The following is a 115343-nucleotide window of genomic DNA, read 5'->3' as shown; positions in this document are numbered from 1 at the left end:
TTCATTTGTTACTGCTTCTACATTATTAAAATGAATAGGATATGTTTTATTTAGAAATTGCAATATTCTTTCTTGCATATTGTCACCTCAAAATCGCTTGATATAATCAGTTATATTTGTATTGATGCACCTCCATTTGCTAGCTAAAAAACTGTGCCGATAACTCAATTCTATATAATGCCAATCCAAATGAATATGTTGAAAATAATTAATAACCATTTTCTACACCAAAAGGCTCGTCTGGCAAATGCAGGCGAGCCTTTTGGTTATTTTTTTGAGTATACAATTTTCTTTATACTATCGCACGATAACGAATATTGGATTGAAAGCTGCTCAATTGTTGTTCCCTGATGATATTTCTTATATATTTCATCATTACGACAGATAAGATAGTTTCTGTATCCGGAGTTTTCTCCCCATTTTTTTCGAACGCCTTTTTGTTTGGGGATATACAATAGTTCTCCTTGTACATACTTTTGTACTTCTTTAAGTAAATCTTCTGGAAGAGTTTCATTTGCTTTAATATATTTCATCGAGCTCCGCTCCTTAAAATAATATTTAAGGCAGCAAAACCTATATAAATAACATTAATGATCACTCATAACTATATAGGCTTTGCAAGTGGAGCTCTTAATATTTAACACAACAAATACATGTTACATCCCTCTTTTCATATTCAAGTTTACTTGTTTAGTAATTACATCAATATTGTAATACATTTATCCCTAATAAAAACAATCCTATACCAATTCCAAAAAAAATACTCCTAGCCAACCACCAAGGGAGAATACTAAAGAAGAATCCCATAAATAGTGCAAATATAGTTTTAACAATAGCTCCAAAAAACCAACCTAATACTGAGTCAGATGAGATATTAAACAGATTAGGTCTTACCGAATAATCTTCAGTCTGATGTACTTCTTTCGTGAGATAAAATCCGTAACCGATTGCCAACAAGAAAATAGCCAAAATACTATTGCAAAGAACCAACTCAAGAAACTCTGCTCCCCTCTAAGTTGCTTTCCAAGTATAGCATGGCAAATCTTCTCTGAACAATTATAGCCTAATTTATTGGCATAAAAATTGAAAAGCTGCTGCCTTGTCCGATCATAGAGGATACTTTGATGTATCCTCCTTGTTGAGCCACAATTTTACGTACGAGATAGAGTCCGATACCTACTCCTTCTGTCTGTTTGGCATTCTCGCTGCGATAGAATCTTTGGAAAATAGAGTTAATCTCCTGCTCCGTTATTCCCGCCCCATTATCCTTCACATCGATACGTGCGAACATTTCATATTTTTGAATTGTGATGTCGATCGTTCCATGTGCCTGTGTATATTTCACCGCATTATCAAGTAAATTTACAATCGCTTCCCCCGTCCACCTGACATCATGCTCCGTAATAATCGCTTGGTCAGAGTGGAACCTAAGTTCAATCTGTTTATCATTCGCTTTCGGAAATATTTGCTTAATGGCAGTAAGCACGGTTTTGTCTATTGGCTGATTCTCGATATTCAGCTTAATAATTCCTGATTCGAGCCGTGACATTTTAATCAAGCTTTCCATAAGCCAATTCAGATGGATTAGTTCATTTTGTACAATCTGAGTAAATTCACTCCGCTTGTCAGCAGATAAATTGGAATCAATAAGCATGTTGTAATACATATTTAAATTCGTAAGTGGTGTTTTGAGCTGATGGGAAATATCCGATATCAATGATTTAACAGATTCGCTATCCTCTAGATGCCTCTGATTCTGAGCCTGAAGCATGCGCGATAATTTAATAATCTGTGTCTGGATCTTAGAAAGCATCGTATCCTCCAACATGGAGAAAACCTGATGATCTTGCATATTCATAAAGGACTGGATCGTTTCAGACAATTTATTCAATACCATTGTCATCTGTTTGCGAATAGCCAAAGTATAACCAAGGAATAATGCTGCAATCAGTACGATAAACAAAATACTAATCAATAGGATCAGAGAATTGGCATTGGTTACGACAAGAAAGCTGATAAAGCTTCCACTTATCAGTACAAATATGACAAGTGCAGCGATCATGATTTTTGAAAAAGTCATTTTCATTATTCAATCGCCCCACGTGTAGCCAATTCCAAAAACTGTTTTTATGATGGCGGGATTTTTGGGATCATCCTCAAGCTTATTTCTGAGTCTTTTAATATTTACACGAAGGGTATTCTCATCAACAAAATTTCCATCCACATCCCACAGCTTCTCAAGAATCATTTGTCTGGTTAACACTTGTCCATTATTCTGCGCAAGTATAGCCATCAGTTTATATTCATTAGCCGTCAGTTTCACTTCTTGATCCTTTTTATAAACTTGCATTTTATCAAAATTAATCGCTAAATTAGCATAAGTATAAAGATTGTCGCTTTCATGGGTATGGCTTCTTCTTAAAATGGCTTCGATCCGCTTAGAAAGAACCAGCATACTAAACGGCTTCGCTATGTAATCATCTGCACCTAGACAGAATCCTTTTACCATATCCTGCTCCGTATCATTAGCGGTTAAGAACAGGATCGGTACTTGTGAGGACTTGCGAATTTCTTCACATAGCACTGTGCCGCTTTGATCTGGCAAATTAATGTCCAGGATGATGAGATCAATCTTGTGATTCGTGAAGGCTGACCAGCCCTCTTGATAGGAACAGGCTGATATCGTGTTATAGTTTTCCTGCTGAAGCATGAAGCTTAGGCCTTCGTTAATGAGTTGATCATCTTCCACGATTAGAATAGTGTTCATGCTCCCCCCCCTTATCCGCACTACTATCTTAACACATAGAAGAGGCATATCTGCATATGCCTCCTCCTGATTAATCGGATTCTCTTAAACGTTCAACGACGCTCAGTTTATTGGTCAAATTGTAAGCGATCAGTGGAACCGTCATACATACTGCGAATATAACAATGACTGCTATGATTAAAGGCAAAAATGGGAATGTATAGATCGCATACGTTGCCTCCATACTGAACAATTCGTAAGCGCCATAGCTGATTAAACTTCCTAAAGTGGCAATTAACACTGTTGAGATGACAGCATAGCCTGTGCCTTCAAGCAGCAGCATTTTTCTTAATTGTTTGCGAGTCATCCCGATGCTCTCCATTACTGCAAACTCAAGCTTTCTGACTCGAACGCTGGTATACATCGTATTGACGAAGTTAAGGATTCCGATAAAAGCTAGGATGAATGCAATTCCGCCACCTAAGATATAAAACGTTATTTTAGCAGATTCCATACTTTCTGCTGTCTCTAATCTGGACTCCATATAAAATTCATGATCGCCTTCAATCATTGTTTTAAGCTGTTCCAGAATCTCTGGCTGTTTGTCCTTTTCAGCCCGAATATTCAGCTTGTAAATGACGGGTTTCTCTATAATTTGTTTAAATGCTTCATGACTAATATAGATATTCGGTGCCATCATTGCACCTGGAGCTTGAAATGTCTGCTCGACGAATCCGCCAATTTCGAAGCTTCTATTCGGGTGTTCCGTTAGCCCGAAACGATCACCAAGCTTAAAGTTTTCTGCATCCGCGCCAAGCAAAGCAATTTCACCTTTATTGAAGCGATCCAGATCAATCGGGGTTTCTAGATCTTGGTTCAGCTCTTCCACATACTTTGTGTCAATTCCGCTCATCCTTGCACCAAACATGTCCTTCTCTTGAAGTAAAAACTCATCGCTAGGGCGTTCCGTTTTTGCCCTTTCGGCAAAATCATCAATATGCTTACCAAATATTTTGGGATCATATTTAATTTTCACATGGTCAGAGTACGTTTTTCTAACATCCGTAATACCATCCATTTGCTCGATCTTTTCAACCAAATCTTCTGTAATTTTGTCTCGGAATTCACCATTATACCCCAAAGACAACGTGTTGTTATACAGATCAAAATCATTGTCCAAATAGCTGCCTACAAAATTATCCGTGTCCATACTAAGTACAAGCGTGTTGACGGTCATAAAAGTCGTCATCCCTAGAAATAAGGAGAGGAACACGACAAAGGCACGTTTCTTTTCTCTGAAAATATTCCGGATCGCCATGCGGTTTAACTTAGATCCATAGCTCGTACGAGCGGTCTTGGCTTTCACGGTAGTCCCCGTATACCGAACCGCTTCAATTGGAGAGACTTTACCTGCCACACGTGCTGGCTTAATGCAACTGATCAGTGTGGTAATGAGTGCAAATATAGCAGCTCCAATAAAGATAAGCGGACTAAATGAAATTACTACATCGCCTGCCAAATCCGAAATGCCAAGTGCCATGGGAACCACGACAAATGATAAGAGCACACCCATTACGATTCCAATAGGTATACCAATTAAAGCTAATCTTAACCCTTGACCAATCACCATTCTTCTAATTTGTTTGGCCGTAGTACCGATTGTTTTAAGAAGTCCATAAAATCTCGTATCACGAGATACGGAAATATAGAATACATTATAAATTAATAAATATCCACTAAGCACAAGAAACAGAATGACGCCTATGTAGCCTGTAATTGTAGCCGTATCCGCCATTTTATTTTCTTCATAGAGTGGTACGATTTTAACTTTCTGCTCTGCACCTGGCTTGATGTCCTGTTCAAGACGCTCTACTAAAGCCGGTACGTCTTGGTCACTATTAAAAATGACATCTGCAACTCCGGAATCAACGGGATACCCTCCCATGGATTGAGCAAATGGAGTGGAAACAAATAGGCTCCCTATATTGCCCGAACGAATGTTCATATACTCAGTATACCAGCCGCTAAGAATGAAAGTTTCGGTTATTTCATCAGACTTTATACCAGCTTTATCAAGTGTATAGTAGGTCACAGGAATATCCATTCCAATCTTCGGATCGTCAATTCCCATTGCTTTCAAAATCCAGGTTGGAGCCAAAATCTCGTTCTTTGCCTCGGGGTATTTTCCCGTAATTTCATCTAAAATGGGTGAACGAAACTTTTTCCATTCATTCTGATCAAACCAGTGCAAACTTAACGAAATATCTCCCATCTGCGGTGTATTTACTACAAGAGCGACATTGGCACCAAGCCCAACCTCTTTGACATATTCCAACTGCTCAAGCTGCTCGATCTGCTCATCTGTCGGGAAAGTCAACGTTGCATGAGCCGTTGTCCCCATTATTTTCAATTGTTGATTTTCTATGGACTTTAAAAAACTCATTCCAATACTGAAAACAGACGTAATAAGCAGCGTTGTAAGTATGATAGCCAGAATGACAAACCGATTTCTGGTTTTATTATGATGCAAGCTTCGGCTCGTCAGTTTGGCAATAGCTTTCTTATTGTTGTTGGGGAACATCATGAGGCATGACCTCCGACTATTTTGCCGTCTTCGATCCGAATCATGCGATCTGCAAGCTGCGCAATTTCTTCATTATGTGTGATCATCACGGTTGTCTGATTAAACCTGCGGCTCGTCACCTGGAGCAGCCCAATAACCTCCTGGCTTGTTTTGCTATCCAAATTACCTGTCGGTTCATCAGCTAGAATAATAGAAGGTTTAGTAGCAAGCGCTCTAGCTATTGCAACTCGCTGCTGCTGCCCTCCAGATAAATTATTAGGAAGACTGTTAAGCTTGTCTAGAAGCCCTAATGTCTGAATGATATGTTCGATAAACTGTTTATCCACTTGATTACCATCCAGCTCAATCGGCAGAACAATATTTTCGTACACATTTAAAATTGGAACAAGATTATAGTTTTGAAACACAAAGCCAATATTTCTTCTTCTAAAAATCGTCAGCGCTTCATCATTCATCTGAAAGATATCATGATTTCCGACGAATACCTGTCCGCTTGTCGCTCTGTCGAGTCCGCCTAACATATGCAATAGGGTAGATTTTCCGCTGCCCGAAGTTCCAACGATCGCAACAAATTCGCCTTCATTGATCTCCAAATCAATCCCGTCAAGTGCTTTGACTTGATTCGCGTCTTTATTGTAGTATTTTTTGAGACTTACTGTTTTAAGTATGTTCATATCAGCATCTCCATCACTATATGTATTTGAATTTGATACATATCATTATAAAATCCGCTTCTTACAATCTTGTGACAGCAGCGAAGAAAAGGCGATTTTCTCGTCCAAACAACTAAAAAACCGCGTATCTACGCGGTCTCAATGTATATACGTTGTTGTCCTCCTATTGAATGTCTGTACCCTCTCGCTTTGTTGATAATAACGATTGTGATTTGTTCAGATTGAAATAAAATATTATCGTAAAAATGACTCCAAACAACAAATGGAATGCACCTGTAATTTGATTCACGGCTTGAATCCCAAGGAATTCGATGATGAAACCTGTAATGAGTGCGCCACCTTGAATAGCTACCGCGGTTAACGTTCCCCATAAACCAAATACCTTACCTCTCAAATAATCTGGCACTACATTTTGCATCGTAAATCGTTCAAATGGCGCTATGAGTGCGGAAAACAAACCAAAGAGAATTAGAAACCATATTCCTTGAATGATATTGGTTGAGAAACTAAACAAAATCCATGCTAATCCCGTAGCTCCATACAACAATCCGTATTTCCATTTCTTCTCAAAGATCAAATTTTTCTTGGCTACAATATAACCAACCAATACTGAAGTAATACCTTCCGATATGTATAACAAACTTAGATAGTATTCTCGTTCAGAGTAAATGACTGTACTGTATCTTTCTAACATCAGATTATAGCTGCCAATAATGATCCCTATAGTGATGGAGGATATTAATATCATTTTTACATATAGATTATTCTTAGCAAAAGCAAACCCCGAGGAAAGTTCTGCCCAAAAGTTTGAACGATGATTTCTCTCAATGCTGCCTTCATTCCAATGATGCCTTGCTATAAGAAAAGAAGAAAATAAACAAGATAAAGCAGTTAACAAATACGCAGTATGGATTCCGAAGAAAGAAACAATGACTCCTCCTACTGCGGCTCCACTCAGACGAACTGTACTTGTAATCATATAGCTATACGAATTAGCAACAACAAGATCTTCTTTTTGTACAATCTGGGGGATAACCACTTGTTTGGCAGTCGAGTTAAACGAGCTCAATAAACCTGTAAAAAACCTTGCAATAAAGAAAATAAAAATGGACAGATATTCTTCAGTAAAAGGGATGAATAAGAACAGTGAAAAAGATATAAACCTGAAGAAATCGGAAACAATAATACTTCTTTTCTTATTCCATCGATCTAAATAGACTCCTAGAAATGCATTGAAAATCAACGGAGATAAGCCACTAAGAGCCCATAGAACCCCTAATTCAATCCCTGAGCTTGTGATTTCACCTAACAAAAAAAGCATTGCTATGAAAGAGCTCCAGTTGAAAAAACTGGTCAAAATCGTTGTAATTTGTATGTCTCTGTATACAGGATATTTCCTCCATATTCCTGCAATAGATTGCTTGGATTTTTTCACCCTTTATTTTCCCCTATAAGTGTATTATAAAAATACCAGTTCCATTAATATAAACTCAGTCTCATTATCCTTATTGATGAAAGTATCTTTAGATATGAATCCTACCTTTTTATATAAAGAAATGGCCCTCTTATTAAATGCAGCTACACTTAGTCTGAATTTTCGAGGCTTATATTTTTTTCGTGCGAAGTCCAAACCTGCAATCAAAAAATCTCTTCCTTTTCCTTGCCCTGTAAGATCTGGCCTCAATCCCAATCCGATATCTAAAGCTGTTTGATCCAAATACATCCCTTGTCTGATACCAGCGGGTATTTTCGCATTTTTTCCAAAGCAGAAGAACCCAATCAGCTCATTCTCGAGGTTTTTGACTGAATAGTAGGAACCATCCATGAGTTCCTGAATATCCTCTAAATCATCTGACATATTATATATAGAATAAGGAGGGGCATAGTGCCACTTTACTATATTTTCAGCGTCTTCTAACCGCATCAAATGAAATATGTAAGAAATAGATTGTTTGTTATTCATCTAAAAGATTCCTTTCCCGTCATTATCTAAAAAAACTGTTATTTAATAATTAGATGTTAAATGTTAAATCACCTTCTACAGAAAATTTTTTTAAATATCTTTAAGCTACAAGAAAAAAAGCCGCATATTTGAATGAACTGCACCCCAATTGTTAGACACACTCTAACAGTTGGAGGTGCAGTTTTTTTATGACTAAATTTACGAAAGATAGTAAATTGGCGATAATTCAAGGGTATGACCCTGATCTTATATCGCAGACGGAATACGCAAATCAAATGGGCGTTACTAAGTCCCAATTCCAATATTGGTTGAAGCTCTATGAGATGCATGGTCAGTCAGCCTTTATTAACGGCTATACAAATTATCCGGCAAGCTTTAAACTGGACGTACTCAATCATATGGCTCAATCAGACGCTTCTCTCATGGATACCGCTGCTCTGTTCAACCTTCCGGACTTCTCCATGTTGTATTCCTGGCAGAAAAAGATGGAGACAGGCGGTCTAGAAGCCCTTGAGCCAAAAAAGAAGGGGCGTCCATCCATGAAGAAAGATTCCAATTCGTCTATCAAACGATCCGTAGTTGAAGGGTCTGACGAAGCACTTAAAGAACGTATCAAGCAGCTTGAAATGGAAAATGAGTATCTAAAAAAGTTGAATGCCTTAGTTCGAAACAAGGAAAAATCACCAAACAAGACAAAGCACAAGTCGTCTGGGAACTGAGGCATAAATATCCGGTGATGGCACTCGTACAGCTGGCTGGTATCCCGCGCAGCACCTATTACAACCTTATAGCACGTATAAATCAACCAGATTTGAATACCGATTTGGAAGCTGAAATTCAGTCAATTTACGCGGAACATGAGGGGCGTTACGGATATCGCCGTATTCGTGATGAACTGGTAACCCGTGGATGGAAAGTAAACCATAAGAAGGTTCAGCGGCTCATGAAAAAGCTAGGCATTAAATGCCTAGTCCGCATGAAAAAGTATAAGTCGTATAAAGGGACAGTGGGCAAGATTGCACCGAATCATCTGGACCGCCAGTTCACGGCGGAGGCGCCAAATGAGAAATGGGTGACGGACATCACGGAGTTTAAGTTGTTTGGAGAAAAGCTGTATCTATCGCCCATTTTGGACTTATTCAACGGGGAGATTATCACCTATACCATTGGTTCACGACCAACATATTCTCTGGTATCTGAAATGCTGGATGCAGGACTGAAGCGTCTACCGGAAGAGCACCATCTTCTTCTTCATTCAGATCAAGGATGGCATTACCAAATGAAGCCGTATCGCCATGCGCTTAAGTCGAGAGGCATTCTCCAGAGCATGTCACGAAAAGGGAATTGTTACGATAATGCCGTCATAGAGAATTTCTTCGGTATTCTCAAGTCGGAGTTTCTGTACTGTAAAGAGTTTGAAAATGTGGAACATTTCAAGAAAGAACTGAAAAAATATATTGAATACTACAATACTAAACGGTTGAAGGCAAAATTCAAAATGAGTCCGGTACAGTACCGAACTCATTTTGAGAAAGCTGCCTGATGAAATAACCGTGTCTAACTTTTGGGGGTCACTTCAATTATGCGACTTTTTAGTATTAGTTACTTCTTCGATGGTGCTTCCGTTTTATATTCAATAACTTGTAATACTTTTGGTTCTATAGCTTGTAATAGTTGTTCATACGAAAGATTGCTTTTAGGAACATCGCCATTTTCTTCACCTTGAATTTGTAAATCAACCTGTGTTTTTGCAATGACATCAATTACTTGCTGTTTAGAGACATTTTTAGATGCTGCAATTTCCACAACCGATTTACCTTTGGCTAATTCTTGTTTTAATTCGGTTGGGCTAAGTTTTAGTAAAGAAAATAGTTTGGCATCATTTAAATAAGCATCAGCAAAATAATCAGGCTTACCATTTGTAGTGAAGAAACCTTCTACTTTATTGTTGGAAGGCGCAGTTTCGCCTCCGATCAGAGAAACACTGATTGTATTGCCCTGAACAAATACCTGGTAGTACGGTGTTTCTGATCCCTTTTTGGTGTAATTCAACATCAATGTTTTTTGATCCGGGTTTTCCATTTGCTCCATATCAACCTCGTACTCTTCGATATGGCCATACATTTTATCAATGAGATCATCTACCTTCAACTTGATTTCCTGATCGGTTAAAGTAGTCAGTGGCTTTTCCTTCGGCTCCCAATTCTCTTGGATTATATGTTCAATCTCACCCGTAACACTATTAGCATGAAGGATGATCTTTTTGCCGATTCCTCCTTTTTCCTGCAGTATGATACTTGTTTGGACACCTTGAACGCTGCTTGCATCGATAATTTCAAAAGATTTCGTCTCGGGAAATGCACTGTACAGCTTTTCAAGTGTTGCTTTACCAACCTCATTCGCCTTGACTTGTCCAGTAGTCATCGGTGTTCTAGTAAGCATTTCAATCAGGGGAGGGGCCGCAAATGCCGCGGTTGGAATCATAATTGCAGCAGTAACGATCCCAATAATTAATCGTTTTTTCATGGTTATTCCACTCCTTTTTCGTTTCAAAAATTGAGAATAGGATTGCTCTATTCTTTCGGAAATAGCCGGAGGACACTCCGTCGTTTCTGCTTCTTTGTGCAGATGTTCACGGATTTTGCGTTCAATAGGCATTGATCCTTTCCATCCTTTCTGGGGGGAGATCCCGTAATTTTTTTCTAAGCACCTGAAGGCCAGCATGATATCTAGACTTGACTGTACCTAGCGGAATATCGAGCAATGTCGCAATCTCCTCAAGCGTATAGTCATGAAAAAAGCGGAGGATAATGACCGTTCGCTGCTTGTCGGTCAGTTTTTGGATTGCCTGTGATATCATTTGGCTCGTCTCATCCATCAACACAGCAGGTTGATCCCAATGAGACTCTTCCCGAGAGAAGGCACGGATGCGCTCAAAAATTCGAAACCTCCGCCAGCTTTTGACCCGAAATCTTTGCACTTGACGGATTACCAAGCCGTGTAACCAGAAGTGGAACGGTCGATTTGAATCATAATTAGCAATCGAGGTCCACATTTGCATGTAGATCTCATTCATGATATCTTCCCGATCCTGCTGGTGATCCACCAGAAAGGAGACTGTCCGGTAAACGTCCTGATAGGTGGCTTCATACAACGTATGAAACGCCTGTTGATTACCATCTTTCATTTTTGTGAGCAGTTGGTACATAGATTCACTTTCCATTCAGAGGGCCCTCCTGTGTAAGCAGCTTACACCCTATATTGTCTCTTTATCCAAAAAAGGTTCGGTTTTAAATCAAAAAGAATTCCATTATTTTTTGCAGAATCTCAAGGCCATGAATGTAAAAAGGTCGTTGGCATAATCGCCAAGGACCTTTTTCTCTTAGTTCCAACTAAATTATACATCTTCGGCCTCCATAAGGTCGTTGAATCCTACGATGTCTTCATCGAGACAATTCACCAACACGCCATAAGGCTTGAACATGTCCAGATTCCCCTCACTGAACAAAATGGCGAAGTCCATCCTTTTCTCGTCATTACTTATACCTTTCGTAGTCGATTATCTATGATACTATATTTGTTTTAAAAAATAGTTGGTACCATTCCCCCATCCATGCGGATTGGAGCTCCTTTAAATGCGGATGCATAAGGACTACATACAAACGCAACTAGTCTGCCTATTTCCATGGGCCTGATAAATCGCTGTATCTCAGATTGCGGGAGGTTTGTGGTCATAAATGCCTTCTCCTTTTCGGAAAAAGTCATATTCTCATTAGGGTACATCCCCTCAATGATCTGACGCACATTTTCAGATAGCGTTGGTCCTGGCAAGATCGTATTGACGGTGACTTCTGTTCCTATGGTTAATTTAGACAAGCTTTTTGACAAGGACAGCAGCATTGATTTGGTCATTGCATATGCAGGCATGAGTCCTGAAGGCATCATGGCTTCTTCACTCGCAATAAAAATTAAGCGGCCGTAATTCGTTTTCAGCATTTGAGGCAAATAAAATTTAGATAGGCTATTTGCAGCAAGAACGTTAGTACGAAAATATGTTTCCCACATTTCATCATCGATGTCCTCATATTGCATGATTTCATAAACACCCATGTTATTAATCAAAATATCAATAGCGGGGTATTGTTGGAACAAAGCTTCTCTCTGCTTCTTATCCACGATATCGGCTGCAGCATTTTGAAGAGAAAATTCCGGGAAGTTGGCCTTCATTTCATCTATGGTTCGTTCTACCTCTTCATTATTTCGTCCATTAATGAGGACATGAACACCTTCTTTGGCAAGTTCAATGGCGATTGCTTTACCGATTCCTTTTGTTGACCCAGTGACTAAAGCTGTTTTGTGATTTAATCCCATATCCATAATACAATACACTTCTCCTTTGTTTCTTTCTGCTTCGGATCGTGTTTATATTACCTGGTTTGAATGGTTCGGTAACTAGCAGGCAGCGCCAAGATACTTACTTCACACGCCAATTGGAAGGAGTTTCACCCTCCCAAAGGCGAAAGGCGCGATAGAACGAGCTCTCGTCCTTATATCCAATCAAAAAAGCCACTTCTTTAATATCTAGCGAGGGATCTGCCAAGTATTCCCGGGCTTGTTCATGTCTGGCTTGTGATAACAGATGCTTGAAGCTCGTGTTTTCTTCAGTAAGCCGACGCTGCAAGGTTCGATCGCTCATGCCCAGTTGCTTTGCGACTGCTTCGATGTTGGGGCCTCCCCCAGTGAGGCTGCATTTCATGATCCATTTGACCATCTCGGCTAATGAGCGGCTGCGCTGCTGCTCGTCAAGTGATCGGTCTAGAACGGGGGTCAGGATCTCCAGCAATTCTTCATTATATGAATCGAAGGGACGATCCAAATCTCTTCGGTGCAGCGTTAGCCTGTTACAGCTTGCCCCCATCCGGATACGGCAGCCAAAATAAGCTTCCAGAGCCTGTACATCGCCCATGGGTTGCGAAAACTCAACGCACCGCGCTCTCAAAGGTTGACCTGTACCTCGGCGCCCAAGCTCTAATAGACTTGCCAGCGTAATACCAACCAGCATTGGCGGACCAGGTTTCTCCGTATGCAGCCATTCCAGCTCGATCAAACAGTCCTCCCCTTTTTCAGTGATACGTAAGCCTTCGGGGGGACATAGTTGTTTGTACTGAACCATTCGATTTAGAGCATCTCGGTAGTTGCGAGCGTGATAAGTTGCTAACATGGTCGGTGGGTACTTTGCTGTTTCAAAGACGGTCGCAAGCTTGATCATGCCAGTGGCAATGTCACCCATCATATCGGAGTATGCCTGCCATATCGAAAAATATTGAGTGGTGCTGACGACAGATTCCGAAATAACGCTAAGCGGTAATTGTGCTTTTTGAGCTATTTCATAGGCGTCTATCCCTAATTGATGTAATCCTTCCCAAAATCCTAGCGGGATCTTAATGCGGTCTGCGGGATGCGACTTCATGCTAAAGGGCCTCCCTTACCTTTGTTATATATTTTTATATAACGGGAATTTTCACTGATCTATTGTATTCTATGTGACAAAACTGATATCGTAAATAATAACTTTGTCGAACGTCTGAAGAAAGAGCGCAAAAAGTTCATAAAAGAGCTAGAAGTAAATAAAAATGCTTTTTCTCCATCTATCACTCAGTTGCTACTAGATACTAAGGATAAGTGGTCACTTGAGATAGACATGTTAGAAAGAGAAACCTCAGATCAGCAAAAAACAAACTAAGCTAGCGGGCATCCAGCCTTAATTCTGTTCTTTGGTGCTCCATTACTTGCTTTAAGCTCCAGAAAAAATCCCCCTTCTATATGAACAAAAGAGCTTGAACTCACGGTCATAAGTTCAAGCTCTTTCTCTAATACAATCACAACCGCATCGTCCAAAGGGACTCAGCGATCCTTATAGCGATAAACCTGGTATGCTTCCAAACCAACGGCACGGCCCTGGCAACTCTTCAGTTATAATAATAAATAAATGGATATCCACTTAATACATATATTATATCTTCTTATAGACTTCACGCCATCATTCTGAACCAGCTTAATGATACGGCTCCTCTTAAGATTAGGTACACATCACGTCGGCCAGATGCGGCCGTCAGTCCAAATGAAAAACTCCTCCAGTTTTGCTTACCACCGGCCGGAATCACACATCTGCCAGCGAGCGGACCATCTGGTTCGTCCAACCGAACTTCGATGATTGCCTCCTCTGTGTTGGCGGCCCTAAGTTCAATCCCGAAGATGCCCTCGCCAAGCTCCGCATCTCGGAACGCAAGCCATCCTGCCTCACCGCTTACGATCGCCGCACTCCCTCCCTTGGTGCATTCACCTAGAAAGATGCCTTCGTAAGCGTCGTAGTTGGCGGCCCGTGTCACCCGTTTCAAGTTACGCGGAGGTATAGTCTCGCCGACGACCATGAGGCGACCTTCCAGGCGTAAATCATTGGAAGACGAGCCGATCAGGACGGTGTACTCGCCGCTTTCAATGCAGAATCGCTCGCGCGTCACATCCCAGATGCTGAGCGATTCGAGCGGCAGGCGGAACGTTACGTCTGCCGTTTCGCCGGGCATCAGCGCAATCCGCTGGAAATCTGCCAGCTGCAGACGCGGGCGCTTCACGCGGGAGTCCCCCAACCTAACGTAGAGTTGCACGACTTCTTCGCCAGCCCGTTCGCTTATGTTAGTGACACGGCAAGACAGTTCGACAGCCGTATCTCTTCCAGCTTCCACCTGGCTTGCGGACAGCCGCAGGTCCTCGTACCGAAAGTCGCTGTATGAAAGTCCGTGTCCGAACGGATATAAAGGCTCGCCCTCAAAATATTGGTACGTTCGGCCCCCTTGAATGATGTCGTAATCCATAAAGGCCGGCAGCTGATCACTGGACTTGTACCAGGTCATGTTCACACGACCTGCCGGATTAATTTCACCGAACAGTATATCCGCAACGGCACGACCAAGCTCCTGCCCAGCATGGGATGTATACAGAATAGCCGGTACGTGTTCCTCTAAAGCGTTCAAGGCGAACGGGTAACTGCCAACGACAACCACGACGGTATTGGGATTGGCTTTGAGTACCTCCAGGACTAATTTTTCCTGTGCAGCGGCCAATGTAATATCAGGCCGATCTATCGTCTCTTTGCCGTTGATCAGCGGATGGTTGCCGACAAACACGATCGCCGCATCTGCATCGCTTGCCGCTTGGACGGCCGCATCCACACCGTTTGTCACGCAGTCGAGTGCAAACGATTCGGCTGGAGTTTCAAGCGAGATACGGCCCACTTCCGCTGCCCCGCCTACATTAATCGTATTGGCGGTTTCAGCAGCGCATCCGTCGCCAACAAACAGCGCTCCCGTTTCATCATCAATGGTCACCGGTGTATCGTTCCAAGTCGAGATGGATGAGAGCGATGGATTGGAATCGACTTGTCGAATCTTAAACACTTCCTTCGTAAACCATTCCCAGATCCGATCGGCCGATGCCTGCACGGTCTTATCGTCCGTCGTTAGATAACCGCCATTGCGCTCCGCGATCAGCGTGTGGCTTCCCCAGCCCCAATCTGTTACCTCAAACACGTCACCGTCTTCTGCCGTATCAGCGGTAGCGGTCAGCGTCGCCCTGTCATCATCACCGATTCGAACATAGCGCCCGTTGCGGACTGATTTCAGACGAATACGGTCGTTACCCCCGGAGTATATCGTCTGTGCACCGACTCCGGCAGCCGCAAGCCGATCCCGGATCCCCTGCAGCGGAGTGATGGAATAAGGCATGGTACCGCTGTACCAATCGCTGTAAACGATATCAGCGAGCGGTCCAATTACAGCGACCTTGCTCAGCTTGTCCGCCTGAAGCGGCAGTACGCCGTCATCATTTTTGAGCAATACAACGGCCTTTTGGGCAGCCTCTCGCGCCAGCTCTGCGTGTGCCGGCTTGAGGATCGCGGTTTCGTCCAGTACGGCATATGGATTCCGATCGACAGGGTCGAACTCCCCGAGCCGAAACCGGACGCGGAAAGTGTTGCGCAGTGCGATATCGAGGTCGTTTTCTGTCAAAAGCCCGTCAGCGAGTGCCAAGCGAATCGCCTCTGTCACCACGTCAGCTTCATCCGTAATGCTATCGATGCCGCCCTCACGGATCGACCGTGCCACAGCCTCCTGCAATGTCTCCACATAATGATGATCCCGCACGGTTCCCGTGACGTCGAATGCGTCGCTGACTACAAAGCCGTTCATTCCCCACTCGTGCTTGACGATGTCAATCACATCACGGCTAAGGTTCGCCGGCACACCGTTTATCGCGTTATACGCTGTCATCATCGACATGGCGCCGCCTTCCTTAAACGGAATTTCAAACGCCTTTAGGTAATATTCGCGCAGATTTCGCGGATCAAGGCTGACGGAAGCTTCTCCCCTGTCCACTTCGTTGTTGTTGCCGATAAAATGCTTCAGCGTCGCAACCGCTTTCATGTAGAACGGATGATCGCCTTGAATGCCTTGCGTCAATGCCGCTGTCAGTTTGCCAGCAAGCACAGGATCTTCCCCATAGGCTTCTTCTGTCCGACCCCAGCGCGGGTCTCGCTCCATATCGACTGTTGGGGCCCACAGTGTCAGACCATTCTGTGTCGGGTTTCGCTTATAAAACCCTCGCGCTTCGTCACCGATTGCACTGCCGATCCGTTTCAAAAGTTCTTTATCCCACGTGCAGGCCAAGCCAATTGGCTGCGGGTAGCTTGTAGCCTCTCCAAGCCATGATATGCCATGAGCAGCTTCCGTACCATGCTTATATGCTGAAATGCCAAGCCGCTCGACGGCGATTTGATACTGTGGCATCAAACCGATTTTTTCATCCAGCGTCAGGCGCGATATCAAATCATTAATGCGGTCCTCGAGCGGTAGATCGGGGTTACGGTACGGGTATGTCATGATGTCAGCCGCCATTGTATCACTCTCCTCCATCTTTTTTTAGCTTACAAGCTTTCCTCATAACGCCCTACTCTACATCGGAAGCTTGATAATCGAACCAGTCAAAATGAGCAGGCGATATTGAACGCATACCGTTACCTGTCGCATACATGGCGATAAACACTCCCGTAAATCCACCTGCCACTTCCGTGGCCAACAGTCCGCATTCCCCTTTACCAAACCAAAACGGCTCTTTGCCGCTTTCAGAAAATCCGAAGACATAGTCGGTTTTGTCTGCCTGAATCGTCAGAATGACAGAGTCGGACGACCATGGAATCTCGTTCTCGATCTTCCATAGGGTACCTAATCTTCTGCGGAAGATGAGCTTACGCTCGCCAGCGATCCGAGTTACCGCCATTTCATAATGAAAACGTTCGTTCATAAACACGGTAATGCCCGCTTCTTCACCGTCCTGCTGCGGTGCAAACGTTAAGTGGGTTGCGACTCGGCAATCAAAATGCTGCTGCCTTCTTCCGACGAAGGCCGGAGAGCTCGCTTCATTCAGCGTAACAGGAGAGCCATAAAGCGTCAGACTACCGCTTTTATCCGAAAGCGACCAATTCTCAGGAATCGGTGAACGCAAAAATGTCCAATATGAAGCAAGCGTTGTGCCATTGAAATCGTCCCTTACTTGGGGGGCGGGTTTTGCTTGCAGCGGCAGATTACCCGCTGGCATTGTTTCGCTAACGGTCCCGTTATCACCGATGATCGGCCAACCGTCATCCGTCCAGCTGACCGGCGCCAGAAACGTTTCCCGGCCAAGATGATGATGTGGAGGATAGCCGATAGGTCGAATCCCAAGGAATACGGCCCACCAGTTGCCATCCAGCGTCTGGACCAAGTCGGCGTGCCCCGTTGCTTGAATGGAATTCAGCAGACTTCGATGCGACAAGATCGGGTTATACGGACAGCTCTCGAACGGACCATCCGGCTTTTTGCTCCGTGCAACGGTAACCATATGAGCGTATTCTGTGCCGCCTTCAGATATCATGAGGTAATACCAATCTCCGATCCGATAGAGGTGCGGAGCCTCTGGGTATTTCCCTCCGGTCCCTTTCCACACCAAGGTAACGTCCGAAAGACGCTTTCCTGTCTTCACATCAATTCGGCTCTGGTAAGCTCCTTGTCCAGAAGCGTCATAAGAAGTCGTGTAATAGACGGTTCCGTCCTCGTCAAAGAACAGATCCGGATCGATGCCCGGCTGATCCACATAAATAGGGTCGGACCACGTCCCGAGCGGATCGTCCGTATGTACATAAAAATTGCCGCCGCTCGATACGTTGGTGGTGGTCATGTAGAACACTCCGTTATGATAACGGATCGTTGGAGCATAAATACCGCCTGAACTTCCCGCGTTTTTAAGGTCCAGTTGTTCCGTCTTCGTTAGGACGTGACCGACCTGCTTCCAGTTGACCAGATCTTTACTGTGAAATAAAGGCACGCCCGGGAAGTATTCAAACGAACTGGTCACGAGATAGTAGTCTTCTCCGACACGGCAAACGCTGGGGTCAGGATGAAAACCGCTGATAACAGGATTGGAATAATACATATTCGAGTTCTCCTTATCGATTATAATAGTTTTTGAAATTGTACTTATCAGCTACTATTATATTGAGTGTTTTGTCCCTACACCTTGATTTTAAGGTCTAAAAATAGCATAATAAGGACAATTTGCATGACAAACCATGTTTTGAAGGAGAATCTGAATGGAAAGCTTTCAACTGGATTGGTTTACAGGCGATGATGAGTTTAAGTTTTATATTCAGTATGGCGGGCATGAAGAAGACATGCACGTACATCATCATGTGGATTTTTCAGAACTCGTCATTGTTTTGCATGGTAATGCTACGCATATCGTGAATGCAGAAAAATCGTTTATCAAGAAGGGGGACGTATTTGTCATTAACGGGACAACCTCTCATGGATACAAAGATCCTGATGAGTTTCGGATTTGCAACATCATGTATAAGCCCGACATGCTGGAATCGGCAGGTCCAGAGTTGAGAAGATCGAACGGATATCAGGCACTTTTCGTATTGGAACCGCATTACCGAAATATTAATCATTCCTTAGGCAAAATGAGCTTACCGATTTCAAGTTTGGATTATGTATCGTCCGTCGTTGATTTCATGATTGAGGAATTCACGAACAAGCTTCAGGGTTATGAGACGATTCTGCGTTCACGTTTTATGGAGCTCGTCGTCCAATTATCGAGGCAGTATGAGAAGCAGGAGCGACAAGGTGCAGAAGGCAATCTGATGCATTTGGCAAAAGCTATTTCTTTTATGGAGGATAACTATCTGCATCCACTATCTCGTGAAGACATTGCAGCCAAATCGAATATTTCCATCAGGCACTTGAATCGGATTTTTCAATCCTATTACCAAACGACACCTTTTGCCTATCTCCAGCAACTTCGCTTGGAACACGCATGCAGATTACTGAAAACTACAAGCCTTCCGATTTCAGAGGTTTCCTTTGAAAGCGGATTCAATGACAGCAACTATTTTACGCGGCAGTTCACCAAAGCTTTTGGCATGTCCCCTAAAATGTACCGGAAGAATCGGTAATCCAAAAATGAAGCGAAAGGCTGCCAATGCAATTGGCAGCCTTTTTTGAGTATACGTAAGTTCTAGCTTGCAAAAGTTTTTCTTGTCATACTAAGAAATTACGCCAACATTACATCAATAAGTTTTCACGTACTAGGAAACTAATTCAAGTATTTTCCTGTAATCGACTGCTCGGCATGAATGATCTGTGAAGGAGTTCCCTCGAACACTACCTGGCCGCCCTTGCTGCCTCCGTCCGGTCCCATATCGATGATCCAATCCGCTTGGCTGATCACATCGAGGTTGTGCTCGATGACAATTACTGTATTGCCGGCGTCTACGAGGCGGTTCATGATTTTCAAAAGGTGTCCAATATCTGACATATGAAGGCCGGTTGTCGGCTCGTCCATCACATAGATGCTACCCTTCTTATGCAGCTCGCTTGCTAGCTTGATGCGCTGGCATTCCCCACCCGAAAGTGTACTAAGCGGCTGGCCAAGTGTAATATAGTTCAGTCCAACATCACTCATCGCTTGGAGCTTGCGGACAACCTCTTTTTGCTGAAAAAAATCCAATGCCTGCTCCACCGTCATCTCCAACACCTCTGCAATCGACTTGTCGTTTAGCTTATATGTGAGCACTTCTTCCTTGAACCGTTTACCTTCGCATACTTCGCATGGCAGCTTCACGCTTTCAAGGAATGCAAGGTCTGTATACACAACTCCTAGGCCTTGGCAGTTCTCACACGCCCCCTTGGAGTTGAAGCTGAACAAACTTGGGCTTACCTTATTCGCGGAAGCAAACGCTTTGCGCACGTTATCCATAATGCCCGTGTAGGTCGCAGGATTCGAGCGTGTTGACACTCCTACCGCCGATTGGTCGATGACGATTGCATCCGGATGCTGGCTGAGAAATACTTCGTTAATGAGCGTGCTTTTGCCTGAGCCGGCGACACCAGTAACCACGCTCAGCACTCCGGTTGGTATATCTACACTCACGTTTCGCAGGTTGTGCAGTGTGGCATCCTTGACAGGCAGTTTTCCGGTTGGCCGCCTGCAATCTTGCTTCAATTGAAGCTGTCGTTTCATATGGGTTCCTGTTAAAGTATCTGCCTTCAGCAGTCCTTGGTAACTTCCTTCATACACGATGGTACCGCCGCGGCTACCCGCGTAAGGCCCGATGTCAACAATATGATCTGCCACTTTGATCACATCGGGATCATGCTCAACGACGATTACGGTATTACCTTTGTCGCGCAGCTTCTGAAGCAATTCGTTTAATCGATGTACATCACGGGGATGCAAGCCAACGCTAGGCTCATCAAAGATATAAGTGACATCCACTAGACTTCCGCTCAGGTGCTTCACCATCTTGACCCGCTGCGACTCGCCGCCGGACAATGTATCCGTCTCACGATCCAGCGTCAAATAGTCAAGTCCAATGTCAACAAGATGCTGCAGACGCTCTGTCAGTGATTTAACGATCGGCGCAGCGACAGAATCGTCAATCTCCTGAATGACGCGAATGAGCTGGCCAACCTCCATGGAGGACATTTCCGCAATGTTGAGTCCATTGATTTTGCAGCTAAGCGTAGTTTGATTGAGTCTCGCACCGTGGCAACTAGAGCAGGGACCCTCGGAAATGTAGGGTGCAACCGCTTTTTGTGTGCGCTCGGACTTCGTCTTTATATCCTGCCTGATATATTTGTTAGTGAACTTTTCGATGACGCCTTCCACTGTAATGTTTGTTTCCTTCCCGGCGAAGTCCATCTTTACTTTCCTCGCTTTTCCATACAGCAGTTGTTCGAGGTCTTCATCTGAATAATCGCACAGCTTCTTATTGGGATCAAAGGACCCTGACTGGACGATCAAATTCCAATCCCATCCGCCCACCGTATAGTCCGGCAACATAATGGCTCCTTCCTGGAGCGACTTTGACATGTCTAGCGCCTTGCTCACGTTAACACCTAATTTGCGACCGAGCCCGTTACATTCGGGACACATGCCCTGCGGATCGTTAAACGAAAACATATGCGCTTCGCCAACATGAGGCTGGCCTATGCGGGAAAAGAGCAGACGGAGAATGGGCGAAATATCGGTAATCGTGCCCATTGTGGAGTGGGAGCCGCCGCCTAGTCGCTTCTGGTCCACAATAACAGCCATGCTCAGGTTCTCGATCGCGTCCGCATCCGGTTGCGGATAGCTAGGCAGGAAAGTACGTACGAACATGCTGAAGTTTTCATTTAGCAAACGCGTGGATTCTGCGGCAATCGTATCGAAGACAATAGATGACTTGCCGGACCCGGACACTCCGGTGAAAATCGTAATCTTCCGCTTAGGAATGCGCAAGGATACGTTTTTGAGATTGTTTTCCCTCGCAGCGGAGATGACGATATATTCTTGATTAGATTCACTCATGAAATACATCCTTCCGATCATTTTTTTTACTCAGTTTCACATTGTACCGTTCTTCTTAAAGAGTCGGGCAGTTCAAACTTGCATCTGTCATTGCTTTAACCAGGGAATTCATAGAATAGGTTTTTCGAAGGCTTAGGGTGTATTCGTAGATTACGACAAAAAATCGTCAAATGTTCGAAGTCAACATAAACCGGCTGCATGTAGTTGCAGCCGGTTTATGTTGACTCGGGAAAAACAGGGTTCAACTATTGTACCAACTAATTTAGTCTTCTTCAATTATTTCATTTTGCCAATCATCCGAGCTTTTTGGAAAGTCCGACAGTCGGTAACCGAGTTAGTCCGTGTGCGCGACGGCGCTGATTTCGATAAGTTGCTCAGGGAACGCCAAATATGTCACGCCGATGAGACTGCCAGCTGGCCGGTGTTGTCCTACGTATTCCTTAAACAGCTTGATGCATGGTTCGAAATGCTCTTGCGCATTTGTCAAATAGATTTCCACATAAGCGAGATTCGACTTTGTGACACCAAATCCCGCTAGTACGCGATCGAGATTATCCAGCGTCTGCCGGGTTTGAGTCTCGATATCGCCCTCTCCAATGAACGCGCCCTGCATATCGTGAGAAAATTGCCCTGAAATGTAGATGTTTCCGTTGACACGTATGCCTGAGAGACGCCGTTACCTTCTTCCCATGCAACTCCATGATTATAGGTTTTAATACTCGCCATATTTCCATCCCCTTCATTTTAAGGTAAAATCAGCATACAATGAAAGCAAACCAAAAAATAGTACGCACTTTTTTGAAAGGTACTATCAGAAAGGATAGTTAAATATGAGTATGGCTGAATATAAAGGAAAAGTTAGGAACATTGAAGATACACCTTTTGGCTATACAATGTCGGTAATTGGGGGTAAATGGAAAATGGTCATTATATACCTTTTAGCAGAAAACCAACCGATTCGCTTTAATGAACTAAAAAGACAAATAGGAGCTATTACTTTTAAAACATTGAGTTCACAATTAAAAGAACTGGAAGCAGATGGTTTGGTGAAACGGAAAGAATATCCTCAAGTCCCCCCTAAAGTCGAGTACAGTCTTACAGATAAAGCAGAAACCCTATTACCCGTTTTGGAAGAGTTATGTGAGTGGGGAGTAAAAAACAAATTAAAAAAAGGTCCGTCAGATCCGCTAGCGCATTTAAACGAGCAGTAAATAAAATTTAGATAGACCATTTGCAGTAAGAACGAAAGTATGTGCCCCATTTTTCATCATCGATGTCCTCATATTTAATGATTTCATAAATACTCACATTGCCAACTACCTACAACAGGAGACGGCTGTTTTTTAGAATAGAGGTGAGAAATTTTATAATGCTCTCCGTTATGAATAATGGTTTATGCTCACTTGGTGGATTGTTTCCCGCTGGATTAATCCATACGGCAGACATTCCTGCATTGATTGCTCCGACTACATCATTGTTCCACGAATCACCTATGTACAGTGTTTGTTCTGATTTGAGTCCGTAATATGATAGCGGTACATGAAAGGCTTCTCGTTGGGGCTTTTCAAACCCAAGCTCTTCTGAGATAAATATTTCCCCCTCAGTAAACACATCATATAAATTTAACTTAACTAATTTCGACCGTTGTTCACTAGCTTTTCCATTTGTTATAATACCAACCCGGTATGTTTTCTTTAATTCTCGCAAATACTCGTTTATCTCTTCATTTGGCTCCAACAGGTGAATAAGATTGTTAAAAAAGTCACGGAAGTAGATATCCGCCTCTTCTATACCAATTTTCTGATCGAAGTGTTTTAGTGCATGAATAAGTCGTTGCTGCCTAACCTCATCCAAAGAAATATGCCCTTGATAGTGTAATTCCCAAAAATGGTGGTCATAGTATCTGTAATGGGAGAAAAACTCATCAAACGGTAGTTGCTTCGTTAAGTTAGACCTATAAAAAGTATTCATGGTTGCTTGTGTCCAATACGATTCAAACGAAAACAAGGTATTATCCAAGTCAAACAGTATCAATTTTATATTTTTTAACATGTACTTCCTCCTCTCCTATAGCTTTACAAGCTAACTTTTTTGTTGAAGAGACGATTGTGCGACTGATCGAGATTGTTCAAATGTGAGCCATAAAACAGCAATTACCATGACTGCTAATCCTGAAACCCGAACAAAATCTGGAAAAGGCCCCCAGATAAACCATGTTAATAGCATGGCGACCGGTAACTCGGTCGTAGTCAATGTGGCCATTGTAACGGAGCTAACATTTTTAGCGGCATACGCTAGAAGTTCAAATGATGCAATCTGCCCCCAAATTGCTGTAATAAACCCAAATTTCAATGCATCAATCGTAAAGAGATTCAGTTCTCTATACTGTCCCAAACAGAAGACTAAAGCAATAATTGTGGCGATAAAGAAGATAAACACCTTAATAAACGGATGATCCGTTATCTTTTGTAAACTAAACAAATTTGTTGCAAAAGATATACCTGCTCCAAATCCAAAAAGTAATCCTGGTAATGTTATATGAGCTAATGTCCCGCCAATTAACAAAAGGGTTCCCATCCAAAGCAGAATAACCGCTGAAATGTGTTTACCCGTCACTCGTTCTTTATTAATCAAAACCCCCATCAAAAATAGTATCCAAGGGTATTGAAACAAGCCTAATGATGCGATACTAGGATCTGTTATTTGGATAGAAGAATAATAAAGTAATCCCGTTAATACCGTTGTAACCCCTGCTATCCAATTGTAAGGATTCTTGACTAACGACGTATATGGGAGCTTAGTATGTATCCCTTTATTAACAATTAAGAACCTACCGGTAAAATAAACAATCGCAAATCCAAACTGGTAGATAAGTAAGTCCATTGTTGTCAATCCCGTGTTATTTGCTGCTTTAACCACATTGGAGTTTACCCCAAACACAGCGCCTGCAATAAGTGCGGCCCATGCTCCCATGGTTGGGTTTAATCTGGACATATTTGCTTCTCCTTACGTAGAGCAGGCAATGTAAACTTTGTAATACCTGTGCCTAAATATGGCGACTCTTGTGTCTCAATAGGAATCCATTTATATGTCCCGATTTCGTTATCTGGTTTCGGTTCACCTTTTACTTGTGTGATATATACTGTTAAAAACATTGATTCTGTGTCTAACATAGATGTTGTTTCATAGTTTCCAAGCAAAGTAGCTGATACAAGATCTAATTGAAGTTCTTCTTGAAGTTCCCTAGCTAGTGCCTCTAGATATGTTTCCCCGACTTCTAACTTACCCCCAGGTAACATGTAATAGTCAGGAGATTTTTTTTTGCTAACTACTAATAACTGTCCGTCCTTAACAATTGCCGCACCAATTTTTCGAATCATGATTCCCACCATTCCTATGCTAAAATATGTTGTTTATATTTAAATGTTTCGACAATATTCGCTGTGTTTGTCATAAGAGATACATGCTTGTGGCAAATCGAAAGCTTATCTTTCATATATTCTTCTACCATTTGGTCAGTAGGCTCGCTGAATGCATCTCCAAACACAGACACACCCTCTAATGATTTGGAAGACAAACCGAATGTCATCAATGCATATTTGACATCATCTTGACTACCAAAATTATAAATAGGGCACTCATATGTGATTCCATACTCTGCTTCAAATTCTCTTAATATCTCAATAGATACACTTTTTTGCTCTGCCAAATCCTTCTGATAACCTACGCATCCATCTACAATGCGAGTAATTTCATTTTGTAAACAATACACGGTAGCAGCTGCATGAATGGCTAATTTATCTCCTAATAATACTAAGTTAACTCCCCAACGCTTAAAATCTTCTTCTAGTTTTGAAATTGCAATGCTTCTAAATAATCCGTATGTAGGTAATATTGTACGTCCGACAATTTCTTCTGGAAAACGGTTCTTTAATTCCTCTAGTCGAATTTCAGATAACTCACTTTTAATTCCAATACCACTATTACATGTTAATAAATGAACTTCTTTCCCTTGTACTGCCTCCAGACATGCTACTAATGATGAATCACGACCACCAGTAAATAATACAGCTACTTTTTCTTTGCTCATTGAACTCGCTCCTTTAAACTTAATTTTTTATGGTAATGAAGTAGTACCTCTTATTATGTTCAAAGGTTTGCTTCCTTCAGAGGGAAAATAATAGATAGTCCCATCATGTTTATTAAAAGAAGCATTTCCAGCAAACGTTTGATTGACGATATCCAGCAAGGAATCTTTTATATATAGCACACCAATCCCTTCTGGTCCATTAAGCTAAAAAGACAAATTTTATAACAAAAAACTCAAAGTAATGTTCGGGATTTGAACGATAACCTCCATAAAAAGGAAGATCAACATCTACCATATCATATATTTTACTAAAATCGAATTAATTTCTATACAATTTCAATAATCGAATTTTAAAAGCTATCATGAAATGAAAGCAAAGCAAAAAAAATAGTACGTACTTTTTTTGAAAGGTACTATTCAGAAAGGATAGCTAAATATGAGTATGGCTGAACATAAAGGAAAGGTTAGGAATATTCTAGATACACCAACCATTTGGCATACAATGTCGATAATTGCGGTTTGAAAAAGCCGCTTTACAGCGGCATGTTAAATGCTCTCTTCTATTCTCGGATGACTGGGATTGCACTCCGGGTCCGGTACCAGGCCTAATTGAGCCAGCTTCATTAAGTAATAGCACTCTTCCCTCATCATATGATCTGGCATAAGAGGTGAAATGCGATCTAGCACTTCGGCCGAAAGCTCTAAGTCCTCCAGCTCTTTCAAAAAAGCCCTGAACAAATTCATCTCCATGTCGATGTCCATATGAAATCTGCGGAATGCCGGAAAATCTCGAAGCTGGGTTCTCATGTATCCCATCATTTCGATGCTTTTCAAATAAAATTGCTGAAAGTGCTCTTCAAAGGCCATGCTTTTCTTAATCAATCGCTTTTCTACAAAATCCAAGTCGCTGGATATAGCTGCAGCATGACCTGCTGCGTCCGGGAGCCACAAAAAATCATGATGCAGCGCATCGAATTGTGGAACCGGTTTTCCTTCAAGCAAGCAGCTTAAAATACGTACATACTCCTCTAGCTCATTGACCATGTGATTTATAAAAGTTGGTGTTAACGCGATCGTAACTTTCCCCAAGAGAAGTCGCTCAAGAATACTCAGCTTAAATTGTCTCAGATTGATCGTTAGTGCATAGGCTTGCTGATTCAGCGGCCCAAGCTGCGAATCCGATTGCAAAGCTCGCGCTTGATGTAGAAGCTGGTCAAAAGCTTGAATGTATTGCTGTGCCTTTTGTATATCCTCCGTTTCCTTCGGTGAAAGCGTGTTGTAAATGAATCTTGCGTGATCCCCTAAAATTTGCAGCCAGAAACGATGCTCAAAAAGTGCTGGTTGATCCAAAAGAAAACCTCCTTATTCGTTCTAAGAAAGGTTTATGAGGGAAAATGAAATATAATAACAACTCTACAAAGATAAGCAACTGATACTTCTCTAAAAGCCATTGAGATATGTGGAAGAAATCACAATTTTCCGTATCAAATTGATGATATAGTTGATGCGACAGTGCATTGTCAACACATTAAAGGGGGCTTTCAAATATGACAAAACGACAGTTGAATGATGGTCCTAAAATTCGAAAAGAAAAAGAAATTGTTTCAAAAATGATTCGTATCTATTGTAAGAAAAAGCATCATCAAAAAGTGATCTGCGAGGAATGTCAGGACTTAAATGATTATGCTATTAAAAGACTATCTCTCTGTAAATTCGGTGAAAAGAAAACCGCTTGTGCCAATTGCCCTATCCATTGTTATAAACAGGATTATCGACAGAAAATTAAGGATGTTATGCGTTTCTCAGGTCCATGGATACTGCTATATCACCCAATTGAGTCCATTAAGCACATCCCCATACCCGTTAAGTCAAGGAAATAAATAGAAAATTGAGGGTTATTTTCATAAATGGGTACATGAAAAAAAGAGCTTCACCCCACTCCAGTGTAAAGTTGAAGCTCTTTCGAATGTCTTCTATATGCTGAAAGCTTTCATCAAACCATCTGCATCACTTGCATAAACCTTCCCATCCGCTCCAGCGCCTTCTCCAAATCGATGAGCGAGGTTGCATATGAACAGCGAATAAAGCCCTCACCGCCTGATCCAAAAACATGACCGGGTACAACTGCCACCTTCGCCTCCTCCATCAGCCGAAGAGCAAACTGCTCAGATGACATGCCAGTAGAAGCAATTGAAGGGAAGGCATAGAAGGCCCCCTCAGGCTCGTGGCAGGCCAGACCGATCGCATTTAAACCAGCTACAAACAGCTTACGGCGTTTATTGTAGCTCGTCATCATCTCATCTTTAGCAGCCAAACCATGACGCAATGATTCGAGCGCGGCGATCTGTGCAATGGTAGGGGCGCACATGGCTGTGTACTGGTGAATTTTCAGCATGCCGGCAATCAGTTCACGCGGACCGCACGCATAGCCTACCCGCCAGCCTGTCATCGCAAAAGCTTTGGAAAAGCCGCTGATGACAATCGTGCGCTCCTTCATGCCCGGTAAGGAGGCGATACTGACATGCTTTCTCCCATAAGTCAGCTCAGCATAAACTTCATCCGAAATGACAACCAAATTATGCTTGATAATAAGCTCTACAATCGGCAGCCAATCCTGCTTTGTCATCACTGTTCCGGTCGGATTACACGGATAATTGATCATCAAAACTTTTGAATGAGGCGTAATAACCGCTTGCAGCGCTTGCGGGGTCAGTTTGAACTGATTCTCTGCAGTAGCCGCTACTTCCACAACTTTACCACCATGCAGTTGAGTAATTGGTTCATAGGCAATATAACTTGGCGCAGGTATTAGCACCTCATCATCCGGGTTGATCACTGCCCGCAGCGCCAGATCGACGGCTTCACTGCTCCCCACCGTCACGATGATTTCCTGCTCGGGGTCGTAGGAAAGCGCGAAGCTGCTAGCAAAATAAGTTGAAATCTCCTCCCGCAGCTCCATCAAGCCGGCATTGGAGGTATACTTCGTCTGCCCTTCGCGCAAAGCCTGGATACAAGCTTCACGTACTTTTTCCGGTGTAACGAAATCGGGTTCTCCAACTCCAAGGGCGATTGTATCTCCGCCTGCTGCATTCAGATCAAAAAAAGCGCGAATTCCCGAAGGCCGAATATCCCGTACACGCGAGGATAAAAACCGCTCTGTCCCCCCTTCACTAACCATATTGCACCATCCCCCATTCCTGTTTCCGTTCATGGAGCGAGCTAGCGATAATACGGTCCAGCAGCTGGGTAAAAGTCATACCTGCTGCAGCTGCGCTCTTTGGAAGCAGGCTGCCCGCGGTCATTCCCGGCAAGGAGTTCACTTCCAAAACGTAAGGTACATCCTGGCACAAAATCATATCGACCCTTGCATAGACTTTACATTGCAATAGCCGGTAGCTGGCAAGCGCCGCTTCGCGCACACGCTGCTCAATAACGGGCGGAAGCTGGATGACCTTCTCCTCAGCGCCGCCGGCTTCATATTTCGCTTTGTAGTCGAACCACTCCGAATGCGCGGAGCGAATACCGATAATCGGTAAAACTTCACCATCCACAATCGAACAAGTAAGCTCCGTTCCTTTAATATAGGGCTCAATCAAGATCGCCTGATCCCAGCTACAAGCCTCTTGAACAGCCGACACCAGTTCCTTCTCATGATGCACAAGCTGGATGCCAATGCTCGATCCTCCCATATTTGGCTTCACAATTACCGGGTAACCCAACTGCTCTACCGCCTGAGGATCATAATCGCCCATCCCTTGCCAGCAAAGACCTATAGGTGTATGCAAACCCGCTGCTTTCAGCAGCATCTTGGATAGCTGCTTATTCATGCACAAGCTGCTTGCCAGAACACCGCTGCCTGTATATGGAATGCCTAGCGTCTCCAGCGCTCCCTGCACCGTGCCATCCTCCCCATATTGGCCATGCAGCGCCAATAGCGCGAGATCGATCCCTGCCTGCTGGACCTGCGCGATTAAATCTGCTCGCTGCTTGATCACCATTGGAACCACCTCATACCGACTGCGATCCAAATGATGGATCATTTCTTGACCTGTCTGTAGAGAAATCTCACGCTCAGAAGAAGTACCTCCCATAATAACGCCGATCTTCATCATGACACCTCATTTTACTTAAAATGACTTAAGAAAGCGACGTACCTGCTTGCCGATGATTTGAATACCCCGCTCGATATTTTCATCCGTTACTCGTGAAAAACCAAGCCGCATTGTATTCGTCCCTTCGCCTTCTTGAAGAAAGAATCGATCTCCCGGTGTAAAAATAACACCCTGTTCTGTGCAAGCTTCTAGCAGCTGATGTGTGTTTACGTCTGACGGGAAGGTAAGAAATAAATGCAGTCCCCCATCGCCAGATAACTGCGCCTCAGGGAGGTACGCTTCACAGCATGCCTTTGTCAGCTCATACTTGCGCTTATATTCCATGCGTGCTTTTTTTAAGTATTTATCGAAGTTTCCATTAAGCAAATATTGATACAAAATCGATTGATCGATTGTTGATGTATGAATGGAGCGTGCACGCTTAATGCTTTCCAGATTGTCGATCAGTGCCCGATCTCCAAGCACCCAACCGACTCGTAAGCCAGGGAACAGCACCTTGGAGAGGCTGCCAATATAGATGACACCGTTCCCTTGCCCTGCTGTCGCTATCAATGGTGCAACATGCGCTCCCGAGTAGCGCAGCTCCTCGTTGAACCCATCCTCGATCACCGGAATCTGATAGCGCATCATTAATTTCATTACGGCACTGCGCTTCGCCGGCGACATCACGATCCCTGTCGGATTATGATAGGATGGTGTCAAATAGGCCAGATCGAAGCGGTTTATGTACTTCTGCAATACCGCCTCTAGCTGCTTCACGTCTATACCGTCGGGCTCCATCGGGATGCCGGTAATCTCAAAACCTTGCAGCTTCAAATTTTTGATCGCAGTATGATGGGTCGGATTTTCACAAATTGCTACTCCGCTACGTCCAGAAGGTCGTAATGCTGAGAGCACAATGTCGAAGCCTTCTGTAAACCCGCTTGTGATCAGCATATCCTTGCCGCTTATATCGACGCCCTTATTCTCCATAAAACGCAACAAGTAATCGATCAGCGGCTTGTAGCCCTTGGCATAGCCGTAGTTGAGCAGCACTTGCCCTTCGATGGCCATCCGATCCATAAAGGCTCGCTTTACATCGCCCAGATTAAACAGATGCTCATCCGGAGCAATGCTAGTGAACGAGATGGTTCCTTTTTGGGCACGGATGCCCTGCTTCATAATATCCAGCTCCACAGCCGATACGGCATACTCGTTCATTCTTGCCTTCCAGTCGATCTGCCAGGCGGCAGAGCCGTCAGCTCCTCCGTTATCTGCAGCCAAATGTCCCACCATATCGGCCACATAGTTGCCCTTGCCGGGAATCGCATACGTAAATCCGTCATCCTCCAAGCCTTCATAGGCTGCAATGATTGTATTGCGACTCACCTTAAGCAAACCACTCATTTCTCGTGTGGAAGGCAGCTTCTGATCCGCTTGAAGCGCCCCTTTTATAATTAAACGTTTGACGTATTCTTTCACTTGTATCGCGACCGGACGGTCATCGACGAGCTTGAAATCCTGAAACATCCTTCATCGCCCCCCATCAATAATGATGGCATAGGAAACGAGATAAAAAAAGAACCACCGTATTGGATTTTTCATCCTTCGGTGGTTCCTCTGTGTTTTATCCATGTGATGGAAAATTTCTGGAGCGATCAATACAGACGTCTCCGCCAGACCTCATGGTCCGCTATTCAAAATTTGATTTATTGTAAATTATTTTTTCTCTACTTCATCCAATAATTCTCTTTGATAGTTTTGAAAATCTGAAATATCCGTTATTTCACTACGCATTTGAAACATATTGTGGAGAAAGGAATTAATATTATGATTAATGTATATGTGGATGATTTAGGAGAAGATCTACAAGATAATCTATTGCCAACAGGTTATGACTTAGTAAAATATATTTGTGAAAAAGGGTTACGGGCAAACAAAATATATCTTCATACGGACAACCCTGTTGGTAGAGAGAAAATGTATCAAACACCACATGAGCGAAACGAAGAGGTTTCATTGACTCAGATATTAAAATCTACCACTATTCTATTACCGAAAATAAATATACCGAATGAAGTAATACTAAACAATTCGAACAAATTGTTTAGTAAGAAAAAGAAAAAGAATGGGCAGTCCACTACTTATTACGAATGCCCATATCTTTTAGGAGAGATGTGCAATGAGGATGCAAGAAGTTTTCATTGAGGATAACAACAGGAGATACATATTACTTAATCAAGAAGGGTTCCCTGTAATGCTAGTTATGAAATATATAAAGTATTTAGATAAGACAAGAAAAAGTCCTAATACTCAAAAAACATATTGCTATTCCTTAAAACATTTTTATACCCACTTAGAAGAAAAAGGGAAAGACTACAAGTTTATTAGATTAGAGGAATTAGTTGATTTTGTGGGATGGTTAAGAAGCCCTTATCAAAGTTCAAAGTTCCTCCAATGCCTTATTAAACTAACCTGCCTGTTTGTTCAAAAAGAAAAAGGCTATCTCAATGACAGCCGTGATAATTACTAAATACCGGGAGAAGTTAATAAATATGTAACCAACATGATTAACAATTATTAGAGGTCATCGTTCAAAATGGTATGCGTTTTGACACATCCACTATATATCCGTGTCGTTCTGTCCACTCCTGAATCCCATTCCAGAAATTCTCTAGCGATTCCAAAAGTTTTTCGGAGTCGGAAAGTTGACCAGACATTACGAACTGGCATAGATGGTCATAACCTGAAGGAAGATCTGATTGCATAACTGCTTCAGTTAAGACCGAAGCGCTCGTCGTATAACAGATGCGATGATGCAGACCAATCAACATGGCACCTGCCATTGCTACCTGTACAGTCAAGGATGGTAGAAATGTTGTCGGTCCTTGCACACGAATATTACGCCACTTTCCTGCATATTCAAACAGTTCTTCTACGATAAGGGCACAAATCGCATCGTGGAACGTTTGGGCTTCTACCGATTTAGCAGTTTGATACACCTTCTCTAAGTATCCACCTGAATCATAAATCGGCAAAATAGAGAAAAATTGACCATGTGTAAGCGGCCAATCAGATTCCACCTGAGATGCATAATCTAGTAGAATCTCTTCGCTATCAAAATTTACTTCCACCTTCCACTCACCAGTTGTCCATTCATGGCTGAACTCTGCTTCCTCTGTGGACAGGACACACATCATCTCAATATCCGAATAGGGACCATCAGTCTGACGACCAAGAGAGCCATAAACACCAATAGCCTTAACGTCATACCCATATTTATCCAAGATTCGTTCCTTAATTTCATGAACAATCTTCATTCTATCTTCTCTAGTCATTTTTATTGGTCCATTCACTATTCTCATTCCTTCTTCAGATGTGATTTTCTAAATAAGACTATTTGGAGAGCACTGTTCTTATTCAGCTATTAATAACTCGTCTTCCCAAGCATCCTTCAATCCTTTTAATAATAATTATAGCATCTAATCTTCAATTATTCTGCTTCGTTAGTACATTTCTTCACAATCTTTACCATTACATTAACATAAATATCCAATAAAAATCATCTAACCTCTAAGAATTATACAGAGGAGAGATGATTTTAATCAATCTTTATTACAAAGCTACAAAAGGGTTTTACAATCTTTTTCTAAATTAGGTCTTGATAAATATTATAGAAAATAAACTCCTCTTTATTAAAAGCAATATCGGAATTTGTTATTTCAGCAACTATTGTTTCTGGCGTTATTGCTAACGGTTGAGTATTATTGATTTGTTCAAGGTTTATTTTCAATTCATCAAATGACTTGCTTATTTGAGATTTTGTGGTAACCAAATTGGCGGATACGATTGAGACAGTCATAATCATGTTAAGTAATGTAATACTAGTTATTAATGTAACTTTTCGTTTCATTTTTCTTCCCTCCTAATATTTTAGTGAGATACTGTGAAGGTGTCAGTAACCGTTCCCCACCAAAATACGGAAAAATCTAAGGGGATATTCGCGACGGCGATGCATCAATCATAACGTAATCTCTTCCCAGATTTGCCGCCTGCTGTACGACTCCTTAAAATCTTGCTATGGATCATCTGGTTTCTGTACCAGGCTTTAGCGTGGAGAATGTATAATACAAGAACCAAACTGTCCCCGCGGTGATTGCGATTATAAATATAATGTGGAAATAATCAGCAATGCCGATATTTGTTAAGTAAACGAACCAATACGTAAACAGAAAGATGAAATTGGCGTATAGACCTGCATAAGCAATAACTGACTTGGCCGCTGTGATCAACTGTCTTTGCCGGTCCTCATCTTTAAACCAGTAAGAACGATTAATCCAGATAAGCCCCTTTGGATACTTCGAAACAAGCATAGGCAAAAGCAGATAAATAAATAGATTCGTGATGACAAACAATGCCATATAAAAGAGAAGGAAATTCTCTCGACCCCATTGAAGCTGAACATTTTTCTCGATCAGTTGCATCAAACTCGTATGTGTATAGAGCGGATCTGGTAATGCATTATAACTTAGAGAGACTCCCAAGATTACCACCGCAATCAACACGTAAGATATTCGATTCACCATTTTACATACCTCCGACTATAGTAATTCTGAAGTTTCTTGCAAGTAACTGATCGTATCGATTCATCCCGCCTCCTATTGCCTCGCTCGCTTATTGAAGCCGAGAAGCCCAAGAATACTAAATAACAGAATAAACACGATCACTCCTATGGCCACGTAATAGAGCGGCATATGCGGAAAATCCGGCATAAAGGCGGCTCGAAAACCTTCGCTGATGTACAGAAGAGGATTGAGCAGTGCTAATATTTTGATGACAGGAAAATCATTCAATAGTTCCCAAGGATAAAAAGGCCCTCCAAGAAACATAATCGGTGCTAGGATCATGCCAAAAATTGTGCCTACGTTGTTCGCATTGACCAAGGTGCCGACCGTTAATCCAATGGAAGCGGAAGAAAAGCCAGCCGCGAGTGTCATAATTACAAGCAGCCACCAGTTCCAATCTGAATCTTGATACCATGAACCCGTCACCCAAAAGCTGAGGAGCGTGACTACTACAGTTGCAACAATCGTCTGAAGGCTGCCAAGGATTATTTTCTCCAGGCCAATACAAGCGTTTGGTATAGGTGCAAGAAGCCGATCTTCCACCTCTTTTGTCCATGTAAACTCAGCACCTACTTGAAAAGCGATCGTCTGCATTCCTGCCAAAAATGCCGTCATCGCAATGATTCCCGGAACAAGGAACAAAGAATACTGATCGTTCGCAAGCCCGATAGACGGTAGAATATTACCGAAAACATATAAGAATAACAGCGGTTGAATTAATGTCATTAATAAAAACGAAACAATCTGTCGAGTGGCCACCACAATATCTCTTCTGAGCATGGACAGGAAGATGGATGCAGTTAATCCAAATCCGGAGCGCTCTTTCGCTACAACACTGCTGATCTGTAATTCCTGTTTGGTCATGAACGTATCTCCCTTCCCGTAAGCTGAATAAATACACCTTCAAGAGAGGCATTTGAACGTTTGATCGTGATGACTTCTATGGATTTGGCATTCAACCAGTTCGTTATAGTTACAATCGGATTGCTCATACCATCTAGAATGAATAGCAGTCTTATATGGGACCCTGCTTCATCACTTGGTTCTGATACGATTTCAAGCTTAGACAAGCCCTCCAATTCATCTGCACATTCAATCAGTTGTTCGATGCGGGCCTCTGTCTGCTCATCACGCGCTACATCTACAAGAATATTGTCGGACATGCTTTGGATCAAGCCTTTAGGGGAGTCTTCAATAAGCAGTGAGCCGTGGTCAATAATCGCCACTCGGTCACATAACCTTTCGGCTTCATCCATGTTATGGGTAGTGATAATGATCGATTTCCCAAGGTCCTTCAATTCCTGCAGTCGCTCCCAAACAAAAAGTTTGGATTGTGGGTCAAGTCCGGTAGTCGGCTCATCCAGAAATAAAATATCCGGATCATGCATCAGCGCTCTGGCAATCATTAATCGTTGTATCATCCCGCCCGAGAGCTTTCCAGGCGTGACTTTAGATTTGTCCTCCAGCCCGAATTGTTCGAGCAATTCCATTGCTTTGGCCTTTCTGTATTTGCGCGGAAATCCGAAGTAAGATGCATGATAGGTTAAATTCTCCACAACGTTTAAGCTTTGATCTAAATTTGCTTCCTGAGGCACAACACCGATAATTTTTCGAATGTCATACGGGTTATCTCGTAGGCTCTTTCCTTTCACAGTGATGCTCCCGGATTCCAGCGGTATCCGAGTCGTCAATGTTTTGATCGTTGTAGTTTTACCCGCTCCGTTAGGACCGAGCAATCCGTAAATTTCACCGGCGCGAACGGAAAAGCTAAGTGCATTGACCGATGGTTTTGAAGCACCTGAATACGTTTTGCTTAATTCTTTCACATCTAACACTACGTTCATTTTCTGCTCTCACTCCTATTAGGTTCTTATCGTACTGAACCAAGACTTACAAGCGGATGACTGAACAAGTGGAAGTAGAATGTTGTAAAAGTGCGGAAGATATTTTTGTATCTGGATTATGAAGTATACTATTTAGGTGAGGGAATTTATACATAAATGAGGACTTGATTTCATCGAGAAGAGCAATTAAATCAATGCAAAAAATGGAGAGCCCAAAAGACTCCCCATTTTTATTCAAATCGTAATTTTTAAACTATTATTACTTGGACTAAATTGCAGTCCAGCTCCTAATCCTCTGGCAAAAACCTGTGCAGGGACATATGTAACTCCCTGTATGATTATTGGTGCAGCATTGGCGGTTTCAGATGTTCCATTGTAATACACAGTTTTACTGCCTACCGTAAGAGTCATTTTTCGGCTTCCCTTTTTCACACCGATCGTTCTACTGTTTTTGTCGTATGTAACGGTTGCTCCTAAACCTTCTGCAATTTCACGCAAAGGAACCAGATTCGTGTTTTGGTAAATGACAGGTTCACTACTGAAACTGATTTTTTGTCCATTTACATAAACCTTAAGACCAGACTCTTTATAGGCTGGTTTTGTTTTTTTATAGGCTGGTTTCGTTGTTTTAGGTTTAGATTTCTTTTGATACGAACGGGAGCTCGATGATGACTTGTTTGATGAAGATCCACCGCCGTTATGATAATGATACTGTCCATACTCTAATCCCCATTTCGAACAATTTGTCCAACAAGTATGTCCACCTCTAGAATCTGTTCTCCCAGGATGAGCATAGATAGATGAAGTAGAGAACAATAAAATCAATGCAATCAAACTAAATACTAATCTTTTTTTCATTGTCTTATTAGCTCCTTTTCAGTCTTATATTCCCAGCTATGGTAACACAAATAGATTGTTATAGGAACTATTCATCATATATTGGGTTCAACTTTCAAACTATATTTAACTTTAAGTTTACAATATCTCGCTGCAAGGTCGTATTTTGTAATGATTTTCATTTCATTTTGCTTGAACCTCCGTCACTGAATACAACCCCTGGAAAAAGGGTACTATATCGTTGATAAGTAGTCCGAAATGATCTAAAGCTAATTGGAGGTATAAGCCATGCATGAATCAGCTCAAACCAAGCCTGCTACTTCTTTTACAAAAAAGGCACATGAAGACGTTTACAACTACCTCGATTTTGATAACAAACAAGATTTTGAAGATGCTCAAAAAGGGTTCATCGCGCCACCAGAAACAAAAATTTACAATGATAAAGGCGGAATCGCTTGGGACATGGAAAAGATTAAATTTCTTGACCAAAATCCAGCACCCGATACCGTGAACCCTAGCTTATGGAGGAATGGACAATTACATGCCATAGCAGGTTTATTCAAGGTTGTAGATGGCGTATACCAGGTTCGAGGACAAGGAATAGCTACCACCGTTTTAATAGAAGGAAAAACAGGCGTCATTGTGTGTGATACCCAATCCTCCATCGAAACTGCAAAAGCGGTTATGGAGCTGTATTATAAACACAGACCGAAAAAGCCGGTCAGTGCAGTAATTATTAGTCAAAGCCATATGGACCATTTTGGCGGAATTCAAGGTGTTTTACAGTATGCAGAAAACCAGGATATCCCAATCATTGCTCCAAAACATTACACAAAAGAAGCAATCAGTGAACAAGTACTGCTAGGTACGATTATGAGCCGCCGCGCAGAGTATCAGTTTGGAGGCATGCTGCCAGTTGATCCGAGCGGACAGGTCAATGTTGGTCTTGGTCATGATTTAGGCAATGGCAGTGTCGGTTTTGTACAGCCGAGTATTGAAATTAATGATGATCACCATACAATGGATATTGATGGTTTAAGCTTTGAATTTTTATTAACCTTAAACACAGAAGCCCCTTCTGAAATGCATTTTTATGTTCGAGACTACAAAGCTGTATATGCTTCAGAAAATGCCAATAAAACGATGCATCAATTATATACGCTGCGCGGGGCGAAAACTCGAGATACCTTAGCCTGGGTGCATGCGCTTGACATCACCATTGACTTATGCCAAAAAGTTGAGGTTGACGCTTTGCTTATGGCTCACGCTTGGCCGGTCATGGGAAAAGAAAAAGCTCTGGAACATTTGAAATTGCAGCGTGATTTATACAAATATATGCATGATCAAACCGTTCGTTTAGCCAATCATGGATATACGATGGATGAAATCGCGGAAACGATCAAGCTTCCTGACGCGCTGGCGAAATACTGGGGAAATCGAGGATATTACGGGTCACTGAAACATAACGTCAAAGCCGTCTATAACTTTTATCTAGGTTACTTTAGCGGCAATCCATCTGATTTAGATCCACTGCCGCAGGTGGAATCAGCACACAAATATGTACAGTATATGGGTGGAGCGTCTAATGTCGTACAACAAGCAAGAGCAGATTATGAGCAAGGGGAATATCGCTGGGTGGCACAAATCTTAAAACATGTCGTCATGTCTGATCCCAATCATGAGGAAGCAAAGCAATTGCTGGCCGATGCTTATGAACAATTAGGATTCCAAGCAGAGTCCGCCATTTGGCGAAACTTCTATCTCGCTGGAGCTTATGAACTACGAAATGGCGTCAGTGAGGAAGTAAAGGTTTCAACCAATATTTCACTCGATACGCCAGTTGATGACTTCTTCACGCTCTTGGCTATAAAATTGAATGGGCCGAAGGCAGAAGGAACCGTAATAACACTCCATGTCACATTATCGGATATCAACCAAAGCTATACCATTCATGTGGAAAATGGTGTGTTAACCTACAAAGCAGCGCTGTTGGATGAGCAACCGGATGCAGCCTTAACGATGGATAAGTTAACCTTCTTTAAAATGGGATTTGGGCAGCTTACACCAGATCAAGCCGCAGCCGAAGATCGATTGACATTATCAGGCGATCCTAACAAACTGAATGAGTTTCTAAGCCTGTTGGATCAATTCAGTACTGCGCCCAATATCGTAACTCCATAAATAGAGAACCCCAACCTTTTAATGAGAAAAGCCTCTCATGACGGATGACTATTTCATCCATTCATGAGAGGCTTATATATTACCGCCCGGACAGTTCAACGACTTTGGTCGCAACATGGTTGACGAATTCACTGTCATGCTCTACAAACAATAGTGTTGGAGCATATTCCAGCAATAGCTCTTCAATCTGCATACGGGAGATGACATCGATAAAATTAAGCGGCTCGTCCCAAATATATAAATGAGCTCTTTCACTAAGGCTCCTGGCGATCAGCACCTTCTTTTTCTGCCCGCCGCTATAGTTGGACATATCCTTTTCAAATTGCAATCTCGAAAAATCAAGCTTACGCAAGATCGACTTAAACAGGCTTTCGTCAATTCCGTGGCTTCTCGCATATTCGGACAAGTCGCCGGAAAGATCAGACGTGTCTTGGGATACATAAGATATTTTTAGCTGAGCGTCCTTATGGAAGCCTCCGCTGTACGAAATATCCTCACCGCAAATCAGTTTCATAATGCTGGACTTGCCTGAGCCGTTAGCACCTGATAATGCGATGCGATCCCCTTGCTTAATCTCAAAGGTGATACCTTCGCATACCGTGTTTTCCCCGTAGGAAATCGATACCTGCTCCAGCTCGGCAAGGAGCTCCTTGTGATAAGGAAGCGGCGAGATTTTAAGGCTCTCCGAGTTCTCGATGTTTCGCAGAAGCTTGCTTTTCTCCTCAATGGCATTCTGCTGCCGCTGCTCGATCGCTTTGGAGCGTTTCATCATTTTGGCAGCCTTATGACCAATGTACCCCTTATCCACTTTGGAGCCAGAATTTCTTGTACCGTTTTTAGTGCTTTCCACCGCATGCGACCAGCCACTGGTTCGCTTGGCGGAATCCGATAAACGCTGAATATCGCGTTTCAGCTTATCATTCTGGGCCAGTTCGAATTCGTCCTGCCGCTGCTTGTTCTCCCACCATGTCGAAAAATTCCCCTTTTGGATTTCGATATTAGTCTTGTTGATCGACAAAATGTGATCGACACAACGATCCAGAAAGGCCCGATCGTGGGAAACCAGAATAAATCCGCTCTTACGATTAAGGTAATCGGCCACCAGCCTTCTCGCATGCAGATCGAGATGATTCGTCGGCTCATCAATCAGCAGGAAACGGTTTTCCTTCAAGAATAAAGCGGCCAGCAGCACCTTGGTCTGCTCCCCGTTAGATAATGTCTCGAACGGACGGTACAGCACATCCTCCGAAATCTGGAGCCAGTTCAGCTCTCGAACCAGCTGCCAATGAAGATAATCCGGATAGACCTCGCCGATGACGTCGATGGTAAGGTATTCCTTATGCTGGACCTCGAACGGAAAATATTCGAATTGAACGCTGGTCGATATCGTCCCGCTATATTCAAGCTGCCCCTGGAGCAGACGGAGGAACGTCGTTTTTCCCCTGCCGTTCCTGCCCGTAAATCCTAACTTCCAATCGGTATCAATCTGAAAATCAACGTTCTCAAAAATGTTATCGTAGCTGCCTTCGTAGGCAAACGTCAGGTTCGAAACATGAATCCGTGACATCTAAATCGCCCTCCTGCTTGGTGTTGGCGGGATGCATGAGTCAGTCAGTCCCGCCCGTTACACGAAAAAGCAACGAAAGACGCCGAGAAACTCCAGTCCAACCGGTGCTTCTCGGCGCTTACGCGTACCCGACCATATAACAAATAAACCAAAGCAACAACGATTTAAAAGTCACTAGGCCTATCTATATATGAAGGGATAAAGTTCCGGTAACAGATTATTTGTAAAGTGAACCATGCCAATACAACGTAAAGATGACAGGTTCACATAAACATCTACAACATCCAATTCCGTCATCGCTTTACCCCTCCCTTCAATTTCTCTATATCATAAACACACCTTAGCATATTCTTTCACCAAAGTGAAGTCAAGGTTCCGATACCAGAAATCAAAGCGAACATGCCCCAATAGCTGTGTATGCATCATAGCCTTCCAGTTGAAGAAGCGTTTCCTTCATCTTTAAGCCGCGCTGTATCCGGTTAAGGTACCATTCTTCCCAATTAGCTCTTTCTTTCGGTAGCGATTACATCTTTCCCTAACACTTCAATTTGCGTTAACGCAGGAAAAGGCGCCTCATCCCCTCGAATTAAGTTTTTGAGCACAAGCCATTCCACCTTGCGGGCAGCGATGTCAAAATATTGGACGCTGCGAATTTTCTCAGGGTGGAAAACCTCCTCGGAGCCGTCGGAAAATTGGACCGTCACTTCTTTCCACCAGCTGTCATGAGGAAAATCGCCTCGTAATACGAGACCCAGCCGATCAATCTCAACCTTTCTGCCAAATTCGAGCGTCAATGCCGCATCGGCTTGCTGGTTAATCCCCCAGGATTGATACGGGTATTCGCCGTGGCCGAAGTTAGCATAGATGCCGTCGATCGCATTGCGAGCAAAGAAGGTTGGATCATTTCTCGTCTCTATATTCGCATGAGCATGCGGAAAGGCGTTCGAATCATGTTTCTGGTCATGCGCATTCAATGCCAGGTTTCGATATTGACCAATTTCGATATCTGTTGCATACCGGGCTGAAACATAATGCTGTCTTCCGGTAAAAGCCTTCTCGGGGTAAGCTTGTTTATACGATAATGGAAGCTCGTACTCCCAAACGGTACCCTTTACGTATATCAGTGATGGATAAAGTGCTTCATCCATTTGAACCACCAAATACTGATTCGGGTGCTCTGTCGTAATTCTATACTTGTCGCCAGCTTCATACTCCAGCTCCTGACAAGCTAGATGGGTGAATCCCTCTTCTTCCAACTCCATTACATGAACTTGAGATTCGCGCGTGTGCTCTATCCTCACTTCATTATTGGCATTCAGCAATTCGATCTTGATTTTTGACATGTCCCTTCTCTCCTTCTACATGATGATACAAAAATGAACTTAAATGGAATTATATAAACGTATAAGAACATTATATACCGAATGAAACAAATGCTAAAGCGTTTTTGTAAAAAAGAAAAAAGAGCCCGGCGCCGTAAGCAGCGACAGACTCTACATTTTCTAGATCAAATATTTATTTTGAAGTGCTATTCTTTCTTCTTCTGTAATGCCCAGCCCCTCGTGAAGATAGCGCTCAAAGGAACCGTAATTCTCATCAATGGCCTCCAGGGCAGCCTGTATAAAGTCCGCTCGCATCATAGCTGGAATTCCTTCTTTCAGTTCTGGCATTTGGTCAATATACTCCTGGCTGTCTGCGATGAAACGCTGCATCAGTCCATCCAGCGCCAGATTCGTCAGTTCGTAATCTTCAATAACTACATCCCGAGGGACGCCGAGGGTGAGCAGTATAAGCGCACAGACCACACCTGTCCGGTCTTTACCGGCAGCACAATGGAACAAAGACGTGTTGACCTCTTCCTTTAACAGCTCATGCAGAATGAACGAACTTTTATCTGTATTCATGATCATGGCCTTGTAGCCTGCGTTCAGGTCCAGCCCGATTTTCTGCATTTCCTCCGGGTCTGCTTCCGCCATAAAAGGAACATTGGTATTGATAGCCGTACCGATAGCAGGGCTCGGGCGTTTGACTACTTCGAAATCGCTGCGCAGATCGCAAATCCAGTCAATGCCTAGCGCATCAACAATTTGCAAATCCTGCTCACTCAATTCATGCAGATCGGCCGAGCGCAGCAGTGCTCCCCAGCGGGTCATTCGTCCATCCTCCGTTACATATCCGCCCATATCGCGGAAATTGATAACACCTTCTGTATGGATCATACGATCATGAATCGTAAATACAGAGCCATCATTAAACTTCACGTGATAATAGCTCCGACCCGGAGACAGTGTTCTTGTAAAAGATGCTCCTGCGCGATCAATAGTAGCTTCAAGCGATGTACTTTTTGTTTCATCAAATTCCGTATGAGTCGAAAAATAAATTCCCTCAACCTTTACATCCTCGGCATCGGCTGGCTTGTTCCAGGTAATCATCATCTGATTGTTACTGCTATATTTTGCTTGAACCCATACGCCTTGCTTAACTACGTTCTTCGGTATCGACGTTGACATGATGAATGCTCCTTCGCTTCTATTTTGGATAACGAATGACTAGTGGCTGCGGACTTTCAGTTTCATTTTATACCGGTTCGCCACAAACTCTACACTAAATACCATTATAAAAATAACAAGGCCAACAAACAACGCACCTGCAAAATTATACGATTTCATCGCATGGGTCAGCTCATATCCGATACCTCCGGCGCCGACTGCGCCCAGAATGGTAGATTCCCCAAGGTCTCCCTCAAACCGCAGCACGCACCAGGCAATAAAAGCTGTTTTTACCGTTGGTAAAATGCCCTGCATGACGATGGCAATCCAGCTCGCCCCGGTAGCCTGCATCGCTTCCAGTACGCCTTTATCAATCTCTTCTAGCGACTGGGCGAACACCTTGATCAGCATGCCTGCCGCAGATACGGTGATGGCGAGTACGCCGGGTAGCGATCCGAGTCCGACGGATACGATAAAAATAAGGGCCCAGACAACCGTTGGGATCGCACGCAGCAAGGATGCTGCACTTTGGATAATCCAAGCGATGAACGGATGAGGCGTCAAATTGCTTGCTGCCAGAAAGGAGAGGAAGAAAGCAATCAGAATACCGAGCACCGTTCCCAGAATAGCGACCTGCAGCGATTCAATGGCAGCTAGAAGAACATGGCGCCATTCTGAGAAGTCAGGCGGAAACATGACCTGTACAATGTCCGCCAGTTTCACGAAGCCTTCGGCGATTCGGGAATAGTCGAATTGAAGCTGATATAGGCTGAATACAAACAACAAACCGACAAGTGGCAGACCTATTACGAATAGCCCGTTTTTCTTTGGTTTTTTGGGCTCCGTATTGGAGGTGAGTACCGTGAAGGATGGCTTCGGGTGATGCATATTCATATGATCCGCTCCCTTACACGATTGGTGATCATTTCAACAACAAGCACGATGACGAGCACAAGCAGCACGGCCATGCTGGCTTTTTGATACTGAAACAATTTCAAATTGGACTGCAAAATAAACCCGATACCGCCCCCTCCAACCATCCCGACAATCGTTGAGGCGCGCACATTGATTTCAAAGTTGTACAGACTCCATCCTATAAACCCAGGCATAAATTGTGGAATAACCGCTTGGGACAATACTTGAAAATAGCCTCCCCCAGCTGCGCGGACCGCTTCCACCTGCCCCATATCAATTTCCTCCAGCACCTCCGCAAAGGAGCGGGTCAGCATTCCGATCGAGATCAAGATGAGCGACATCGTGCCAACGATCGTACCGAGACCGAAGGCGGCAACCAGCAGAATGGTCCAGATAACGACCGGAATGTTTCGGAACAATGAAGTAGCTGCTCGGACAAACACCTGCAAGTAAGGATGCGGACTTGTGGTGGCTGCAGCCAAAAATGACAGAAGCCCAGCTACAATCGACCCGATGACCATTGCCACGATGCTCATATATATAGTCTGCATTGCAGGCTCCAGGAGCATAGGCAATGATGAAAAATCTGGCGGGAGAAAATCAAAAAATATAAAGCGAAGGCTTTCTCCTACCCCTGCAAACAGCGCGGAAAGCGAAAACTCGGTGCCGATCGAAGACCAGATAACCAGAGCCAACAACACGATGAGGAACATGATCGTTTGAGCTCGCTTCATTTTACGGGCAGATTGCATTTGTACCACATTCATGTCAGGCGGTCTCCTTCACTTTAGGCTGAATCTGATTGTAGATGAGACGGATCATATCGTCCGTAAGCTCTTCAGGCGTTCCGTCAAACACTTTGCTACCTTGATGAATGCCGATAATGCGGGTTGCATATTTTTTCGCGATATCGACCTGATGCAGATTGCACAGACAAGCGATCCCTTCCTCTTTGCAGATCGTGTATAAATAATGCATGATCGTCTCGGAGGATGCCGGGTCCAGGCTGGCAATCGGCTCATCGGCTAAGATCAAGTCCGGCTTTTGAGATAAAGCTCGCGCGATGCCTACCCGCTGCTGCTGACCACCGCTCAGCTCATCAGCACGTTTATATATTTGTTCATATAGTCCGACGCGCTGCAGCATGTTTTTGGCAGCTTCGGTATCCGCTTTGGAGAAGAGGCCGAGCGCTCCCTTGAGCGGACTCATATAGCCGAGACGGCCATGAAGCACATTTTTAAGTACAGATACACGGGTGACAAGATTATATCCCTGAAAAATCATGCCCATATGGCGGCGCATTTCGCGCAGCTTTTTCCCCTTGATTCCCATCGTTTCCTTGCCTTTAAAACGTATCTTTCCGTTTGTTGGCTCAATCATTCGGTTCAAGCTGCGCAGCAGGGTGCTCTTGCCAGCACCGCTAGGTCCAATCACGACGACGAACTCTCCCGGATGAATCTCTAAATTCAGATTGTCGAGCGCTTTTGTTCCATCCGGATATATTTTAGACAAGCCTTCCACTTGTAGTAGTGACATCATTAAATCCTCCCTTGCTTATCGTTACTTGCTTAGCAATTCCTCAGGTGACATTTCAAGTGCTTCTGCGACTTTTCGAATCGGATCGAAATCACTGTCGCTGCCTTCTACAAACCGAGAAGCGCCTACACTTTCCATAAACTCCGGATTCTTCGTATGATAATCCAGCATAAGCTCCTGTATTTTGCTTACCAGGTCTTCCGGCAAATCTTCACGATACAGCATAGGAGCACCGCCAACGATTGGCTCAGACTCTGCAATCACGCGGAAATCTTCTTCCTTTATAAGGCCTGACTCAGCCATCATCGGCAGCATCATACTGGATGTACCGATTGCGTCTGCATTGTTATTCGCCAGCGCCAAGAGCGATTTGTCATGTCCGCCGGAGAAGGCGACACTGCCGAAAAAGGACTCCAGCTCATCGTTAGACAAACCGAGCTCATCCATCAGCGTAGCGCGGGGATACAGGTTTCCTGAAGTAGATGCCGGATCGACGAACAGAAAATCTTTTCCTTTCAAGTCTTCTACACTTTGATATGGGGAGTCGTCACGAACGACAATGACTGTGTTAGATGCATTGTCACTTTCAGAACGTACAAGCAACTTAGCGTTAGCGCGCTCCGTAGCGATAATATAGCCAAACGGCCCGATGAGTCCAAGCTCGATTTTGCCTGCACGAAGCGCTTCAATGATCATGTTGTAATCTTCGGCGACAAAAATTTCGGAAGGAATGCCTGTTGCTGCTGTGATGTCTTCCGCCAACTGCTCTTGGGAACGATTCATTTCTCCTTCTTCACTTGGCATCATGCCGACACGGATGACTTCTGGAGTTCCTCCATTCGCGGATTCGGAACTTGCTGCTGCCCCGCAGCCGGAGATAACCAGCATCATGACAAGTATAAGAATCAAGCTGTGGCGACCTTTGTGTTTTTTGTTTTTTAGCATCCTACATCCTCCTGAAATAAAGTTCATATTCTGTGATACATATGTAGGATACAAGTTGAATGTAAAAGGAATATGTCCGCAGATAAACGGGTTTGTTAAATTTCCGGATGGGTTAGTGTATCTTTTTAAAGTCGGTTAACATATCGGAAAAATATTCAAGAAACGTAAAAAAAGGTTGATCAGCCATCATAGCCTTTCAACCTTTTTGTTAGTGATATTCGATTTTACAAGCTTTTATCCACGCCATTCTCGCTGTAGGTAATTGTTGTTTTATTGGCTTGAAGATTTACATCCAAACAGCAGTACTCTTCAGCATGATGCCAAGCAAGAGACAGCAAATGAGGCTCAGGGCAGTCAAAACTGAACTCTCCATTAAACGCATGATGGTTATTACGCAACTGGAATAGTTTTTTCAGACGTTGAACAATTGGAGTTGTCATAGCAGCTTCTATCTCATCTATTTCATAATTATGGCGATTGAGCTCTCGAATGTCTCCGACTTCTGCTTCCCTTTCCATATCATTCACTCCTGCCAGCGCACCAACATAATAGACCTGTGGAATGCCAGGTACAAACAATTGCAGAGCACGGGCAGCGTAGTAAGCATCATCGTCGCAGCCGAGCATCGAATAATATGTACCACAAATTTGGTGCACGTCAAACCCATCAGGGGATTGGTGCGATTTGGATAATACCCTGCTCAATTTGCTGCCGCGCTCTACGCAAACATCAACCACTTTGCGAGCGTCTTTAGAGTCAACTAGTCCGTCCACGTCAGGCTTAACCGGAACACCGTCGTGGCAATCAAGCATGGTAAACAGCTTATGAGAACGATCCGTCAAATACTCGGCAAGTTTGTCGGCTGAACGGCTGAACAGCGTTTCCAGAATCAGGTACGGCAAAACAAAATCATATGTCCAAAAGCCTTTGTCAGTCAGCTTCTTCTGTATTTCCAGCGGGGCGTGTACCTCCGGCAGCAGTGCGATATTGTACCGATCGGCAAGTTTGGTGATCCACTCTAAAAATTGATCGATTTCAGGCTCTACAAAAAAACAGCTTGTTCCCATTCTTTTGGTGACAAAAGCTACTGCATCAAGGCGAATCATTTGGATTTTGTATTTACTAAACGTAGCGAAAATCTGTTCAAATATTTTGTGAACCTGAGGACTATTCACATCAAGGTCTATTTGCTCTGACGGGTCCGTATTGCCGAAAGTTGTCCAAACTTCCGTATCCTGCCCAGCGACCTTGTACGTTGAATAAGGTTTAGGGCGACGCAAAAACACTTGGTCCACATCGTTTTGGTTCAGCTTACCATCAGGCCAAAATTTATCAAAAGTGTAGAAACAATCTGCATAAATCGATTCTTTCCCTTTTTCCATAAAATCTTTGAAGTAATCCGACTGGCTCGATACATGGTTGACCATGACATCAAGACAAACGCAAAACCGCTCCGCAATGTCTTCAATATCCATCCATGTTCCAAACTCAGGTTCTATCTTTAAATAAGTAGTCGGTGCAAAACCTCTGTCCCCTGTCGAAGGAAATGGAGGCAAAATATGTACACCGCCAAAGCAGTCCTTAAAATGTTTATCTAGTGTTTCATTTAATTGCTGAAGATTACCTCCTAATGAATCGGGATAAGTAATCAATTGAATTTTATTCGGTAATTGCATCGTCAACACGCTCCATTGAAGTATGTGAAAATAAAGTAATTTTCATTGTAAAATGAATAAGCCCAGTAGTCTCGCCAAATTTATGCAACCTATGGACGAAAATTGTGTTCATGAACGAGATTTCAGCCTTAAAAATCAAACACCCCTTCATTTGCTGAAGAGGTGTGAATTCAAATATTCATCCTTTAAAAGTCCGTAATAAACGAGGTCTTCATATTTATCCCATTTCTTAACATGCTGTCTTAATGTTCCTTCATATGTCATCCCTAATTTTTGCATTACTTTTCCCGATGCAGGATTATTTCCTAAATAGCGGGCATATATACGGTTTAAATGCATTTCTTCGAATGCATATTTAACGATTCCTTTTGCTGCTTCAGTACAATACCCATGATTGCTATACTTTTTCCCGACCCAATAAGCGAGTTCCCCATGGTTAAACTTCGTATGAAAAGCAATACTGATCGAACCGATGACATACTTTTGTTCTTTATGTGCAATAGCTAGTGTAAGTGATCGATTTTCATTAAAATGGTCAGCATGTGTTTTTATCCACTCTTCTGCTATTCCATCTTCATAGGGGTGTGGAATGTATAATGTCGTCTCAGCAATATATTTATCCCCTGCTAACTCTTGTACTACTTTTGCATCCTCTAAACTAAAAGGGCGCAATATGAGTCTATCTAAAGGAATCGTCGGCAACATTTTCATAGAAACTCCCCCAATTTATGAGCATTATCTTATTAAAAAAAACAAATTGTAGACTTGAATAGTCAGATTAGTGAAAGATCGGCACACGATTCCTCTGATCTTGGTAAAATCTACATTTCATCTTCAATTTTCGGTATGAATGGGGAAAGAAAAGGATCATTGTGCTCTATTATTTTTCCTCGTATCAAGGCATATACTTTAAATTCATTAAAGTTCTTCGGATCTTAATCTATTAAACATTGCTCTGCTCATGCTTCTAATCCTATAAATCTCCACAACAAGGAGTCGTTTCCGTAAATCACTCCTTGTCTTGAATTCATGTTACTTCTTAATCTGCTACAAAAATTGAAACATTACTGATTCGAAGTAACCTTTAACTCTCTTCGGTGGTAGACTTGCCAGTCAGACTACAAAAATTACATGGTGAGGAATTACAGCCCATTTTGCACATTTTTTTTAATATCCGTTTTATCTAGTACTTTATCAATTCCTAATATTAGATAGCCTAATATGATAAAAAAGGCTGTAAGACCTAAAGTATACTTAATTACGCCTGCTGATCCAACTTTCTCTATATCTAAAAAGAAATAAGGATATTTACTTCCGCCAGGTGTAATTGAACCACCAAAATAACCACGTACTAATGCAAATATAAGATAAACATAGGGTAACCCAATCCATAACAACGGTTCAGTTATTCTATATAGACCTTTCTTATCCAAAAGAATCCAATCAAAAATCATCATAAAGGGAACAACATAATGAACAATAATATCACGCATACTGTATAAAGAATAATCAGGGCTCATAATGAATGCTGTGGGAGCAAGTATAAAATGGTAAATAATAAAAGTAACTGTAATGCACATTGTAATGGAACCTTTTACTCTGGGTAAAATCGTATGGATACCCATTGGACTCCATGTATGAAATTCTCTTAAATTCTTAACTAAACAGCCTCCTATAAAAATAAAACAGACTAGATTACTTAATATAGTGTAATACAAAAACATCTGTGGTTGAAACACCCCATCTGACAAACCTGAATTAAGATATAAACCATAACCGCATATCATCAAAAAAAATATACGATAAATAATTATGAAATACTTGTTTAATATTCTCAACCTAACTCCTCTTTCCAATAGTTTTTGCTTCCTACACTTGTAGTCTTCGATTTTATTCAAACTCAAATTATAATCTTATCGAAAATCTACAATTGTTTTCTTAAGAAGCAAGGTGTTATGCTTGTAACATCGTCAGTGTAACATCTTGCTTTTATACATGCAATATGGCAGTAATCGGATGTTACAAAAAAGGAGAATGTGTTATGGCTTCAAATGAGGAACTTAAGCAGATTACAAAAGAATGTATAATAATGGCTCTTGTTACCCTTATGGAAAAGAAATCTTTTAATACAATCACAATTGGCGATATTGTAAAAAAGGCTGGGGTATCTCGTATGGCTTATTACAGAAATTTTTCTTCAAAGGATGATATTCTTGATAGTTTGTTTCATAAAATCAGCAGTGAACTTGTTACTTGTCTCGCTCCAAAGGTACTAATTCAAGATTGGAAAGGCTATTGGCAGTCACTTTTTGAACAAATTAGAGAACATGCACAGGCATACCGGATATTGATAGAAGCGCACCATGGAGAAAAAATTCTCAATTATTTAGATGATTTCATACATGACACACAATGTTGTGAAACAATGTTGGCATCTGACCACTATAGAATGGTTTTGCTAGCAGGTGCTACATATCATGTATTGACTAAATGGATTCTTGACGGTATGCAGGAGTCACCAGCCAATATGGCTGAAGTATGCTGTAGTATAATACAACTTCACGGATAATAATTATTCTAATATAGAAGCTGTAACTAAAAGAAAGGTTTCACCGATTATTACTTAGATAATCATCTAATCGGCAATCGGATCAAGTTCTTGTCCTTAGCTTGGGACAAGAATTTGTACCGATAAAATAAAAAAGCCGCTAAAATAGCGACTTTCAATGGGCATATGTTCTTGTCCCCCGACATCTCAATCTAAAATCACGATCATCATCAGCTGCCTAACACTTTATTTTCTTCTACTCCTACAACATCAATAGCTACCTCATTTATCACCGAATAGTCAATTTTTGAAATTTCGAGCAAATAGGCTTTGTTTAACCTTGGATTGTAGATACCTAATTTCTTTACATCACGAAACTCCCTATGAATTGAACGAATACCTAAAATGTAGTACATCAATAATTGCAAAGTGTGTCTACTGTTTATCTCATTCTTAGATACCTTGAAATCCCATAGGGTATCTTCGGTGAGATAGTCTCCATCGCCTGATGTAACCGTTGGTGCTATATCCATTTTCAAAAGTGAAGCCTTCTTTGATAATTGGTCCAAATTGTTCAAAAAAAGCAAGACTACGGTTTACCATTGTACGGATATTGAAGACAGTTTTATCGTCTGCATTAATATCATCCACATCCTTATATCTAATAATCCCCACTCTAGTGCATACATCATACCCCACAAGTTTACATGCAAATCTTATAGATAGATCATCTAACCCTCGCACTCTAGATAGGAAAAAATCGGCGTCTTCTCTTTCGCCAATAATTGATGCACCAAGCAATGAGATATTAAATGCTTTTTCCGCAGAGGTCCCCATTGTATAACGGGTCATGTAATCAATCACTGACCCAACTAAACCTGCATGGATGTTCTCTTCTGGATATAGTTCAACCTCATCATCCAATAATATTTCTACAAAATGTTTTGGTTTCAGATATCCTCCACGAGGCTGCTTAATTTGTTCGATTCTTCCTGTAACCGATGCCATGAGACTCACTCCTTAGTCCATTTTCCCTATTTCTCCCTCAAAACAAGTTTACGCAGTGGGCTAAACTCAGAACTTTCAAATTATAAAGTCCTCCACAAGAGAATCAGTCTACAATTCAATCCTGGTATAAAAAAGCAATCGGATTTTGAAATTCTAAAGTGTACGCATCCTTTTGAATATTGCAACTTCTCAAATGATTCTTTACTATAGCTGTCAAAATTAAGGACTTTCCAGTTGTCTCAATTACACCGTAATCCTACCACGTAACAACATCACCGCTTTACCTGTAAACTTTTCGCTGAAACTCGTCTCATATCCTTCTATCTACAAGCTCAGGTTTTTTATAGTTCTAGTCCGATAAGATCACGTATCGCTCCTTGAAGCTCGCTCATTAAGAAATGATGCAACTACTATGTATTGATTTCAAATGGATCGGTTTTTAATAACAGTTCAAACTCTTGCCGAGAAGCACCAAGAGCTTCATTCAACCAAAGGATCTTTCTAGACCCCTCTTTTAGCTCGACATCGAAGCCGAACTTCCGGTAGAAGTGAGCTGTCCGATCAATGTGACCCCAGTCGACACCGGAAATCCGACCGTCTATGAACTTGATTTTCAACTGGTGAGCAAATCCAAGTTAGTACTTGAATAGTCTCTTAATAATTGAAGAATATCTTTCTTAACTGCTTTAATATGATTAACAAATAAATGTTTCTCTAAAAGTCTAATTATCCCATCAAAACATGGTAAATTATACCCATAATATGGATCATTCAAATATCTGTCTAAACAAAATAATAAACTTCTCTTTTCAGAATCATCGTTACTATTCAAGACTTACTAATAGCAATAACTCCGGCTAAAACTATTTTATTGTGATTTTGTGTATATGATACAAAGCTATCCTCTTGCTCGTTCATAAAGCACACCTTCTTTCTTTAATGCATTACTTATGATTTCGTCTTCGATTTACTTTCATTAATATTGCCCTAATTTCTTATAACGTCTTATCTGCGAACTTCGTAATATAGGTAGAGTATTCGCGAAAATAATGAACTATCCTGCCTGTTAGCTGAAATTAGATCAATAAATATTGTTTAATGCTTATCTTATCGGTAATCGGACTAGGTTCTTGTCCTTTTCGGCAATCGGTACAAGTTCTTGTCTTTGGCTCGGGACAAGAACTTGTACCGATAACATAAAAAGCCGCTAAATAGCGACTTTCAACGGGACCATGTTCTTGTCCCCCGACAGGATCATCACTATCTCTTACATACAATACTCCATAAGATCCTGGAGCTAGTTCTCCTACATTTTTTAATACCTCAATTGGATTATGTTCTGGCACTGGTTTATGATTATCGAGTCCTGCTATCCAAACATGAAAATCACCATTTACTGCTCTGATATCTAAAACACCAGAAGACCAATTTAGCTCATTAAAGTATTTTTGAATTTCATTAACAGCCAATAAGTATTTGTCCTCATCTTCTTCATAAGAGGAGCTTTCTCTAATGGTTGCCCATCCATGATACTCATACATTCTTTTATTCATCCTCTCTTGATTTAAAAGGCTTGGTGTCAATTATTATTTCCACTTGATATCTTTCAGCATATTCATTAAGTTGTCGAAGTACTCTATCATTAGGCTTTGAGGAGGAATAAGGATTTTTGACATAGATCGACCTCTCCATTACTTTGCTAAATAATTACTATACTGCATTTGAAAATAATGGAAAAGAATCCAAAGTCCTAATTATGTAAACTTTTTTTCTATAATAGTAAACTCCATCTGTATGAAAGTAATAGAGTGATTTCTACCAATGACAAAAACAATCCGCTGAGGCAGCCAAAGTTCTACATTATGGTTTGACTCATGATTTGATTTTATTTTCAAACATCCGTGCTTGAAATTTCCGAGAATGGATTTGGAAATAACACTTCGGAAGGTTGATTGCCGCTACCAAAAACATCAAAAGCAAACCAAGTAAGACTGGAAGCTTCATGTTGAATACAGGTTAGTATTTTAACTAGCTGTTCTCCTAAACAACTTAACTCATTTTGGAAGTGCTCTCCACTTAATCTAAGAATAGATGAAAGCCACCGACTTAGCCGGTGGCCATGACTTACTTGTTATCTTTGGCGTAAAGCGTCTCTTCAGCAACCTGTGCTAATTCCTCAGCTTTAGCACTTATTTCCTGGATTGTTGCAGAGAATTCCTGAATCGATCCGGACTGTGTATCGGTGAGCGTATGGATTTCCGAAAAAGCATCATTCAACCGCAGCAAAAGCTCCTGAATATTATTTGTGATGCCGTTAATCTGGTCTACATTTTCTTTGGACCTTGTTGCCAATTTCCGAATCTCATCGGCGACGACAGAGAAGCCTTTTCCAAATTCCCCTGCTCTTGCCGCTTCAATCGAAGCATTCAGCCCTAACATGTTACTCTGATCCGAGATCTCTTTAACAACCGTAGATATTTTACCAATCTGCTGTGCACTGGAGCTAACGTCTTTCATTTGGATGGTGACGTTGGTTACGCGGTCGGCAAGATGAGTAACAGACTGGCTGATATCTTCAATGGACGCCGTTGTTTCTTCAACAATAGCGGAGAAGCTTTCGGCCATCTCAAATAGCTTGTTCGCTTTCTCAAGGCTAGTGCCCATACCTATTCCGCCAATAACCTTGCCCTGCTCGTCATGCAGCGGAATCGCACGTGCAACGAGCGGAAAACCAAACAACTCTTTTGGAACAATATCCGTTAAAACGGTATTAGTCCGAATTGCATTTGTCACAATGTCCCCCTCGACAAGCGGATCTCCCGGGCTGACATTAAGCGAGAAGGTTTTGCCTGGAATGTTGATGATCAGCTTTTCCGTGTCATAAATACCAACTGTGATATCATCATGCGTAAGATTATTCAGCAGAGGAGCCACCTTTACAAAGGCTCTGATCAGCTCATGCTGTGCTGGCTCTTCAGTCATATGATTCATGCTTTCTTCCTCCATCCCTTAGTACGGAAATTTCCTTTGTCCGTAGTTAACCGAAATCCACTTCATCGTGGTGAATTCATCCAGGCTCCAGCCCCCATTCAGGCGACCCAAACCGGACTGCTTCTCTCCCCCAAACGCTACAATCGGTTCATCGTTAATCGTGATGTCGTTTACATGGATCATGCCTGTGTGAACCTTCTTTGCCATTTCAACTCCCCGCTCAAGATTGGAGGTATGAATGGCCCCGCTAAGTCCAAAACGTGTATCATTAGCTATTTCAATGGCTTCCTCTTCGGTTTCAAATGGAATAACACACACAACCGGACCGAACAACTCCTCCTGAGCTACAACCATATCCGGTGTAACGTTCACAAGGATTGTAGGCTCTACCATTCTGCCGTTAATCTTGCCTTGCACAAGAGGAACAGCGCCCTGCTCAATGCCCTTCTCTATGAGCTTGTGCAGTGTTTCTGCCTGGCGGTCGTTGATCACAGGACCGATAATGGTCTCTGGATCACTCGGATCACCGGTTGTAAGCGAAGACACCTTTTTACTGAATTTATCTATAAAATCCTGATAGATCGTCTTTTGTACCAAAATTCGGTTAGCCGACATACAGATCTGACCTTGATGCGTGAATCTGCTGAAGGTCGCAGCTTGTACAGCATAGTCGATGTCGGCATCCTCCAGAATAATGAACGCACTGTTTCCGCCGAGCTCCAGGAGCGGCTTTTTAAAATTCTTTACGGCGAGCTGGCCGATATAGCTTCCGACTTTGGTTGAACCCGTGAAGGAAATGATCCTCGGTATCGGATGTTCGACGAACGCATCACCAATCTCTTTAATATCTGTGACGACTACATTCAATAACCCCTTCGGTAAACCCGCTTCTTCAAAAATTTTGCCAATCAGAGTCCCGCCTGTAATCGGTGAATCTTCATGCGGTTTTAGAACCACGCCATTGCCGGCACCAAGTGCTGGAGCAACGGACTTCATAGACAGGAAGAAAGGAAAGTTAAACGGACTGATCACCCCAACCACACCAGCAGGCATCCGGTATAACCGATTTTCCTTGCCATCTTCTGTAGAAGGTAAAATCTTGCCTTCCATTCGAAGCGGGAATGTAGCTGCTTCCTTCATTATATTTTTCACAAGTCCGATCTCAAAAGCTGCCTTCAGCCGTGTTCCACCCAGTTCCTGAACAATAATGGATGTGATCTCTTCCTCGTTTGCATCAATATATTTAACAGCATTTTCAAGAATATCTCGTTTGTGGTAAGGATTAATCTTGTCCCACTCCAGCTGAGCTTTATATGCAGCCTGATAAGCATCATCGATATCAGCTACACTGGCTATTTGAAAAGTGGTGATTACTTCATCATTATATGGATTGATGTTAGGCAGCTTCTTATCACTTTTGCCCTCTCTCCATTCCCCGCCTATAAATTGTTTTCCTAACTTTGTATAATCCATATTCACCCTCCTATGTTGATTAATTCCTGATTGCATATATTATTTATCGACCGATTACCGGTAATTGTTAAGTCAGATTTTTCAAGTAGTACGTGATCTCTTAGCAAAAAAACCTCCTGCCGTGGCCTTAAGGGCGCTAGCAGGAGGTAAATCAAATGATTGAGTTTCGTGTTTAATTATTGAATCTGCAACGTGTAGTGAACATCTTTATTGCCATAGTTATAGACATAAACATAATATCGTCCTGAAGCCGCTTCATAATCCGAGCTCAGACGATTGTCTTCGAATGTGTTCGGATATGAAACTGGATTCTTCATATCACCTTCTCGAAACAGCATCCAGTTCGCACTATCGCCAACTTGCTGCTCCAACTCAATGTGAAGCTCAGATGGATGACTTACATCAATCGCAAAAATATCATGATAGTCCTCTCCTGTAAGTGCTCCGGTGATCGTCCGGCCCAAAGCTACGGGTCCATTAGCTGTTTCAGCTTTATCATTCGGTTCCGATTCCTCGAACGGAGGATTTACCGGTTCTGCTTCCGGCTGCGTCTCAGACTCGGTCAATGTTCCCGGTTGCACGAGCACACGGTAAGGCTGCTCTCCTGGTGCAATCGTATATACAAATAAGTAATAAGTACCCGGCATGGCCTTCACAGAACCTGCTGCGCTAGTTCCTTCCATATGGGTAGGATAAGCTGCATAGTTGTTCATATCCGACTCATGGTAAAGCAGCCAAGCGACACTTCGCTTCTGTTCCGTTTGCAAATCAACCATCCAGTCGCCGGCCTGCTTGACATCAAAGCGATACACATCCATGCGATCCGTATCGTTCATTGTGCCTGATACGACTGTTCCTTTTGCATCCAAATAAACCGCTTGTTCCCATGAATCGTTCGGTTCCTGGTCTGTATTGGACTGCTTGCTGCCGTCATCGCCTTTATTGCCGTCACTGCCTTCATTTCCTTCATTCCCGCGATCCTCACTCACCGGCAATTTACCATGGAATACAAGATCGTAAACAAAACGCCCATTCCCATCCACACGGTAATTTGTGAAATAGGCGGTTACGGTTTTGTACCCGTCCCACGGATGATCCGTCAGCTTGAGCAACAAGTCGTCAGTCAGACGATTCATCGTCTGCCAATCCTGCATTTCTCCTTTGGAAGCGGCGCCGGTATACGTACCGCGAAGCTCAAACGTGCGGAAGAAATCAGAATTTCGCTCCTGCGTGCTTACATTACTCAATCGTGCTGCAGATGTAATTTCTTTATAGATTTCCGCTACTTGCTTTGGCTCCGGCATACGCAAATAGTCGTCCGCCACAAGTGGCACCGTCAAATTGTCATAGCTGGCGACCTGCTCATCAATGTCGCGCTGAAACCACTCATTCAAGCTTGCATCGCTGCTCATGGCTGTAAGAACATCTTCATAAGCTCTAGCATCGTTGAGCCTGATAGCATCATGAATCCGGTCAAGTGTCGTAAAGTCGTTCTGGTACAGATAGTCGTACAAGGCAAACGCATAATTGTAAAAATTCCACGATCCGTACTGCGCATTAACTGTATCCGATACGGACATACGCCGCTCCGGACTGTCGTATCTTAAGTTGCCCACAACGGACTTACGTGGCTGAATCCCTTCTGTCCGCGTTGCACCAGCGAAAAACTCGGCACCGCCTTCGTCAAACCACTGCATGCGACCTCCGCTATAAAGTGGTCCCCGGCCCCACATCCCCGGCACCTCGTACCGACCTTGCAAGTAGTGGGTGAATTCGTGACGGAACAATTCTTCCAGGCTATAAATGCTCTGCTCGATCGTTCGATCATACGTGAAAAACGTTCCGTCGCCCTCGATGTAAATTCCGCCATTTTCCGTTTCATATCCGTATAAATGTCGGTTCATTCGGTATTCATCCGGATTGTTATAAATAACAACCGTCAATACATCATCCGTATTTCCTTGTTCCAGCGCTTGATCGTTGCCGATCACGCGGTAGAATTGGGCTTGAACTTCTTTAGCCGCCCAGTACAAACGTTCAATTTGCTCCTTGCTCAGCTTGTCCCCTGTCTGGAATACAAATTGACCGTCATCAAACTCGAATCGCTGCGGCAGATAATACTCCTTACCTTGCTGCTTCAGTACAGCCATGTCAATCCGTCTGTTATCCGCATCGGTTCCTGAGAAATGCTGCTCAATTTGCTCGGCAGCGACGAAATATAACTCGCTTAACTTAGGCACCGTCTGCATAACATCCGTCAGCACACGATTCACTTGCCGCGGATCACTGTAGTACTGCGCAAGCGAGCCCGAATAATAAATCGCGTTGCTCGTCAGCCATAGCTTTTCCGGTGATTTCGGTCCATTTTTGGCCATGCGGAACAACTGTTCCAAATATGGATCGATCGCTCCCTTGAAAGCCACTTCTTGCGCTGGCTCCGTACGCCACATCAGCACATAACCGATCCCTTGCAAGAGACTATAATATGCCTCGCTTGCCGCCCGATCACCACCATACTCGTCTGCATAGTCGGTAAACCGCTCGATTACACCTGTCAAATTATTAATAATTTCTGGGGTTACCGTAGAATTCGATATCATTTTCCCTGCTGAGTTAATGACCTGGCTCTGCACAGGTGTTCCCCAATTAAAATTCGGGTTTTCCGTAATGGCCTTCAATGCTGGCAGCACTTTCTCCTGACTCTGATCAAGATAATTCAATTCTTGGTTGTAGTATCCCAAATAATAACCGGAACGAAGTACCTCTACCAAAGTCGGAATACCTTGGTGGTTTTCTGCTGTAAAGCGCCTGCCGCTCTCCTCCAAGCCGTCTACAATGGCTTGAAAACGTGCTTCGTCTGCATAAAATCGACGAGTATCTTCGTTATATTTAAATAATTCAGGAATTTGATGCCATTCAATGCTTGCCAACACGTTCACAAGCTCCTCGTACGGCAGCGAGTTCAAATAAGCCATGCTGTATGTAGAGCGGGTACCTTGTTGCGGTGTACTCTGCTGCGTTTCTACCTGCTGCGGTTCCGCAATGCCCGCTTCCACGGCACCTGCAACCGGCAGCTCCGCTCCTAATGGTGCACCTGGCCTCATGTCTTCTGTTTGGGTCCATCCACCGCTTGGATGCAACTGCGTATATGCTAGCTTTTCTTCCGTGGAAGTAGCATGCACAGCAGCCGATTGGCCTAGTGGACTGACGATGACGGTTACAGCCACCAAGGCAGATGCGATTCCTTTCCATACGTTTTGTCTCATGTTTGTAATAGCCTCCTTATGCTTGTTCGTGCAGATCAACGTTCTCTATTAATGAACGTCAAAAAGTAATATCGGCAATATGGGGTTATACGAACATGAGCAATAAAAACTAATTTTCACAAACATATAAGACTTAAGTCTCTGCATAAATCGGAAAAAACCTGACACTTCATCGTCGGTTCAACAGAACAACAATATACCTAAAGATAATTCTACCTCCCTCCCCTTTGGTGAATATTTAATAGAAAAAACATCGATAGCGAACAAATATAAACATAAAAAAACCAAATATTTATATTGACAGTCCAATCACCCTTATATATAAATCTAGGGCGGTTAAACATATTTTCAACTCTCATCAAATCGGTGAATAGCAGATTTTTCATCCCCCATATAAGGGACAGCTCTGAAAAATTGTGTATCAGGAAAGGGATGACAAATACGATTCCGCTTATAAAAAACACGACTAAAATCGATTTATTTCTAACCGAAAGAAATAAAGTAAACAGGCTTAAAACGATACAGCCTAGCAGATTCGTTAATATTTGAATGAGGCAGTATTGCCAAACGCTCATTGAATAAGGTGATTGAACATACCTTTCAAGTTCATATAAAGGCAAGGACATTCCGGCTATCCCGCCAGCCATCCAGATGTTAACACCGATATTCATGAACCAAAATCCAAGAACTACTATCGTAATGAAAAATAGCGCTGCTATGATTTTCGCTGTGACAGCTTGTGTTCTCCCATATTTTGTACTTCGGATGATCGAGTCCATTTGGAATGCATATTCTTGTGTGAAAGAACTGGATAAGGCAAGGATTATGATGATTCCCTCAAACATAGAGCCTATGCTGTACGGGAAGTCGACAATTCGCTCCCAGGCAATTGCTTGTGGATTCCAGGTATAGTGTAAATATGTAAAATAAATATAGATAGGAACAAACAGAAAAGTTATAGATAGTGCTATTTTGTTAGAACCGATTTTATATAGCTCATGTTTAACAAGACTGCCCATTTAAATCACCTGTCGCTTTCTGACCTTGTAATCGATACACAAGCAAGAAACGGTGAATAAGACGATCATCAGAATAAGCACATATAATTCAAAGCTCATCGGTATCCCAAAAATATCGTAGGTTACAAAATCAGGACCTCCCAACCTCTCCATTCTGACAAGTTCGTTATATTTAAATGTTATAGCAACGAAATCTGTAAAATATGGAATGTTGATGGCCGTCTTACTTAACACATCAGGAAGCAAAAATATGAAACCAGCGATAAATGCCGGAATGAGCGGAAACTTGGTAAATGATGATAGAAAGGTGACCAGTAAGCCGAGCATTATGCTGCCTGCGATCACATAGAGTTGTTGCATCCCGTAAAAGAGCCATATTGGTCCTTCAAAAGATGTATGCATATAGAAAGATACCATGGTCTCTAACGGTGTGTTCCAACCATCTAAACCTAAAAAGGAGCCATTCAGAACAAACACCAGGCAAGAAAAAAACAAACAAACAGCTGAACAATAAACGGCAACTGCAGCGACTTTCGCCAGCGTGATTCTCCGGCGGCCATGCTTGCTGCTGAATATTAAACTATCCATTCGGGTGTTGTATTCATAGCTGAATATATTAGATAATCCTAAAATGACTAGCCCGCCTATAAAATAAAAACCAACATGATCAGTGAATCTGATTATATTCTTCCAGCTTTGAAGATCGTAAAGCTCTTCATTTCCGGGGTTATCCGAATTCAGAATATTAATTGCAACCTTCGTTCTTGCAGTCGTTTCATCATCCTGCTCTCCGTTCGGGCGTTTTTTTATTTCTTCGTATTCCCTTTTGGCCCAGGCAATTCTCTCTTCCGTTGTCTTTCCTTCCAGCGACTTGTAAACTTCCCTTGTTTTTTGATGCAGCGATATATCGTTGCTCGAATAAAAATCAAAGAGACATAAAGCTGAAAAAACGGCTAAAGCAACATAGATCACTTTTTGGCTAAAAACTTTATAAACCTCATGCTTGATCAGATTCATTTGAAAGCCTCCATTTCTTCGTCATATTCATCGAGGCTTTCTCCAAAATAATATAAATAAATATCTTCCAGTCTTGGCGTCTGTACAACAGCGGTAGGTAATGGTTTGGTTTCGGATATGATTCTTGCTTCGACTTCCTTTCCTTTTCGCATCAAGTTTCCTACCGTAAATCTTTGCTCAAGTAGATTTATTTCATGAGCAGGCACCGTAACATGCCATACCTTATCGTTCAACTCATGAAGTATCTTTTCCGGTGTCTCCTGAATGATCAACTTCCCCTCTTTTAACACCAGAACTTCCTTAGCGATATATTCAATATCAGAAATGATATGAGTCGATAAAATAACGATCCGATCCTCTGAAATATCTGATAGAAGATTTCGGAATCGAACCCTTTCCTTTGGATCAAGTCCAGAGGTAGGCTCATCCAAGATCAGAACTTTCGGGTCATTTAAAAGGGCCTGAGCAATGCCTAACCTGCGTTTCATTCCACCGGAAAAGCTGCCGATTTTTTTATGCTTCTCCTTGCTCAGATTAACGAGACGCAATAAATCATCGATCTTCCCTTTTGCGTGCTTTTCATTCAGTCCCTTAAGTGCAGAAACATATTTCAGAAAGCGGTTGGCCGTAAAATAACTGTAAAATTCGCAATCCTGTGGCAAATAGCCGATCAGCTCTCTGTATCTGTAATCCATAAACCGTATATCTTCATCATCGAGTTGAATCGTACCCTGGGATGGTTTAAGAACATCAGCCAGCATACGCATCAACGTTGTTTTTCCGGCACCGTTTGGTCCAACCAGTCCATATACGCCAGCTGTAAGTTCAGCGGATACATCATCGATTGCTGCTTTATCCTTATATGTTCTGGAGAGGCCACTAATAGTTAGTTTCAAGGCGAACATTCCTTTCAAAATAAGATGTTGTCTTTGAAAACAAAAGTTTGATTTGGATGATGAATAGCACAGTTCCAAGTACAATGAGCAAGGCATAAGCAGCTTTGTTCATCGTCGTTAACTTGTCTTCCAAAGCTGGGATTTTTAATAAAGATAGACACAGAATGATCCAGATTGATATCAAACATGCGACCGAATAATTTCTTCTAACCCGCGTTGCAATCATTAGTGAAAGACCGCAAACCATTGTGAATGGAGTTAGCCAATACATGGTCATATGGAGCAGATTAAGATTTTCTTGAACGACGGCAAAGTAAACGGAAAGGAGGCTATTCAACAAAATATTAAATACGGCTATGATAAAAAGCTTGCTAAGCATCATACTGGCTGCGTTAAACTTAAAGGACATTTCAAGTTCCAGCATACCTTCATCCCTGCCTCTGAATATTTCAAAAATGCCCAGAATAAACGGTAACGGAGAAAGGGTAAGAACAATGAAATACGGATTTTGTCCTGTCCAGTAAAATAGAATCCCGGCTGTATACAGCAAAATGCTAACTATCCAGTACAGTGGTTTTATATAGGTGATGTCCATTAAGGCTACACGAATGATATTGAAAACATGGTCTTTTATAAGAGAGCGACGATTAGTGTTTTCTGTCATGTACATTTTTACAGCTTCAACAGTACGGTTCATTTCTGCTTCATCCGGAAAGTCCACTTCATATTGGTGTAAACGATTTATGACTTCCTCATGATCACTAGAAAACGGCTCCTCAGGGAGATCCCATTCTTGTTCTCTCTTTTTCATGTTTCATGTCTCCTTTCCAATATCGTTTTCACCTTGGATAAGCCCTGTTTAATTCGAGATTTCACGGTAGATTCACCAGCAGACGTGATTTCAGCGATCTTTTGGATCTTTAAATCATGATAGTAACGCAGGATGATCGCCTCACGCTGGTAAGATGGAAGCTCCATGATGGCACTTCTGATCAGATTGCTTTCCAGCTTCTGCTCAATTGCATCATGCCCCTCCAGTTTGTTTTCGAGAACTGATTCATCGATAGGACTGGATGTGCTTGCAGTTTGATAAGCGCGACTCCTAAAGTAATCTCTGCAAGTATTCAAGGATATTTTCAAGAGCCAATATTGAAAGCTTCCTTTATTCGAATAGGAATGAATATTCCTTACCATTTTCATAAATGTTTCTTGCGTCAAGTCATATGCCATATGATAATCGCCCAAGTTTCTGTAAATATAAGCAAAAACCACTTTGTAGTGACGTTGAATCAGGATCTCGATAGCGCTTTGGTTTCCTTTCCGGATTTTCTTTATCAGTTCATCATCAGTCTGCATTGATTACACCTCATTATGAATGACGAGTATTCATGGATAAAAAGATTTAAAGTTTATAAAAATAAATATTTAAAATTCATGCGAAGCTTTGAAAAACTACTGATTTTGTGCCTTCATAATAGACATTGAAAAAAACCCTGTCGTCTCTTGCAATTTTAAAAGGCTTCCTGCTTGGAAAAGTCCGTGTGCTACCTAGCTTTCGCGTTATCTATCGTATTTATATATAAAAATTTTATGATTTAATAGATTTTACGTTGTTTGATGAAGTAATTGATAAATTCATACTAAGTTTGTTAAAATGTAGTTTATATTTGCAATTTTTGTAATTTATATATATATTAATAATTGAACAGTGATTAATTACTATATTAGTAGCGGTTTGGGGACAAAGTCTGTGGGGTGATACGTTTGAGGCCGACAACCACGATCGGAGCAAAATTAGAAGATCATTTGAATGGAGAGCAATTATCCATTTCTCAGTTTTCTCATCGTTCCGGTATTAACTCTGGATCTCTTAGTCGTATTTTAAAGGATCGAAAACCGATCTCAATGGGTGAACTAGAACGGATTACTGCTGCTATGGGATTGCCAGAGGATTACTTTTTTGAGATGTATATCGAGGAATGTTTCACTCTATCTGCCCCTACTTGGCGCCGCATTCATCCTTTTATTTTACGTAGTGCCCAGTTAAACCGTCCCGATTGTGTAAAACGGATCGCGAGTAATTTATTAGAAAATCTTACATATATACCAAAGTTATTTGATGTTGCCGAAGAACTATTTCGCCAAGATTATAAAAACTCTGCGTTAATACTATACAAGATCATTAGTGAGGGTGAAAAATACCAGCATTCAGAGCGTCTCGCTCTTTGTCAATATCGCATATTCCAACTGACTATAGGCCATGATTTAGACGATAATCTAAAGGCAGCTACTATATTTGAATGTTATATAGATCGGCTAGATCTCCCTCATCAACTAGATGCCCTCAAACAGCTATCTCATGTATTCGGTTCCCTTCATCGCTGGAGCAAGGTTGAAACGCTAGCTACGGAATTACATCGCCTTGCAAACATAATGTATTCATCAAAAACTGGCTTGAAACGTACTGATCAATATAGTCCAACACATCCTATTTATTATTATATTCTTTATTCTTATCTTATTAGATCAACCGTCTATGAAGAGTATGAGCAATATGATAAAGCTTTAGAATATGTTTCACTATATGAGGATGGAAGCTGGATCAAAGAGAAATCGGAAGAATCTGCAAACATTATTTCACAGTTTAAAGAGTGGGCTGCAGCAAACAGATTACTATATCGATTGCTATCCGGAGATCTAGATGTATTAGACGAATACGTTAATTATATATCGACGATAGAATATGAAATTCCCACAGCAATATATAAAATTCTTCTAGCAGCAAATTTTTATAACTTTAATGTTGATCATATTCTGAAGCGCTTTGAATGTCATTTGTCCTATAAAACCTTTTCTAATAGGCTGGAGCCTTACAATAAACCTATAATGACAGAGCAATATGCCCAATTATTGATCGAAATGAGTGTTTATTATATCCGTAATAATTATAAGAACGCCATTAATTTTCTTTTACAAGGACTAGAGTTATCGCTTCAAATAAACAGTGATAAGAATATCATTCGATGTATGACTCTTTTTGAACAGTATAGGCATTTACCATCACCGGAAGAAATTAGCCAATACAAATTGTATGTTAGCAAGATACAAAGTCAAAATAAAAGAAAAACTAAGGTTCTTATAGCTCATGGCTAGTTTATTACCGCTATTCGTCATGTTGGAGGTTTTGATAATTTCCTACACTAGATACAGTTATAGTAGTTGGTCACGTCTAGAAATTTAACAATTTTAAAAAAAACACTAATTTTATGATTTAAAATCCGAATAGGTATTACAATATTTGGGTTTATAAGTTAAAATAAACATTGTGCGGACATCAAGTGTTAATCAACATACAAAATACTTTTAGTGAGGTGTATAAAATGAAAAAGAAAGTTAAAGTCTTATTACTCACAGCTGCTTTACTTGTTACCGTTGTTAATGTAGGAACAATTGCTAGCTTTGCTGATTCCGTACAACCAGACAAATTCACAGCTTTTGGCCATGGCTGGGGTGGTCTTTAAGGTTTGCTATCATACCACAGCAATTCTAACTGATGTATGAAAAACTCTTTTTGGACAACAATGGTTCCTATCATCATCGCAAGTAATTAGAAATTATTTGTTGGTGAGGTGTATAAAATGAAAAAGAAAGTTAAAGTCTTATTACTCACAGCTGCTTTACTTGTTACCGTTGTTAACGTAGGAACAATTACTAGCTTTGCTGATTCCGTGCAACCAGACAAAGTTACAGCTTTTGGTCATGGCTGGGGTAGCGGGGAATACTAATACTGTCCATTGTCCAGCTGTAATCGGCCACTTGGATTATACTTAAACATAATTTCATAGACAAAAAAAGAAATGGCGGTACTCCTCTGTACCGTCATTTTTTCTGAAAACATTTCAGATACAAAACCCTCCCCCTCCATTTGATGTTTGTAGTCCATAGCTCGGCGCAAATATTTCTTTTCAAAATCAAATAAATGGATTAAAATGGATGTGGAAGATCATCCCAAAAGAAAAGAGGTTGTTTGTCTATGAAAAAAAGAGTTGTTTTATTGCTTACTGGTTTATTTGTGACCGTTTCCTTATCCGCTTACGTGTCTGCAGCTGCCCCTGTAAGTGAAACGGGTATTACTGTACAATCTGATCGGCAAACAGGCACCGTAAAATGGTAAATTTCCTTTAGGACAAACGAACTGGATGACTCTTAAGCTTAAGAAACACTGTACTTATTCACAAGCTGTACAGCATGAAGATATGTATGTCACAAGTTCTTGTCCTTTCCCTGGGACAAGAATTTGTTTTGTTAAAGCAAAAAATCCGCCATTTCGGCGATTTATACCTCACTCCCATTTTTCGTAAGCTGTGTGCAAATTGATTTTGGATACGAGCCCTTTTTGCAACAACTGATTTGGAACGATTCTATTGTATTTCATGATTTTTTGGTTGATTCCCTCTAGCTCTTCCTCTGGAATTGAATTTAAATCCGCACACTCCAAGAGCCGCTTTATTTCCGCAGCGATTTCTTTTCTCAGCTCAATCCACGCTGGTTGGTAATTCGCGTTCTTCATAATCCCGGTTAGAACATCCCCGTCTTCGATCTTGATTGGTTTTCCCTTAGCCCGCAAATCATCAAAACCGCCTTTTCTAGCAAATTCACCGACAGCTGATTCCACAAGCGAGTTACTGGTGGACATCTGGCGCTCTTCGTTGTCTTTTTTATGATTTTCTTCTGAACTAGACATGGACTCTTTTCGGTTATCGTTCAATTCCATACTGATCACCTCTTTTTACATAATTGCTACACGAAAGCACTAGTAGATTGTTGTTATGACCGACAATTCATTTTAGAAATAGTAATTATATACATTTTATGATAACTTAAGTGGGAGTGAAAAGAAACGTTTTCATATTGTTTATAACCTTATTTACTCAGGAGGAAATCGTGAAGACGAAGTCGAACTATACGAAACTTTTCGGTGCTTTCTCTCTGACTTTTTTGGGTGATGGGCTTACGATTGCTGCGGTCCCGTGGTTGATCTCCACACTAACAAGCAATACCTTTCATGCTTCCTTGACGATGGCAGCACTTCGATTGCCCTGGCTATTGTTCAGCTTACCAGTTGGGGTATGGATCGATCGTCTCTCACGTAAATATATGGTTGTGGGGGCAAGCTTAATCAGGATGTTGTTCCTGCTCTTTCTAACCGTGTTTATCTGGGCTGGCTGGATCAGCATTCCGATATTAACTTTGTTTATGTTTGGCATTGGTCTTAGCCGGGTTATATTTGACAGTACGGTTCAAACGATGATTCCTCAGCTTGTAGAAGATAAAAATTTGGAGAAAGCCAATGGTCAGTTTACAGCAGGCCAGTTAATTACGAGCGATATCCTGGGCGTTGCATTGGGCGGTCTAATTATTACGGTAAGCCTGGTCTATCCTTTCGCGATTGATACAGTAACGGCTCTGTTTGCCCTAGTTCTTCTGGTTGGTCTGAGGGGAAGTTTTATTCCACAAAAGGATACTCAAAAGAATGAGAGCAGCTCCAAAACTGGGTGGAGACAGGAAATGTGGTCTGGAATCCGTTATGTATACCAGGACTCCTTTCTACGCATATTGGCTGTTTTGTCAGTCATCATTACGTTTATGTACTCTATGATCTTGTCAACGCAGATCTTTTTTGTTCGGGAAGTGCTAAAACTGGATGCTTTCTCCTTTGGAATCATGATATCTATTGCAACGATCGGCAGCATTCTCGGAAGCCAAGCAGTGGCTTTGATGCGTAATCGATGGAACTCCAAACAATTAATCATTTCTTCTATATTATTTATGGGGATCGCCTATGGAATTGTCGGGTTAACCACCAATGCTTACGCAGTTGGCTTTCTCTATTTCTTTTCAGCTTTCTTTATTGTTGTCTATAATGTATCCAGATCTTCCATCTTGCAGCGTTCCGCTCCAGATTACATATTGGGAAGAGTCGGAAGTGTCTTCCGCTTCCTATCATTCGGTATCAGTACGATCGGCACATTGGCAGGCGGGTTATTGGTTCAAGTGAGCGAAAATGTATTTGAACGTGTGTTCTCACTCCAGCTTCCATATCTTCTATTAAGTTTGGTGTATATCGTATGTTGTCTGTTTTGTGCTATCAAGTTAGATCCACGAGCAAATTCAGAGAAAACTCATTCTGCTTGAGAAAAATATCTACTTAAAATGAAAAGGGAACATGAACTTACATGTTCCCCATTATCATTGCAGTAGTAATCTTATGAATCTAGTTCGTACTCGCATATCTTTTAACGCCTAACTTCCACTGTAATCTCACGATTATAAAAAAAACAATCAATGAAACGATGATCCACAAAATGACCTTCATGTTTGCTTCCCCTTTTAAAAACTCCACCGGCAAGTTTACGACCGTTATAATCGGAAAAATGATGCCGAAGATCATTTGAATAACTCGTGGGTAAACTTTCATTGGCCTGGAGGAAAACTCAAGTATGTATTCGGGAACACCAGCCAATTTATGAGGCCTCTCAATCCAGAACGCTAACGTAACAAAAAATTGATTAAGCAGAAAGTAGAAAAAAACACCTAACAATACGAAAGTCAGATAAATGATCATATTCAGCAAAGAAAACGATATATCCAGGTTTGGCCAGCAATAAATCAACAGGACAATAGGAATAAGACAATTGATTAAACTTGAATAATCCAGCTGTTTAATAGAGCAAATGATTTGGGAATCAATCGGACGAATGAGATCATAGTCCAGCTTACCTTCCACAATGTTGTCCATAAGCACTTCATGAGACCCAACAAAAAGAAACTGATACAAAGAGCTAATCAATTGAAATGTTGCCAATAGAGCTAAAAAATCATAAAATCCCCAACCGGCAATACTGTCAGTGAATTGATAGTAAATAACAATACTTATAACTTCAGCTGCAACAAATAAACTCCCAAATATAATGATAAATGAAGATGTTATTCGATATATAAGCATCTGAGACAAACTGTTTCTAGCAAAGAGTAAAAAAATCGGAATGAACCTTCTCATGCATTGACTCCCTCATATTTTTTTAAACCTTTGACCCATAATATTTTATAACCGATAGAAAAGATGATCAGCCATATAACAGATAATATTAAATAATAGAGAGTTTCATTGTAGTGAAGTTCTCCTTGAAGGAGACGTATATTAACGTATCCAAATAAAGGGAATGGGGTGAGTGTTATCAATTGAGCCCATTTATCCGGTAATAAGTCTAAAGGATATAATGCACCACCGAAGATGGCCATCATCGAATTATAAAGTGATTTTAAAGGCCACATCTGGATTAGCCAAAAACTTAAACTTCCTAAAAAAGATCCGAAGATAAAGAGCAGCGTGAAATTAGTGAGTAACAACAGTAACTCAAGCAAACTGATGCCATGCCAAGTAGTTAAGCCAACAGAATACAGGGTTACAGCCAATAAAATCGTTGTTCCGAACTCAATCATTTTACTGCCAATAAAATTGGAGAAACTATCAAGAAGAAATGAATACGGTCTTATTAAAACCATATTTAACTGCCCTGTTCTAACCATACGGGTCAATCTAAATATATGGGAAGAAGAAAATGTTACACCCACTAAAGCACTCAACAGGAAATAAGAGATCATATCTGTAACTGTGTAGTTTTTTACATTGCTCGTCGTATCAAATATGGTTAACCATACAAAAAGGCTGACCATTATTTGCAGTATCATCAGCAATATGCCGGAAATAATATTCCATCGATAAGAAAGCGAAATATAAAGATTGTTTTTAAATATTAGAAAATATGCTTTATAGTTCATACTGATCTCCATCGTTAGAAAATAATGAATATAACTTCTCTTCCAAAGGAATATCTAGAGTACTAATATTGACGAGGTGACATTTCAACTCCATTAATTTTTGGATGCATACATTCAGTTCTTCCTGCTGTATACTTTTCTCCCAAATATGATTTCCTGTCATCCTATAACCATATTCGGTTAATGGCATGCCGCAAGACAGTTCTACTCGCAATGTTTTTAATTGGCTGCCTTCATTCAAAAGCGCAGGAAGCGACCCATCATAGCTGATCGTACCCTCCTTCAAAATGATTAATCGATTGGCCAGCTCTTCAATATCTCGAGCATAATGACTTGTTAATAATATAGTTGTACCTTCTTGTTCATTAATTAGTTTTAAAAATCCCCGTATAGCTCGTTGACTCGATACATCCAAACCGATGGTAGGTTCATCCAGCAGCAACAAACTCGGAGAATGAAGAAGGGAAGCGGTTAATTCAAATTTCATTCTTTCACCAAGTGATAATTTTCGAACGGGTGTGTGAAGATGGTCCGTAATATTCAAAAGACTGAGCAAATCATCCAATCGCTGCTTGTACTTTTCCTGACTTATACCATAAATCTCCTTAAGGACAAGTAAAGTGTCAATAGCCGGTAAATCCCATGCCAGTTGGCTTTTTTGCCCTAACACCATACCAAGCTGTTTCAAATAAGCGGAAGATTTTTTAAATGGCTTCTGATTCAAGACATGAATATCACCTGATGAAGGCTTTATTAATCCTGAAATTATTTTCATTAAGGTTGTTTTACCTGCACCATTAGGACCTAATAAGCCGATGAACTCCCCTTTTTGAATGGTTATATTGATAGATTCTAAAGCCTTCTTTTTCTCATAATTCCTTTTGAAAAAGTCTTGTAAAGACCCCTTTAAGCCTTCTTTTTTTCGGAAAGTGATATATTCATGATTTATGTTTTCAAGTTTGATAATTTCCATGATCTTTCTCCTTATTGCGAGCTCCATAAAGAATAGTTAGAAGGCTCTTGCCTCCTAACTATCTCACTTATTAATTTCATTTAATTGAAACATTCAAAAGATTATTAACTCCCTAGTTCCATCTTTACCCTTTTTTACCTTATATACAGGAATCTTACCACATTAATGGAAATAAACTAGGTAATAAATGTTAAAAAGTGCAATATGATTTTTTTGGTATTGTTATTGGATTGGTGAATTAGAGTTTATATCCATGTTGCCTGATGAACCTCAGCCTGATTTGGGCGTAGTAGCTTGGGAAGAATGGGAAAAGAGCCACGGACGAATCCTTAAGTTACAGAAGTAATTTATTTTGAAGTTATTAAGGAGTCGATGCAAAAGCATCGACTCCTTCGTCTTAAAATAGATTTTTAATCGAGTCCCATAAATTCGAGAAAAACTGGCCAACCGCACTCCAGAACTGTTTAAACCAGCCTGCCTTTTCAATCTCTTCGGTTGCAACCAGACTCAGAGTATCGGTTTGGACGTTGGACATGCCTTCAACTTTGTAATGATAGCTCACGGTACCAACCTTTTTATCTTTGGCAACAGGTGCTGTCAATGCAGCGGGGTCCAGTTTGACTTCAACTTGAATGTTGTTTTCCGGAAAGTCCTTAGTCCCCTTCGGTACGACGAACGTCAGCGGGCGATCTGTAACGAGCCCAACTTCCTTCTGTTTGCCTTTCTTCACTGACGCATATTCAAAGCCTTTAACGGCTGCCCCTTCAAGCTGTAATTCTTTAACTTCAAAATGGTTGAAGCCGTAATCCAGAATTTTACGTGTCTCAACAAAACGCGCTCCTTCCGATTCAGCCCCCATAACTACGCTGATCAGGCGCATGCCGTCACGTTCAGCGGTTCCGGTAAAGCAATATTTAGCAGCTTCAGTATGACCTGTCTTTAAACCGTCCAGCCCTTCATAGGCATATGGCTTGAAGTTGGGAATGTTCTTGTTCGCTTCCAGCATCCAGTTTATATTGATGATCGGCTTATCATCACGCTCACGAAATTTGTAGCTTTGGATCGCGGTAACTTCGCTAAAATTCGGATGGTCTTTAATCAGATTTTTGGCCAGGATAGCGGCATCCATCGCGGACATAACCGTCTCTTTGTCTTCCTCAGGACGGAATGGTTCCGGCATATCTTCACGGCTTAGACCAGTGGAGTTGATAAAGTATGCTGTTTTAAGACCCATTTTCTTGGCTGTATCGTTCATCATCTTTACAAAGGCTTCCTCTGAACCGGCAACATGCTCGGCTAATGCAACGGTTGCATCGTTAGCTGAGCCGACAGCCATTGCTATATAAAGCTCTTGAACCGTGTGTTGATCGCCTTCAGCCAGGAATATTCTGGAGCCGATCGTTTTAGCCGCATTCTCGCGCACGGTCACGGTATCGTCCCAAGAAAGCTTTCCTTGCTTAACCTGTTCCGCTACGATATATTCAGTCATCATCTTCGTCATGCTGGCCGGAGGCAATGCCTCGTCCGCATTGACAGACAAGAGCACTTGACCCGTAGATGGCTCCAGCAGTACGGCAGATTTCACTTCCAACTTAAGCTGCTCTGCCGAAGGGACTCGATCAGTTTTAGCACTTGAAGCAGCTAGCACAGAAATCGGCACGCCCCCCATTAGCAGCATATTAAACAGCATAAAGAACCCCAGTATTCTTCGTACATCATATTTCTTCTTTCTCTTAACAGAATTGCCTATCAACGTGATTTCTCCCCTCTAATCTCATAAGTACTCTTCATTCATTCCCTTTCCCCATAACAAGTTCACCCGAGATAGAATCTTTCCACTCTTGCTCCGATACCGCTAAGCACTTCATTGGGGATCGTTCCGCAGCGACGCGCAATTTGCTCCGCTGTAATGATCTCCTGTCCATCTTGCCCAATGAGTGTGACCGTATCACCTGCCTGAACACCATCAATATGTGTCACATCAATCATCATCTGATCCATGCATATGTTGCCCGCAATACGAGCTCGCTGCCCTCTGACCAGGACATATCCCCCTTCCCCGAACAAAGCCCTGGAAATGCCGTCAGCATAACCGATAGACACGGCAGCAATTCGGCTTGTTTGTATCGGCACGTAATTTCGTCCGTATCCGACCGGCTGCTCTGCATCAATCGTCTTGACCTGAACTACTTTTGCCTTCAGGGAAAGAACGGGACGCAGATGAATGTTTACAGGGGGCTGGCTGTTTTCCATACCGAGCAAACCGTATAGTGCAATACCCGGACGTGCCAATCCGCATCGGATATCGGGGAAGTTTAGGATGCCATGACTGCTTTGAATATGAAGGACGCCTGGGGAAAGCCCTGCTTCTCTGATCTGTCCAATGACATGATAGAAGCGATCGATCTGCATTTTTGTGTAAGCAATATCTTCTGCTGTTCGACTGCCGGATACAGATAAATGACTGTACGTTCCCATCACTTGCAGACTAGCATGCCGATAGATGCTGCAAATGCGATCTATGTTTTCATAACGCTCGCCTAATCTGCCCATTCCTGTATCGATTTTGATATGAACTTTTATTTTTTTGCCGACCTTTTCTGCATAGGCATTAAGTCCTGCCGCATAATCCGCGCTAACTGCTGTTTGTGTCAAGCGATAACGTACGAGATCGCCAAAACGTTCGGGAGCTGTACATCCTAAAATTAATATTTCCGCATGAATGCCTTGTTTGCGCAGTGCAATGGCTTCCGAAATTTCTGCAACTGCAAAATGCTTTATATTTTCCCGAGTCAAGAACTTCGCCACCTGCGGAGCACCGTGTCCATAAGCATTCGCCTTTACAACAGCCATGATTTCACAGTCTTTAGGCAAGACGCGTTTCAATTCCGTGAGATTATGCCGGAGATAAGCCAGATTAATCTCCGCCCAGGCTCTGTGCTTGTTGTCTGTTTTCCCGCTTTTTCTCAACGTCATTCGTGCAACTATAGCCGCAGCGAGAACTGAAAGCAGTGTGACAGCGAAGAAATGAATGAGGCTGTTAGATATAAGCAGTTCGCTTAAACCAGTAACTTTCGCGACAGCACGAACGAACACAATGCACATCGGATGAAGTATATACATCCAAGTGCTGATTTGCCGCAGGTATGCACCACCTCTGCCCTGTAGCGAGAGCAACCATTGGAACAGATAATATACGGTAGGGACTAAAAAAACATACATGCTGTCGTGCCGCGGCCATGCAACTTGTTTCAACAGCATTCCCTCCAGAAACATAAAGGTCAGTGCAGTGATAAAGCATATCGCGCTCTCCCTAGCTGGAGGCAGGGGCCGTGTCCGTTTTGCCGTCCAAGCACCTAGAGTCAAAAACAGCGGTGCAAAAAACAAACCGTTTCTCGTATAATCAAACAGCTGGAACATTTGCGTGTAGAGCTCATGTACATGATCATTCAGTATGGTGATTCCAAAATAGCTGTCGCCTAGCAGGCCAATAAAATAAAGTAATCCGGTTACAAGGAACAAAAGCGGAAACGGCAGTTTATTCAAAAGAAAAAAAGTAATATAAACGCCCGTAATCAATGCGGGAAAATACCATAGATGATATAATGTACCGTCAAATATAAGATCTTTTATTAGCGCATACCAACTGAATTCTGTAAAATATCCTGCATATACGTTAAGCGGTAAATAAAGAATAATCGAAATAAGGTATAATAATCCAATTTTTGACGCATAGCGATGCACGATCGCCAAGTTCTGAGCGCTTGTCCCATTCAGCTTCCGAAATAGGAAGAAACCTGAAGCCATAAAGAAAAATGGGACCGCAATACGTGCAAATATGCTGGTAAACAGAAAGTCACCATAAGCGCTGTAGGTCGTTAAAGGACCTGTATGAATGGCGATCACGAGAATGCCGGCAATGATTTTAAACTGATCGATAGCGCCAAAACGGTTACTGGATGCCACAGTGTCCACTGCCCTTTTCATGGAATACTGTGACTATAAATCCGCCCTCGTTCGTACCTGACAGATTGTATCGTTTACGGTTCGTAACAGGTATTATGGTAGCGGAGTCTCGTGCCGGCACGTAATATATTTCGATCATATCGCTCCCATGCTTGAAATAAAGATGCTCCTGCCCAAAACGATACTGTTTTAAAAAACAGATATATTCCTCTAAACATAAATCCAGCTGCTCTATAATCACCGCGTGCGGAAAACCGACATAACGAAAATGCCACGGTTCATTGGCGATGTTGGTTATATGCTCCTTGCCCTCTTTATAGCGCTGAATAAATCCGTAATCTGCTGCTAGCTGCTTGAATATTTTACAAGCCCCCCGGTCAGGAAAAGATGGTCGAATAAAATCGATCTCATCGCTGCTTTCTCCCACGTCGACGGCTAAACCCGTCTGATGCTCACTCTCATTAGGACGGGCAACATAATTGGACGTAAATACTTCTCCATTTTCCCGTAATGAATCTTCATAAAGCTGTCGCTGCTCTGTACTGGAGCGGTAGCCACTAACGGCTGCAATCTTGTCCAGCGCCTGGCACTTATGCAATAAAGCAGTTAGCTGTTGCAAACAGACTCGCTCAAGATACATGTTCCGCTTGAATTCTTCGGAGGCTTGAATGCCTTTAACCGGGAGCAAATCCAGTTCTTGTTGAGTTAGTTGAATATGATGCTCACGGTTGACCAAAATAAGATGTCCACGGTGAATGTCTTTACGTTCAACTGGTATTTCTGTAATCTTTTCTAGGTGTGGTTGGTGGACAGTATGACAAATGCTTTCCATGCTCTAAACCTCCGAAACTGCGAGCTCGATCAGCTGATCCAGAATGTCTGTATAAGAGATGCCGCTAGCGCAAAGCATTTTCGGATAACGAGAATTGGACGTAAACCCCGGTATGGTGTTCACTTCGTTAAACACAATTGTGCCATCTTTGGCCAGGAACATATCAACCCGTGCAAAGCCTTTGCAGCCAAGCACCTTATAGATAGCTAGCGCGGTCTCTTTTACCTTGATCGTCGTGTCTGCATCGATGCGAGCCGGAAGGTGAATTTTTGAACCAATCAAGGAGTATTTTTCGGTATGATCAAAAAAGTCCCCCGTCAATTCAATTTCATCAACAACGCCGATCATTGGATCAGCATGGCCCAGAACTGCACAGCCCACCTCAAATCCGTCGATATTTTGTTCGATCACCACTTTGTTATCGTGTGAAAAGGCTAATGCTACTCCCTCTACCAGTTCTTGCTCATCATGAGCTTTCGTAATTCCTAGGGAAGAACCCGATTTGGCAGGTTTGACATAGAGCGGAAAACCCAGAGCTTTTGCTTCTGCCACTGCATTTTCTATGTTTTCATCTTCGTATACCGTTAAAGAACGTGGTGTATTTATACCTGCAGCTTGCACTAACGTGTGCGCTATCTCCTTATCCATGCATATTGCAGACGATAACGTATCACATCCGACAAATGGAATTCCTGATAACTCCAAAAGCCCTTGCAGTGTTCCGTCCTCACCGTTTTTACCGTGAAGCACCGGGAATACAACATCAATCGGTGTTACATGGTATTCTGTATTCACTAGTTCGATCAACCCCTTCACTTCTTTGCTTGGCGAGAAAAATGAAGGGATGCATCCAGGATGTGTATGCCAGCGGTCATTGCGAATATCATCAACATTTCCCGTATATCTAAGCCATACTCCATCTTTGGTAATACCGACTAACACAAGATTATATTTTTCAGTGTCCATATGTTCGATCACTGAAGCGGCAGAGATTAACGACACTTCATACTCATTGGAACAACCGCCAAACAATACTGCAATTGTCTTCTTTTCCATCTTAAAAACCTCCAAACTCTACTTAAAAAACAAAAACCCTACTTCTTTTGCTTCTCTATCTCTTACAGTCATTAAGAATAGAGAATACTTTTTAAAAAGAAGTAGGGTAAAAAATAAAGTTTTCCTTAAATATCATAAAGCTTAAGTCAGCGGCAAACGTACCTCAAAGAGCGTACGGATCACATCACTTTCGGCAGACACCGTGCCAAGATGCTGCTCGACGATATTTTTAGTAATGAATAAGCCAAGCCCAGAGCTTTCCCCCTGATTTGATCGGGCTTTGTCTCCTTTATAGAACATATCAAAAATATGGGGCAGATCATCCGGTGGAATACAATCTCCATAATTGACCACTTGAACGACTACACCATCCTTTTCTTTATAACCATTAATATCGATAAACTTGCCATCTTTCCCATAACGAACGGCATTGGATAGCAAATTTTCAAATACACGGGCTAGAGAATCTCCATCTCCTTCAATAATTAAGTCCGGATCAACGTTTAGTCTAGCTGTCAGGTTGTTCTTTTCGTATAACGGGAACAATTCTTCGTTTAACTGGTTGAGCAATTCACTTAAGTCAAGCGGCTTTTTTTCAATCTTCAGCCTGCCGTAATTCATTCTCGTAATTTCGAACAGTTCATCGATCAGCTTTTCTAACCGTTGAGATTTAGTATACGCAATGCTTGTATAATGTCTTGCTTGCTCTTTAGGCAAATGCTCATCTTTCAAAATAAAATCCAGGTAGCCCAGCACCGACGTAAGCGGTGTCCGCAAATCATGAGCCAGGTTCAGCACCAATTGATCCTTGCTGCTCTCAGCAAATTCTCCTTCTTTTATAGCTGTTTGCAGTTTCTCGCTAGCCAAGTTTATGTCCCGTGCAATATCCCCGAACTCATCACCGGATGAAAGCTTCACCTGATAGCCAAAGTCACCGTTGGCAAGATGATGGATACCTTCAGAGATCTCTTTGAAATAAGTTCCATAACGTTTCGTAAAGATGAAAAAAAAGAAGATCGACAGCGGTATGAATACAATCAAAAAGAAATTGACATCCCCTATCTCTCTTATAAAAGAACGGACATTAGCGAGCGGATGCTCCGCCCTCACTTGTTCGTGATAATAAAATTGTAGTGCTTTATAAATCAAGTAGGTAATCGAGCCGGAAACCAGCATACTTGCACCGAATAGAACAATCATTTTTGAACGAAAACTTCGTATGATCTTAGCCATTAAAAGTATAACCTACCCCCCAAACCGTTTTGATCAACTTATTCTTTTGAAGATCGTCTCCAAGTTTTTTACGCAAGGTCCGTATGTGTACCATAACGGTGTTGTTGCCATCAAAATAGGCATCTCCCCAAACTTGCTGAAAAATATTTTCCGCGCTAAACACTTTTTTAGGGTAGCTGGCTAACAAATATAAAATATCGAACTCCTTTGGAGTCAGTTCAATGGTTTTCCCATACAATCTGACGGTACGCTGATCCGGGTAAATGGTTAAACCTCCGGCTTCGACGACCGGACTGCTTTCTTCCGTCGACTGGCTGAATTGCTGGGCACGACGAAGGTGTGCGTTGACGCGCGCGACCAATTCCATAGGGTTAAAGGGCTTAGTCATATAGTCATCCGCCCCTCTTACCAGTCCTGTAATTTTATCCAGGTCCGTTGTTTTCGCACTCAAAAAGATGATCGGCATCTTGTACTTTTCTCGAATTCGCTGTGTAAGTTCGTAACCATCTAATTTCGGCATCATAATATCTAAAATCGCCAAATCAATCGTATGGTTCTGAACGACAAGAAGCGCTTCTTGTCCGTCCGCAGCCTTAATACAATGATACCCTTCTTTATTCAAATGCAGTTCAATCAAATCCGCGATCTCTACCTCATCTTCTGCAATCAGTATCGTCGTTTGCTTCATGTCCTTCATCTCCCGTATAAACATCTTGCAAAATATATTAGCACTGTTTCCACCATGTGCTCATGAAATTGTTCATAAAACAAGTCTCAGATTTCTTCGATGGTATTGAGTATATCATAATCACGGATATCGATATCTAAATCTTCTCCCAGTGCCATTTTTGCCAGCTGGCTCCCAATGAAAGGGCCCATCGTCAATCCGGAAGCACCAAGTCCGTTAGCTGTGATCAGGCCATCCCATCCAGGAACAGCACCGATCACCGGGAGAAATCCCGGCGTATACGGACGAAAACCGACTCTAACTTCCTGAAAAGAACAGTTCGCCAAACCAGGTGCCACTTGTATTCCTTTATTCAAAATTTCCTGCATTCCCCCTGCTGTTGCTCTTATGTCATAGCCGTCAATTTCATCTTCGTAAGTCGCTCCTATGACGAGCCTCTGATTGTCAAAAGAGAGCAGATATTGGTTAGACGGCGGCATAACTACAGGCCAGATGCCTGTGTCTTGTTGATGAGGAATTTGCAGATGCATAATCTGAGCTTTTTGAAAACTCACCTTGAAATGAATACCTAATGGCCTCAGCAGTTCATTGGCCCATGCACCTGCACAAACAACAACCGTATCTGACGAGTAGCTGTTTCCGTTAACGGTTACTCCTGTTACACGGTTCGACTGATATTGAAGTGCAGCATCCCCTTTGACCAGTTCGGCCCCTTTCCGCTGCGCTGATCGGATGAGCGCATCCCGAAGTGCACGGCCATCTACGCGGGCGGCGCCACTAATATGAACAGATTGATAGCCTTTTGCTAAAAGAGGAAACCGCTCATGGGTTTCTTTTTCATCCAGACGGGTAATTTCACCGATTTCCGGTGCATCCTTTTTTCGGATATGTGCCCGCTTCTCCATCCCTTTTATTTTCTCCAAATCCTCATGAACACTAAGGGCTCCAACTTGGGCATACCCCGTTTCAGTCTCCCCCTCGCTTTCAAGTTCATGAATCCATTCGGGATACAACCTGGCGCCAGACTTCGCCAACCGGTACCAAGCTTGATTACGCCTTTGGCTCAGCCATGGGCAGATGATGCCAGCAGCCGCATCCGTAGCTTGTCCTTTATCTTTACGGTCTACAATTAGAACCTCTGAGCCCATTTTCGCCAGCTGGTATGCTGTCGATGCTCCAAGAATTCCCGCTCCAATGACGATAACTTTCTTCATGGTGACATCCTTTCTTAATCACTATATCCATTATAGCGAAAACAATCACAAAGTAATGATGTTACTGCTAACGCATAATGTCAAGAGATTTCCAGTGTAAGTTGTCCTACTATTGATGGCCAATCTGACCAATTCCGGATATACGACAGGGAGAATTATGACAATTCTCCCTGAATAATGCGTTTAACCAGCCATTAAACAAGGAAGAAGCGCGCCTCTCCCTGATTGGAGATGCCCACTTCTTCATTCATTTTTGCACTTTATTGTCCGAAAGGTTCCCGATAAAAGTAGACATCCTCCGTCACCATGCCTTTCCAAGGCGTCCACCAATCACTACGGATACTCACGACAATGAGCAAGGTGTCGTTATCAATTTTTTGATAAGCTTGAAACTCTCTTAACGACTTCGAAGAATTATAAATATCTTCTCGGCTCAAGTATACCTCAACAATTTTGTTAAAGATTTGCCGTGCATTGGATATAGGTATAACCTGAGAATGATTATAAGAATCGCACAAAGTTAATTGACTGATTTGCTTGTTCTTCATGATTGTCCTCCTTAACTTTGATGGATTCTCTTAATCTAGGATTTTATCAATGCGCACACCCTTCTGTTCGAGCCACTCCATAATAAAAGTGAACCCGTCCAGGGATAATTGAATTTTGTTACGCTTCTCATCGGGAGAGATCATATCGATTCGAATCGACTTGTCAAATTCATTGTAGACAACGAAATAATCCATTTCTTTCTCATCGACCTGTTCTGAGAACTTGCACATGATACTGCTTGCGAAGTTCCTCATATTTTTATGTTTCAGTTCTGGCAGCAGGCTAGAACTGCTTGCTTGATCAATTGCTGCCACATGATGTTCCTGTCCGACTTCAGAATCTAACATTTGCGGATTTCTTGCCATCTCAGCATCCTCCCTTTTATTGAAATTGGAATAAATCATTTGTTCAAACCAGTCGGCAGGATTCGATGAACGGAAAGGAGATGCTTCTTGTTCATCTGCTTCGCTCTCATCGGCATGAATTGTTCCGGCCTGTTCTTTGATGTTTTCCTCTAAAGATGCTTCTGCACTGGCTTGCTGCTCTTCTGTCGACTCGGAGCTAGACTCCTCGGGCATATGATCATGTTCAACATCTAAATGATGGGATGAAATCGCAGTATCAGCTGTTAAAGAATTCATAATAATGCTTGTCTCATCTTCCGCGATTATCGAAGCTGCAGATTCCGTATATGCAGCTGTTATGTCTTCCAATAAATCAGCGTTACTTCGTTCATGATCCATAGTGGATAACGTTGGAGCCGCATTTTTAATACTTTCAAGTAATGAGCCGAACTCTTCTTCCGTTTCTTGAGATAGGCTTTCTTCCGACACAGAATCTACTTGTTCCGCCAAATCGAGCGTTTCCGAGACAAGGGCATCCTTCGCTTTTAGGCCATGTTTTATTAGTGCTTCTATTGGTGATTCTAGTTCTGGTTCTGGAAGAGAGGCTGCTACCGGCGCTACGACTGCTTCACTTAGGCTATCCTGTTCACTGATCTGTTCTGCAACCGATACAACTGTTGTCTCTGTCTTTATAATTTTAGGCAATTGAGATACCTGTTCTACCCCCAACCCAAGTTCTTGCATATTTTCGGGTTTAGCCGAGGCTAAAATGGAGGCCTGCTCTCTTTTATTGTTCTCGATCAGCGGCATGACTTCTAAAATGATTTCCTTCACAGCCTCAGGTTCAAACGGCTTCATCACATAATTGTTCGCCCCTGCCTTTAATGCCTTGGAAATGAGATCACGCTGACTCATCGCGGAGCAGATTAAAATGACAGACTTCGGGTCGATGGCCCTAATCTCCTGTAACGCTGTGATTCCGTCCATCTCCGGCATCGTAATATCCATAATGACCAGATCAGGCCGCAATTCTCTGAACTTGTCGACGGCAATGACACCGTTCTCTGCTTGACCCACAACTTCATGCCCGGATTTCATTAATATATCCGTTAACATCAAACGCATAAATTTCGTATCATCAACGATAAGAATCCGAAGTAACATAGCAGTTCACCCTCTTTCTTCATTTCCTGGTGTATTGATTGTCGGGCTGTTTCCGTTGAATGGGTTTATTTTCCCGCTTGATAAAGGATAAGATGCTGGTGGCAGCTCCTCGACCACATCTTCCATTTGTGGAACGTAAAAGGTAGAAATTGAAAGACTATAGGTATCAGACTCTTCCGTTATATTTAGCGTATCGACCTTTATAACGCGCTTTAAGTTCTCCAACCCAAGAATAAATTTCTCGAGATCTGCAAATGTTGGTGTTTTTACAGTCATCCCGAGTTCCACTTTATAAATCTCAGGTTCATCGCTTGCGTTATTAGGTGAAGGTGATGCTTCGGCTTCTTCTTCTGTCTCCTTGGAATTCAATGCTGTTGATTCATTCGTTGAATTCGCCTCTGTGCTCGAATTTACGGGCTCTAGACTCACCCCCGAAGCTTGAAATAGTTCTGTCAGCGTTGTTTGGGAGTAACTAACACCGATATTTTGAACAGTATTCAAAGATGATTTCTCTAGCGCCCTAATGTCGAGCAATAATTGATCAACAAGTGCTTGAACTGGAACCTTCTGTTGTAATGCTAGCGTATCTACTTTTACATTCTGTTGCTCTTCTAGCTGCTTCTGCAAGGTTTCGAACAATTTTGTATCCTGCGTCATTTGTTTTTCTATAGTTCTAACTTCTTTTTGCGTCGGGCTAACTTTATTCATGTAAAAGATCAACAACCCGGAAAGGACGATCAGACTTAACGCGGCTAAAGCAAGCACTTTCATATGTTTCGCGTTCAATTTCCATCAGCTCCTTTCGCACTCAAAAAAGCTTCTCTTTTCAATTGAACTGTATAATTTGCTTCATAGAGGATGGATTCTGTCCCTTTATTCTGTCTGGTAACAGAGCTAATCTCGATATACTGCACCCAATCCGATACTCTTAGCTGATGGAGGTATTGTGCTGTCTCTTCCATACTGCTGAAGGTTGCTGTCAGCGAAATGGCACCTGTATCTTGATAGGTATACGATTTAAAATAACCATTTTTCGGCAAAGCAGCCGTCATATCATTCAGAACCTTTACAGTTTGAATGGGCAGCTTTACAAGCGTATTTACAATTTCTTGATACTGTTCTGTCATGGATTGGAGAGAAGCTGTTAGAAGTTGCGCCGTTGCTTCATCAACCTGCTCCGCAATGATCTTGCTCTCCGACTGCTTCGCATCTTTTTCTTTCGATAACGATTGGTACTGATAGAATAGTATCCCCCCACCGATAAGCCCAATGGATAAAATAATTGCTAAAGCTAGTATAAAAAAAATGCTTCGCTGCTCTCGCTGCGGAAGTAAATTAATATCACTTAGCATTAGAAGTCCCCCTTTAAGGACAAACCAAGCGCCAAATAGTATTTGGGAGTAATTAATTCTGTAGATTGGGTATCGAATAACTCGTTGCGAAATAGCAGCGGAACCTTCCCGAACGCCTGCTGTAGGTCTTGAGCAATGCCTTTAAGATCCGGGTAATCCCCCGTAAGCAGAATGATTTCAATCTCGTCATCATGCTGCGTTAAAGTCCGATAAAAATTGATTATACGCTGAATTTCGCCCATCATCACATTAATTTCATATTTCAAATAGCTCTCATCACCGATCCATATTGGCTCCGATGCCCCATGTCTATCTATTTTCCGTTCCCAGTTCTCCATTGAGAGGTTCATTTTAAATTGGCGCAATAATAGCAACTTATGTTGACTGAGCACACTAATCGTAACGGTCTGTAAATCAAACTGAACCGAAAGGGTTGTCGATCCGTCAGAGATTGCATGATCCGATTCCCCATAGACTTTATGAAACAACCGATATATTGCCAATGAGGATACATCCGCAACAGTTGGTTTCAGATTGACACTTTTCATAATTTGGGTATACTCCGTTACCAGCTCCTCGGGAGCCGCAAATAACAATACTTCTTTTTTGTCTTCTTTCTGACCGAGAACGTCAATATCAAAGATCGGATTATCAAACGGCAAATGAATATTCGTTCCCAATTCCAGATATAGATGCCCTTTGATCTCGTCGTCCTGGATATCTATAGGAGTTTCGATTTTACGGACGATTACACGCGAATCGGGTACAAGAAATTGGACTTCCCGATTCTTCAATTTCCACTTGCGAACACAATCTCTTAGGATCGTCCGAAAGCGTTCAACATCCATAATTTTTCCATCTCGAATAACACCTGACGGCAAATAATGCTCTCCACAAGCAATAACGCCAGATAAATCTGGCTTTTTCGAATCGATATAACGAATGACATGATCCTTAATGACGAAACTAACCATCTTCCTTTTTGGAATGCTTCTTTTATTGCCTTTGATTGAGGCACGCAGTCCATTCGCTGGACGTTCCTTACGTGTTTGAGTTGCTTTTTCCCGTCTGCTAGCAATCATATTTTCTCCTCCACTAGATCAAAAAAAGGACTGATAATACCAATTAATAAACGCATCTCCCCACAAATAAGCGGTCATGGTTCCCAGTGCAATCGCTGGACCAAAAGGCATCGGCTGACCTCTGTGAACCTTGCCGAGGATCATTCCAACAACCCCTATCAGCGTTCCATAAAACGTAGAGAACAAGAATGCGAGCAGAACCCCCTTCCATCCCAAGGCTAACCCCAAGACAGCAAACAACTTAATGTCTCCACCGCCCATACCGTTTTTGCTGATGAGGGCAATCAATAATAACAAAGTGAAGCCACTCGCCGCTCCGGTAAACATATCCCACCAGGGATGGAGCGGAACAAAAAAGCGAAATAGAATAAATAGAATGGCAAACACGATCAATATCTTATTTGGAATCAACATATAACGTAGATCTGTAATCGTAATAATAATGAGAAGTGAAGCTAGGCTCCATGCTACGAGTAATTCAAGCGACCACCCCATAGACCACGGGATTACAGCAAATAGCAAAGCCGTTCCGATTTCAGTGATAATGTATAATGGGGAAATCTTCGTGCCACAACTTCTGCAGGTGCCTTTTAACCACAAATATGAAAAAAAAGGGATGAGTTCACTCGGACCTAATGTGTGTTGACAATTCGTACAATGGGAGCGAGGCCGAATAATCGACTCCCCTTGTGGTACCCGAAGTCCCACCACATTATAGAAGGAACCTAAAAATAAGCCCAAAACTGCTGCATAACTATAGTAGATACTGGTCATGAACATTTCCCCTTGATGAGAATAGCACTCCCCCCGAAGGGGGAGTGTTTTAGTTGTGAACGGATGAACGAGCGATCTCGGTTTCTGGGACGTAGTCGTCTACATCGGTGCCGTCGCCGCATCGATCATCTGAATCGCATTTCCAACGTGGGCATCCTTGCGGCTATTGTCAATGATTTCACCTATTGCTGGAATTGCGATGGCTGTAATGATGCCAAGAATGACACAAACAGCTAGCAATTCGCTTAGGGTAAGGCCATTTTCGTTTTTTAAATGAATTGTCTTCTTTTACTGAAACTTTTGAGTTGTTCATGGAGTATTCACTAGTACCTCCAAATTGCATCCTTATTTAACTAAACTTCTTTAACTAAACTTCGATCAACTTCATCCTCTTCAGTTAACACTATTCCTCTCATACCATTAGTAATGGTAACTTTATAGGTAAATTTTTTACCATCAGTTGTAGATACTTCCACATAAGAGTCTTCTTTATTATACTCTTTGTTATCTGGATCTTTGACTGTTTCTAAATACCCCTCATCTTCAAGCCATTTCATTGTTATTTGTTTAGATTTGTTATCAGTATCCGGTCTCATGCTACTATCCCCCGTCACAGCCAATTTTGCTGAATTAATCATCTGCACTGCATTTGCAACATGCGCATCTTTCTTACTATTGTCGATAATGCCCCCAATCGCCGGAATCGCAATGGCCGCGACAATCCCCAGAATTACTACAACTGCTAGTAACTCGATCAACGTTAACCCTTTCTCATTTTTTAATGTCTTTCTCATTGCATGAACCATTTGAATACCTCCCATTTTTTAAATAATCTATTATAGTGTTGCACTATAACCTATTTGACGTGGTTGAAAATATCGAACATCGGCACCATGATCGACAGCACGATGAACCCAACCATACCAGCAAGCAGGATGATCATAATTGGCTCGATTAGACCTTTCAAGGTATCTGCCGTTGCATCTACTTCCTTCTCATAGAAGTCGGATATTTTCTCCAGCATAAGGTCCAAGGAACCGGATTGTTCCCCAATCGCGATCATTTGTGTCACTAACGGTGGGAATATCCAATGCTGTTTCATCGGGTCGGATAGCGACTTCCCCCCTTCGAGTGATGTCCTTGACTCTTTTAACACGCGATTCATCACTTCATTCATTACGACCTTTTCCACAATGACGAGAGATTCAAGGATTGGAACGGAACTTTTAAATAAAGAACTCAAGGTTCTTGTCATCCGTGCGATGACCGATTTCTGTACTAATTTTCCAAAAACAGGAACCTTCAATATGGCATAGTCGAAATAATATTTACTGGATGGTTTTTGTAGGATTAGCATGATTCCGATCACGATGACAGCGAAGATTAGTAACATAAGCCACCAGAATGCCTGCACCCACTCACTAATCGCCAAGACGGTCTTCGTGATCGCTGGCAGCTCAGCGTCAAATTGCATAAACATCGATGCAAAAGTCGGGACGATGTTCGTTAATAGGAAGATCACAACCGCAATCGCGAAGATCGCAATCGCAATTGGATACGTTAAAGCAGATTTCACCTTTTGCCGGGTATAATGCTGTTTCTCAAAATAAACAGCAAGTCGATCCAGCGTCTCATCCAGATTACCGGTGGCTTCCCCAGCTTGTACCAAGTTGATAAACATCGGAGGGAAAATTTTCACATGATTTGCCGCAGCGATAGATAACGGCTTACCCGAGCGCAGCTCTTCTTCAACATTCATCAATGCTTTACGAAGTGCCTTGCTTTCGGTTTGTTGAGCCAATATTTTCGTTGCCTCAGCGACCGATACCCCCGCTATGATCAAAGTTGAAAATTGCCGCAAATAGATTACAAAATCTTGGGTTTTAACAGGGTTACCGATCGAAATCTCTTGATTGAACACCGTGGTCTCCACTTCAACAATGTCCGATACCGCAATCCCCTTCTCACGAAGAGCCATGACGGCATCTTTGCGGGCAGCACTCGTTATTTTTCCTTTACGAGTCTTGCCGGATCTATCGCGCCCAATGTACTCAAATTGCGCCATTAACTCATCTCCCTAAAGTAAGGTGCTGCTACCTCTCTCGTAATAATCCTCTTCTCTATGAGATCGTTCATCGACATTTCGAGTGTATGCATGCCGTAGGATTTCCCTGTCTGCATGAAGTTGTAGATTTGGTGCACTTTCTCATTTCGTATCAAATTCGCAATCGCATGGTTATTGATCAACAATTCTGTTGCGACATGTCTGCCGCGATTATCCATCGTTGGAAATAAGCGCTGTGACAATATACCAATTAAAACGGAGGCTAACTGAATCCGAATTTGCCCTTGCTGATTCGGTGGAAACACGTCGAGTATACGATCAATTGTCGCGGGTGCATTCGGTGTATGCAGTGTCCCTAGTACCAAGTGACCCGTCTCAGCGGCCGTGATCGCAATGGAGATCGTCTCCAAATCCCGAAGCTCTCCGACGAGAATGACATCTGGGTCCTGACGAAGCGCAGCGCGCAATCCATTCGCAAAACTATGTGAGTCATAGCCGATTTCTCGTTGGTTAATGACCGAGTAGCGGTTGCTGTGCAAATATTCAATCGGATCTTCTAACGTTATGATGTGTTTTCGCATTTTTCGGTTCATATCATTGAGCAGGGAGGCTAATGTTGTAGACTTTCCACTCCCCGTTGGTCCAGTTACTAAAATCAATCCTTGCGCCTTCGTAGACAGTTGACGCAATACTTCCGGTACATGCAAGTTTTCAAGCTCTGGAATTTCCGTCGGAATGAGCCGAAGTGCGATACCAACATTCGAACGTTGGTGATAGACATTGACACGGAAGCGAGTTAAATCTTTAATCCCGAAAGAAAAGTCCAACTCCCTCTTCTCCTGAAAAACATCCCATTGCTCTTTTGTCATTATACTTTTAGCCATTTTCACTGTATCTTCTTGAGTAAGCTTGTCCTCGCCATGTTGTTTCAGTTCACCATGAATTCGCACAATGGGGGGCACATCTACAGTTAAATGCAAGTCAGAGGCCTTACTCTCAAAGGCCATTCGTAATAAATGCTCCAATGAATCCAATGTCATCCCACCTCTATTCACTAATCGCGACACGCAGCACTTCTTCCGTGGTTGTATAACCTTCTTTCACCTTCATCAACCCATCATCCAAGAGAAAAATGGTCCCTTTGTTCACTGCAATTTGTCTGATCTCTTCCATCGATCGATTATTCATAATCATCCTTCTGATTTCATCATCAATAACTAGAATTTCATGGATGGCGATTCGTCCTTTATAACCTGTCATATTGCAGGCTCCACAGCCTTTGCCGCGAGCAATTGTATCCACCTGTAACCCGCGCTTTTCAAAAATCTCTTGTTCGCGATTCGTAGGCATATCGATTGTTTTGCATTCTTGGCATATCCGTCTGACAAGCCGCTGAGCAACTACGCCAGACAGTGATGCGGCTACGAGAAAAGGCTCTATTCCCATATCAATTAAGCGTGTAATCGTGCTGATCGCATCATTGGTATGAATTGTACTTAATACAAGATGACCTGTAAGTGAGGCGCGCACCGAAATTTCTGCAGTTTCTGTATCCCGAATCTCCCCTACCATTACGATGTTAGGATCTTGACGCAGGATGGATCGTAACCCTTTGGCAAATGTCATCCCTGTGTTTGCATTTACCTGTACTTGATTGACGCCCTCCAAGCGATACTCGACAGGATCTTCAACCGTAATAATATTCACATCGGGCGTGTTTAATTGGCTTAACGCTGAGTACAATGTCGACGATTTCCCTGACCCAGTCGGACCCGTAATAAGTACAATACCTGTTGGCTTGTCAATCAATTGAACGAAGCGCTCATAATTGGTAGGGTGAAAATTCATTCGCTTCAAATCAATCGCTGAACTGCCAAGATCCAAAATCCGCATAACCACCTTCTCACCGTAAACCGTAGGAAGGGTAGAAATACGCAGGTCCACCGCATTGCCATCCAAAATGATTTTGATCCTTCCATCCTGCGGGACACGAAATTCGGTAATGTTCAGATTAGCCATGATCTTGATGCGGGCTACGATCATACTTAACATGTTCTTAGGAAATTTCTGCTCCGTTCTCAATATCCCATCGACTCGATACCGAACTACAACCTCTGCTTCTCTAGGATCAATATGTATATCACTTGCCCGCTGTTGATAAGCAACCAGAATCATTTGATTAACCAGCTTCACAACAGGTGAATTCTCGTCGGTAACGGTATCTTCTTCATGATCTTTGGATTTCAGATCCATCCCGAGCAAATCGTCCATGTTATCTACTAAACTGTAATACTTATTGATAGATTTATAGATGTCTTCTTTGGTTGCGATAACGACTTCAATTTGGAATCCTGTCGATAATCGCAGATCGTCAATCGCGTAGAAATCCATCGGATCCGCCATGGCAACAAACAACTTATTATTTTCTTTTTTCAGCGGGATCAGCTTATTTCGTTCAGCCGTTTCTTTCGGCACTATGTTAAGCAGCTTCGTATCGATAGGATATTTATACAGACTCACGTAGGGGATACCTAGTTGGAATTCCAGCACCTCGATTAACCTTTGCTCGCTAATAAAGCCTAATTGCAACAAGGTTTCTCCTATTTTCTGATTCGCCTTCTTTTCTCGAAGGGCAGTCTCTAATTGTTCATTCGTGATGAGTTCTGCCTCGATAAGCAATTCTCCAAGTCTTTTGTGAGGTTTATTCATCCTTTATCACCTGCCTTCAAATTAATAGGGATGCCAAAAAAGTTTAAGTGCCTTCTTTGTAGGCCAGGGCATAAAATGCTGAAGTCCCCACGGTTGTAATCGTTTCTTTGTTTAATTCCATGTTGAGCAGGGATACTTCGGAATTCACTTCGAACCTCTGCTGATTCTTTTTGCTTATGATTTTGTAGGCGAGAATGGAGGAGCTTGTCTTGCCAAATTCAACACTATATGTAATCGGAGGATCCTTTAAGTTATCGGTTACGATCCTACGTGTCACATGAGAAGCTGAAACGGTATCATACACATGCTCTTCAATACTTCTCTCATTCGTGCAGATATAGTTAGTACCTGGTTCGAAACTTGATGGGCAAGCATTTAATAACTGAACTTCACTGGCAAAACGTAATTGCGACGTTATCACATGCGAGGCAATCCGTACTTCATCTTGAAGCTCGCTTTTCTCATTAGCTCGTTGATATGCATTTACACCGAAGTTGTAGGCGGAAAAAGCTAAAGATGCGACAATCATCAATAGCACAATCGATGCTAATAATTCAAATAGGGTTAGACCTTTCTGATTCAGCTTCCAGCTCTGCATTTTGGGCCCCCATTTCCGAACATGGTCCGTTAACACTATCAAGAACAGCATGTCCATTTTTTCTATATAATCGTCCAAAGAGAGACCGCATTGATCGGTGTATTACTTACACTTGATGTGTGAGGTTGTATGCATTTGTAGTTCTTCCCGTTATATCTCACCTGATCATTCAACGTATAATTAACTGAGGCCGCCCACTGCGGTGGGGTTGCAATAAATAGATCCAAATTACTTCCCGAGGCCCCCGTTATTTGCTTTTGCACCGTCTCACCGTGAATAGTGATCGGAACACCTGTGCCAGAAACCTTATTAATCGTCAAATTTCCATCGGTTCCACTCGTTGCTTGTTCAATATCTTTACGGGCCAGATGCATCGATTCGCTCCGATCCCCAAATTTCGTAATGGATTGAAAACCATGCGTGAAAAGACTAAAGGTAACCGTTGCCAAAATGGCGAGCAATACAAAAGAGATTAAGACTTCAATCAACGTAAACCCTTTATTTTGTCTTAATGCATTCAATCGATCCCCCCCTATACATAACTAGTTGCTCCACTTCACTTTCTTAAACTTACGTGTTTCTGAAATGAGATTTGCGATATTAGCGTCATAGTTGACTTCTGTAGCACCATTTAGACTAAGATTCTTCGTTACCATCGCACCTGTAATACTCGTAGATCCATTTGTCGCAGTATACTCGGCTTCTGGAGCATACAGAAGAACACCGTGCAGATTAAATGATCCGACAAAATCAATGGTATCGCTTACATACAGTATTACTTTTTTATTAGATAAGTTATAGATCGTAAAGGAAGAAGCTATATCTATAGTGTTTGCATAAATATTAATGATTCCATCTCCAGTACCTGAAATGTTAATAATGGCTGAAGACGGTTTAAATTGATCAAACACAATATAGAGATCTTTGTTGTTTGTTATTTCGATGTTGAAACTTACACTTTCTGCTGGACTAGGATCCTTATACCTTCCGCTTTTATTTATCTTTGCACCAACGGGTTCAATGGGCCAAGAATCTGTATTGTGAAACGGGATAATCGGTGGAAAGTTTTCTGTAGGATAACCCGATTGTGGAGGACCGCCTCCAGCAGGGAACTTTATTTTATTATTTGGATTAAGGGGTTCATGAATGATACCACCAGCAACAACACTCCCCCCATTATTAATTGTTGTTTGTGAAGTGCTGGTTATATTAATATTTTGCGAGGCAAAAATCGCATGATTCATAGAAACAATTGGTGCATCGGGTTCTAAGGTCAATGTGGCTTGATTTGTAACGTTCCCTACTTTGGCTGTTGATTTTACAATGATGGTGTATGGATTGAGAGGAGCGCCCGTTGTAACTTCAGCGCGAAAAGTACCTTGCCCAAGATAAATATCTTGATCTAAATAGTCGTGATTAAGAGTGGATATAGCTGTTGTTGTTAATGTGACTGGATTATAGTTCTCAATAATATACGACGCAATCGCATCGGCACCAGACTTCGCAATGTAGAACGCCTGCTCTTTTTTCTCCTGATAAACGGTTCGGGAAGCTTGGCTTACACTAACTCCAAGAAGGGTCATTCCTAATATGGATAAAGCTGTTACTAAGATGAGTACCATCGGGAGTGCAAATCCCCGTTCATTCTTAATCATCGTTCACCCTCATTCCAATATCTTATCCATACAATATTCTCCAATTTCACCGCAATTGTAGCAAACAAACGCGAAATGCGAAATCCGTAAACTTCCATTTTTGCTGAAAAATGTCGTTATAATAGGAACTTATCCCCATTTACGAAGGAATTATCCCCTCTTGGAGCGCAACAATAGACCTATGTACCGGGAAATTGGTCTTTTATGGTTACCAACAAGCCGTGGAGAAAAAACCTTTACTCGATATTTTTCGTCACCTAAAGCTATCTTTCAATTTCGCCAAGATGGATCTCCAATTCCCTCAATAAATTTAAAATTTGTATTGTTTCGTTCTAGAACCAATTGTTGAACTAATATGTATGGGATGTAGGAACAAAACTAAATTCCCACAAACTTGATTCATCACATAATGACAGTAAGGAGGAATTAATTTTGGAACAACGTACGATTAGCCCAAAAGTTCAAGCTTTTTTACAAGGTACAAAGAAGCTGTACATTAATGGTGAATGGGTAGAATCAATGAAGCAAAATGTATTTCAATCCATCAATCCTGCAACAGGTGCTGTACTTGCAGATGTATATGAAGCGCAAGAGGAAGACGTAGATCGAGCCGTAAAAGCCGCAAGAGAAGCGTTTGATCATGGCGAGTGGTCTCGTATGAAACCCGCCGATCGCAGTCGGCTAATTTACAAGCTTGCAGATTTGATTGAGGAGCATAAACAAGAGCTCGCTGAGCTGGAGACGTTGGATAATGGAAAACCGATTCGTGAGACATCCGCTGCTGATATTCCGTTAACAATTGAACATTTCCGGTATTATGCAGGCTGGGCAACTAAAATAAGCGGTCAAACGATACCGGTAAGCAATGAGTTTTTTACGTATACAAGACATGAACCCGTTGGCGTGGCAGGACAAATTATCCCTTGGAACTTCCCGCTCCTGATGGCCGCCTGGAAATTAGGAGCCGCGCTTGCTACAGGCTGTACCGTTGTGCTGAAGCCTGCCGAGCAAACGCCGTTGTCAGTACTTTATTTGGCTCAGTTAGCGCATGAGGCCGGATTTCCAAAAGGCGTAATTAACATCATTCCTGGATTTGGGGAAACAGCAGGAGCTCCGCTCGTAAGCCATCCACAGGTAGATAAAATAGCATTTACAGGTTCGACCTCTGTTGGCAAAATGATTATGAAAGAAGCAGCAAACCATGTAAAAAAAGTAACGCTTGAACTGGGTGGAAAGTCCCCGAATATTATTTTCCCGGACGCGGATTTGAGCAAAGCCGTCCCAGGCGCTTTGAATGGTATACTGTTCAATCAAGGTCAGGTATGTTCTGCCGGTTCCCGGTTGTTCGTACAGAAAAAAATGTATGATAACGTAGTTTCTGATCTTGTCTCTGCCGCACGGAAAATCAAATTAGGGTCAGGACTGGACATGAAAACGGAGATGGGACCTCTCGTTTCATCGGATCAACATTCTACGGTTCAACGTTATATTGATCAAGGACGAACGGAAGGAGCAGAATTGCTTACGGGCGGGAGAGTCCCTTATGAACAGGGTTATTTCATAGAGCCGACGATATTTGCTAATGTAAACCCGTCGATGACGATTGCTCGTGAAGAAATATTCGGTCCGGTCGTAGCCGCAATGCCGTATGATACGATCGATGACTTGGTTGAGCAGGCGAACCAATCCGATTATGGACTGGCGGCAGGCGTATGGACGCAAGATTTAAAGCGCGCCCATGAAGTAGCCGCCAAGCTGAAAGCAGGAACGGTATGGGTCAACTGCTATAATGTATTCGATGCTGCGGCTCCGTTCGGAGGCTATAAGCAATCCGGTCTTGGCCGTGAAATGGGCTCCTATGCCTTGGACAATTATACCGAAGTGAAGACTGTGTGGATCAATTTGAATTGAAGATTAATGAACATCATATAAAATAACATGCAAAAAAGGCTCTCCGCCAATGGGTGAGCCTTTTTTGCAGGAAGCATTCTTAAGACAAGTCGAAGCGTCGAATATCGATAAAGGAGAGGTTGAGTGTATGAGAAAAAAATTAACTGTGACAGCGGTCATCTGTTCGCTGACCATGGCTGTTCCTGCCGTTTTCCCTTCGAACTTTGCTGCAGCTTCGCCGTCCACTTCGCCAGTAACATCAACAGCGGTATCCAACCCAACTGCAAAAGCTGAATTAGCACAAGATCTAGCGGTATTTGGAAAAGATCTGAACGGACTCCCCCTTACTGCGAATTCGTATAATGGCGGCGTTGTTCCGATTGACAGCAATGCATTTGCGGTCATGGCCGATAAAAAATCTACATCCCTTATGGCTGCAAGCCGTTATGGAAAGGGCCGCGTGGTCGCTACTGGCGCAGAAAGTTTTTTTAATTTCAAAGAAGCGGATGCACCGCAAAGTGCGGCTCGGGTTGCACGGAATACGCTAATGTGGTTAACGGAGGATTTGAGCATCAGTTATGAGAAAGCGCTTGCTGGTGAGGGACGTATCTCCATTCTGAGCAAAAGCAAAGATTTCTCTGCACGAGCTGATCTGCCCATCGATATAACACGTGTTGATTCCTGGTCTGATAAAGATACGGCTGGGAAGCCTCTACTGGACCCGGCCAAGTATCCGGTTGCACATATTGACTATGCCTATGTAACAGAGGACGAAGCAGACCTTCTGTTCGACTATGTGAAAAAAGGCGGCCGTCTCGCCGTTGCACTCAAAGGTTGGGTTTTGGAACAATATCCTGACCGTGCCGTTGGCCTGGATTCCGCTTCCCTGAGCAGCGATTATCCGCTGCAGCAGCTGCTGAACAAGCTCGGGCTCTCGTTGATGAACAATATGGCCACTCAGTGGAACGGCACCGCACCTGTGCTGACACCTGAAGAATCCGCCAACTATAGTTTAGATCATCTGCTCTCTACCGCTCAGGCTATTGAAGCTGGGACCTTGTCTATCGAAAAAGCTGCCGTCGGGTTTGCCGATTCCACTTCGGAAGAAAAGCAATCGATACTGACATCTTCCCTCGTTGCATCTCTTGGTCCGATGACTCCGAATTCGCCGCTTTATCAGCAGGTACTGAAGGATTCCAATAAACTGTCAGACATCACGCTGCCATTTGACGATTTTGCCAAGCCTTACAGTGCCGCCCTCCTGCCTCTTCTACTCGAACGTATATTGCAAGATCCAAACGGGACGAAGTCGCCGTTTGCCGATGCCTTTCCCGGCTCTGTACCCGAAAGCGCCCAGCCTGTTGTAAATCAGAAGATCGATGTGAATTTCGATTTCTCTACATTCAGCTCCCTCCGCCAGCTTTATACACCTAAAGGATGGGTGAGTACCGGTCTCTATGCAGATCCGGGCAAAACCATTACCGTGAATGTCCCAGAAGGAGTTACGGATCTGGATGTACAAATTGGTACCCATACCGATAATTTGAGCAGCCTTGGGATGAAGGAGTGGTTACGGGCTCCTGTCGTTGTCAAAAGGGAAACGCTGAAGCCTGGAATCAACAAGATTACTAGCCCATATGGTGGTCTTCTCTATCTGATTCCGACGAAATCCACGCCTTCGAAAACAGCTACGGTGACGATTGACGGTGGGTATCAGGCTCCTTACTTTGTGCTCGGAAAGACCAGTTTGAATGAATGGAAAAATACGATTCGGAACTACCCGGCGCCTTGGGCAGAGCTTCAATCTGATCGAATGATCATGACCGTGCCGAGCAGCTTCATTAAAAGCCTTGACAATCCGGATGAAGTGCTGGAAAAGTGGGATGAGATGTTTGAGCAATTCGACCAGATCGTCGGCTTGAAACCGGATGCTAAAGAGCCACATAAAAGCGTCAATCTGCCGTTTCGCTTCGTAGGCGACAAGCAAATCAGTGCAGGCTTTATGCATGCGGGTTATCCGATCATGTTCTTCAGTGAATTTTCGGCCAAGGACGCGGTAACTGTTGAAGGGATTACTAGACTGGCCGGCTGGGGATGGTGGCATGAGACCGGTCATGAATATCAGCAGACCCCTTGGACTTGGGGAGCGATCACCGAAGCGACGGTCAACTTGTTCTCCTTACATGCTCAGGATCATTTCAAGAATTCATCCCGTCTCCTGCTGAAGCGAAGTGATGGCACAACGGTTTATGATAAAGCGTTTGCCTATCTAAATAAGCCGGATGCCGGTAAAGACTTCAACAGCGACCAGATTGATGTATGGTCACGGCTTGTTATGTTCCGCCAGCTGCAGATGGCTTACGGCTGGGATTTCTACAGTGAGCTATTTGCAGACGTGAGAGAATTGCCTGAGTCGGAACTTCCTAAAAACGAACAAGGCGAGATGGATTTGTTTGTCACCAAAGCTGTAGAGATTTCCGGTAATAATCTGCTGGAGTTTTTTAATAAATGGGGTCTAAAATACTCCGATACCGCTAAACGCAAAGTCGAGGCGATGAACCTGCCTAAACCAGAACAAGAGCTGTGGAAGTTGAAGGAAACCAGCTTAATCACAGGTCCGGAAACTACAAAAGCAGCCGTGCAGGATACGGTTACAATCCCTTTTGAACTATCCAGGGAAGCGAGTAATTTGAGTGTTCAGATTAACCAAACCAAAATTGACGGTGTTATTAACGGCCATACCATCACACTGAATCCATCCAAGCTTGGCCTTGCCGCAGGCGAGCACCGCGTATACCTGACCGCAACGGATACAAGTGGTGTCACAGAAACAGCTACTTTTACATTGAACTTAAAGTAAATTAGGCGAAGACGGCTTACGATGAATCTTTATTAAAAAGAAGGGCCGGCGACGGCCCTCCCATTCCCCTATGAATTAGGGAGAATTTTATAAGAATGTTCATTCCATACCATACAGTAAGAAATCACACCATTTACAATACAGTTAAAATCCGGGGGCCGTCCTCTGTAATGGCAACCGTATGTTCATATTGAACACAAATGGAATGATCAATTGTCCGTGCAGTCCACCCGTCATCTTCAATATAGGCCCCCCAACTGCCTAATGTCAGCATCGGCTCAATGGCAAGAACCATGCCTTTTTTCAAGCGAACGCCCTTGCCTTTTATGCCGTAATGGGGAACCTCAGGCTCCTCCCACAGCTCCCTTCCTATACCATGACCTGTGAAATCTTTTACGTTACCATAACCGAGTTGCTCTGCGTAGCTATCTATCACAAAACCAATATCGCCTATCCGATTACCAATTACTGCTTGCTCTATGCCGAGGAATAAGCTTTGATGACAAGCTTTCATTAAATCGTCAATTTCCTGAGAGACGTTACCTACAGCGTAGGTCCAGCCAGAATCACCGTGAAAACCTTGATAAAAAGCTCCAATATCAATGGTAATAACATCACCGTCAATCAGCGGTACCGAATCGGGAAATCCGTGACATATGACATCATTTTTGGCCGCACAGATTGACGCTGTAAAACCGTGATGCCCTTTAAAGCTGGGAACGGCACCTTTCGAACGTATTTTTTCCTCAACCAATCGGTCCATCTCTAAGGTTGTGATCCCTGGCTTGACAATTTCGCTCAGCATAGCATGGCATTCTGCAACGATCCGGCCTGCTTCCCTCATAATTTCGATTTCTTCATTGGATTTCAAAATAATCATACGTTCTCCTCTCTTCTTTTCTCTGACTATCCTCATCCTTATTAAATAGTTGTAGCTAGTACGGCTTTTAGAACTGAAAAATTCACCAAGACCACTTGCAGAAATGAGCGAATCTGCCTCCTTGAATGACGGCATTGGTCGAATGATTTATTTTTTGTCCCAATTTGTATGTGCCTGCTAGTAAATGTCCTGAATAAGGAAAGGTAGTACTTGGAACGGTTGCTATTGATGGATTTGAAGCTATGCTTTCATCTACATAAATACGATTGATCCGACCGTCAGAACCATACATAACGACTGTACCCGGAGTCGGCTCAGGAAGATCATAACCAAAGTCAGTCACGGGTAAATCCTTAACTGATTGTTCTACAGATTTAAAAAATGCGTCTTCAGCAGCTATTTCTTCATCATTTGCTACTTTTTCCTCTACCTGTGATAAGCGTATGGAGCTTTGGGTATCACCGGCATGGTCTTTGGCACTTGTATCATATGTTATAATCGGTTCTTGCTGTGCATCATAAGTCAAAATTACCCCAGGTTCAAAAGTGGTTGGTATTTTATACTTAATGGATTCTAAATCAATTTGTGTTTCTTGTGACACACGACTGTTTAGTTGAAGATCTCCATCAGCATTTGCCATTACGGCATTGGATGATAGTAATATAGCAGTAGCGAGACTTATAGTAACCCATTTCAACCTTTTTTTGGACAATTTCATTTTACTTGCCTCCTAAATTTATAAGTAATTAAGACGATTTTAGATTTTGTTATGAACCATTTAAGGCAGAAAAGTTTCGTTTCTCAATTCTTTTATAGAGGATGGACATGCACAGATTCGCTGACAAAAAAATACACCGCTGATTGTCGCGGTGTATTGAATCTTTCAATCTCTCTATTCTAATCTAAAATAGACTTTCCAGTTCATCAATAAGTGAACCTACATAAGCTGCAGCGCTGCGAATCGGGTCAGGCTTTGACATATCCACACCAGCCAGTTTCATCAGCTCAAGCGGACTCAGAGAGCCTCCGGCTTTTAACACTTCCAACCAGCGATCAACGGCCGGCTGACCTTCTTCTCTAATAAGCTGAGCTACAGCCGTAGAAGCCGTAAGCCCGGCTGCATAGGTATAAGGGTATAAAGTCATATAGTAATGAGGTTGACGCATCCAGGTTAACTTCGCATCCTCATCGATAACGACGTCCGCTCCCCAAAAGGAAGACAGGACATCTCCTTTCAATTCACACAACTTTACAGCTGTAATCGGTTCATTCTTCATGGCAAGATCGTAGACTCGGCGCTGAAGTTCTCCTTCAAGCAAATGGGTTACAAAGTTATGATAGTAGGTGCCCAGCAACTGAGCGATCACCCACCGGCGCATTCTTGGTTCATTGGAACGAGCAAGCAGATGATCTGCAAGCAGAAGCTCGTTCATCGTTGAAGGCGCTTCAATGAAATATAGAGAAGGTCTTGCGTTGGTTAATCGCTGATATTTATCCGCGAGCATAAGATGACCGGCATGCCCTACTTCATGGGCGAGTGTAAATGCTCCTCTCATGCTATCGGTCCAGCTGATCAAAATATAGGAATGAACTCCGGGAATTGACAAGCAGAACGCACCTGTTCTTTTGCCTGCATTCGTCGCATAATCCACCCAGCGGTTGTCAAAAGCATCCGAAACGATCTTCCCGTACTCCGGTCCAAAGATACTCAATGCTTCCCGAATCAAATCCCCTGCTTCCTGAAAAGAAATGCTAGGATTAAAATCAGGATCAAGCGGAGCTTTCAGATCCGCAAACGTCATCTTGTCTAATTGAAGAACTCGTTTCTTGAGTGCGGCATATTTCCGCATATGAGGGGCAAGTTCTTTTTGCAAAATATTCAAGATATTATGATACATTTCTGCGGTGACCTGCTGCGGCATTAAAAGCATATCGGTAACCGTGTCATATCCGCGTAGGCGCGATTCAATGACTTGTCTCTTCACTTCGGTACCATAAGTTTCCGCAAATGTATTGCGGTACTGGTACAATGTGCTGCTGAAATCTTTAAATGAATTGCGGCGCAGATCGGTATCCGGGGACTCAACATATTTGTTCTCATAAAGTGCAAAAGAAAGCGGCATCTCTTCCCCGCGGCCGTTCTTGGTAGACGGAAATGTCATATCTGCCAACTTGCTGCGCTCATAAATGCGGTAAGGCGCTCCCAAAATTTCACTAAAGGAAGCAAGCACCTTCTCCGTCTCTGCTGACAGTCGGTGTGGTCTGGTTTGCAATAGCAATCGGAGACTTCGCCCAAACGATTCAAGATCCGGTTGATCTTTGAAGTATTGGTCAATTGCTCCATCAGGAAGTGCAATAATTTCGGAGTTGATAAACGATAGAGCCGAGTTAACCAGAGATCTAAGGTCTCGCGCTTTGGCAGCATTCATCTGGTTTTCCGGATTGATGCTGTCACCGGATTGATGCAGATGAGCATAAGCTGCTGCACGTTGAAGTCTGCCAATCAGCTCTTCCTTTGCCAGAAGGCAGGCTAACAGCATATCTGCCCCCTCTCCCAATCTTCCTTCATACTTCGTGACAGTGGAGATGTCCTTTTGAATAGCGACTAATTCTGTCTCCCACGCCTCTCTGGTCTCAAAAATATCCTTCAAATTCCATGTTGTTTCCGTATCCACTTCTGCCCGGGCTAAAACTTTCGCCATACGCTATACACCTCTCCCATTTTATGTATCGAGTGAACCAGTAAATCCCATTGTACCATAGATTTTTTGCCTGCCCCATTTAAAAATATGATTTGAGTGCAGAGGTAACATCCCCGTCAGTTTACCGTTGACGCCAAAGTACACTCTTAATCTGATTTATACAAGCCTCATTCGTTATAGGTGTTCTAAAAGTAAAACATTTATAATTATATATTATGACCGAATATTAGAGCTAAAACATATAATTATGATGTAATATATAAAATAAACGATTATATATTACACATTAATTATTATTTGTGATATACTTTATCTCGAAAAAAGAAACCACATTACCTTAAAGGAGGAAATCGAAAATGGCATTACCAGTTGCCGTCAACGGCATGGGGCGAATCGGTCGGCTCGTATTTCGGCGAGCTATGGAAGAATCGGATTCACCTTTTCGCATCCAGGCAGTAAATACTCTTTATCCAGCTTCCACTATCGCGCATCTGCTCAAATATGATTCCATTCACGGAAAATGGAACGCAGATATTTCCTCGGAAGGTAACGTGCTCATTATTAACGATACTCACATTCCGGTATTGGCAGAAGCCGATCCAGCAAATCTGCCGTGGTCACGGCTTGGCATTCATACCGTCATCGATGCGACCGGCAAGTTCACAGATCGACCTGGTGCTTCCAAACATATAGAAGCCGGTGCTGAAAAAGTAATCGTTACCGCTCCAGGCAAGCAGCTTGATCTTACAGTCGTGATGGGCGTCAATGAATGGATGTATAACGAAGCCGAGCACCAGCTTGTCTCAGCGGCGTCATGCACGACAAATTGTCTGGCGCCGGTGCTCTACATTCTTGATCAATCTTTCGGTATCGTCTCCGGCTGGATGACGACGATTCACTCTTATACAAACGATCAAAAGCATCTTGATAATCCCCATCAAGATTTGCGGCGGGCCCGGGCTTGTACCCAATCGATCGTGCCAACGTCGACCGGAGTTGGCAAAGCCCTTGCCTCCATATTACCGAACCTGGCCTCGTCCGTTCAGGGAATATCCGTGCGTGTACCTACGCCAGATGTGTCGCTCGTTGACTTGACGGCGGAAGTGAAGGAGCCAGTAACTGCGGATGACGTACGCTTTGCATTTCTTCATGCTATTCGCAGTGGACTTGATCGATATGTGGAATGGTGCGATGATCCGCTCGTCTCTACGGACTTCATTGGCCATGATAAGTCCGCAGTTATAGACGGTCTGTCGCTGATGGCGAATGATCGTCATATCAAACTGCTCGCATGGTATGACAATGAGTGGGCCTATGCGGCCCGGGTCGTTGATCTTACACGTCATATGACGCAGGAAGGGGTGAAAGGATCATGGCAAACAGCCGCGGTTCGTTAATGCTTGGCGTCATTTTATGTGATCAGTGCGATAAAGTTCTGGAAGAAGTCGATACGGAAAAAGTGATCATCTACTATAATCGGTGCGACGAATGCGCCGCCAGCATCAAATTCGATGAGTCAGGGGTGAAGGGAAATGAAATCGAATTGGATTAGTCATTTTCGGCACGGTGATGCCAGCATGAAGGAACTGCTTGGCGGCAAGGGCGCGAATCTGGCAGAGATGACAAAAATCGGACTGCCAGTGCCACCTGGATTCACGATTACGACAGATGCCTGCCGCTCCTACTACTCGTTGGGACGACTGCCGGACAGTTTGATGGATGATACGCGCGCTGCGCTGCAAGCGGTTGAACTGGCACGCGGATTGCGATTTGGCGACGCCAGTGCCCCTCTGCTCATTTCCGTCCGCTCCGGCTCTGTTCATTCCATGCCTGGCATGATGGATACGATTTTAAACCTTGGATTAAACGACGAAACGGTTCAGGGGCTGGCCGCCGCTACAGGTGACGAAAGCTTTGCCTACGATTGCTACCGGCGTCTCATTCACATGTTCGGAAACGTCGTATTCGGTATTGATTCCGCGGAATTCGAAACCATTCTGGATAAAGCAAGAACTGGTTGCGGAGCTTCGACCGATCAGGAAATGACAACAGACAGTTTGCGGGATCTCGTTGAGCATTATAAGCAGTGTGTAGCAGAAAAGGCTGACGTCCCTTTTCCTCAGGACGTATATGTTCAACTGCAACTGGCAATTGAAGCGGTATTTCGCAGTTGGAACAATCACCGAGCACAGGTATATCGCAAGCTTCACCATATTCCCGACGACTGGGGCACCGCAGCCAACATCCAATCAATGGTGTTCGGCAATTACGGCGCGGATAGCGGTACAGGCGTGGTCTTTACCCGCCACCCATCTACAGGAGCACGCGAACTGTTCGGTGAATATTTGACCAATGCTCAAGGTGAGGATGTCGTTGCGGGCACACGAACGCCTCAGCCCATCGCCCGTCTGTCCGAAGAAATGCCTCACGTGTATGCGCAACTGACGCAGGCCGCGAAGCAGCTGGAGCACCATTATTGCGACATGCAGGACATTGAATTCACCGTTGAGCGCGGCAAGCTGTTCATTTTGCAAACGCGTTCAGGCAAACGCACGGCGCAAGCCGCCGTCGCTATCGCCGTCAGTCTTGTCAAGGAGGGGCTCCTCTCTCCGCAAGAAGCTTTGCTGCGCACAGACGTCGCACAGCTGGAGCATTTATTGCACCCATCGATTGCGACGGATGCTGCTGTGGACGTTGTCGGCTCTGGCCTGCCTGCTTCGCCGGGCGCGGCCTCCGGCCACATCGTGCTTGATGCCGATGAGGCCGAACGATTGAGCGCTGCTGGCGAGCGCGTCATTCTCGTCCGGCCGGAGACCACACCGGAAGATATACACGGTGTGCTTGCGGCCGAAGGCGTCTTGACAAGCCGGGGCGGCATGACGAGTCACGCGGCCGTCGTCGCTCGCAGTATGGGGAAGCCGTGCGTGTCAGGCTGTGATGACGTTCGTATTGATCTGGAACAAAAGCGCGTTTATATCGGGGAGCGGGTCTTCTCTGAAGGCGATCTGTTGTCCATCGATGGCTCGACAGGTCGGGTCATTGCCGGTGCTGTTCCTCTCGACGATGCGGATATATCACCTGAGTTTCTGCAGCTGCTGGATTGGGCCGACCGGGAACGCGAACTGCGTGTCTACGTGAATGCGGATACGCCGGAGGACGCCATGAAAGCACGCGCGCTTGGGGCTGAGGGCCTTGGCCTGTGTCGAACGGAGCATATGTTTATGGCCATGCACCGGCTCCAGATTGTGCAGGACATGATTCTGGCCGAAACCATGGAGGAGCGTCAAAAGTCGCTAGCCAAGCTTCTGCCGATGCAGCAAAGCGATTTCGAAGGCATTTTCAAAGCGATGGATGGCTTAACGGTGACGATTCGCCTGCTGGACCCGCCGCTCCATGAATTTATGCCCCATCTAGAGGAGCTTGTCGTGCAGCATACTGAGCTTACGGCCAAAAATACGGGAACGCCGGAAGATCGGCAAACATTGGAGCGCCTGATCCGCAAGGTGCGAAAATTACATGAAACGAATCCGATGCTTGGACAGCGCGGATGCCGATTAGGTATTTTGTTCCCGGAAATTTATGAAATGCAAGTGGAGGCCTTATTTCTGGCGGCTCGTCAAATGTTGCGCAAAGGCGTCCGCGTTCAGCCGGACATTATGGTTCCCCTCGTTGGTCATGCCGAAGAACTGAGCGTACTTCGCGATCTTATCGAGCGCACGGCTGAACGGGTGCTCGGCCCCGATCGTCGAAACTGCGCCTACCGTATCGGCACGATGATTGAAGTACCGCGTGCTGCACTTACAGCTGACAAGATCGCAGAACATGCCGATTTCTTCTCGTTCGGCACGAACGATCTGACGCAGATGACGCTTGGCTATAGCCGTGACGATGCGGAAGGCAAGTTCCTCCCCTATTACGTTGACCGCCGTTTGTTGGCTAACAATCCGTTTCAAGTGCTGGATACGTCCGGTGTCGGTCAGTTGATTGAGCTTGCGGTGAAACGTGGCCTCTCCTCCAATCCGCAGTTGACAACCGGCATCTGCGGTGAGCATGGCGGAGAGCGTGACTCCATCTACTTTTGCCATGAAACGGGTCTGGATTACGTCAGTTGTTCAACCTATCGTATCCCGCTTGCTCGTATCGCCGCCGCCCAAGCGAAACTGCTCCTTGGCAGCCGAAGCAATGCCCAGCATTCGGTATCGATGTAATATGAAAAACATGACTAGTTGTTTACTTCCATGAATGATGTGGTAAAATAACGCAAGACGGCTGTTTGCCGTCTTCTTTCATCATTTTTGAAAGGGTTGGGTGAGGGGCTACGATGGAAAGAAGGTATTGTATTGGTCCGCCACAAGAAAAAGACGCAAGCGCAGGCGGATTCCGCTTCTCTGCTTGATTCGTCTTCAAGGCCAAAGTCTGACGTCATGCGCCGGGAACTGCTGGCCGGGGTTGTCTCTTTCTTTGCAATCGTATACATCGTTATCGTGAATGCATCGATATTGGCCGATGCCGGCATACCTCATAAAGCTGGCATTATCGCTACAGTGCTCGCATCAGCTGTGGGCTGCTTCATCATGGGCTGGTGGGGAAAGTCACCGATTATTCTTGTACCGGGCATGGGCATCAATGCCATGTTTACTTACACGCTCGTTCATGGTATGGGCCTTACGTGGCAGCAAGCGTTGGCCGTCGTCTTTGTATCCGGTATCTGCTTTACAATCATCAGCTTTACCTCGCTGGCTGATCAACTGCGTGCAGCGATTCCGGAATCGCTACAGGAAGCCATCTCCGTTGGGATCGGATTGATGCTGGTTCTTATCGGGCTGCAAAAAGGAGGCGTTATCGTCTCCGATCCGTCAACCATCATTTCGCTTCAATCATTCAGCGAGCCGGGTGTGTGGGTCACATTTGCCACATTGGCGCTGACATGCATTCTGTTCATGCGCAAAGTACCGGGTCATTTACTTATCGCGATCATTTTCGGAACCTTGTTGGCTTATATGACTGGGCTTACTCCCTCCGGCATGGCCGAATCTGCTGGCACCGAAGGAAATCAAGGTTTCTCCTGGTCTTTGTATGGCGAAGTGTTCGGGCAGCTTACCTTCCAGAATATTTCCGTGATGACGATGGGGATTGCGGTGTTCTCGCTGTCGCTTGTCATCGTATTTGAAAATGTAGGTTTGATCAACGCCCATTTGAATATGTGCGGCCGGCCCGAACGTTTTCAGCGCGCCATGCAAGCTAACGCCCTGTCGGTTGTGACATGTGGAATATTCGGAACGAGCCCGACGGTAGCCACGGTCGAAACAGCAGCTGGCATTTCGGCAGGCGGTCGTACAGGATGGACGGCCATCGTGACAGGATGCTTGTTTCTCGCTACGCTCGTCGCTCTGCCACTGTTGACGTTTATCCCTGATCAAGCGGTTGCACCGATATTGATCTTCATCGGGGGGCTGATGATGCCAGCAGTGAAGAAGGTTCGTTTCGAGCCGATGTCCGAGGGGCTTCCTGCATTTTTCATCATTGCGTTCATTCCGCTTATGCACAGCATCGTGGACGGCATTGCGATTGGATTTGTCAGCTATGCTCTGTTCCAGGCAGCTGTCGGAAAAGCACGTGAAGTGAAGCCGCTGTTTTATGTTATTTCAGCGCTGTTTGCAGTCCATTTTATACTGCAAGCTATTTAAAATTTGATTAACAGCTGGTGCCGTGAAAATGATGGCTTCAAACATCGCAGTGTATACTGTTATGAGTTTTTATAACTTAGAGGTTACAAAGCGATACTGGAGATGACCCATTTTACATCTTTGTTTTCGGCAGAGGTGCGTGATTTGGGTCATTTCTTTCGGTTTAAAAGGAAGTGCAGCTCTCAAAAATCCTTTCGAGGCAAATAACTGAAAGCGCAAACATTCAATCTTGAGGAGGAACTGGGGATGACACCTTTTTGGGGAGAACTGATTGGAACATTGTTATTGATTTTGTTGGGGGACGGAGTTGTGGCTGGCGTTTTACTGCGGAGATCAAAAGCGGAAAACAGCGGATGGATCGTTATTGGTCTCGGATGGGGTCTTGCCGTTGCCATTGGTGTATACGCAGTAGGTTCTGTTAGCGGGGCTCATCTTAACCCTGCCGTTACACTCGGGATGGCAGTCATCGGCGAATTGGCTTGGAATATGGTTCCACAATATATTATCGCGCAAATGATCGGGGCATTTCTCGGAGCCGTGCTTGTATGGCTGCACTATTTGCCGCACTGGCGTGCTACAGAGGACCAGGCTACAAAATTGGCGGTGTTCGCAACAGCCCCAGCCATACGCAGCAGCGGGGCCAACTTGCTGAGCGAAGTGATCGCGACGTTTATTTTTATGTTCAGCCTGCTGGCGATCGGGGGCAATTCGTTTGCAGATGGCTTCCATCCGCTTATCGTCGGCTTCCTTATCGTCAGCATCGGTCTATCTCTCGGCGGAACGACAGGCTATGCAATTAACCCTGCCCGTGATCTTGGTCCGCGTATCGCACATGCGATTCTTCCTATCGCTGGAAAGGGCTCTTCTGATTGGAAATATGCCTGGATACCAGTAGTCGGACCAAGTATCGGCGGCATCCTCGGTGCACTTGCTTATTGGTTTATATTTTAGTCAGAAGTAGAGAACGCAAAAGAGGAGTTATATAGCAAAAGAGAACAGAGCAACTCTGTAGAAGTAATAGCGCTCGCCTTTGTCCCCGAATTCTTTACCACGAAACATGGTTCAGTAAATTTGGGGACAAAAGCAAGTGAAAGGTTTGAAGTTTTAAGAATGGGATAAAGATTTGTGAAGCGCAAGCATCTCTTCAAACAGCTTTTGGATGCGGATATGATATTCAGGATCAACAATTTGCTCCTCTTCGTTAAAGAGATCGTTATGAACAAAGATATTCCCAACAGGTACGGTCGCCTTTAAAAAGGTTAGAATCGGCTTGAGGTGATGCTCTGCCACTAGAAAATGTTTCTCCGACCCGGCCAAAGTTACAATACCAGTGACCTTGTTTTTGAATGCATCAACGGGTAAATGGTCTAACAGGTTTTTTAATGCACCTGTTATGGAAGCTTGATAAATGGGTGTACCTATAACAATTAGATCTGCAAAGAGTAGTTTTTTAACAACAGTCAGTGTATCACTGTTATAAGATTGAAGCGGGGCCCCCGTTACAAAATCGATGGTATATTCCTTCAAATCAATCATTTCCGTTTCGATATTTGGGTAGTTTTTCCTAACATATACTATAATGTCATTGACAACTTTTCCTGTTTTATAACCGGATAACGATCCGGACAATCCTACAAGCTTCATGTTGAGCATTCCCTTCGTATTCATAAATGTCTCATTCACTTGCTAAATTTAGTATGAAAAAGATACAAGTCCTTTGTCAATACTTTATATAGAAATAAATTGAAAAAGTTAAAGGGATAACATGTCGCCAAAAAAGATTCCCTCTTCATTACTGTCGATTTTTATCGTTTTATCTTTAAGAATCCATGCATCATTATGTTCAATAAAAAATAGGTAGCCGCCAATAGACTTCACTATAGCAGGATCAACGGGCTCCACACTAGCGTTTATTCCGATTGCGTAAGCATCTTCGCCTCCGCCAGCATATTTGGCATAAATTCTTACATACTGACCGTTCTCGATCCCCCATTCATCCTGAAATGAACGGACAGCATTTTCAGTTACAATAATATCCAATAGAATCTATCCTCCACTCCAAATGATATGAATAGAAAATCGCCTTTTTATCTGTATTAATCACATTTTTGGACTTTTCCACGATAATTCGATATTCTAAAGCTGGCTCCGCATCCACAAGATACTTTTGCGTTTGGATTATCCATCGTGAAGCCGCCAAGCATTCCACGCTCTTCATAATCGATCGTTAGGCCATCGATAAAGAGCAAACTATCTTTATGGACAACAATTTTAAAATTTTCTTGATTCAGCACCAAGTCCCCATCTTTTTGCTCTTCATCGACAACCAATGTATAAGACAAACCGCTGCAGCCACCCTCTTCTACTCCTACTCGCAGAAAAGGGTTTTGGTGTTCTGAACCGAGTAAAATTTCGTTAATTTTGTTAGTTGCAACTTGACTAATATGAATCATAATAAGGCCCTCCTATTTGTTAAAAAAGCGCAATAGTGCAGGCTGCTGAAACCATACATTACTGCGCTTTTTTCGATACCTCAACATCTCAACATAGTTAATTTAAAAAAAGGACACTGTTACTTGCTGGCACTTTCAAATTTTTCAGATACAACATCCCAGTTAATGAACTCGAAGAATTTAGAAATATATTCAGGTCTCCTATTTTGGTAATGAAGGTAATACGCGTGCTCCCAGACATCCAATCCAAGGATCGCGCGGTCTCCATCCATAATCGGATTATCCTGATTTGGAGTGCTGGTAACTTTCAATTTCCCGTTTCCGTCAACAACGAGCCAAGCCCAACCTGATCCAAAGCGTGTTGCAGCGGCCGCAGCAAATTCCTTCTCGAAATTTTCATAGCTGCCAAATGATGCATCGATCGCTTCTGCTAATTTTTCACCCGGTTTTGTACGTTCTTTAGATGGCTGAATGACTTCCCAAAACAAAGTATGGTTCAGGTGCCCTCCCCCATTATTTCTGACCGCTGTTCTGATTTGTTCCGGAACTTCTTCCAGATGACTCAACAAATCCTCCAAAGATCTTTCATTTAATCCATCGTGTCCCTCAAGTGCTGCATTCAAATTAGTTACATAAGTTTGATGATGTTTTCCGTGATGAATCTCCATAGTACGTTGATCTATAAAAGGTTCCAGCGCGTTAAAATCGTACTTTAAAGCAGGAAGTGAATATTTTGCCATTGTGTAAATCCTCCTAATATGTATGTATTTATACTTTTTATACTTATAAGTTTAATATCATTATGATCGTTTAGTCAATAAAAGTCAAACCTTTATTTTTAGCGCATTCACATTCGCTGGCTTACCTATTTCATATTCTATACTTTATAGTATAATTAATTGGTATAATTAACGCTCCATCTGTTAAACTGGAGGGATATCTGATGGAACTATCACAAAAAAGCACAAAAGAAAAAATTCTTAACCTGTTAAAAAAAGAAGTTAAATTAACTGTAAATGAACTTGCGGAGTTTTTAGATATTACTCATATGGCTGTAAGAAAACATCTGATCACATTAGAAAAAGATGGATTGATTATTATAAAAGAAGTCAAACAACCTATGGGCAGGCCGATCCAAATTTACTCTTTATCAGAGAAAGCAGAAGGCCACTTCCCTAAAAACTATGAAGGGATAAGCCTTGAGTTTCTTTATGACATTAGAGAACTATACGGGAACCAATCCATTCAACATATATTTGATAAAAGAGAGGAAAGACTGACGAAGGAATATGACCCCAGAATGCACAACAAGACTGGATCTGAAAAAGTGGCTGAGATGGTCAAAATTCAAAATGAAAAAGGGTATATGGCCGATTTTTCACAGATTGATGAAACGACATACGAATTAATCGAATATAACTGTCCGATTCTATCCATTGCGAAAGAATTCAAGACAGCTTGCCGCTGCGAAACGAATATGATGAAAAATGTTCTGGGAACGGATGAAATATCAAGAACATGCTGTCGTGCAGAAGGAGATAGCTTTTGTACGTTTGTTGTGAAGTTTGATTCATGACGGCAAAAAACAAGAAAACCGCGATTTACGCGGTTACCTTCAGCTTTACATGATTGTGGCCGAATCATTGCTTCTGATTCATATCATCTTCTATAGAACCTGTTCGATATAAGATTTGATATCATCAATCGGATGAACCGGCTCAAATCTTTTTACAACCTTTCCTTCTCGATCGATTAAAAACTTAGTAAAGTTCCATTTAATTGCATCCCCATGCAGCCATTGTGGAGCCTTGTCAGAAATCATTAATTTGAGCAGCTTGGCGTTGATATTCTCCTCGTCAAATCCTTCAAATGGCCCTTCTTTTTTCAAGTAATCGAACAATGGATGCGCCTGGTTGCCATTCACGTCAATTTTAGAAAATATGGAGAATTTCACACCATAATTGATCTGACAAAAAGATTCAGCCTCATGGCTGCTCCCAGGCTCCTGCTCAGCAAATTGGTTACACGGAAACCCGACAACCTCCAGTCCTTGTTCACGGTATTGATCATATAACTTTTGTAAATCATCAAACTGAGGCGTGAATTTGCATTTGCTTGCGGTATTCACGATGAGTACAGGTTTCCCAGCAAAATGGTAAAGGGGGAATCGATCCCCATCAGGTTTAGTTACGTTAAAATCATAGATTGTTGTCATTGTTCCCTCATACACCTTTCATGATAAGCAGTCGTGTCAGCTGTCATTTCAAATAGTTAAAATGGATTCTATGTAAATTCTGACACGATTATGTTACTAGAGTATACTATATTTTGTAATTGGAATCTATTTAGTACATCCGAATTACCATGTCGAATAAGGGTGATTCTTCATGGATTCAATCGCTCTGGAGTGAACTGGAATGTCCAAATTTCTGAGCGCCATCAACACAGCACCGGCTACTGCGGATAGCTCCGGATTTTTATAATGATACCGATTGTTTGTACCCGATTGCAGTCTTTCTATAAATTTCGATTTCATATAAGAACTTCTGATAACACTCCCTATTCCAGTTACAGATACGAGCCCCGGTTTGAAGAATGCTCCCAGGATGTCTACACCTACCATGATTTGATCGATCGCTCTGTCACATACGAACCTGCCTAGCTCACTTCCTTCGCTTGCCGCATTCGTAATAATCGGAGCCATCTTGCCAAATGTCTTATCCCGTTTCTTCTGATCTTCTATAAAGCCATGTGCTGCCAAGTTAAGCAGCTGATCTGCACGCTCAACATTCCAAAATTTTATAATTTGACGAACCATCGTTTCATCCGATGAATGAACATGTCCAGCAAGGATTTCGAACATCGTATCGTATGACAGAAATCGGGCAGCACTAGCGGCATAATGATGGAAATCAATGTTTCTGAACTGCTTTCCCTGTTCCGTAATCGCCATTATTATCGATCCCGTACCGGATACAACTACAATACCTGGTTCCCCTAAAAAAGCTCCTGCATGTGCAACAACGGCATCGTTTACATACCATTTGGGACAGTTCAGCCCGTCTATATCGGTTAAGCGTTGAACCCACTTTAAATCCGACTCGGATTCGTAACCGGCTATCCCCGCAACTAGCCCTATCACTTGATCGATATTGATGCTGGCACTGGAGAGTGCCATTTGAATCGTGTTTTGAACATTCTCATGAGCGTTGCTGTCCTTATGTATCGACGATGGACCGCCTTCTGCATAGGAAAGAATATGTCCAGTCAAATCACTGACCATAACCCGTGTGGTCGATCCGCCCCCATCGATTCCAATAACCACTTCATGAACCATGTTGCAGCTTCCCCTTTCTATTTCTACTATGACTGGTTTTATATTTACTTTAGCAGCATTTTACATAAAGGTATATTACTAATCCCCTTGATCTGTGCTACCATAGCCGTAAGTGTAATAGCTCTTTTTGGTGCAAATAAGAGCAACATCGCTGAATCGTCTAAAAATGTCCTATTATAGAACCGGGGAGGTCATCATATTGACTCACTACGATTTCATTCGCAAAGCTTTACAATTAGCTTCTGAAAATCCGCAACAGCATGGCGGTCCTTACGGGGCGGTTATCGTCAAAGATGGGGAGATTATCAGTACAGGTGTAAACGAAGAGCTCAAAACCAATGATCCGACCGCGCACGCTGAAACTCTGGCAGTCCGAAAGGCGTGCCAACAATTGAATACGTTGGATTTATCAGGCTGTATCATGTATGCCAGCACCGAGCCGTGTCCTATGTGCTTAAGCGCAATTGCCTATGCGAAGATCGATTCCATTTATTATGTGAATCCCGGCAGCGATGATCAGGAGAGTGTGTATCGCCGGCTGTATGAGCGCGCAACTCGGATGGTGCAGTTGAATCCTTCTAACGAGTAACCAAATACGAATATGAACTTGATCATCATAGAGATGTCCGTTAGCAAAAAAGGCCGAGTCGGGATTTCATTTGCTCCCGTTCTCGACCTTTCTTGCTTCATCACTGCTTTCCTTTATTATTCAGGAATCACTTTCTCCATCACATAATCATCCATAACATATCCCTGTCCAATATCTGCAACTTGTTCGCGGATCGTCACAAACCCGAGTCTGTTATAGGCGGCGATTGAGTTCGAGTTGTATTTATTAACCGTCAGCCACATCGAGGAGACCCCACTTGATTTGCACACTTCTTCAGCGTAAGTGAGTGCCGCCGCTGCAATCCCCTGTTTGCGATAACGCTTGGCTACATAGATTTTACTTAAGAACATGCTGCCATTTTCCAGTTTGAAAGCCATATATCCTGCCTTCTCATCCCGACTGTTTAAAAAATAGTATTGATATCCACTTTCAATTTGTTCCTTGACAGGCTCAGGAGATTGAAATTTCTCAATCATGTAGCGAACCTGTTCTTGGCCTATAATCGGCTCATAGTGCTCCATCCAAATTTCTTCAGCCAGCTGACACACTTCTTGAATATGACTTATCTCTGTAATTGGAACGATACGTATGCTATTCATAAGATCTATCTCCTTCGTTATGTACCGCCTGACTAGTAAATTTCATTTTTCGATCATAACATCATTTTGTAGTAAAAAGAAATTGGTAGCAGGTCATGATGCTGAGACCCCTTTATCCTTGCCCAGCGAGTTCTTCTGTAATATTGGTATTAAAGCATAAGCAAATGTAAACAGCGGACTTAACCACAAGAACGTTGCATAGGCGGCATATTCTATAACCGGTACACCAAGTGTCGAAGCGAAAAAGGCACCACTGACCCCCCATGGAATCAACGGGTTCACAAGCGTTCCGCAATCTTCCAATGTACGGGAAAGCGTCTTGGCTGGAATATTTCTCCGAACATATTCATCTTTGAACATTTGGCCAGGCAGCAGAATAGATAGATACTGCTCTCCGGTCATGCCGTTGACAGCGATCGATGATGCACCGGTCATAAGGACAATGCTGCTGCTTCGCTTTAAAGGCTGCATCACCTTACGGAAGAAGGCGTCAATGACACCACAATGCTGTAATAAGCCTCCTAAGGATAAAGCAATCAAGATCAGCGATATAGACCCCATCATCGATTGCAACCCGCCTCGGTTAACGATGGATGCGACCGTTTCGTTGGCGATGGTGCTCTTGTAGCCGCCCTGCATAACACTGAACCAGAAGTCGATGGCTGTTTGTTGCTGAACAAAGGCAGTCACCAAAAGCCCTGTCACAATACCGACAATCAATGTCGGTAAAATAGGAATCCGTTTAATAGAGCAGACAATAACAGCAAGCGGTGATATTAAAGTTAACCAGTGGATATGAAATCCTTCTTGTAATGCGAGCTTGATTTGTTGTATAGAAGATAAATCGACACTATTGCTTTTCGGTGCAAGCAGGAAAAATACAGTTGTTACGACAAGAGCAGGAAGTGTCGTATTTACCATATTGCGAATATGTGTGAACAAAGATACGCCTGCTACGGCAGGAGCAAAATTCGTCGTATCGGATAATGGCGACATTTTATCACCGAAACAAGCCCCGGAAATGATCGCTCCAGCAGCGAAAGTTGGGGAAATCCCCGTCGTTAAAGCGATTCCCATAAGGGCAACCCCGACGGTGCTGACGGTTGTGAACGAGCTTCCCGTAAACATGGAGACGATGATCGTAACATACAGTGCGCTGACGGCAAAATACTCCGGTTTAATATAATCCATACCATAGTACAATATCGTCGGTACCGTACCGCTCATCATCCATACGGCGATCAGAATACCGATCAGCGCAAGAATAAGAATCGGCATAATGGCACCTTGTATCCCTTGAATAATGGCCG

The 115343-nt window shown here is 42.8% G+C and carries 104 protein-coding genes and 8 pseudogenes (2 of these 112 only partly in view); 22 read left to right on the top strand and 90 right to left on the bottom strand.

The features are described 5' to 3' along the window. From C8268_RS10145 to C8268_RS10105, 8 genes and pseudogenes are all read right to left on the bottom strand, one after another. Positions 1-78, bottom strand: a pseudogene (locus C8268_RS10145) (phosphotransferase enzyme family protein) (it extends 849 nt beyond the left edge of the window). 188 nt (positions 79-266) lie between these two features. Next, positions 267-533 carry a CD3324 family protein gene (locus tag C8268_RS10140; protein WP_106767550.1) on the bottom strand — a complete coding sequence of 89 codons (267 nt, stop codon included), beginning with the start codon at positions 531-533 and terminating at the stop codon, positions 267-269. A gap of 530 nt (positions 534-1063) precedes the next feature. After that, positions 1064-2086 (bottom strand): sensor histidine kinase, encoded by a 1023-nt coding sequence (locus C8268_RS10130; protein ID WP_106767548.1) that lies wholly within the window; start codon positions 2084-2086, stop codon positions 1064-1066. 3 nt (positions 2087-2089) lie between these two features. Next, the gene (locus C8268_RS10125) at positions 2090-2767 is read right to left on the bottom strand and encodes a response regulator transcription factor (RefSeq protein WP_106767547.1); all 678 of its coding nucleotides are present in this window, start codon (positions 2765-2767) and stop codon (positions 2090-2092) included. A gap of 70 nt (positions 2768-2837) precedes the next feature. Beyond that, complete coding sequence (locus C8268_RS10120; RefSeq protein WP_106767546.1) at positions 2838-5330, bottom strand: ABC transporter permease; 2493 nt, start codon at positions 5328-5330, stop codon at positions 2838-2840. Then, positions 5327-6004 carry an ABC transporter ATP-binding protein gene (locus C8268_RS10115; RefSeq protein WP_106767545.1) on the bottom strand — a complete coding sequence of 226 codons (678 nt, stop codon included), beginning with the start codon at positions 6002-6004 and terminating at the stop codon, positions 5327-5329. The genes C8268_RS10120 and C8268_RS10115 overlap by 4 nt, the downstream gene beginning before the upstream one ends. Positions 6005-6167: 163 nt before the next feature. Further along, entirely contained in the window at positions 6168-7439 is a 1272-nt protein-coding gene (locus tag C8268_RS10110) for an MFS transporter (protein WP_106767544.1), read from the bottom strand. A gap of 24 nt (positions 7440-7463) precedes the next feature. Further along, the gene (locus C8268_RS10105; protein ID WP_106767543.1) at positions 7464-7967 is read right to left on the bottom strand and encodes a GNAT family N-acetyltransferase; all 504 of its coding nucleotides are present in this window, start codon (positions 7965-7967) and stop codon (positions 7464-7466) included. Between the two features lie 188 nt (positions 7968-8155). Here C8268_RS10105 and C8268_RS10100 point away from each other — a divergent pair. Then, a protein-coding gene (locus tag C8268_RS10100; protein ID WP_106765786.1) for an IS3 family transposase occupies positions 8156-9510 on the top strand; the annotation gives its coding sequence in 2 pieces (ribosomal slippage) (positions 8156-8609 and positions 8609-9510; 1356 coding nt in all). Between the two features lie 59 nt (positions 9511-9569). On the opposite strand, the gene C8268_RS10095 is transcribed toward C8268_RS10100, so the two are convergent. From C8268_RS10095 to C8268_RS10070, 7 genes are all read right to left on the bottom strand, one after another. Continuing rightward, entirely contained in the window at positions 9570-10625 is a 1056-nt protein-coding gene (locus tag C8268_RS10095) for a hypothetical protein (RefSeq protein ID WP_199794835.1), read from the bottom strand. Further along, on the bottom strand, positions 10615-11190 hold the full coding sequence (locus tag C8268_RS10090) for a sigma-70 family RNA polymerase sigma factor (protein ID WP_106767542.1): 576 nt from the start codon (positions 11188-11190) through the stop codon (positions 10615-10617). The genes C8268_RS10095 and C8268_RS10090 overlap by 11 nt, the downstream gene beginning before the upstream one ends. Before the next feature lie 174 nt (positions 11191-11364). Beyond that, positions 11365-11490, bottom strand: a complete 126-nt coding sequence (locus C8268_RS23320; protein WP_272939326.1) for a hypothetical protein — start codon at positions 11488-11490, stop codon at positions 11365-11367. Positions 11491-11549: 59 nt separating this feature from the next. Then, on the bottom strand, positions 11550-12344 hold the full coding sequence (locus C8268_RS10085) for an SDR family NAD(P)-dependent oxidoreductase (RefSeq protein WP_106767541.1): 795 nt from the start codon (positions 12342-12344) through the stop codon (positions 11550-11552). Positions 12345-12441: 97 nt separating this feature from the next. Further along, a complete protein-coding gene (locus tag C8268_RS10080) occupies positions 12442-13437 on the bottom strand; it encodes a helix-turn-helix transcriptional regulator (protein ID WP_106767540.1) in 996 nt (331 codons plus the stop codon). A gap of 562 nt (positions 13438-13999) precedes the next feature. Further along, positions 14000-16915: a glycoside hydrolase family 3 protein gene (locus C8268_RS10075; RefSeq protein ID WP_234032742.1), complete on the bottom strand. Its 2916-nt coding sequence runs from the start codon at positions 16913-16915 to the stop codon at positions 14000-14002. 52 nt (positions 16916-16967) lie between these two features. Continuing rightward, positions 16968-18488 carry a glycoside hydrolase family 43 protein gene (locus C8268_RS10070; protein WP_106767539.1) on the bottom strand — a complete coding sequence of 507 codons (1521 nt, stop codon included), beginning with the start codon at positions 18486-18488 and terminating at the stop codon, positions 16968-16970. A gap of 157 nt (positions 18489-18645) precedes the next feature. Here C8268_RS10070 and C8268_RS10065 point away from each other — a divergent pair, with 157 nt between their 5' ends. Continuing rightward, complete coding sequence (locus C8268_RS10065) at positions 18646-19509, top strand: AraC family transcriptional regulator (RefSeq protein WP_106767538.1); 864 nt, start codon at positions 18646-18648, stop codon at positions 19507-19509. Between the two features lie 140 nt (positions 19510-19649). Here C8268_RS10065 and C8268_RS10060 read toward each other — a convergent pair whose 3' ends face one another. Together C8268_RS10060 and C8268_RS10055 are read right to left on the bottom strand one after the other, a co-directional pair. Then, a complete protein-coding gene (locus C8268_RS10060) occupies positions 19650-21905 on the bottom strand; it encodes an ATP-binding cassette domain-containing protein (protein WP_106767537.1) in 2256 nt (751 codons plus the stop codon). Between the two features lie 334 nt (positions 21906-22239). Next, positions 22240-22631 (bottom strand): annotated as a pseudogene (locus tag C8268_RS10055) (RidA family protein). 104 nt (positions 22632-22735) lie between these two features. Between C8268_RS10055 and C8268_RS10050 the strand changes: the two are divergent. Continuing rightward, positions 22736-23116, top strand: coding sequence for a winged helix-turn-helix transcriptional regulator (locus C8268_RS10050; protein WP_106767536.1), 381 nt, complete (start codon positions 22736-22738; stop codon positions 23114-23116). Here C8268_RS10050 and C8268_RS23130 read toward each other — a convergent pair. From C8268_RS23130 to C8268_RS10020, 6 genes and pseudogenes are all read right to left on the bottom strand, one after another. Further along, positions 23114-23225: pseudogene (locus tag C8268_RS23130) on the bottom strand (SDR family NAD(P)-dependent oxidoreductase); the annotation flags it as partial. The gene C8268_RS10050 and the pseudogene C8268_RS23130 sit on opposite strands and share 3 nt — an antisense overlap. After that, on the bottom strand, positions 23226-23957 hold the full coding sequence (locus C8268_RS10040; RefSeq protein ID WP_106767535.1) for an HAD family hydrolase: 732 nt from the start codon (positions 23955-23957) through the stop codon (positions 23226-23228). Between the two features lie 30 nt (positions 23958-23987). Continuing rightward, a complete protein-coding gene (locus C8268_RS10035) occupies positions 23988-24899 on the bottom strand; it encodes a DMT family transporter (RefSeq protein WP_106767534.1) in 912 nt (303 codons plus the stop codon). Then, positions 24887-25285: an NUDIX hydrolase gene (locus C8268_RS10030; protein ID WP_106767533.1), complete on the bottom strand. Its 399-nt coding sequence runs from the start codon at positions 25283-25285 to the stop codon at positions 24887-24889. The genes C8268_RS10035 and C8268_RS10030 overlap by 13 nt, the downstream gene beginning before the upstream one ends. Before the next feature lie 14 nt (positions 25286-25299). Continuing rightward, complete coding sequence (locus tag C8268_RS10025) at positions 25300-25995, bottom strand: hypothetical protein (protein ID WP_106767532.1); 696 nt, start codon at positions 25993-25995, stop codon at positions 25300-25302. Between the two features lie 546 nt (positions 25996-26541). Next, positions 26542-27345: a DUF2935 domain-containing protein gene (locus C8268_RS10020; RefSeq protein ID WP_106767531.1), complete on the bottom strand. Its 804-nt coding sequence runs from the start codon at positions 27343-27345 to the stop codon at positions 26542-26544. A 197-nt stretch (positions 27346-27542) separates the two neighbouring features. Between C8268_RS10020 and C8268_RS10015 the strand changes: the two genes are divergently transcribed. Beyond that, on the top strand, positions 27543-27875 hold the full coding sequence (locus C8268_RS10015) for a nitrous oxide-stimulated promoter family protein (protein ID WP_106767530.1): 333 nt from the start codon (positions 27543-27545) through the stop codon (positions 27873-27875). Positions 27876-27988: 113 nt separating this feature from the next. On the opposite strand, the gene C8268_RS10010 is transcribed toward C8268_RS10015, so the two are convergent. Genes C8268_RS10010 through C8268_RS10000 form a run of 3 tightly spaced genes read right to left on the bottom strand, consistent with a single transcriptional unit; the run spans position 27989 to position 31616 of the window. Then, entirely contained in the window at positions 27989-29173 is a 1185-nt protein-coding gene (locus tag C8268_RS10010) for an aminotransferase class I/II-fold pyridoxal phosphate-dependent enzyme (RefSeq protein WP_106767529.1), read from the bottom strand. Next, entirely contained in the window at positions 29166-30104 is a 939-nt protein-coding gene (locus C8268_RS10005) for a D-alanine--D-alanine ligase (RefSeq protein WP_106767528.1), read from the bottom strand. Before C8268_RS10005 ends, C8268_RS10010 begins: the two co-directional genes overlap by 8 nt. 18 nt (positions 30105-30122) lie before the next feature. Next, entirely contained in the window at positions 30123-31616 is a 1494-nt protein-coding gene (locus C8268_RS10000; protein WP_106767527.1) for an aminotransferase-like domain-containing protein, read from the bottom strand. Between the two features lie 318 nt (positions 31617-31934). On the opposite strand from C8268_RS10000, the pseudogene C8268_RS09995 reads away from it, so the two are divergent. Further along, positions 31935-32164 (top strand): annotated as a pseudogene (locus tag C8268_RS09995) (cyclic-phosphate processing receiver domain-containing protein); the annotation flags it as partial. Positions 32165-32268: 104 nt separating this feature from the next. After that, positions 32269-32532 (top strand): annotated as a pseudogene (locus C8268_RS09990) (site-specific integrase); the annotation flags it as partial. A 148-nt stretch (positions 32533-32680) separates the two neighbouring features. Here C8268_RS09990 and aadD1 read toward each other — a convergent pair. From aadD1 to C8268_RS09960, 6 genes are all read right to left on the bottom strand, one after another. Next, positions 32681-33442, bottom strand: coding sequence for an aminoglycoside O-nucleotidyltransferase ANT(4')-Ia (gene aadD1, locus C8268_RS09985; RefSeq protein WP_420094241.1), 762 nt, complete (start codon positions 33440-33442; stop codon positions 32681-32683). Positions 33443-33735: 293 nt separating this feature from the next. Next, positions 33736-33999: a hypothetical protein gene (locus C8268_RS09980; RefSeq protein WP_106767525.1), complete on the bottom strand. Its 264-nt coding sequence runs from the start codon at positions 33997-33999 to the stop codon at positions 33736-33738. A gap of 172 nt (positions 34000-34171) precedes the next feature. Further along, the gene (locus C8268_RS09975; RefSeq protein ID WP_106767524.1) at positions 34172-34672 is read right to left on the bottom strand and encodes a hypothetical protein; all 501 of its coding nucleotides are present in this window, start codon (positions 34670-34672) and stop codon (positions 34172-34174) included. Between the two features lie 72 nt (positions 34673-34744). After that, positions 34745-35575: an ABC transporter permease gene (locus C8268_RS09970; protein WP_106767523.1), complete on the bottom strand. Its 831-nt coding sequence runs from the start codon at positions 35573-35575 to the stop codon at positions 34745-34747. Further along, a complete protein-coding gene (locus C8268_RS09965) occupies positions 35572-36555 on the bottom strand; it encodes an ABC transporter ATP-binding protein (RefSeq protein WP_106767522.1) in 984 nt (327 codons plus the stop codon). The genes C8268_RS09970 and C8268_RS09965 overlap by 4 nt, the downstream gene beginning before the upstream one ends. A 234-nt stretch (positions 36556-36789) precedes the next feature. After that, entirely contained in the window at positions 36790-37413 is a 624-nt protein-coding gene (locus tag C8268_RS09960) for a copper amine oxidase N-terminal domain-containing protein (RefSeq protein ID WP_106767521.1), read from the bottom strand. A gap of 267 nt (positions 37414-37680) precedes the next feature. Between C8268_RS09960 and C8268_RS09955 the strand changes: the two genes are divergently transcribed. Further along, positions 37681-39573: an alkyl/aryl-sulfatase gene (locus C8268_RS09955; protein WP_106767520.1), complete on the top strand. Its 1893-nt coding sequence runs from the start codon at positions 37681-37683 to the stop codon at positions 39571-39573. A 79-nt stretch (positions 39574-39652) separates the two neighbouring features. Here C8268_RS09955 and C8268_RS09950 read toward each other — a convergent pair whose 3' ends face one another. The 11 genes and pseudogenes from C8268_RS09950 to C8268_RS09900 all read right to left on the bottom strand — a co-directional run bounded on the left by C8268_RS09950 (position 39653) and on the right by C8268_RS09900 (position 50557). Continuing rightward, complete coding sequence (locus C8268_RS09950; protein WP_106767519.1) at positions 39653-41140, bottom strand: Lsa family ABC-F type ribosomal protection protein; 1488 nt, start codon at positions 41138-41140, stop codon at positions 39653-39655. Between the two features lie 500 nt (positions 41141-41640). After that, entirely contained in the window at positions 41641-42483 is an 843-nt protein-coding gene (locus tag C8268_RS09945; RefSeq protein WP_106767518.1) for a hypothetical protein, read from the bottom strand. A 159-nt stretch (positions 42484-42642) separates the two neighbouring features. Beyond that, positions 42643-43650 carry a tyrosine-protein phosphatase gene (locus C8268_RS09940; RefSeq protein WP_106767517.1) on the bottom strand — a complete coding sequence of 336 codons (1008 nt, stop codon included), beginning with the start codon at positions 43648-43650 and terminating at the stop codon, positions 42643-42645. Positions 43651-43689: 39 nt separating this feature from the next. Beyond that, the gene (gene phnE, locus C8268_RS09935) at positions 43690-44523 is read right to left on the bottom strand and encodes a phosphonate ABC transporter, permease protein PhnE (RefSeq protein WP_106767516.1); all 834 of its coding nucleotides are present in this window, start codon (positions 44521-44523) and stop codon (positions 43690-43692) included. Next, the gene (phnE, locus tag C8268_RS09930; protein WP_106767515.1) at positions 44520-45311 is read right to left on the bottom strand and encodes a phosphonate ABC transporter, permease protein PhnE; all 792 of its coding nucleotides are present in this window, start codon (positions 45309-45311) and stop codon (positions 44520-44522) included. The genes phnE (C8268_RS09935) and phnE (C8268_RS09930) overlap by 4 nt, the downstream gene beginning before the upstream one ends. Position 45312: 1 nt before the next feature. Further along, complete coding sequence (gene phnC, locus C8268_RS09925; protein WP_199794834.1) at positions 45313-46083, bottom strand: phosphonate ABC transporter ATP-binding protein; 771 nt, start codon at positions 46081-46083, stop codon at positions 45313-45315. 21 nt (positions 46084-46104) lie between these two features. After that, positions 46105-47025, bottom strand: coding sequence for a phosphate/phosphite/phosphonate ABC transporter substrate-binding protein (locus C8268_RS09920; RefSeq protein ID WP_106767513.1), 921 nt, complete (start codon positions 47023-47025; stop codon positions 46105-46107). A 224-nt stretch (positions 47026-47249) separates the two neighbouring features. Beyond that, positions 47250-48701: a sucrose phosphorylase gene (gtfA, locus tag C8268_RS09915; protein WP_106767512.1), complete on the bottom strand. Its 1452-nt coding sequence runs from the start codon at positions 48699-48701 to the stop codon at positions 47250-47252. A gap of 147 nt (positions 48702-48848) precedes the next feature. Further along, positions 48849-49412 carry a GNAT family N-acetyltransferase gene (locus tag C8268_RS09910; protein WP_106767511.1) on the bottom strand — a complete coding sequence of 188 codons (564 nt, stop codon included), beginning with the start codon at positions 49410-49412 and terminating at the stop codon, positions 48849-48851. Positions 49413-49522: 110 nt separating this feature from the next. After that, positions 49523-49624, bottom strand: a pseudogene (locus C8268_RS09905) (Imm7 family immunity protein); the annotation flags it as partial. Positions 49625-49843: 219 nt separating this feature from the next. After that, positions 49844-50557 carry a Pr6Pr family membrane protein gene (locus C8268_RS09900; protein ID WP_234032740.1) on the bottom strand — a complete coding sequence of 238 codons (714 nt, stop codon included), beginning with the start codon at positions 50555-50557 and terminating at the stop codon, positions 49844-49846. Positions 50558-50742: 185 nt separating this feature from the next. Between C8268_RS09900 and C8268_RS09895 the strand changes: the two genes are divergently transcribed. After that, positions 50743-51270, top strand: a complete 528-nt coding sequence (locus C8268_RS09895) for a TetR/AcrR family transcriptional regulator (RefSeq protein ID WP_158702713.1) — start codon at positions 50743-50745, stop codon at positions 51268-51270. A gap of 432 nt (positions 51271-51702) precedes the next feature. Here C8268_RS09895 and C8268_RS09890 read toward each other — a convergent pair whose 3' ends face one another. From C8268_RS09890 to C8268_RS09840, 11 genes are all read right to left on the bottom strand, one after another. Continuing rightward, positions 51703-52257 (bottom strand): hypothetical protein, encoded by a 555-nt coding sequence (locus tag C8268_RS09890; RefSeq protein WP_234032738.1) that lies wholly within the window; start codon positions 52255-52257, stop codon positions 51703-51705. 410 nt (positions 52258-52667) lie between these two features. After that, positions 52668-52874, bottom strand: a complete 207-nt coding sequence (locus tag C8268_RS09885; RefSeq protein WP_106767508.1) for a hypothetical protein — start codon at positions 52872-52874, stop codon at positions 52668-52670. A 459-nt stretch (positions 52875-53333) separates the two neighbouring features. Continuing rightward, positions 53334-53798: an Imm7 family immunity protein gene (locus C8268_RS09880; RefSeq protein WP_106767507.1), complete on the bottom strand. Its 465-nt coding sequence runs from the start codon at positions 53796-53798 to the stop codon at positions 53334-53336. Positions 53799-54011: 213 nt separating this feature from the next. Next, positions 54012-54152 carry a DUF6710 family protein gene (locus C8268_RS23525; protein ID WP_420094240.1) on the bottom strand — a complete coding sequence of 47 codons (141 nt, stop codon included), beginning with the start codon at positions 54150-54152 and terminating at the stop codon, positions 54012-54014. A 229-nt stretch (positions 54153-54381) separates the two neighbouring features. Beyond that, a complete protein-coding gene (locus C8268_RS09875; RefSeq protein ID WP_106767506.1) occupies positions 54382-55248 on the bottom strand; it encodes a methyl-accepting chemotaxis protein in 867 nt (288 codons plus the stop codon). 18 nt (positions 55249-55266) lie between these two features. Beyond that, positions 55267-56721, bottom strand: a complete 1455-nt coding sequence (yfmT, locus tag C8268_RS09870) for a benzaldehyde dehydrogenase (RefSeq protein WP_106767505.1) — start codon at positions 56719-56721, stop codon at positions 55267-55269. Between the two features lie 176 nt (positions 56722-56897). Next, positions 56898-59987: a collagenase gene (locus C8268_RS09865; protein WP_106767504.1), complete on the bottom strand. Its 3090-nt coding sequence runs from the start codon at positions 59985-59987 to the stop codon at positions 56898-56900. A 1019-nt stretch (positions 59988-61006) separates the two neighbouring features. After that, positions 61007-62023: a hypothetical protein gene (locus tag C8268_RS09855; RefSeq protein ID WP_106767502.1), complete on the bottom strand. Its 1017-nt coding sequence runs from the start codon at positions 62021-62023 to the stop codon at positions 61007-61009. After that, entirely contained in the window at positions 62020-62919 is a 900-nt protein-coding gene (locus C8268_RS09850; protein ID WP_106767501.1) for an ABC transporter ATP-binding protein, read from the bottom strand. The genes C8268_RS09855 and C8268_RS09850 overlap by 4 nt, the downstream gene beginning before the upstream one ends. Further along, the gene (locus C8268_RS09845; RefSeq protein ID WP_106767500.1) at positions 62903-63730 is read right to left on the bottom strand and encodes a hypothetical protein; all 828 of its coding nucleotides are present in this window, start codon (positions 63728-63730) and stop codon (positions 62903-62905) included. The genes C8268_RS09850 and C8268_RS09845 overlap by 17 nt, the downstream gene beginning before the upstream one ends. Continuing rightward, complete coding sequence (locus C8268_RS09840; RefSeq protein WP_106767499.1) at positions 63727-64275, bottom strand: RNA polymerase sigma factor; 549 nt, start codon at positions 64273-64275, stop codon at positions 63727-63729. The genes C8268_RS09845 and C8268_RS09840 overlap by 4 nt, the downstream gene beginning before the upstream one ends. 408 nt (positions 64276-64683) lie before the next feature. Between C8268_RS09840 and C8268_RS09835 the strand changes: the two genes are divergently transcribed. The 4 genes from C8268_RS09835 (at position 64684) to C8268_RS22670 (ending at position 67093) form a co-directional block, all read left to right on the top strand. After that, positions 64684-66072, top strand: coding sequence for a helix-turn-helix domain-containing protein (locus C8268_RS09835; protein ID WP_199794833.1), 1389 nt, complete (start codon positions 64684-64686; stop codon positions 66070-66072). Positions 66073-66299: 227 nt separating this feature from the next. Continuing rightward, positions 66300-66440 carry a hypothetical protein gene (locus C8268_RS22680; RefSeq protein ID WP_158702712.1) on the top strand — a complete coding sequence of 47 codons (141 nt, stop codon included), beginning with the start codon at positions 66300-66302 and terminating at the stop codon, positions 66438-66440. A gap of 117 nt (positions 66441-66557) precedes the next feature. Further along, the gene (locus tag C8268_RS22675) at positions 66558-66704 is read left to right on the top strand and encodes a hypothetical protein (RefSeq protein ID WP_158702711.1); all 147 of its coding nucleotides are present in this window, start codon (positions 66558-66560) and stop codon (positions 66702-66704) included. A 248-nt stretch (positions 66705-66952) separates the two neighbouring features. Further along, positions 66953-67093, top strand: a complete 141-nt coding sequence (locus C8268_RS22670) for a hypothetical protein (RefSeq protein ID WP_158702710.1) — start codon at positions 66953-66955, stop codon at positions 67091-67093. 168 nt (positions 67094-67261) lie between these two features. On the opposite strand, the gene C8268_RS09830 is transcribed toward C8268_RS22670, so the two are convergent. Beyond that, entirely contained in the window at positions 67262-67693 is a 432-nt protein-coding gene (locus C8268_RS09830; protein ID WP_106767498.1) for a DnaJ family domain-containing protein, read from the bottom strand. Positions 67694-67863: 170 nt separating this feature from the next. Here C8268_RS09830 and C8268_RS09825 point away from each other — a divergent pair, with 170 nt between their 5' ends. After that, positions 67864-69114 (top strand): MFS transporter, encoded by a 1251-nt coding sequence (locus tag C8268_RS09825; protein ID WP_158702709.1) that lies wholly within the window; start codon positions 67864-67866, stop codon positions 69112-69114. A 79-nt stretch (positions 69115-69193) separates the two neighbouring features. On the opposite strand, the gene C8268_RS09820 is transcribed toward C8268_RS09825, so the two are convergent. From C8268_RS09820 to C8268_RS09705, 24 genes and pseudogenes are all read right to left on the bottom strand, one after another. Beyond that, entirely contained in the window at positions 69194-69979 is a 786-nt protein-coding gene (locus C8268_RS09820) for an ABC transporter permease (protein WP_106767496.1), read from the bottom strand. After that, positions 69976-70761 (bottom strand): ABC transporter permease, encoded by a 786-nt coding sequence (locus tag C8268_RS09815; protein WP_158702708.1) that lies wholly within the window; start codon positions 70759-70761, stop codon positions 69976-69978. The genes C8268_RS09820 and C8268_RS09815 overlap by 4 nt, the downstream gene beginning before the upstream one ends. Then, on the bottom strand, positions 70751-71734 hold the full coding sequence (locus C8268_RS09810; protein WP_158702707.1) for an ABC transporter ATP-binding protein: 984 nt from the start codon (positions 71732-71734) through the stop codon (positions 70751-70753). The genes C8268_RS09815 and C8268_RS09810 overlap by 11 nt, the downstream gene beginning before the upstream one ends. Positions 71735-72131: 397 nt before the next feature. After that, on the bottom strand, positions 72132-73487 hold the full coding sequence (locus tag C8268_RS09805; protein WP_106767493.1) for a D-alanyl-D-alanine carboxypeptidase family protein: 1356 nt from the start codon (positions 73485-73487) through the stop codon (positions 72132-72134). Positions 73488-73549: 62 nt separating this feature from the next. Continuing rightward, complete coding sequence (gene vanT / locus C8268_RS09800; protein WP_234032736.1) at positions 73550-75700, bottom strand: serine racemase VanT catalytic subunit; 2151 nt, start codon at positions 75698-75700, stop codon at positions 73550-73552. Further along, entirely contained in the window at positions 75687-76532 is an 846-nt protein-coding gene (locus tag C8268_RS09795) for a D-alanyl-D-alanine carboxypeptidase family protein (RefSeq protein ID WP_106767491.1), read from the bottom strand. Before C8268_RS09795 ends, vanT begins: the two co-directional genes overlap by 14 nt. Positions 76533-76535: 3 nt before the next feature. Beyond that, positions 76536-77588 carry a D-alanine--D-serine ligase VanG gene (vanG, locus tag C8268_RS09790; RefSeq protein WP_106767490.1) on the bottom strand — a complete coding sequence of 351 codons (1053 nt, stop codon included), beginning with the start codon at positions 77586-77588 and terminating at the stop codon, positions 76536-76538. A 141-nt stretch (positions 77589-77729) separates the two neighbouring features. Beyond that, positions 77730-78821 (bottom strand): HAMP domain-containing sensor histidine kinase, encoded by a 1092-nt coding sequence (locus C8268_RS09785; protein ID WP_106767489.1) that lies wholly within the window; start codon positions 78819-78821, stop codon positions 77730-77732. After that, a complete protein-coding gene (locus tag C8268_RS09780) occupies positions 78814-79509 on the bottom strand; it encodes a response regulator transcription factor (RefSeq protein WP_106767488.1) in 696 nt (231 codons plus the stop codon). The genes C8268_RS09785 and C8268_RS09780 overlap by 8 nt, the downstream gene beginning before the upstream one ends. An 86-nt stretch (positions 79510-79595) precedes the next feature. After that, positions 79596-80723 (bottom strand): NAD(P)/FAD-dependent oxidoreductase, encoded by a 1128-nt coding sequence (locus C8268_RS09775; RefSeq protein WP_106767487.1) that lies wholly within the window; start codon positions 80721-80723, stop codon positions 79596-79598. Positions 80724-80983: 260 nt separating this feature from the next. Further along, a complete protein-coding gene (locus C8268_RS09770; protein WP_106767486.1) occupies positions 80984-81271 on the bottom strand; it encodes a hypothetical protein in 288 nt (95 codons plus the stop codon). Between the two features lie 1152 nt (positions 81272-82423). Further along, positions 82424-82780, bottom strand: a pseudogene (locus tag C8268_RS23125) (response regulator); the annotation flags it as partial. A gap of 6 nt (positions 82781-82786) precedes the next feature. Beyond that, positions 82787-83566, bottom strand: a complete 780-nt coding sequence (locus C8268_RS09760) for a hypothetical protein (protein ID WP_106767484.1) — start codon at positions 83564-83566, stop codon at positions 82787-82789. Continuing rightward, the gene (locus tag C8268_RS09755; RefSeq protein WP_106767483.1) at positions 83563-84132 is read right to left on the bottom strand and encodes a PilN domain-containing protein; all 570 of its coding nucleotides are present in this window, start codon (positions 84130-84132) and stop codon (positions 83563-83565) included. Before C8268_RS09755 ends, C8268_RS09760 begins: the two co-directional genes overlap by 4 nt. Then, positions 84132-85214, bottom strand: coding sequence for a type IV pilus biogenesis protein PilM (pilM, locus tag C8268_RS09750; RefSeq protein WP_106767482.1), 1083 nt, complete (start codon positions 85212-85214; stop codon positions 84132-84134). The genes C8268_RS09755 and pilM overlap by 1 nt, the downstream gene beginning before the upstream one ends. An 18-nt stretch (positions 85215-85232) precedes the next feature. Further along, positions 85233-85988, bottom strand: coding sequence for a prepilin peptidase (locus tag C8268_RS09745; RefSeq protein WP_106767481.1), 756 nt, complete (start codon positions 85986-85988; stop codon positions 85233-85235). Positions 85989-86102: 114 nt separating this feature from the next. Next, positions 86103-86267 (bottom strand): annotated as a pseudogene (locus C8268_RS09740) (prepilin-type N-terminal cleavage/methylation domain-containing protein); the annotation flags it as partial. 74 nt (positions 86268-86341) lie between these two features. Further along, on the bottom strand, positions 86342-86794 hold the full coding sequence (locus C8268_RS09735) for a prepilin-type N-terminal cleavage/methylation domain-containing protein (protein ID WP_234032734.1): 453 nt from the start codon (positions 86792-86794) through the stop codon (positions 86342-86344). A 50-nt stretch (positions 86795-86844) separates the two neighbouring features. Next, on the bottom strand, positions 86845-88053 hold the full coding sequence (locus C8268_RS09730) for a type II secretion system F family protein (RefSeq protein ID WP_106767480.1): 1209 nt from the start codon (positions 88051-88053) through the stop codon (positions 86845-86847). Beyond that, positions 88053-89087: a type IV pilus twitching motility protein PilT gene (locus tag C8268_RS09725; RefSeq protein WP_420094239.1), complete on the bottom strand. Its 1035-nt coding sequence runs from the start codon at positions 89085-89087 to the stop codon at positions 88053-88055. Before C8268_RS09725 ends, C8268_RS09730 begins: the two co-directional genes overlap by 1 nt. Positions 89088-89100: 13 nt before the next feature. Further along, positions 89101-90762 (bottom strand): GspE/PulE family protein, encoded by a 1662-nt coding sequence (locus tag C8268_RS09720; protein WP_106767478.1) that lies wholly within the window; start codon positions 90760-90762, stop codon positions 89101-89103. 43 nt (positions 90763-90805) lie between these two features. Next, on the bottom strand, positions 90806-91360 hold the full coding sequence (locus C8268_RS09715) for a PilW family protein (RefSeq protein ID WP_158702706.1): 555 nt from the start codon (positions 91358-91360) through the stop codon (positions 90806-90808). A gap of 62 nt (positions 91361-91422) precedes the next feature. Next, positions 91423-91881 (bottom strand): carbohydrate-binding protein, encoded by a 459-nt coding sequence (locus C8268_RS09710; RefSeq protein WP_106767476.1) that lies wholly within the window; start codon positions 91879-91881, stop codon positions 91423-91425. 21 nt (positions 91882-91902) lie between these two features. After that, positions 91903-93015 (bottom strand): pilus assembly PilX N-terminal domain-containing protein, encoded by a 1113-nt coding sequence (locus tag C8268_RS09705; RefSeq protein WP_106767475.1) that lies wholly within the window; start codon positions 93013-93015, stop codon positions 91903-91905. A 519-nt stretch (positions 93016-93534) separates the two neighbouring features. Here C8268_RS09705 and C8268_RS09700 point away from each other — a divergent pair. Both C8268_RS09700 and C8268_RS09695 read left to right on the top strand, forming a co-directional pair. Next, the gene (locus C8268_RS09700; protein ID WP_420094275.1) at positions 93535-94926 is read left to right on the top strand and encodes an aldehyde dehydrogenase family protein; all 1392 of its coding nucleotides are present in this window, start codon (positions 93535-93537) and stop codon (positions 94924-94926) included. A gap of 127 nt (positions 94927-95053) precedes the next feature. Further along, positions 95054-97765 (top strand): M60 family metallopeptidase, encoded by a 2712-nt coding sequence (locus C8268_RS09695; RefSeq protein WP_106769900.1) that lies wholly within the window; start codon positions 95054-95056, stop codon positions 97763-97765. A 133-nt stretch (positions 97766-97898) separates the two neighbouring features. On the opposite strand, the gene map is transcribed toward C8268_RS09695, so the two are convergent. The 3 genes from map to pepF all read right to left on the bottom strand — a co-directional run bounded on the left by map (position 97899) and on the right by pepF (position 101347). After that, positions 97899-98645 (bottom strand): type I methionyl aminopeptidase, encoded by a 747-nt coding sequence (gene map / locus C8268_RS09690; protein WP_106767473.1) that lies wholly within the window; start codon positions 98643-98645, stop codon positions 97899-97901. Positions 98646-98727: 82 nt separating this feature from the next. After that, positions 98728-99363, bottom strand: coding sequence for a hypothetical protein (locus tag C8268_RS09685; protein ID WP_106767472.1), 636 nt, complete (start codon positions 99361-99363; stop codon positions 98728-98730). A gap of 184 nt (positions 99364-99547) precedes the next feature. Further along, positions 99548-101347, bottom strand: a complete 1800-nt coding sequence (gene pepF, locus C8268_RS09680; protein WP_106767471.1) for an oligoendopeptidase F — start codon at positions 101345-101347, stop codon at positions 99548-99550. 356 nt (positions 101348-101703) lie between these two features. Between pepF and gap the strand changes: the two genes are divergently transcribed. The 5 genes from gap to C8268_RS09655 all read left to right on the top strand — a co-directional run bounded on the left by gap (position 101704) and on the right by C8268_RS09655 (position 107985). Continuing rightward, positions 101704-102744, top strand: a complete 1041-nt coding sequence (gene gap / locus C8268_RS09675) for a type I glyceraldehyde-3-phosphate dehydrogenase (protein WP_106767470.1) — start codon at positions 101704-101706, stop codon at positions 102742-102744. Beyond that, positions 102720-102899, top strand: coding sequence for a GapA-binding peptide SR1P (locus C8268_RS09670; protein ID WP_234032732.1), 180 nt, complete (start codon positions 102720-102722; stop codon positions 102897-102899). The genes gap and C8268_RS09670 overlap by 25 nt, the downstream gene beginning before the upstream one ends. Further along, positions 102880-105555 (top strand): pyruvate, phosphate dikinase, encoded by a 2676-nt coding sequence (gene ppdK / locus C8268_RS09665; protein ID WP_106767469.1) that lies wholly within the window; start codon positions 102880-102882, stop codon positions 105553-105555. The genes C8268_RS09670 and ppdK overlap by 20 nt, the downstream gene beginning before the upstream one ends. Positions 105556-105771: 216 nt before the next feature. After that, positions 105772-107034 carry an NCS2 family permease gene (locus C8268_RS09660; RefSeq protein ID WP_158702810.1) on the top strand — a complete coding sequence of 421 codons (1263 nt, stop codon included), beginning with the start codon at positions 105772-105774 and terminating at the stop codon, positions 107032-107034. A 246-nt stretch (positions 107035-107280) separates the two neighbouring features. Next, complete coding sequence (locus C8268_RS09655; protein ID WP_106767467.1) at positions 107281-107985, top strand: MIP/aquaporin family protein; 705 nt, start codon at positions 107281-107283, stop codon at positions 107983-107985. A 153-nt stretch (positions 107986-108138) separates the two neighbouring features. Here C8268_RS09655 and C8268_RS09650 read toward each other — a convergent pair whose 3' ends face one another. From C8268_RS09650 to C8268_RS09635, 4 genes are all read right to left on the bottom strand, one after another. Then, positions 108139-108678, bottom strand: a complete 540-nt coding sequence (locus tag C8268_RS09650; protein WP_106769898.1) for an NADPH-dependent FMN reductase — start codon at positions 108676-108678, stop codon at positions 108139-108141. A 108-nt stretch (positions 108679-108786) separates the two neighbouring features. Next, a complete protein-coding gene (locus tag C8268_RS09645; protein WP_106767466.1) occupies positions 108787-109074 on the bottom strand; it encodes a HesB/YadR/YfhF family protein in 288 nt (95 codons plus the stop codon). A gap of 56 nt (positions 109075-109130) precedes the next feature. Next, a complete protein-coding gene (locus tag C8268_RS09640; protein WP_106767465.1) occupies positions 109131-109487 on the bottom strand; it encodes a HesB/IscA family protein in 357 nt (118 codons plus the stop codon). A gap of 119 nt (positions 109488-109606) precedes the next feature. Continuing rightward, positions 109607-110227 (bottom strand): superoxide dismutase, encoded by a 621-nt coding sequence (locus C8268_RS09635; RefSeq protein WP_106767464.1) that lies wholly within the window; start codon positions 110225-110227, stop codon positions 109607-109609. Between the two features lie 203 nt (positions 110228-110430). On the opposite strand from C8268_RS09635, the gene C8268_RS09630 reads away from it, so the two are divergent. After that, a complete protein-coding gene (locus C8268_RS09630; RefSeq protein WP_106767463.1) occupies positions 110431-111063 on the top strand; it encodes a helix-turn-helix transcriptional regulator in 633 nt (210 codons plus the stop codon). Between the two features lie 90 nt (positions 111064-111153). Here C8268_RS09630 and C8268_RS09625 read toward each other — a convergent pair whose 3' ends face one another. Beyond that, positions 111154-111702 carry a glutathione peroxidase gene (locus tag C8268_RS09625; RefSeq protein WP_106767462.1) on the bottom strand — a complete coding sequence of 183 codons (549 nt, stop codon included), beginning with the start codon at positions 111700-111702 and terminating at the stop codon, positions 111154-111156. A gap of 144 nt (positions 111703-111846) precedes the next feature. Further along, the gene (locus C8268_RS09620) at positions 111847-112824 is read right to left on the bottom strand and encodes a BadF/BadG/BcrA/BcrD ATPase family protein (protein ID WP_106767461.1); all 978 of its coding nucleotides are present in this window, start codon (positions 112822-112824) and stop codon (positions 111847-111849) included. A 199-nt stretch (positions 112825-113023) separates the two neighbouring features. Here C8268_RS09620 and C8268_RS09615 point away from each other — a divergent pair, with 199 nt between their 5' ends. After that, positions 113024-113413 (top strand): nucleoside deaminase, encoded by a 390-nt coding sequence (locus tag C8268_RS09615; protein WP_106767460.1) that lies wholly within the window; start codon positions 113024-113026, stop codon positions 113411-113413. 116 nt (positions 113414-113529) lie between these two features. Here C8268_RS09615 and C8268_RS09610 read toward each other — a convergent pair whose 3' ends face one another. Together C8268_RS09610 and nhaC are read right to left on the bottom strand one after the other, a co-directional pair. Further along, on the bottom strand, positions 113530-114033 hold the full coding sequence (locus C8268_RS09610; protein WP_106767459.1) for a GNAT family N-acetyltransferase: 504 nt from the start codon (positions 114031-114033) through the stop codon (positions 113530-113532). Positions 114034-114126: 93 nt separating this feature from the next. After that, on the bottom strand, positions 114127-115343 hold the 3' portion of the coding sequence (nhaC, locus tag C8268_RS09605; protein WP_106767458.1) for a Na+/H+ antiporter NhaC. It continues 175 nt past the right edge of the window; the window shows 1217 of its 1392 coding nt (coding positions 176-1392); its start codon lies off the right edge, out of view — the gene reads right to left on this strand; it ends in the stop codon at positions 114127-114129.

The sequence above is a fragment of the Paenibacillus faecalis genome (genome assembly GCF_900289175.1).
Classification (GTDB): Bacteria; Bacillota; Bacilli; order Paenibacillales; family Paenibacillaceae; genus Paenibacillus_AQ; species Paenibacillus_AQ faecalis.
The sequence above is the reverse complement of the archived record's forward strand: the minus strand, read 5'-3'. Positions and strand labels throughout refer to the sequence as shown.

Coding starts and splice junctions, on each gene's coding strand:
- C8268_RS09770 (WP_106767486.1), bottom strand. CDS start 81,271: ATGAAGAACAAGCAAATCAGTCAATTAACTTTGTGCGATTCTTATAAT.
- C8268_RS22670 (WP_158702710.1), top strand. CDS start 66,953: ATGAAAAAAAGAGTTGTTTTATTGCTTACTGGTTTATTTGTGACCGTT.
- C8268_RS22680 (WP_158702712.1), top strand. CDS start 66,300: ATGAAAAAGAAAGTTAAAGTCTTATTACTCACAGCTGCTTTACTTGTT.
- C8268_RS09910 (WP_106767511.1), bottom strand. CDS start 49,412: ATGAAAATGTTGCCGACGATTCCTTTAGATAGACTCATATTGCGCCCT.
- C8268_RS09730 (WP_106767480.1), bottom strand. CDS start 88,053: ATGGCGCAATTTGAGTACATTGGGCGCGATAGATCCGGCAAGACTCGT.
- phnC (WP_199794834.1), bottom strand. CDS start 46,083: ATGATGTCACTACTACAAGTGGAAGGCTTGTCTAAAATATATCCGGAT.
- C8268_RS10075 (WP_234032742.1), bottom strand. CDS start 16,915: ATGGCGGCTGACATCATGACATACCCGTACCGTAACCCCGATCTACCG.
- C8268_RS09700 (WP_420094275.1), top strand. CDS start 93,535: ATGAAGCAAAATGTATTTCAATCCATCAATCCTGCAACAGGTGCTGTA.
- C8268_RS09625 (WP_106767462.1), bottom strand. CDS start 111,702: ATGACAACAATCTATGATTTTAACGTAACTAAACCTGATGGGGATCGA.
- C8268_RS09920 (WP_106767513.1), bottom strand. CDS start 47,025: ATGCTAAAAAACAAAAAACACAAAGGTCGCCACAGCTTGATTCTTATA.
- C8268_RS10050 (WP_106767536.1), top strand. CDS start 22,736: ATGAGTATGGCTGAATATAAAGGAAAAGTTAGGAACATTGAAGATACA.
- C8268_RS09970 (WP_106767523.1), bottom strand. CDS start 35,575: ATGACCAAACAGGAATTACAGATCAGCAGTGTTGTAGCGAAAGAGCGC.
- C8268_RS09640 (WP_106767465.1), bottom strand. CDS start 109,487: ATGATTCATATTAGTCAAGTTGCAACTAACAAAATTAACGAAATTTTA.
- C8268_RS10005 (WP_106767528.1), bottom strand. CDS start 30,104: ATGAAGATCGGCGTTATTATGGGAGGTACTTCTTCTGAGCGTGAGATT.
- C8268_RS10115 (WP_106767545.1), bottom strand. CDS start 6,004: ATGAACATACTTAAAACAGTAAGTCTCAAAAAATACTACAATAAAGAC.
- C8268_RS10080 (WP_106767540.1), bottom strand. CDS start 13,437: ATGAAGTCGCATCCCGCAGACCGCATTAAGATCCCGCTAGGATTTTGG.
- C8268_RS09795 (WP_106767491.1), bottom strand. CDS start 76,532: ATGGAAAGCATTTGTCATACTGTCCACCAACCACACCTAGAAAAGATT.
- C8268_RS09655 (WP_106767467.1), top strand. CDS start 107,281: ATGACACCTTTTTGGGGAGAACTGATTGGAACATTGTTATTGATTTTG.
- pilM (WP_106767482.1), bottom strand. CDS start 85,214: ATGATTGCTAGCAGACGGGAAAAAGCAACTCAAACACGTAAGGAACGT.
- C8268_RS09960 (WP_106767521.1), bottom strand. CDS start 37,413: ATGAAAAAAAGATTAGTATTTAGTTTGATTGCATTGATTTTATTGTTC.
- C8268_RS09775 (WP_106767487.1), bottom strand. CDS start 80,723: ATGAAGAAAGTTATCGTCATTGGAGCGGGAATTCTTGGAGCATCGACA.
- C8268_RS09660 (WP_158702810.1), top strand. CDS start 105,772: ATGCGCCGGGAACTGCTGGCCGGGGTTGTCTCTTTCTTTGCAATCGTA.
- C8268_RS09845 (WP_106767500.1), bottom strand. CDS start 63,730: ATGAAAAAGAGAGAACAAGAATGGGATCTCCCTGAGGAGCCGTTTTCT.
- yfmT (WP_106767505.1), bottom strand. CDS start 56,721: ATGGATTATACAAAGTTAGGAAAACAATTTATAGGCGGGGAATGGAGA.
- C8268_RS09945 (WP_106767518.1), bottom strand. CDS start 42,483: ATGTCAAAAATCAAGATCGAATTGCTGAATGCCAATAATGAAGTGAGG.
- C8268_RS10025 (WP_106767532.1), bottom strand. CDS start 25,995: ATGAGCAAAGAAAAAGTAGCTGTATTATTTACTGGTGGTCGTGATTCA.
- C8268_RS09755 (WP_106767483.1), bottom strand. CDS start 84,132: ATGCTAAGTGATATTAATTTACTTCCGCAGCGAGAGCAGCGAAGCATT.
- vanG (WP_106767490.1), bottom strand. CDS start 77,588: ATGGAAAAGAAGACAATTGCAGTATTGTTTGGCGGTTGTTCCAATGAG.
- C8268_RS10125 (WP_106767547.1), bottom strand. CDS start 2,767: ATGAACACTATTCTAATCGTGGAAGATGATCAACTCATTAACGAAGGC.
- C8268_RS09840 (WP_106767499.1), bottom strand. CDS start 64,275: ATGCAGACTGATGATGAACTGATAAAGAAAATCCGGAAAGGAAACCAA.
- pepF (WP_106767471.1), bottom strand. CDS start 101,347: ATGGCGAAAGTTTTAGCCCGGGCAGAAGTGGATACGGAAACAACATGG.
- C8268_RS09650 (WP_106769898.1), bottom strand. CDS start 108,678: ATGAAGCTTGTAGGATTGTCCGGATCGTTATCCGGTTATAAAACAGGA.
- C8268_RS09890 (WP_234032738.1), bottom strand. CDS start 52,257: ATGGCATCGGTTACAGGAAGAATCGAACAAATTAAGCAGCCTCGTGGA.
- phnE (WP_106767515.1), bottom strand. CDS start 45,311: ATGAATGTGGTACAAATGCAATCTGCCCGTAAAATGAAGCGAGCTCAA.
- C8268_RS09610 (WP_106767459.1), bottom strand. CDS start 114,033: ATGAATAGCATACGTATCGTTCCAATTACAGAGATAAGTCATATTCAA.
- C8268_RS10010 (WP_106767529.1), bottom strand. CDS start 29,173: ATGGTTAGTGAAGGGGGGACAGAGCGGTTTTTATCCTCGCGTGTACGG.
- C8268_RS10060 (WP_106767537.1), bottom strand. CDS start 21,905: ATGAGTGAATCTAATCAAGAATATATCGTCATCTCCGCTGCGAGGGAA.
- C8268_RS09720 (WP_106767478.1), bottom strand. CDS start 90,762: ATGAATAAACCTCACAAAAGACTTGGAGAATTGCTTATCGAGGCAGAA.
- C8268_RS09980 (WP_106767525.1), bottom strand. CDS start 33,999: ATGAAACGAAAAGTTACATTAATAACTAGTATTACATTACTTAACATG.
- C8268_RS09620 (WP_106767461.1), bottom strand. CDS start 112,824: ATGGTTCATGAAGTGGTTATTGGAATCGATGGGGGCGGATCGACCACA.
- phnE (WP_106767516.1), bottom strand. CDS start 44,523: ATGAATATGCATCACCCGAAGCCATCCTTCACGGTACTCACCTCCAAT.
- C8268_RS09780 (WP_106767488.1), bottom strand. CDS start 79,509: ATGAAGCAAACGACGATACTGATTGCAGAAGATGAGGTAGAGATCGCG.
- C8268_RS10015 (WP_106767530.1), top strand. CDS start 27,543: ATGACAAAACGACAGTTGAATGATGGTCCTAAAATTCGAAAAGAAAAA.
- C8268_RS09820 (WP_106767496.1), bottom strand. CDS start 69,979: ATGAGAAGGTTCATTCCGATTTTTTTACTCTTTGCTAGAAACAGTTTG.
- C8268_RS10000 (WP_106767527.1), bottom strand. CDS start 31,616: ATGTTTCAGGATTTCAAGCTCGTCGATGACCGTCCGGTCGCGATACAA.
- C8268_RS22675 (WP_158702711.1), top strand. CDS start 66,558: ATGAAAAAGAAAGTTAAAGTCTTATTACTCACAGCTGCTTTACTTGTT.
- C8268_RS09635 (WP_106767464.1), bottom strand. CDS start 110,227: ATGGCAAAATATTCACTTCCTGCTTTAAAGTACGATTTTAACGCGCTG.
- C8268_RS10085 (WP_106767541.1), bottom strand. CDS start 12,344: ATGGATATGGGATTAAATCACAAAACAGCTTTAGTCACTGGGTCAACA.
- C8268_RS09705 (WP_106767475.1), bottom strand. CDS start 93,015: ATGATTAAGAATGAACGGGGATTTGCACTCCCGATGGTACTCATCTTA.
- C8268_RS09965 (WP_106767522.1), bottom strand. CDS start 36,555: ATGAACGTAGTGTTAGATGTGAAAGAATTAAGCAAAACGTATTCAGGT.
- C8268_RS09940 (WP_106767517.1), bottom strand. CDS start 43,650: ATGTCAACGTCGATACCGAAGAACGTAGTTAAGCAAGGCGTATGGGTT.
- C8268_RS10105 (WP_106767543.1), bottom strand. CDS start 7,967: ATGAATAACAAACAATCTATTTCTTACATATTTCATTTGATGCGGTTA.
- C8268_RS09830 (WP_106767498.1), bottom strand. CDS start 67,693: ATGGAATTGAACGATAACCGAAAAGAGTCCATGTCTAGTTCAGAAGAA.
- C8268_RS23320 (WP_272939326.1), bottom strand. CDS start 11,490: ATGGACTTCGCCATTTTGTTCAGTGAGGGGAATCTGGACATGTTCAAG.
- C8268_RS10095 (WP_199794835.1), bottom strand. CDS start 10,625: ATGCCTATTGAACGCAAAATCCGTGAACATCTGCACAAAGAAGCAGAA.
- C8268_RS09955 (WP_106767520.1), top strand. CDS start 37,681: ATGCATGAATCAGCTCAAACCAAGCCTGCTACTTCTTTTACAAAAAAG.
- C8268_RS09815 (WP_158702708.1), bottom strand. CDS start 70,761: ATGAACTATAAAGCATATTTTCTAATATTTAAAAACAATCTTTATATT.
- C8268_RS09630 (WP_106767463.1), top strand. CDS start 110,431: ATGGAACTATCACAAAAAAGCACAAAAGAAAAAATTCTTAACCTGTTA.
- map (WP_106767473.1), bottom strand. CDS start 98,645: ATGATTATTTTGAAATCCAATGAAGAAATCGAAATTATGAGGGAAGCA.
- C8268_RS09785 (WP_106767489.1), bottom strand. CDS start 78,821: ATGGCTAAGATCATACGAAGTTTTCGTTCAAAAATGATTGTTCTATTC.
- C8268_RS10070 (WP_106767539.1), bottom strand. CDS start 18,488: ATGTATTATTCCAATCCTGTTATCAGCGGTTTTCATCCTGACCCCAGC.
- C8268_RS09895 (WP_158702713.1), top strand. CDS start 50,743: ATGGCTTCAAATGAGGAACTTAAGCAGATTACAAAAGAATGTATAATA.
- C8268_RS09865 (WP_106767504.1), bottom strand. CDS start 59,987: ATGAGACAAAACGTATGGAAAGGAATCGCATCTGCCTTGGTGGCTGTA.
- ppdK (WP_106767469.1), top strand. CDS start 102,880: ATGAAATCGAATTGGATTAGTCATTTTCGGCACGGTGATGCCAGCATG.
- C8268_RS10065 (WP_106767538.1), top strand. CDS start 18,646: ATGGAAAGCTTTCAACTGGATTGGTTTACAGGCGATGATGAGTTTAAG.
- C8268_RS09745 (WP_106767481.1), bottom strand. CDS start 85,988: ATGACCAGTATCTACTATAGTTATGCAGCAGTTTTGGGCTTATTTTTA.
- C8268_RS10140 (WP_106767550.1), bottom strand. CDS start 533: ATGAAATATATTAAAGCAAATGAAACTCTTCCAGAAGATTTACTTAAA.
- C8268_RS10035 (WP_106767534.1), bottom strand. CDS start 24,899: ATGTCCAGATTAAACCCAACCATGGGAGCATGGGCCGCACTTATTGCA.
- C8268_RS09715 (WP_158702706.1), bottom strand. CDS start 91,360: ATGCAGAGCTGGAAGCTGAATCAGAAAGGTCTAACCCTATTTGAATTA.
- C8268_RS09880 (WP_106767507.1), bottom strand. CDS start 53,798: ATGTATGAGTATCATGGATGGGCAACCATTAGAGAAAGCTCCTCTTAT.
- C8268_RS10030 (WP_106767533.1), bottom strand. CDS start 25,285: ATGATTCGAAAAATTGGTGCGGCAATTGTTAAGGACGGACAGTTATTA.
- C8268_RS10130 (WP_106767548.1), bottom strand. CDS start 2,086: ATGAAAATGACTTTTTCAAAAATCATGATCGCTGCACTTGTCATATTT.
- C8268_RS09685 (WP_106767472.1), bottom strand. CDS start 99,363: ATGAAATTGTCCAAAAAAAGGTTGAAATGGGTTACTATAAGTCTCGCT.
- gtfA (WP_106767512.1), bottom strand. CDS start 48,701: ATGCAATTACCGAATAAAATTCAATTGATTACTTATCCCGATTCATTA.
- C8268_RS09855 (WP_106767502.1), bottom strand. CDS start 62,023: ATGAATCTGATCAAGCATGAGGTTTATAAAGTTTTTAGCCAAAAAGTG.
- C8268_RS10090 (WP_106767542.1), bottom strand. CDS start 11,190: ATGGAAAGTGAATCTATGTACCAACTGCTCACAAAAATGAAAGATGGT.
- C8268_RS09670 (WP_234032732.1), top strand. CDS start 102,720: ATGGCAAACAGCCGCGGTTCGTTAATGCTTGGCGTCATTTTATGTGAT.
- C8268_RS09950 (WP_106767519.1), bottom strand. CDS start 41,140: ATGTCACGGATTCATGTTTCGAACCTGACGTTTGCCTACGAAGGCAGC.
- C8268_RS09975 (WP_106767524.1), bottom strand. CDS start 34,672: ATGGTGAATCGAATATCTTACGTGTTGATTGCGGTGGTAATCTTGGGA.
- C8268_RS09810 (WP_158702707.1), bottom strand. CDS start 71,734: ATGGAAATTATCAAACTTGAAAACATAAATCATGAATATATCACTTTC.
- C8268_RS09875 (WP_106767506.1), bottom strand. CDS start 55,248: ATGAATCATATGACTGAAGAGCCAGCACAGCATGAGCTGATCAGAGCC.
- C8268_RS09735 (WP_234032734.1), bottom strand. CDS start 86,794: ATGGTTCATGCAATGAGAAAGACATTAAAAAATGAGAAAGGGTTAACG.
- C8268_RS09695 (WP_106769900.1), top strand. CDS start 95,054: ATGAGAAAAAAATTAACTGTGACAGCGGTCATCTGTTCGCTGACCATG.
- C8268_RS10120 (WP_106767546.1), bottom strand. CDS start 5,330: ATGATGTTCCCCAACAACAATAAGAAAGCTATTGCCAAACTGACGAGC.
- gap (WP_106767470.1), top strand. CDS start 101,704: ATGGCATTACCAGTTGCCGTCAACGGCATGGGGCGAATCGGTCGGCTC.
- C8268_RS10040 (WP_106767535.1), bottom strand. CDS start 23,957: ATGTTAAAAAATATAAAATTGATACTGTTTGACTTGGATAATACCTTG.